Below are 115343 nucleotides of genomic sequence, written 5' to 3'. Positions count from 1 at the left end.
AACGCACGGCGGCCATTGGGCTTGGGCAGTGTGAATTTGCGCGCCCCGGACTCGTCCGCCAGCAGCGGGCGCTCCAGTTCGTCGGCGTACTGAAAGCCGAAGCTCCAGTCGTCGCTGCGCCCGCCCGCGAGTTTCTTCAGCCAGCCGATGACCTCGTTTTCCTGCCCCGCGCCCATGCGCACGCTGGCGCCGCTGCCCTGCAGCCGCCCGGCGAGCGCCGGTTCGACGTTGCGCACGGTAACCGGCAGCATGCGGTCGCCACGCGCTTCGACAATGCCGAACGGCGCGGCGAACTTGACCAGCGGCGGCTGCTCGTCGATCCGCACCGGCATCGGAAAGCGCGCCTGGTTGACCAGGGCGCGGCCGGCGTCGTCCTTCAGGCCGGCGGGCAGGTGCAGCGACAGGTTGGCGCCGGCCGGAAACGGGCCGGGAAAATCGACTGCGCTCACGAATTGCGCCTTGGCTTCGTCGGTTCCGATGCGGGCACGGTAGCGTTTGCCGTCCGGCCCCAGCAGGTAGGCGGCGGCCGCGTCGGACGCGCGCACCGGCGCCGAGAACGCCAGCCGCACCGGCAGGAAGGGAATGCAGCCGCCCTTGGCGCGCACCCGTTCGCAGCTCATCCTGGCGCTGAAATCCGATCGCGTGCGAAACGCCAGCTTTTGCTCGACGTCCGTGGCGATCCCGTTGCCGGCGCGGATGCCCGGGCCCCAGACCAGCGCCACTTCCTTGTCCGCCGGCAGCGCCCGCTGGCATTGCAATACCACCACCGGCAACTGCTCGGCCCGATGTGAACGCAAGGGCGTGCGCGCGCGCCACACCACGCCCCTGGCCTTGAAATAGATGGTCAGGTAGCGGTCCACGAAGTCGCGCCGCAGCGCGAGGAAACGCTCGCGTTCTTCGCCGCCCACGAGGCGTACCCCGATCCGTTCGTTGATCCCGTCGGCGCGGCACCAGGCATGCTGCTCGACGCTTTCCGGCGCCGGCTGCGCATCCAGCGCAAGGATGAACACCTGGCGCTCGTCAATGCCGAAGGCGCCTTCGCGCGGCAGGCTTTGCACGATGGCCGGCCCGCCGGTGTTCAGCGAAAAGACCTGCTCGCCGCCAAGGGGCTGGCCCGCAAGGTCGCGCAGGCCGTCGCGCAGCCGAAAGCGGCATGCCACCGCGCCCGGCAGGTCGCTCTCGAAGTCGTAGCTCCAGGTGCTGCCATCGATCCAGCGCCCGTGCCCCGGTTGCGGGCAGTCGGCCACGAACGGATCGGGCGCGCCCAGCGCACCGAACGGCACCATCTGGCTGGTGAAGCGGGCCGTCACCTGGCGCACCTGCTTGACCTGGCCCTGCGGGGCAAACGACGCCACCGCGGGCTCGGCCAAGGCGGCCCGGCACAGGAACATCAGGCATAACGCTTGCAGCAGCCTACGCATTGCATTCTCCTCGTAAGGGCACGGGGCCGGGGTCGGATGAGTGTTGCAAAATTGACCATACCTGTCAACAACATTGCGCCGGGTGCGCGACGCGATTCCACGACATCGGCGCGCCCCGTTGCCAATGCGGGCTGTGGCGTTCCGCAACCGGTTGCGACAAGCCCACAACGCAGCCCGTCCACCCGGGCACGCTTGAGAGATATCAGACTGCTCATTGACCCCGATGCAAAAGTCGCAGCAAGCCCCCGACCGGACTGCGCCCTGTCCTTGTGCTGGACAGGGTCGCGGCGCGCACGCATGACACCACCGGCTGGCGCGCGGATGGCGAGCCGGACAGGGATCCGACACCCCACATTTGGAGTCTGGACATGAACGAAACATTGTTATCGCGAACCCTGCGCCGCTTGTTCGCGGGCGGCGGCGTGGCCGGCCTCGCCCTGCTTGCCTTGCCCATGCAAGCCCTGGCACAGGAAACCGCGCCGCGGCCGGCGCCCGCGCCGGCGCCCGAGCAGGCGCAACCGGTCCAGCGGGTCCAGGTGACCGGCTCGCTGATCCGGCGCAGCCAGGCCGAGACCTCGCAGGAAGTGCTGACCGTGAACCGCAACGACATCGAAAAATCCGGCAAGGCAACGGTGGCCGAGCTGCTGCAGAGCCTGGCGGTGGACAACCAGGGCTCGGTGCCTAGCAGCTTCGGCAACGGTTTCGCGCCGGGCGCCTCCGGCATTTCGCTGCGCGGCATGGGCGTGGCCTCGACCCTGGTGCTGGTCAACGGGCGGCGCGTGGCGCCGTACGGGCTGTCCGACGACGGCCAGAAGCAGTTCACCGACCTGAACATCATCCCGGCCGACGCGGTGGACCGCATCGAGATCCTGCTCGAGGGTGCGTCCTCCACCTACGGCTCGGACGCGATCGCCGGCGTGGTCAACGTCATTCTGCGCAACTCGTTCACCGGGCACACGGTGCGCGCTTCGGACGGCATCATCGACTACTGGGACGGCGAGCAGACCACGGCCGCGTACACGATGGGCTTTGGCGACCTGGACGAAAACAAGTGGAACGGGCTGCTGTCGCTGGAATATAAAAAGCTGGACAACATCCAGTGCAAGGACCGGACCGACCGCGACTGGGTATGCCGGATCGACCTGCGCCGCTGGAATTTCTCGGCCCAGCAGGCGCTGGGGGGCACCGGCGCCATCACCGGCCCCAACGCCGCCGGCAGCGCCATCAACGGCAACGTGCGCAACCCGGCCACGCTCGACTACTTCAACCGCGGCAACCTGTCGACGGCCACCGGTTTCACCCGCTTCTTCCCGGGCGCCAATTGCGCGAACTTCACCAACCACCCGCAGGACGATCCGGGCGGCGGCTGCCTGATCGACGCGCCGCTGCGCTACTCGCAGGTGCTGCCGGTGCAGGAGAGCATCAGCCTGTACGGGCGCGGCACCTGGCAGTTCCATCCCAAGCACCAGGCGTTCACGGAGCTGCTGTACTACACCAACGCGACCGATACCTCGACCACGCCGTCCACGGTGTCGGCCAGCGAAGGCTCGCCTGCCGGCGCGGTCAGCAACGCCGGCGTGGCGCTGGGCGCCAACCATCCGGACAATCCCTACTTCGGCTCGCCCGCACGGCTGCGCTACCTGGCGGGCGACGTCGGTCCGCGCCGGACCAACATCGACTCGAACTTCATCCGCTTCATGGCCGGGCTCAAGGGCACGCTGTACGGATGGGATTACGACAGCGCGATCGTGTACTCGCACAACAACGTGTGGCAGCACCTGAACGGCTACCTGCAGCGCGACGTGGCCTTTGCCCTGCTCAACCCGACGGCCGCGAACGTGGCCGCGGCAATGGGAAACCCCGCCTACGCGGCGCTGCCGCCGGGCACCTTCTGGCGCATCGCCGAAAACGCCGGCCTGAACTCGCCGGCGGTGTACCAGGCGCTCTCGCCCACCATCCACAGCCGCGCGAGCACCGAGTTGGCGCTGGTCGACTTCAAGGCCACGCGCGACTTCGCCGGCATCCTGCCGTGGGGCGCGCTGGGCGCGGCGGTAGGCGGCGAGTTCCGCCATGAAATGAGCGAACTGAACCCGGTCACCGGCACCGAGCGCGGCAACATCATCGGCCTGGGCTTCTCCGGATACAAGGGCTCGCACAACGTGTCCGCGCTGTATGCCGAGGGCCTGGCGCCGCTGCCGTACAAGGTCGAGCTGTCGGCGGCAATGCGCTGGGACCGCTACACCGACGTGGGCAGTTCCTGGACCCCGAAGGCCGGCATCAAGTGGACGCCGCTGCGCGAATTGGCGGTGCGCGGCACCTACGCGCGCGGCTTCCGCGCGCCGGGCCCGGCGGAAAACGGCGTCGGCGGGCTGGCCGCGTTCGCCACCGCCGACGATCCGGTGCGCTGCGCGCTCGGGGTGGAGGCAGCCTGCAACCCGGCGCCGGTCGCGCTGATCACGCGCGGCAACCCGAACCTGGCGCCGGAGCACTCGAGCAGCTGGGACATCGGCGCGATCTGGGACCCGCTGCCGCGCACCAGCGTGTCGGTGGACCTGTGGCGCATCAAGCGGCGCGACGAGATCAACCAGGTGCAGGTGACCGATGCGATCGCGTCCGGTTCGGTGCTGCGCGACCCGAGCACCGCCGACCCCACGGTGCCGGGCGACCCGGGCGCGATCAGCGTGGTCGAAGGCACCTTCATCAACTCGTCGCAGTCGGTGGTCAAAGGCATCGACCTGGATGCGCGCTACGGCTTTGCCCTGCCGCAGGGCTACGGCAACGTGTCGATCGACGGCAAGCTGACCCACCTGTACCGCTGGGAGCGCACCGAACGCGACGGCACGCGGCGCGATTTCGCCGGCACGCACGGCAACTGCGACGTGACCAACTGCTCCGGCACCCCGCGCAACCGCGCCAACGTGCACCTGAACTGGGAGCGCGACAAGTGGCGCGTGACGATGACGATCAACTACCGCAGCCACTTCAAGAACGTGCTGTTCCAGGGTGACCCGGCCGGCTGCGCCAGCACCTTTGCCGACGGCGTCACGGGGGCGCCGAGCGACTGCGAGATCGCCTCGTTCACCACCTTCGACCTGACGGCGCGCTGGAAGCCGGCGCCGAAATGGGAGGTGTTCGGCTCGATCCAGAACCTGTTCGACAAACTGCCGCCGCTGGACCCGCTGACCTACGGCGCGCAGTCGTACAACCCGCTGGACTTCGAAGGTGCGCGCGGGCGCATGCTGACGCTGGGGGCGCGCTACACGTTCTGAACATCGGGCAAGAACGGAAGGCGCGGCCGCGCGACAGCTGGTTGAACGCGTGGGCAGGAAGACCTGCCCACCCTACGTGAACCGTTCTGCCAACGCCACCTGAACCGTCGCGTAGGGTGGGCAGATTCTGCCCACGCGTTCAACCACGGTCTGCACGGCCGCCCGTGCTTGCACTGCGAAAAAAAACCCGGCACGAGCCGGGTTTTGCATTCCGCGGGGGACCAGCTTTACGCCGTACCGCCCACCGTCACCTCTTCGATACGCAGGGTCGGCTGGCCCACGCCGACCGGCACGCTCTGCCCTTCCTTGCCGCACACGCCCACGCCGGAATCGAGGCGCATATCGTTGCCGATCATCGACACGCGATTGAGCACGTCCGGGCCGTTACCGATCAGGGTTGCGCCCTTGACCGGGTAGGTCACCTTGCCGTTCTCGATCATGTAGGCCTCGCTTGCCGAGAACACGAACTTGCCGTTGGTGATATCCACCTGGCCGCCGCCAAAGTTCACCGCAAACAGGCCGTTCTTGACCGACTCGATGATCTCGCGCGGGTCCTTGTCGCCGGCCAGCATGTAGGTGTTGGTCATGCGCGGCATCGGCAGGTGCGCGAACGACTCGCGGCGCGCGTTGCCGGTGACCGGCATCTTCATCAGGCGCGCGTTCATCGTGTCCTGGATGTAGCCCTTCAGGATGCCGTCCTCGATCAGCGTGGTGCACTGGGTCGGGTTGCCCTCGTCGTCCATGTTGAGCGAGCCGCGGCGGTCCTTGAGCGTGCCGTCGTCGACCACGGTCACGCCCGGCGCCGCCACGCGCTCGCCGATGCGTCCCGAGAACGCGGACGAGCCCTTGCGGTTGAAATCGCCCTCCAGCCCATGGCCGATCGCCTCGTGCAGCAGCACGCCGGGCCAGCCCGGGCCCAGCACGATGGTCATCGGACCGGCCGGGGCCGGACGCGCCTCCAGGTTGACGCAGGCCGACTTGACCGCCTCGGTCGCGTAGCGCTCCAGCACCTCGTCCGTGAAATAGCTGTAGTCGTAACGGCCACCGCCGCCGGAAGAGCCCATTTCGCGCCGCCCGTTCTGCTCGGCGATCACGGTCACCGACACGCGCACCAGCGGGCGGATGTCTGCCGCCAGCACGCCGTCGCTGCGCACCACCAGCACCACGTCGTATTCGCCAGCCAGGCCGGCCATCACCTGCACCACCCGCGGATCCTTGGCGCGCGCGATCTTCTCGACCCGCTCGAGCAGGCTGACCTTGGCGGCCGCGTCGAGCGAAGCGATCGGGTCGTGCGGCAGGTACAGCGAGCGGCCGCCGCTCGGGCGCGCGCTGGTGGCCACCTTGATGCGGCCGGTGCCGGCACGCGCGATGGTGCGGGTGGCCGCGGCCGCGTCCAGCAGGGCCGCTTCCGAAATGTCGTCCGAATAGGCAAAGGCGGTCTTTTCGCCGGAGATGGCGCGCACGCCCACGCCCTGGTCGATCGAAAAGCTGCCGCTCTTGACGATGCCTTCTTCCAGGCTCCAGCCTTCGCTCTTGGTGAACTGAAAATACAGGTCGGCGTAGTCGACCTTGTGGGTGAACATGGTTCCCAGCGTCAGCAGCAGCTTGCCTTCGTCCAGCCCGAAGGGCGACAACAGCACATCACGCGCGACCGACAGCGAGGACAGATTCGGTTCAAATGGGGTCATCTTTGGTCTTTCTCTTAACGATAGGCGCATTGTGCCATATCCGCCGCAACGCCATCGGCACGTGTCATGGCACGGTGAGACGAACTCTTCGTTAAATCCCGTGCCCGAAATTGGCCGACTATGTTGCTTTATTTCGCCATTGAAATTCCCGTGTGAAACGTTGACGTATATTCACCACAAATAGTTTCTTGTTAAAAACAAAATAAGTATTTATTCATTGATAAAAATCATTTTCAGAAAGAAAATACACGCCTGCCACACCTGCAGCGATGCGGGGCCGGAAAGCCAACGGATCTCCTCGGAGATGGCCGGGTTGCGTTCAACCAGCCGCAACCACGGCGATCATAAGGAAAACAACCAATGGCAACCCAGACGAGCGTCAAAGTCGCGACCCTCACCGGCGCGGCAAAAGATGACCTGCTGACCAGCGCGGCAACCGGGCTGACGGAAGATAATCTCTCGGCCAAACTGAACGTACTGGACAATGATCCGGGCGCGGCGAAACTGTATTCGCTGGTTCAGAACGTATCGGCCTACAGCGCGACCGCGCAGTTCCCGCTCGCCACCAGCGCCGTGCTCGCGAGCGGCGCAACCATCACCATCAATGCCGACGGCACCGTCGGCTACGACGCCAGCGCCCTGCGCGCGTCGCTGCAAAGCTATGCCGAAGGCGAGACCTTCACCGACTCGTTCGTCTACACCGTGCGCATGGCCAACGGCGCGCTCAGCACCGCGACCGTGACTGTGAAGATCGCCGGCGCCAACGACGCGCCCACGCTGGCAACGGTGGCGGCCGTGGCGCTGCAGGACAGCGCCGCCGACGACACCCCGGCCGCGATCACCGGCACCCTTGCCGGCAGCGACGTCGACCACGGCAGCGTGCTGACCTACAGCCTGGCCGACAGCACTCAAGGCCTTGCCGGCACCTACGGCCAGCTGGTGGTGGATGCCAGGACCGGCGCGTACAGCTTCCTCGCCGACCCCGACCAGATCGACGCGCTGGCCGCTGGCGAAACCGCCAACGCCAGCTTCACCGTGGTCGCCCGCGACGAGCACGGCGCCGCATCGGCCCCGGTGACGCTGTCGTTCAACCTGGTCGGCGCCAACGACACCGCCTCGATCACCGGCAACGGCCTGGGCGCGGTTGGCGAGGACGGCACGCTGTCCGCTGCCTCGGCGCTCGCGGTGCACGACCGCGACCACGGCCAGGCGGTGTTCGCCGCAGCGCCCACGCTCGCCGGCACCTACGGCGACTTCAGCTTCGACAAGGACACCGGCGCATGGAGCTACCAGCTGCGTAATGGCGACGCCAACGTGCAGGCCCTGAACGGCGGCAAGGTGGTATCGGAGGAGATCGTGGTCACCTCGCTCGACGGCACCGCCAGCGCGACCCTGCATGTGGACGTCACCGGCGCCAACGACGCCGCAACGATCGGCGGCAGCGCCACGGGTGCGGTCGGCGAAGACGCGACGCTGGCCACGCAAGGTGTGCTGACCGTGCAGGATGCGGACGCGGGCGAAGCCGCCTTTGCCGCGCCGGCATCGCTGGCCGGCACCTACGGCGACTTCAGCTTCAACAAGGACACCGGCGAATGGAGTTACCTGCTGCGCAACGGCGACGCCAACGTGCAGGCGCTGAACGCGGGCCAGGTCGTGTTCGACAAGCTCGAGGTCAGCTCGCTCGACGGCTCGGCATCGCAAACCATCGCCGTGAGCGTGGCGGGCGCGGCCGAAGCGGCACCGACGCCGGCGCCGAACCCGGTGACCACCTTCACGGTCAACCACGGCCTGTCCGAGATCAATGGCCGCATCGTGTTCAACGGCTTTGACGGCAATGATTTGCTGGCCTACTCGAACAACTATGTCTATCTCGGCCATGGCCTGCTGGACACCAATGGCGACGGCGTGATGGACGCCAGCACCGCCACGTTCGAGTTCACCAACAATGGCGGCAAGCACTCGGTGGTCGAAGTCGTCCTGGTCGGCTACACGGCGCTGGCGGACGCGCAGGTCACGCACTGACGCGCACGCCACCAACAAGAAACCCAGGGCCGACCCCGGTTTTTTTTCGTGCGGTGAGACCGGCGGGCGGCCGTTCTTGCGCAGGTTGAACGCGTGGGCAGAAAATCTGCCCACCCTACCGGGCCATCGCCAGCTCAGAGTTTGCGGTGCTTCAGCGCCGGCAGGCTCTCGCGCACGCTGGCCAGCACCGCGGGGTCGATCTCGCCCGCCACCACGCCCTCGCCTTCGCGCAGCACCGCCTTGACCTCGCCCCACGGGTCGATCAGCATGCTGTGGCCGAAGGTGCGGCGGCCGTTCTTGTGCGTGCCGCCCTGGGCCGAGGCCAGCACGTAGCACTGGTTCTCGATCGCGCGCGCGCGCAACAGCACCTCCCAGTGCGCCATCCCGGTGGTATGGGTGAATGCGGCCGGCACCACGATCAGCGCGCACTCGCCCATCGCCCGGTACAGCTCCGGAAAGCGCAGGTCGTAGCACACCGACAGGCCGACCCGCCCGAACGGCGCCTCGAACGTGCCCACCGCTTCGCCCGGCACGATGGTGGCCGACTCGTTGTACGATTCGCTACCCTTGGTAAAGCCGAACAGGTGGATCTTGTCGTAGCGCGACACCTGCTTGCCCTGCGGGTCGTACACCAGCGTCGTGTTGAGCACTTTGCCTGGCTCCTCGGACACCAGCGGCAGCGTGCCGCCGATCAGCCAGATGCCATGCTCGCGCGCGGCCTGCGCCATGAAGCGCTGGATCGGCCCGTCCCCCGCCTGCTCGGCCTGCGCGACCTTGTCGGCGTCGCGCATGCCGATGATCGGCCAGTATTCCGGCAGCGTCACCAGCCGCGCGCCGCGCTCTGCCGCATCAAGCAGGAGGCGCGCCGCGGTGGCCAGGTTCTCGCTCACGTCGGGGGTGGATACCATCTGTACTGCGGCAACGAGCGTCATGGGGACTCCTTGTTGGTTGTGGCCTGCTGCTGGCCCTGTTCCTGGTTGCTGTCCAGGCGCGTGATGGTCGGCGACTTCCACGGCCCGGTCACCTGCAGCTGGTAGGTCAGCGCCTTCATCACCGGCGCGCGAATGAACAGCTGCGCCAGGAAGCTGCCCAGCCCGATCACCGGGTTGACCGCCAGCGCATACACCAGCGGGCCGGTGCCGAGGTTGAACTCGGGGATCACCACCACGTGCAGGTTGGTCGATTCGTTGGCGATGTCGGCCGTGCCATCCATCAGCACCGTGGCCGCCACCCCGCGCATCTTCAGATTATCCGTCTTCACCACGCCGCGCGTGATGGCGGCGTTGGCGGTGATCGCGTCGAACGCCAGCCCTTCGGCGAACACGTCATGGAAGTCCAGCTTGAGCAGGCGCGGCAGGGCCTGCAGGCTGAGCACGCCAAGCAGCTTGGCCGCGCCGGGGTCCTGCTTGAGGAACTGGCCATCCTCCACGTTCATCTGGATCTTGCCCGACAGGCTGGGGATGTCGAGCGAGTACGGCAGCCCGTTCCACGCGATGTCGCCGGACAGCTTGCCCTTGCCGTGCTTGAGCGTCTCGGGAAAGCCGAGCCGGTCCAATAGCTTGCCGGCGTCGTTGATGTCGAGCGTGAAGTTCATGCCCGTGTTGCTGTTGCCCTCGCGCGTGAGCCAGCGCCCGGTCGCGCGCAGCACGCCGTCCGGGTTGGACAGCGCCAGCCGGTCGATGCGCCACTCGCGCACGGCCGCCGCCCCCGCCGCGACGTTGCTGGCGTTGAGCTCCAGGCGCCCGAACTGCTTGTTGAACAGCTCGAAACGGTCGGCCACGATGTCCAGCGCCGGAATCGACGAGGCGTGCGGCTTGTCCGGCACCAGCAGGTCCTTGACCTCGTTGGCGGCCGACTCCGGGATCACCAGCGAGGCCAGGCGCGCGGTCACCTTGCCCAGCCCCTGGCCGGTGGGCGACTCGTCCCAGGTCAGGTAGCCGACGATCTGGCGCGCGTGGATGCTGGCCTGCCAGCTGGCCTTCTGGTGCGAGGCGCCGACCACCACGTCCACCAGCTTGCGCTCGTCGAACATCAGCTCGGAGGCGCGCGCCGCGACCGTGTCCGGCACCACGTACTGGGCAAAGCCCGACGAGGCCGGGGCGCTCGCCGTGCCGGATGCATCGGCCTTGCCGTCGCTGCCGGCCAGCTCGTTGCCAAGTGCCACCCAGCGGTCGACGTCCAGCGCCTTCATGTTCACGTTCAGCATCATGCCGCTGTCCGGCTCCGGCGCCGGCAGGTTCACGCCGATGCCGCCGCGCTTGACCAGCCACGGTCCGTGCGCCTGCTTTTCGCGCAGGTAGCGCGCCGCCACCCCGTTGCCCAGGCCGATGCGGATCTCGTCGCGCGCCACGCCGGTCTCGTTGGCCGGGCCGCCGGCCAGCACGAAGTGCAGCGGCAGCGCGTCGCCCGCCACCTTGTTCAGGGGCGCCGGCAGTTCCATGCCCAGCCCGGCCAGGTTCGAGTCCAGCGTGACCGTGTGCTGGCGGTCCTTGACCACCACCGTGCCGGTGTAGCGCGTGCTGCCCGACAAGTGACGGCCCAGCCGCTGCAGCGCCGGCTCCGGCGCGGTGCGGCGCATGCCCTCGCCGGCCAGGGTGCCGGCCAGCCGCACCACGATCGCGCCGTCGCGCTGGGTGCCGCCGGATACCGCCAGCGGCGCGCCCAGGAAGTTGCCGGACACACCGGAGAGATTGAAGCCGCGTTCGTTGAATTCGATGCGTCCGTTCGAGCCTGCCAGGGGCGGCAGTTCGGGGAACAGCGTCACCTCGTTGCCCTGCAGCGCCAGCGCGCCCTGCACCTTCGTCTCCGGCAGGTGGTCGAGCGGCATGTGCAGCTTGAGCGCCAGGCGCGCGTTGCCGGCCGCGCGCGTGTCTTCGGTGAAGTGGCCGATCCATTCGAGCACCGGGCTGGCCGCGACGTAACGCAGGAATTCCTGCAGCGGCGCGGCCGCGCTGCCGTCGATGTCGAGCATCAGTTCGGGCGCGCCCAGGTCGGGAATCACCGCCTTCACGTTCGACAGCGCCACGCCCAGCGTGCGCAGGTTGTCGCCGCGGATCTCCATGCGCGCGCGGTCGAACACGATGCTGCCGTTGATCTGCTCGGCCAGCGGCCACAGCGGGGCCTTGCCGTCCGCCGCCAGGTGTCCCGGCGCGTATTCGAGCCGGCCGTTCTCGATGCGGCCGGCGGCGCGGAACTCGCCCGCCGCGCGCTCGGCCGCGTTATCGGCGCGGAACGGGAAATGCGACAGGTCGCCGCGCAGGCGCAGCGCCGCGTTCTGCAGGGTGCCGCCCTGCAGCGCCCCGGTCAGCCACTCGCGCAGGTGCGGCGGCGTGGCCAGCGGCAGGAAGCGCCCCACCTGGTTGATCTCGAAGCCGTCCACGGTGCCAGCCAAATCGGCGTTGCCCGGGCCCTTGCCGTCGCCAAGCGGCAGCACATGGTGGCCGGACAGGGTCGCCTTCAGCTGCCCCTGCTCGGCATGCAGGCTGTCCACCTCGACCAGCAACTGGTCCTGCTGCGGATACGACCAGCGCGCCTGCAGCGCCACTTTATCGAACGGCATCGCGGGGTCGGCAAACCAGGCCGGCATGTACAGCACCAGCTTGTCCGAATCGAGCTGCACGTTGCCGCCGCGGTCGCTGGCGTCGATGCTGCCGGTCAGGTTGTCAAAGCCCGGCAGGGCCGGTTGCGCCGGCTGCGCGGGCAGCGTGCCGCTGGCCGGCTGGGCCGCACGCGCCGCCTGCGGCTTGAGCGACAGGTTGGCGACCTTGCCGCGCACCCGGTAACTGCCCAGGTTGGGATAGTGCCCCTCCCACTGCGCCGTCACATCCTGCAACTGCCCGCGCGGGGCAAAATCGGCCAGCAGCTGGCGCTGCGACGGCGCCAGCGGCAGGTCGGCGGCCAGCCTGGCCAGTGCCGCCAGGTCGAGCCTGCGCGCCTGCACCTCGGTCTGTTCCGGCTTGCCGCGCGCGGCCGGGCGCCAGGTTTCCGTCACCGTGGCCGGCGGCAGCAGCACGCCGTCGCGGGTGGCAACGGTGAAATCGGTCAGGGCCAGCGAGTGGCCGTTGGCGCCAAAGGTGGGCTTGCCGTCGCCCTCGCCCGGCTTGAGCGTTTCGGAGGCGGCCAGGCGCCCGGACACGCGCGCCAGCTCCAGCGGCGGCAGGTCCGGTCTGAGGCGCGTGGACACCCCGGCCAGCGCCACGTCGGCGGTGAACCCGGCCAGGCGCGCGTGGTCGAGGTTGATCCAGGCGCGCACCGAGCCGCGGCCGCGGTTCAGCTGGAACGGGTAATCGACGTATTGCTGCCATGCGGCCAGGTCGGTCTCGCGCATGTCGGCGTACAGCTCGCCCTTCCAGCGCGCGATGTCGGTCGGCCGCCCGAAGCTCGGATGGGTGAAGCGCGCGCGCACGTCCAGCGGCTGGCCGAGCGCGGCCGGCGGCGTGGCCTTGAGCGCGAAGCGGTGGGTATTCCAGTGGTTGACAAGCACCAGGCTGACGCCGGACAAGGCCAGCTCGGGCGCGCCGCGCGCCTCGTCGGTCCAGTGCAGGCGGCCTTCGCGTATCACGATCTCGCGCTGGCGGAACAGCCAGTCCGGCCCGCTTGGCGCGCCCGGCTTGCCCTGCTCCAGGCGCACCCCGGCCACGAACAGCGTGCCGTCGGGCGTGCGCCGCACGTCCAGCTCGGGCCGGATCAGCTCCAGCGACTCGAAGCGCGGTTCGGCCGCGATCACGCTCCACCACGACAGCGTGGCCGACACCGACGGCAGCGCCAGCAGCTGCCGGCCCTGGCGGTCATGCAGCGACACGTCGCCCAGGAACAGGTTCGGATGCAGCCCGTGCCACGATGCATACAGGCGCGAGATGGTGACCTGGTTGCCCAGCACCCGGCTGGCGGCGCGCTCGACATCGGGCTTGTAATAGTCGATGTTGGGCAGCACCGCATAGCGCAGGAACAGGAACAGCGCGGTGAACACGAAGTACACCAGCAGCACCAGCTTGAGCGTGAAGCCCAGCACGTGGTGCGACGCGCGGTTCGCATAGCGGTACGCCGCGCGCAACCGGCGCCAGCGCTCGGCGAGCGGCAAGTGCTCGTGCGCTGTCTGCGGGTCCGGATTGTGCATCAGGTTGCTAATAAAAAGGCTCGCCGTTTAATAATTCCTGAATAAGAGAGCGCTTGCAACATTCGCGGCGTCTACCTTACCATCATGCTGACCCCAGCCAGCATGGCGGGCAATTCTACCGCATAGCACGCCTGCCGGAACGCATTGTTTTACACTTCAGGCCCACCCATGAATGTTCCATCACCGGCGTGCGCGTCGCGCTTTTATCAACGCTGGCTCGCCGCTGATCCGGCACGGGGGACGCAAGTCGCTCAGCTGGCCCAATTATCGCTGGCTTCCCTCGATTTCGGCGCGGTATTGAAGCCCGATCTTGCGGCCGGCCTGTCGCTGGTGCGGGCGATGCGCCGCCTGCGCAATTTGTTACTTTCCGCAATCATCCAGCGCGACCTGGAGGGCCAGGCCGACCTGGACGAAGTGGTCACCGCGATCACCCGCTTTGCCGATTTCGCCATCCAGGCCCACCTGGCCGAACTAATGGACGACATGGTGGCCGCACACGGCCAGCCGGTGGGCGAGGAATCCGGGCGGCCCCAGCAAATGATGGTGCTGGCCATGGGCAAACAGGGCGGGTTCGAGCTCAATGTGTCGTCCGACATCGACCTGATCTTCGTCTATCCCGAAGACGGCGAGACCGCCGCCGGCCCCGGCCAGCGCCAGCTGTCCAACCACGAGTTCTTCGTGCGCCTGGGGCGCAAGCTGATCGCGGCGCTGTCCGAAATCACCGAGGATGGCTTCACCTTCCGGGTGGACATGGCGCTGCGCCCGAACGGCAAGTCCGGGCCGCTGGCGGCCAGCCTGGCCATGGTCGAGGAATACCTGGTGGTGCAGGGCCGCGAGTGGGAACGCTACGCCTGGGTCAAGGCGCGCGCCGTCACGGGCGACGCTGCCGACATCGCGGCGCTGGACGCCATCGTCCGTCCGTTCTGCTACCGGCGCTATCTGGACTTCGGCGTGATCGATGCGATCCGCAACATGCATGCCCAGATCCGCGCCGAGGTCGGCCGCCAGGAACGCCTGCACCCGGAGCGCAGCAACAACGTCAAGCTCGGCCGCGGCGGCATCCGCGAGATCGAGTTCCTGGCCCAGGTGTTCCAGCTGATCCGCGGCGGGCGCGACCCGGCCCTGCGCGAGCGCTCCACCCGCGCCACGCTGCGCCTGCTGGCCGAGCGCGAGCTGATGCCGAAGGAAGCGGTCGACGGCCTGCTGGCAGCCTACACCTTCCTGCGCAACCTCGAGCACCGGCTGCAATACCTGGAAGACGCCCAGACCCACAGCCTGCCCGCCAATCCGGACGACCAGCTGGTGGTGGCGCGCATGATGGGCATGCCCGACACCGCCGCCCTGCTGGCCGCGCTGGAGCGCCAGCGCGCGTTCGTGGCCGCCCAGTTCGACGACATGTTCGCCGATCCCGAGCCCAGCGCGGCGGAAACGCCCGAGGCCGCCGTGGTGATGGGCGAAGCGGCCGACCGCGACGCCATCGCGCAGCACCTGGCCACGCTCGGCTTTGGCGCGCCGCAGGATGCGGCCCAGCGCCTGGCCGGCACGCTGCAGTCGCCGCGCCTGCAGGCCCTGCCCGAGGCCAGCCGCAACCGGCTCGCCAGCCTGGTCAACGCCGCCCTGCCCCAGGTGGTGGCGGTGGTGCGCGAGGCCGGCGTGGGCGTCGATACCGCCACTCTCGGCCGCCTGCTCGACTTCTTCGAGGCCATCGCGCGCCGCTCGGCCTACCTGTCGCTCCTGACCGAGTACCCGCACACGCTCGAGCGCGTGATCCGCATGTTCAACGCCAGCGGCTGGGCCGCGACCTTCCTCACCCAGCACCCGATCCTGCTCGACGAGCTGCTCGACGACCGCGGCGGCGCCGCCGACGAGATCCCGCTGCTGGCCGCGCGCCTGGACGCCGAGCTGGAAGGCGCGCTGGGCGACACCGAGCGCCAGCTCGACATCCTGCGCGAAACCCACCACGCCCAGCTGTTCCGCCTGCTGGCGCTGGACCTGGCCGGCGAGCTGTCGGTCGAACGTCTGGCCGACCACCTGTCGGCGCTGGCCGACGCCATCGTCGCCGCCGTCGTCAAATGGGCCTGGCGCACCATCGCCACACGCCACCGCGAGGAACCGGCGTTTGCCGTGATCGCCTACGGCAAGCTGGGCGGCAAAGAGCTGGGCTACGTGTCCGACCTGGACGTGATCTTCCTGTTCGACGACGACGACCAGGACGCTCCGGGCAACTACGCCAAGCTGGCGCAGCGCTTCATCACCTGGATGACCAGCCACACCCCGGCCGGCATCCTGTTCGACATCGACACCGCGCTGCGCCCGGACGGCGCCTCCGGCATGCTGGTGTCCTCGGTCGGCGCGTTCGAGCGCTACCAGGACAAGTCGGCCTGGGTGTGGGAGCACCAGGCGCTGACCCGGGCGCGCTTTTGCGCCGGCGAACCGGCCATCGGCGCGCGCTTCGAGGCGATCCGTGAGAGCGTGCTGCGCCAGGACAGGAGCTTGCGCGAGGCCGAATTGCGCGAGGAAGTGCGCAAGATGCGCCAGCGCATCCACGACGCCCACCCCAACCCCAGCGCCCTGTTCGACCTCAAGCATGACGCCGGCGGCATGATCGACATCGAGTTCATGGTCCAGTACCTGGTGCTGCGCCATGCGCACCAGCACCCGCAACTGACGGCAAATTCTGGCAACATCGCGCTTTTGCGCCTTTGCGGCGACCTTGGCCTGGTCGATGCCGCGCTCGCGGCAGCCTGTGCCGATGCCTACCGCGCGCTGCGCCGGCTGCAGCACCAGGTGCGGCTGCAAGGGCAGGACAACGCCCGCGTCGAGCCGTCCCTGGTGGCCGGCCACGCCGCCGCCGTGGTGGCGCTGTGGCGCCAGTGCCTGGGCGAATCGGCCGCCTGAATCCCCGCTCCGGGATGTGCTGGCCGGAACTGTTGTTTTCCGGCCATCAAAACTTGCCAATTTGTTGACAGGGGTCAATACGTGATGATCTGATACATACACGTCTTACCCCCCACTCAAGAAGCCTCACCGGCGTCCTGGGTGGTCATTTGGCGTGTGTTGTAGCAAACCCAATAAGACGCTTTCCGGCACGACCGGAAGCACCACAAACCCGGAGAATACATGCAACAACGTACCAAGATCGCAATGGCCGTGGCCGTCGCACTGCACTCCCTGACCGCCTTCGCGCAAACCGACAGCAATGTCGCCCGCGTCGAAGTGACCGGCTCCCGCATCCGCCAGGTGGACCTGGAAACCGCTCAGCCGGTCCAGGTGATGACCCAGGAACAGATCCAGAAGAGCGGCCTGATCACCGTCGGCGACATCGTCAACAACCTGTCCTCGGCCGGCACCCCGGCGTTCTCGAAGGGCTCGACGCTGACCTCGAACCGCGAGCAGGGCGGCCAGTACATCAACATGCGCAACCTCGGCGCCAACCGCCTGCTGGTGCTGGTCAACGGCAAGCGCTGGACCTCGACCGTGGCCGGCTACACCGACATGTCGACCATCCCGGCCTCGATGATCGAGCGCATCGAGATCCTGAAGGACGGCGCCTCGGCGATCTATGGTTCGGACGCGATCGCCGGCGTAGTGAACGTGATCCTGAAGAAAACGATGGAAGGCGGCATGCTGTCCGTCTACCAGGGCCGTAACGAAAAAGGCGACGGCAAGAGCAACGATTACGCGCTGTCCTACGGCGCCGGCAGCGACAAGGCCTCGATCATGTTCGCCCTGTCGCACACCGAACAGGGCGTGGTCTGGGCCAATGCGCGTCCGGAAACGGCTTCCAGCTACGGCCCGGCACACACCGCCGGCGCCGGCGGCACCGGCCCGTGGGGCCGCATCCGCGCGGTCAGCGCCAGCGGCGGCGCCACCGGCATGAACATGTACCTGAACCACACCGGCGGCTGGCTCGGTGATGGCACCGGCTCCAATTCGCGCGATCCGGCCAGCTACCACACCTTCACCGGCGCCGACGCGGACACCTACAACTCGACCGACGAGATGATGTTCACCATGCCGACGCAGCTGAACAGCATCTTCACCAAGGGCTCGATCGAACTGCCGTACAGCATGCGCCTGACCACCACGGCGATGTACACCGAACGCAGCTCGTCGCGCCAGAACGCCGGCTATCCGCTCAACTCGATGACCCAGAGCAAGTACCCGGTCTACATCGACAAGGACAGCTACTACAACCCGTACGGCAACCAGGTGGCCGGCGCCGGCAAGGGCCAGGACCTGTTCTTCTACCGCCGCACCATCGAGGTGCCGCGCGTGACCGACAACAAGAACCAGACCCTGCACATCGACGCCGTGCTCGAAGGCGAATTCAACGCGCTGGGCAAGACCTTCAACTGGAACGTCGGCTACAACCACAGCGCCATCACCGGCAACGTGCTGCAGACCGGTAACCTGAACCTGCTGGCCCTGAAGAAAGCCCTGGGCCCGTCGTTCAAGAACGCCGCCGGCACCGTCCAGTGCGGCACCCCGGCCGCCCCGCTGTCGCTGACCGAGTGCGTCCCGTTCGACATCCTGGGCGGCCCGTCGGCCTCGAGCCAGGCAGCGCTGAACTACGTGATGTCCACCGGCCAGGCCACCTACGGCAGCAACGTGGACAGCGCCACCGCCGACATCACCGGCGAGCTGTTCAACCTGCCGGCCGGCGCCGTCGGCTTCGCCGCGGGCGTCGAGCACCGCACCCAGAAGGGCTACGACCGTCCGGGCCAGTTCGAGCAGTCCGGCTACTCGACCGACCTGGCTGGCAACGCCACCACCGGCAAGTACACCGTCAAGGAAGAGTACCTCGAGTTCAACGTGCCGCTGCTCAAGGGCGTGCCGTTCGCCGAGCTGCTGTCGCTGGACCTGGCCAGCCGCCATTCGGACTACTCGAACTTCGGCACCACCACCAACAGCAAGGCCAGCGTGATGTGGAAGCCGATCAAGGACCTGCTGGCGCGCGCCACCTACGCCCAGGGCTTCCGCGCCCCGACCCTGAACGACACGTTCGGCGGTGGCTCGCAGTCGTTCGACAGCTACCTTGACCCGTGCGACACCAAGTTCGGCGCTGCCGCCAGCGATCCGGCCGTGCTGGCCCGCTGCCGTGCCGCCGGCGTGCCGGCCAACTTCCGCCAGCTGGGCCAGTCGGGCACCCCGATCACCAGCGCCGGCGCGCAGACCCCGTTCCCGTTCAACACCGGCGCCGGCAACGACGCGCTGGAACCGGAAACGGCCACCACCAAGACCGCTGGCCTGGTGTTCAGCCCGGCGTGGCTGCCTGGCTTCTCGGGCTCGGTCGACTACTACGACATCCACGTCAAGAACCGTATCACCGGCGTCTCGGCCACCTACGAGGTCAATCAGTGCTACGTGAACGGCGTGCAGTCGTTCTGCGACAAGTTCAAGCGTGATCCGGTCACCGGCATGATCACCAGCCTGAACCGCGGCAACGCCAACCTGGGCGAACTGGGCACCAAGGGCGTGGACCTGACCGTGGCCTACCGCTTCAAGCGCAGCAGCTACGGCCAGTTCAACGTGCGTTCGGAATCGACCTACGTCAAGAACTACAGCATCAAGAGCACCGCGACCTCGGACTGGGTTGACTACGCCGGCGAATTCGGCATTCCGAAGTGGAAAGCCAACTTCGCTGTCGACTGGAGCCTGGGCAACTGGAGCGCCACGCTGGCCACCCGCTACTACAGCGGCGTGAAGGCCCAGTGCTGGGATTCGACCACCGAGTGCAACGCACCGACCGAGCGCGCCAGCTGGGGCCCGAACGTGAACCACCTGGGCGCCGAGATCTACAACGACCTGTCGGTGGCCTATGCGTTCCCGTGGAAGGGCAAGCTGCTGGTCGGCGCGAACAACGTGTTCGACAAGAAGCCGCGCGTGAACTACAGCGCCGCAAGCGGCCTGGGCGGCACCTCGTCGGGCGCTTCGGTGGATCCGGAACGTCCAATCGACCGCTTCTTCTACGTCCGCTACAACCAGGCATTCTGATCCCGGCGGGCCACCCGGCCCGCTTGGCGAACGCCTCCCGAAAATGCCCGCCGGCGCCCTGCCGGCGGGCATTTTTTTGTCATGCAGATGTCACGTTTGAACCTTCCCCGCCGGACTCGTCAAGTGGAATTCCGTGAGTATTTACGTACATACGCCGATTCGCAACAGTTGCGCATTTTCACGCAAGTTCCGTTGACAGCATGCCACCCCGAGTGATTCCATTGTTGGTTTGAAAAAATTGCTGAACGCTAATTCAGTAATTTCTTCGAAAACAACTCGCCAAAAGCGACCCGATGCGGCGGCTTGACATAGGCTGCCGCCGTTTTTACCTAGGAGTTTGCAAAATGATGGAAAAAATCTTGTCCCGGTCGATCCGCGTGATCTGCCTGGGCGGCATGGCCCTCGGCATGCAAGCGGCATACGCGCAAGAAGCGCAGCCGCAGTCGATGCAGCGCGTCGAAGTGACCGGTTCGCGCATCCGCGCGGTGGACCTCGAGACCTCGCAGCCGGTCCAGGTGATGACCCAGGAACAGATCCAGAAGTCGGGCCTGGTCACCGTCGGCGACATCCTGAACAACCTGTCGTCGGCCGGCGCCCCGGACTTCTCGAAGGGTGGCTCGCTGGTATCGAACCGTGAAAACGGCGGCCAGTACATCAACCTGCGCAACCTGGGCTCGAACCGCCTGCTGGTGCTGGTGGACGGCAAGCGCTGGACCCAGACCGTGGACGGCTACACCGACCTGTCGACCATCCCGTCGTCGATGGTCGAGCGCATGGAAGTGCTGAAGGACGGCGCTTCGGCCGTGTACGGCTCGGACGCGATCGCCGGCGTGGTCAACATCATCCTGAAGAAGAAGATGGAAGGCGGCCAGCTGTCGGTCTACGAAGGCGCCAACCAGAAGCACGGCGACGCCAAGGCCAAGGACTTCTCGCTGACCTACGGCGCATCGAACGACAAGGCTTCGCTGATGTTCGGCCTGTCGCACACCGAGCAGGGCGTGGTGTGGGCGAACTCGCGCGACATCACCTCGACCTCGTACGGCCCGGCACACGCCACCGCCGCCCTGGGCACCGGCCCGTGGGGCCGCATCGCCGGCGTCTCGGCCACCGGCGGCGCCGACACCTCGGTCATCAACCAGGTCCTGAACCACACCGGCACCTACGACGGCGTGGGCACCGGCTCGAACTCGCGCGACCCGAACAGCTACCACAAGTACACCGGCGCCGCGGCTGACAAGTTCAACTCGACCAGCCAGATGATGTTCAACATGCCGAACCGTCTGGACACCATCTTCACCAAGGGCGTGGTCAACCTGCGCGACGACCTGCGCTTCACCACCACCGCGATGTTCTCGCAGCGCACCGCCGAAGCCACCGTGGCCGGCTACCCGCTGAACTCGACCTCGCAGAGCACCTTCCCGGTGTACGTCGACAAGGACAGCTACTTCAACCCGTACGGCAACCAGGTCGCTGGCGCCGGCAAGGGCCAGGACCTGTACTTCTGGCGCCGTACCATCGAAGTGCCGCGTAACACCGAAAGCGAAAACCGCACGCTGCACATCGACGCCGGCTTCGAAGGCGAATTCGCGGTGCGCGGCCTGCCGTGGAACTGGGATGTGAACTACAACCACAGCGCCGTGAACGGTTCGACCCTGTCGACCGGCAACCTGAACCTGGTCAACCTGAAGAAGGCCCTCGGCCCGTCGTTCATGAACGCTTCGGGCGTGGTCCAGTGCGGCACCGCGGCCAAGCCGGTCTCGCTGACCGAATGCGTGCCGTTCAACATCCTGGGCGGCCCGTCGGCCTCGACCCCGGCTGCGCTGCAGTACGTGATGTCCACCGGCCAGGCCACCTACGGCAGCACGGTCAACAGCGCCACCGCCAACATCGGCGGCGAGCTGTACACCCTGCCGGCCGGCGCGCTGTCGTTCGCCGCTGGTTACGAGCACCGTTCGGTGTCGGGCTACGATCGTCCGGGCCAGTTCGAGCAATCGGGCTACTCGACCGACCTGGCCGGCAACCCGACCTACGGCAAGTACAACGTGAAGGAAGCCTACGCCGAGCTGCGTATCCCGGTGCTGGCCAAGCAGTTCCTGGCCGAGAAGCTGGTGTTCGACCTGGCCACCCGCCACTCGGACTACTCGAACTTCGGCTCGACCAACAACAGCAAGATCAGCTTCGAGTACAAGCCGGTCAAGGACCTGCTGACCCGCGGCACCTGGGCCCAGGGCTTCCGCGCACCGTACGTGGGTGACACCTTCGGCGGCGGCCAGCAGTCGTTCGACACCTACCTCGACCCGTGCGACACCAAGTACGGCTCGGCAGCCAAGGATCCGGCCGTGGCCGCCCGTTGCGCCGCCGCTGGCGTGCCGGCGAACTTCCGCCAGCTGACCCAGACCGGCACCGCGCTGACCAACCCGGGCGGCGCACAGGGCGCCTACCCGTTCCAGGCCGGCGCCGGTAACGCCAGCCTGCAGCCGGAAACCGCCTACACCCGCACCGTCGGCTTCGTGTACAGCCCGTCGTGGCTGCCGGGCTTCTCGGGCTCGCTGGACTGGTACCGCATCAACATCAACAACCGTATCACCGGCGTGTCGGCAACCTATGTCGCCAACCAGTGCTACGTGGCTGGTGTGAGCTCGTTCTGCGGCTCGATCAAGCGTGATCCGATCACCGGTGAAATCACCGCCCTGGCGCGCGGCAACGCCAACCTGGGCAAGATGGAAACCGAAGGCCTGGACCTGTCGCTGGACTACCGCTTCCCGCGCTCGAAGTACGGCCAGTTCACGATCCACAACGAGACTTCGTACGTGAACTCGTTCAAGATCAAGAGCACCGATACCTCGGACTGGCAGGAATATGCCGGCGAGTACTTCTACAACCGCGTGAAGTCGAACACCCAACTGAACTGGACCCTGGGCAACTGGGGCGCGACCTGGGGCGTGCGTTACTACAGCCCGACCAAGGACCAGTGCTGGGATACCGATGTCGAATGCTCCAACCCGGGCATGAAGGCATCGTGGGGCACCGACGTGAACAAGATCGGTTCCGTCATGTACCACGACCTGAACGTATCGTACAAGACCTCGTGGAACGGCAAGGTCATGTTCGGTATGAACAACGTGTTCGACAAGCAGCCGCGCATCGTGTACCAGGCCGGCGCTCAGGCGTCGAGCTCGTCGGTTGATCCGGACCAGTCGCTGGGCCGCTTCTTCTACGTGCGTTACAACCAGTCGTTCTGATCGGGCGGGGCCGCACGGCCCCGTTTGTGAACAGCTGACCGATGCCCGCCCGGCTTTGCCCGGCGGGCATTTTTCTTTGGTGACTCAGAACGCTTGCCCCCCCCTGCCGTCCCCTCCCCCTTCCAGCCGCGGCCCCTGTTCACTTCGTCAACTGGAAATCGTTCCTGGGCGTCGTCATCAAGAACAAGGACTGGATGGAGGTCTCGGGCGTCCACTGGAACATTTTCCAGCCACGCAGCGCTTCCGCATCGACCGCCGGCGGCCATACGGCTGAGCGGGTAGAAATGAGCGACATCGTATTCACCAGAGGTGGCCTGATGTGCGCGGGGGCTTGCTACATGAAGGCGGCCGATATCTGGTTTTGGCCCCTGCCGTAGGCAGGAGTCATGCCCCGCCCGAGGTTGGCTGACGTCGGCCGCAGGACGGACTGTTTCGCGCTGGCCAGCAGCACGTCCAGCGACGCCTCGCCCAAGGCGCAGCCTCGCGGCCGACCGGTGCCACAACACGGGCGGGCGTACCAGCCCCGAGCAGCGCCCTGCTATGGCTGCTAGCCGCCGCCGTCCGCGAATGGCAGGGCTCGACTGACGGTCATCAATGCCGCCGCGACGATGCTGGATCATAATGGCCCAATCGTTGCAAAAACAATAACTTAGGGGAAACAAATGTGCATTGTCACCCACCGTCGGCCGCGCGTGCGCGTTGCCGTGCTTGGCGTACTTGCCGGCGCCATCGGTCTGGCCGCGGCTGCCGGCCAGCCGGCGCCGGCCACCAACCAGGCCGAGATTGGACGCGCATTTGCCGAACTGCGCCATCAAGTTCGTGAGGCAGCCGTCGTAGTGCGCGCAGAAGGCTGGTCGTTCCCGCGGCGCATGACCGAAGCCGACCTTTCCAACCACGGCTGTACTTATGATCTGGAGGATGACACCCTGACGGATTCTCTTCTCGACACGCTCGCTGCTGCACAGTTTCAGGTCGACCCAACACCCCAACGGCCATTTTCCGCCGGCATGGCCGTATATCTCAAGGCGGAAGGCAAGCACGTGAAACTTATCCTCGAACAGCCCTTCGTTTACGAGAGCGGCGCCCCTCTGTCCACCGGAGATGCACGGGGCACGCTGGATGGCGCCGCAGTTGTAGCTAAAGCTCCGCTGTATGCGCAGATCCGAGACCTGGTGCAGCCCTTGAAGCCCACGAGGGTCACCTACGGTTGCGCATCCACGCCTAAGTAACCTTTTCCTTTGATGCTTCCGCACAGATCGGCTAATGCCGAGGCTGTGCTTCGTTCCTCGAATTAGTGGAGAAAGAAAAATGCCGATTACCGCAGATAGTTTTGTGCTGTTGAACTCGACACCAGCAAAAATTGCGCAACTCGACGCGGCACTCCAGTACTTGCAGCTGCACAGCCCTGAAATTGCAGCACCAATCTTGGCGGCAGCGGCCGAGAGCCAGGTGCGAATCATATTCAGCGATCCGAAGATCAATCCAAGCGACGGGTATGGGGAACAGCAGCACGTGATTGTTTGGGATCCTGATTCCGCACTTGTCGTCACCGATATCCGAGGGAATGCGGTAGGGGTGCAGTCAGCGGCCAACGGGCTGTTTCATGAAGTCGTACATGCAATCGACATCAACCAGGCCGTGCGCGAGCACATCCCCAACGGCCAGTACGGCAATGATGCCGAAGCCGTAGCGGTGATGTACGCCGATGCCGTCGCGAAGGACTGCGGCGAAATCCAGCGCAATAACTATGAGGGAAGCGAGCTGTCGGTTTCCAATGTGACCGAGCACACGGGCGATGATGGCACAGGGCATCAGGTTTGGCGCCAAACCAACCCTGTCGGACAAGAAGAGACCGGGCCCCGCTACAAGGCAGGAGATCCGGCTCCTGGCTTCGGCTACGCAGGGAACGAACATGACAACGATCCGCCGGCCAGCGGCGGCGGCGGCGGAGGCGGTTCCAGCGGCACGGATTTGCCGCGTGGGGGCGGCGGGAGTGGTGGCGGCTCCCAAGGCAACGACCAGCCCGGAGATCCTGGTTCAGTCGGCACGGGAGACAACGACGACCCGGACCACCAGCCCACCAACCCCGGTTCTGGTTCGGGCGACGACGGCACCGGCGAGGATGAGGACGGCCAGGTCGGTTCTGGGATCGACAATGGACCGGCCAAGGACGGATCGGGCCCTGGGGGCGGAAGGAATCGCGATGACCACGAGGCTGACCTGCACGCCAAGCTTGGTGCGGGCAACAGCCTGACGTTGCACCACCAAGACTCACCCTCGCCGCATGGGCTGCTGCCGAAAGCCCCGGTGTCCACGCTCATTCATCAGTGGACGGGCAACGGTGGTGGCTTCGACCATGAATCGACGATGCACGACGCGATTGTCGTTGGGGTCCCGACGGCCTTTGACCACATCGTGGCGCTTATGTGATGGCGCGGCTCCGGGCTGGTCGAACGTCAAGCCTGTCCCGTGTCCGCTGGCCGCACCGCGGGGGAGAAAGATGGACCGCACGCTGGCGGGCCGAACCCATTCCTGGCTGGGCGGCCTCGCGGTTCGTCTTGCGCCCCAGGACCACGACCGGCCCTACACGGGCAAAAAAAGAGGCGCCAATGTCGCCATTGGCACCTCTTCTTCACCGCGCGCAAGCGCGCGTGTGCGAGATTACTTCGCGTTCATCAGCGCGACGGTGGTGTCGAGCATGCGGTTCGAGAAGCCCCACTCGTTGTCGTACCACGAGGACACCTTCACCAAGCGGCCCGACACCTTGGTCAGGGTCGCGTCGAAGTTCGACGAGGCCGGGTTGTGGTTGAAGTCCACCGACACCAGCGGCTCGGTGTTGTAGGTCAGGATGCCCTTCAGTGCGCCTTCGGAAGCGTCCTTCATGATCTTGTTGATCTCTTCCACGGTGGTGTCGCGCTTGGCGATGAACGACAGGTCCACGATCGACACGTTGATGGTCGGAACGCGGATCGCGTAGCCGTCCAGCTTGCCGTTCAGCTCAGGCAGCACCAGGCCGACCGCGGCGGCGGCGCCGGTCTTGGTCGGGATCATCGACATCGTGGCCGAACGGGCGCGGCGCAGGTCTTCGTGCATCACGTCGGTCAGCACCTGGTCGTTGGTGTAGGCGTGCACGGTGGTCATCAGGCCGGTTTCCAGGCCGATGGTGTCGTTCAGCGGCTTGACCAGCGGGGCCAGGCAGTTGGTGGTGCACGAGGCGTTCGAGATCACGGTGTCGGTGCTCTTGAGCACGTTGTGGTTCACGCCGTACACGACGGTCGCGTCCACGTCCTTGCCGCCCGGTGCCGAGATGATCACCTTCTTGGCGCCGCCCTTCAGGTGGGCCGAGGCTTTCTCTTTGCTGGTGAAGAAGCCGGTGCACTCGAGCACGACGTCCACGCCCAGCTCGCCCCACGGGATTTCGGCCGGGTTGCGCTGCGCGAACACGCGGATCTTGTCGCCGTTGACGATCATGTTGTCGCCTTCGACAGCGACGGTGCCCGGGAACTTGCCGTGGGCGGTGTCGTAACGGGTCAGGTGGGCGTTGTGCTCGGCATTGCCCAGGTCGTTGATCGCCACGATCTGGATGTCTTGCTTCTTGCCGCCTTCATAGAACGCGCGCAGGATGTTGCGGCCAATACGGCCATAACCGTTGATTGCGACTTTGATCGTCATTATTAGCTCCTGATTAAAAAAACCTGTTCCAGACCGTAAGGCGGGCAGGAACCCCTGCCCGCCCTACCAATTCAACCGATGACCGACTTGACCTTGGCCACGACGTTCTCGACCGTGAAGCCGAAGTACTTGAACAGCACGCCCGCAGGCGCCGATTCGCCGAAGGTGTCGATCCCGACGACCGCGCCGTCGAGTCCAACGTACTTGTACCAGAAATCAGTGACGCCTGCTTCGATGGCAACACGAGGCGTGCCGCGGGTCAACACGCTGGCCTTGTAGGCCGCATCCTGGCGCTCGAACACGTCGGTGGACGGCATCGACACCACGCGCACCGCAATGCCTTCCGCTGCCAGCGCGTCGGCGGCCTTGGTCGCCAGCTCCACTTCGGAACCGGTGGCGATCAGGATGGCTTTGGCATCGGCCGCGTCGCGCAGCACGTAGCCGCCCTTGGCGATGTTGGCCACGGTCTGCGCGTCGCGCTCCTGGAACGGCAGGTTCTGGCGCGAGAAGATCAGGGTCGACGGGCCGTCGTGGCGCTTGACCGCCGCGCCCCATGCCACTGCCGACTCCACCGTGTCGGCCGGGCGCCAGTTGTCCAGGTTCGGGATCAGGCGCAGCGACGAGACATGCTCGATCGACTGGTGGGTCGGGCCGTCTTCGCCCAGGCCGATCGAGTCGTGGGTGAACACGAAAATCGAGCGGATCTTCATCAGGGCCGCCATGCGCAGCGCGTTGCGGCTGTAGTCCGAGAAGGTCAGGAAGGTCGCGCCGAACGGGATGAAGCCGCCGTGCAGGGCCACGCCGTTCATGATGCCGGCCATGCCGAACTCGCGCACGCCATAGTTGATGTGGTTGCCCGGCACGCCCGAACGCACGGCCTTGCATTCTTTCCAGTTGGTCAGGTTCGAGCCGGTCAGGTCGGCCGAGCCGCCCAAAAATTCCGGCAGCGCCGGTGCCAGGGCCTGGATCGCGTTCTGGCTGGCCTTGCGGGTGGCGATGTTCTCTTTCTTCTCGATGCACGAGGCGACCGCGGCGGCAAGCACCTGCTCGAAGTTGCCCGGCAGTTCACCCTTCATGCGGCGCTCGAATTCGGCGGCCAGCTGCGGATACTGGGCACGGTAGCCGGCGAACAGCTCGTTCCACTCGGCCTCGACCTTGGCGCCGCGCGCCTTCGCGTCCCAGGCTTCATAGATCGGGGCCGGGATGTCGAACGGGATCGCGTCCCAGATCAGGTGCTCGCGCACGGCCGCGATTTCCTTGTCGCCCAGCGGCGCGCCGTGCACCTTGTCGCCGCCCTGCAGGTTGGGCGAGCCCTTGCCGATGATGGTCTTGCAGCAGATCAGGGTCGGCTTGTCCGCGGTCTTCGCTTGCGCGATGGCGGCGTCCAGCGCGGCCACATCATGGCCGTCCACGTTGCGGATCACGTTCCAGCCATACGCTTCGAAGCGCTTCGGGGTGTCGTCGGTGAACCAGCCTTCCACCTTGCCGTCGATCGAGATGCCGTTGTCGTCGTACAGCCAGACCAGCTTTTTCAGGCCCAGGGTGCCGGCCAGCGACGCCACTTCGTGCGAGATGCCTTCCATCAGGCAGCCGTCGCCCAGGAAGGCGTAGGTGTGGTGATCGACGATGTCAAAGCCCGGTCGGTTGAATTCCGACGCCAGCAGCCACTCGGCCAGTGCCATGCCCACCGAGTTCGAGATGCCCTGCCCCAGCGGCCCGGTGGTCGTTTCCGCGCCCGGGGTGATGCCCACTTCCGGGTGACCCGGGGTCTTCGAGTGCAGCTGGCGGAAGTTGCGGATCTCGTCCATCGACAGGTCGTAGCCGGCCAGATGCAGCAGCGCGTAGTGCAGCATCGAACCGTGGCCATTGGACAGCAGGAAGCGGTCGCGGTTGGCCCAGTGCGGGTTGGCCGGGTTGTGGCGGTAGTGACCGTCCCACAACGCAACCGCGATCTCCGCCATGCCCATCGGCATGCCGGGGTGGCCCGAGTTGGCCTTCTGGACAGCGTCCATCGCCAGCGCGCGGATCGCATTGGCCATCAGGGTGGTGGTTTGGGTAGGTTTCATGGATGCGTAAGTCTGGATTGGAAAGCGGCGGCGCGGTGCCTTAACCCACTATTCTACCAGAGCGGGGTGCTGCCGAATTAAAATGCAGCTTTTGTCGAATCGTCATCCAGGAGCCGCATGCCCCGCTTTTACTGCCCCCAGCCCCTCGCCCTTGGCACCACGGTCGACCTGCCGGAAACGGTGGTGCGCCACCTGCAGGTACTGCGCATGGCGCCGGGCGACCCGCTCGAATTGTTCAACGGCCAGGGTGGCTGCTGGCACGCTGCCCTGGCCTTCCTCGACAAGAAGCGCGCGCAGGCCAGCGTGACCGGATTCGATGCCCGCGAGGCCGAGCTGCCGTTCGCGGTGACGCTGGCGCAGGGGCTGCCCGAGGGCGCGAAGATGGACTGGATCGTCGAGAAGGCGGTCGAGCTGGGGGTGGCCGCGGTGCAGCCGCTGGCGGCGCAGCGCTCGGTGGTCAAGCTGGCCGGCGAGCGCGCCGACAAGCGCATCGCGCACTGGCAGGCGGTGGTGGTCGCGGCCAGCGAACAGTGCGGGCGCAACCGGCTGGCACAAGTGGCGCCGCTGGCGCAGTATGGCCAATGGATCGCGCAGCCGGCGGCGCAGCCGCGCATCCTGCTGTCGCCGCGCGCCACGCAGTCGCTGCCGGCGTGGGCCGCATCCACCGCGCCGCAGGACGTGTGCCTCGTCATCGGTCCCGAGGGCGGGTTTTCGGAGCAGGAAGAGGACCTGGCCGTGGCGGGCGGCGCGCTGATGCTGTCGATGGGACCGCGCGTGCTGCGCACCGAGACCGCGGGGCTGGCGGCGCTGGCGGCGCTGGCCGCGCTGTGGGGCGGCATGTAATTGCGTCCAACAGTAGCCCCCCGCGCAGGCGGGGACCCATGCTGAGGTTGGGAGCGCGCGGCGGTTGCTCGACGACGCGGCGTGTCCATCGGTCCCCGCCTGCGCGGGGACGACCTGAACAAGCCAACAATGAAAAAAAACGCCCCGGCAAGCCGGGGCGTTCCTGGTTCAACCGTGATGCATCAGAACCGGTGGTTGAACTCTGCCGACAGGCGCATCGAGCGCACCGGCGTGTACGACGACACCGAGTTGTAGTTCACGCTGACGCCACCCGAGCCGTTGTTGTACTGCTCGTTGTACTTGGCCACGTCCTGGCTGTTGAACACGTTGAACACATCCAGCTTCAGGGCCAGGCCCTCGAAGACCTTCGGACGGTACACCAGGTTCAGGTCCAGGCTCTTGGTCCACGGCAGGCGGCCCATGGTGCCGCGCGGTGCCGGCACGTTCTGGTCCCAGGTCTTGCCGAAGCAGAAGTGCTCGACGCCGTAGTTCGGCGACTGACCCACCTGCTGCCAATCCGGATCCGAGGCCGGGTTCGGGTCCCAGCCCAGGCAGCCGCGCGGACGGCCCGACTGGATCGACAGGTTGCCGCCCACGGTCCATTCCTGGTTGATGTCGTAGAAGCCGAACGCCTTGATCTGGTGCAGGCGGTCGTTCGGCAGCAGGCCGTTAGCGTAACGCATGATGCCCGAGTAGTCCCAGGTCGTGGTCGCCGCCACGTCGCCCTGGCCGGTGTTCAGGTCGGACAGGGTCTGGCCTTCGGTGTTGCCGGTGCTGCGCGACAGGGTGTAGTTCAGCTTGCCGTACCAGCCGTTGCGGTACGGGTGCTCCACGAACAGGTCCAGCGCCTTGTACACGCGCTTCGGTTTCTCGAAGCCCAGTTCGGCGGCGGTCAGGTGCACCTTGGTGTACTGGCCGTTCTTCATGTAGTCGATCATGAAGTCCTGGTCTTCACCCGGGTTGAACGACGCGCACTGGAAGTACGGGTAGATCGGGTTGTCGGCCGGGTCGAAGTCGGCCTCCCCTGCCATCTTGATGCCATGGGCCAGCGCATAGCGGCGGAACGGACGGCCGTCGCAGAAGTCGTCGATGGTCGACTTGAGCGTGCGGTAGGTCACCTTGGCGCCCCAGTTCAGCGACGGCGAGTAAGCCTGTTCGAAGCCGAGGGTCAGCTCGTCCTGGCGCGACGGCTTCAGGTTGAGCGAGGCGACCGTCTTCGGATCCTTCGGCTGGCCGAACTCGCCGTTGGCCGAGACCGGCACCGTCAGCTGCGTCAGGCCAGTCGGCTGGCCGTTCTTGTCGGTGCCGGTGTAGCTGTAGTACTGGCTGGTGTTCTGCGAGCCGTTGGCGCCGCGCAGCGCGACCACGGTCGGCATCTGCACGGTGTAGCGGCCGGCGCTGCCGAACACCTTCAGCGACGAGTCGCCGTTCACGTCCCACACGGCGCTGGCGCGCGGCTGGATGATGTTCTTCTGCTCCAGGTACGACACGTGGGCCGAGTTCTGGTTCTCGAAGCTCTCGTTACGCACGCCGATCGTCACCAGGAGGTCCTTGGTCACCTTCCAGTTATCCTCGATGTACTGGGCACTCTGCTTGGAGAACGCGTCCGACGCAGTGGACGAGATGGTCTTGGCCACGTAGTAGCCCTGCGCCGCCAGCGGGCCGTTGCCGGAGAACGCGGGGATGTTGCCGCCCGGCACCGGGGTGGACTTGGTCGGGTCACCCACCTTGCCGTAGGTCCAGGTCCAGCCGCCCGCGGTGACATCGCCGGCGTGCAGCGAGGACACCTTGATCTTGTCGATACCTGCGCGCAGCGTGTGGCTGCCCAGCTTGTACTCGAGGTCGGCACGGAAAAAGTCCACGTCGTCATACGACGGCGACGAAGCCAGGGTGGTGAATTTCTGCGGGCTGACGTAGTTCAGGCCAGGCGCCTGGAACTCGGCGTCCGCGCGCGCGCCCGGCATGGTCGGGTCATAGCCGCCCGGCTCCGTGATGTGCTCGGTATGGCTGCGCCCGCCCAGGGCGGTCACGGTCAGGTTGTCGGTCAGGTTGCCGGTATAGCGCAGGATCTGCACTTCGGCGCCGTTCGGCGCGGCCGCGGTGCCGGGGGATTCCTCGTGCATCGTCGACTTCTCGACGCCACCCGGGGCGTGCAGCTTGTAGTCGTAAGCGTAGTACTTGGTGTCCACGGTCGGCAGGTCGCCCAGCTGGGTGAACTCGAGGCGGTGCTCGTCGGTGATGTTCCAGTCGAACTTGGTGTAGTAGCGCAGGGTCTTGACCATGCGCTCGCGGTAGCCCTGGTTGGCCAGCAGCGTGGCCGAGTCGTTCATGTTGCGGTTGATGCTGTGCTGGTCGGACTTGGTGTTTTCCACCGCCGCGAACATGAACAGCTTGTCCTTGACGATCGGGCCGCCGACATATGCGCCGAGCTGGTCGGTCGTGACTTCGTTGACGTGGTAGTCGGTGCGCGACAGGCCCTTGTTGGCGCTGGTGTCGGCGAAGTAGGCGTCCTTCTGCTTGCTGCGCAGGCGGTTCGGCGCGGTGCTGGCCAGCGCGCCCACTTCCCAGTTGTTGGTGCCGCTCTTGCCGGTGATGTTGACCACGCCGCCGACCGAACGGCCGAACTCGGCGCCGTAGCCGCCGGTCTTGATCTCGGCGGTGGCGATGGCGCCGAACGGCAGCTCGGACGCGCCCAGCTGGGTCAGCGGGTTGGTGACCGGCATACCGTTGATGTAGTACGCGTTCTCCGACGGGCCGCCGCCGCCGATCGAGGCGCCGGCGATGTAGGTCGGGTCGCTCTTGGTGGTGTTCGGGGCCAGCTGGATGATCGCATCGACGTTGCGCGCGACCGGCAGCTTGGCCAGTTCCTTGGCGGTGAAGGTGGCGCCGTTGGAGGCGCTGGACACGTCGATGCGGCTGCGGCGGCCGGTCACCTCGACCTTGGCCACGCCGCCGCTGACGAAGACGGCTTCCACGCCCTGGCCGGCGATGACCTCGACCTCCGAGGCCTGGCCGTTCATGCTGCCGCCCTGCAGGGTGGCGCGGTAGCGGCCGATGGCCAGCGCCGAGGCGGTAAACGAACCGGACGCGTCCACCTGGACGGTACGCTGCTGGTTGGTGTCCAGGTTGCGCAGCACCACCGAGGTGGCGGAGCCGGGGGCAACCTTACCGTACACGGTACCGGCGGCGTTCGACTGGGCGGCCGCCGGCTGCATCACCGCGGCCGACAGCGCGGCCGTGGAAAATGCGATCGACAAAGCGCGTGCTACAACAGTTTTTCGTAACATGTGATTTCCTATTTGTTTTCCGGACGAATAAATCACTATTCAGCGCCGGGAAGGTTATGCGTTTTGAATCACCTGTAATGCTTTTTGTCCCAACTTGTTTCTCTCTTCCACCTGAAGGTGAAAAATTCATTCTCTTTGCGATTTGTCAAAGAAAGTGAACTTAAACATAGAAACATATCGAAACTTCAAGTGTCAACTTTGCACAACCGTGAAATGCATATAAACAACAGTAACTATTCGAGCCGCATGCGCGGGTGCTGAAGGTGAAAAAAAAGCCGCCCCGAAGGGCGGCTTTGCCGGTCGCGCTGGTTGATCAGAAGCGGTGGTTGTACTCCACCGTGAAGCGGGCCGAACGCGGCGCGGTGTAGCCGACGAACGCGCCCGGGGTGTTCCAGGTCGGGTTGCGGCTGCCGTCGTCGGTGTTGTACAGCTGGTCGACCTGCTGCACCGTCTGCTTGTTGAGCACGTTGAACACGTCCACCTTGAACGACAGGCCCTTGACCGCGGCCGGACGGTAGGTGAGCGACGCATCCAGGCGCACGTCCCACGGCAGGCGGCCGGCCGAGCCTTGCGGCGACGGCGGGTTTGCGCCGGACGGGCCGAAGCAGTAGTGGTAGGCCGCGCCGTAGTCCGGGAAGCCGTCGGTCTGCTTGTCGATCGGATAGGTACCCAGGCAGGTGATCGGCATGCCCGAGGCGGCCAGGAAGTTGCCGCCCAGGATCCACTCAGGCGTCACTTCCCAGTAGCCGTAGGCCTTGATCTGGTGCGTGCGGTCGTTCGGCAGCACGCCGTTGGCGTACTCCATGATCTCGTAGTGGTCCCAGGTCTGGGTCGCCGCCACGTCGGTCTGGGCCACCGCGGACAGGGTCTGGCCTTCGGTATTGCCCTTGCTGCGCGACCAGGTGTAGTTCACCTTGCCGTACCAGCCATTGCGCATCGGGTGCTCGAGGAACAGGTCGAGCGCGCTGTAGGTGCGCTCCGGCTTGCCGAAGCCCATCTCCTTGGCCGACAGCGACACCGGGGTCAGGTTCTTGCCGGTGCCGGAGAAGTCGACCAGGAAGTCGTTGGTCTGGCCCGGGTTGATCGAGGCGCACATGAAGCCCGCCCAGTTGTCCTCGTTCACGTTATGCGCGGCTGCCCAGGCGTCGAACGGACGCTGGTCGCACCAGTCGTCGATCGTGGTGCGCAGCTTGCGGTAGGTGACTTTGGCGCCGAAGTTCAGCTCCGGCGAGTACATGCGCTCGAAGCCGAGCGTGAACTCATCCTGGTAGGACGGCTTCAGGTTCTGCGCGGCCACCGTCTCGGGCAGCTTGGCCTGGCCAAACTCGTTGTCCGGCGACACCAGCGGAGTCAGCGCGGTGAGGCCGGTCGGCTGGCCGTCCGCGCCCACGCCCGTGTAGGTGTAGAAGGTGCGGGTGTAGGTCGAACGCGAGGCGCCGCGGATCGCGATGTGGGTCGGGATCTGGATCGAGTAACGGCCCAGCGAGCCGAACACCTTCAGGCTGGCGTCGCCGTAGGCATCCCAGACCGCCGACACGCGCGGGTTGATCTGGTTGTCCATTTTCAGGAACGCCTGGCGCTCGCCGTTCAGGTTCTTGTACTGCTCGATGCGCACGCCGCCGGTGACCAGGAGGTCCTTGGTCAGCTGCCAGCGGTCTTCCAGGTACTGCGCCGACTGGTTCGAGAACGCGGCCGTCACGTCTTCGAAGATCTGCTTGCGCACGTAGTAGCCGGCGGCGGCCAGCGGGCCCGAACCATTGTTGACCTTGGTCTTGTAGCCGGTCAGCGACTGCAGGTCGTTCGGGGTGTCGGTCTTGAAGTAGGTCCAGGTGAACCCGCCCGGCGTCAGGTCGCCCGCGCCATACGACGAGAGCTTGTTGTCGTCGATACCGGCGCGCAGCGTGTGGTCGCCCAGCTTCCACTCCAGGTCCACGCGGGTCGACTTGACCTTGTCGTACGAGTAGTCCGTGTTGATGCGCTGGCCGGCGAACGGCTGCGGGTTGTTGTAGGTCAGGCCGGGCGCCTTGGCGGCCTGGCTGTCGAAGGTGATGCCCGGCACCGTCGGGTTGTAGCCCATGCGGTCGTTGACGTGGTCGGTCTTGTTCTCGCCGTACAGCACCTGCAGGGTCAGGGCATCGGTCAGGTTGCCGGTGTAGCGCAGGATGTTGGTCTTGGCGCCGATGGTCGGGGTGATGTTGGCCACGCTTTCGTAATGGCCGCCCGAAACGACCTTGCCGGTGTGCGCGAAGGTGTTGTAGTTGAAGTCCGAGTAGCGCAGGTCCGACTCCGGCTTGTCGCCGATCGAGGTCCACTCCAGCCGATGGTTGTCGTTGATGTTCCAGTCAAACTTGGCCAGGTAGCGGGTGGTGGTGTTCTTGCGGTGCAGCCAGCCCGACGAGAGACTGCCATCGGTATCAGCTTCGTCCGAGGTGCGCGCCACACCGTCGCGCTTCTGGTTGGTGCGCTCGGCGGCGATGAACATGAACAGCTTGTCCTCGATGATCGGGCCGCCCACGTAGGCGCCGACGCGGTTCTGGCTGTCGCTGGTCAGGTCGTTCTTGGCATACAGGGTGCCGTCGGTGGGCTGGTCGTTGTGCGCGTAGTACACATTGCGCGCCTTCGAGCGCAGCCCGTTCGGCTCGATGCTGGCCTGGGCGCCGGCTTCCCAGTTGTTGGTGCCGGACTTGGTGGTGATGTTCATCACGCCACCGATCGAACGGCCGAACTCGGCGCCGAAGCCGCCGGTCAGCACCTGGGCCTGGGCGATCGCGCCGAACGGCAGCTCGGACGCGCCGAGCTGGGTCAGCGGGTTGGTGACCGGGAAGCCGTTGATGTAGTAGGCGTTCTCGGAAGCGCCGCCGCCGCCGAACGAGGCGCCGGCCGCATAGCGCGGGTCGGCGCGGGTGGTGTTCGGGGCGAGCTGGACGATTGCCGAGACGCTCTGCTGGATCGGCAGCTGGGCCAGTTCCTTGGCGGTGAAGGTGGCGCCGTTGTTGGCGCTCGATACGTCGATGCGGCTGCGGCGGGCGGTGATTTCGACCTTCGCCACGTTGCTGAACGAGGCATCCACGCCCTGGCCGATCAGCACGTCCACCTCGGTGGTGTTGACGACTTTGCCCTCGCGCATCAACTCGACCTTGTAGTGGCCCGGCGGCATGGCAGAGGCCTGGTAGCGGCCGCTGGCGTCAGGCGTCACGGTGCGGCGCAGGCCGGTTTCCGTGTTACTGAGCACGACCGTTGCACCGGCAGCGCCGTCGACACGACCGTAAACGTTACCCGAAGCGTTCGATTGCGCCATTGCGGGCTCCACCACCGCAACACTGAGCGCCGCAGCGCCAAAGGCAATCGACAAAGCATGTACCAACACGGTTTTTCTTAGCATTTGATTTCCTTTAGGTAATGCCCCGTGCCCAACATAGGCCCGGTTCAGCCGCTACCGGCCTGGCGCCCGGATTGCGTCCGGCGCCGCGTGTGTCCCTCACGACCGGTAACAAGTCGGCAATGTGAACATGCTAATAATCGCGAATCAAGTAACAATTTGTAGCTGCCGTCAAAAACAACAGATTGTAAAAATATAAATACATTGTGAGGAAGCTTTGTTTGACAATCTTGTGACATTGCATCACATTTGGCCCTTCCCCGGCCGGGTTCGACGGTGCGGCGGCCCAAATGAAAACCGCCCCTGGCGGGGCGGTGTGCGTGGCGCCGCGTTCGGCGCAGCGATGCCGTTTGGCGGCAGGCGCCGGGCCCTTATTTGCCGCCCTGGGGATCGGACATCATCTGCTGCTGGCGCTGGAACTCCTCTTTGTCCATGAATTTGCGCTCATCAGCCACTTTCACATTCTTGCGCGGGACAAAGGTGCCCAACGGGGTGTAGGTCTGTTCCTGGCTGGCCACCTGGCCGCCGTCGGTGCTCGCGCAGCCAGCCAGCGCGGCGACACCGACCGCGGCAAAAATCAGTTTCCTCAAGTTCTTCTCCTTCAGTTAATCGGATAATGCGAGCGACCAGCTTGGTAGCCTGCCGACCCACGAGTCTATCAGTCCGCGCTGCACAAATTGTATTGGATTGCAACCAATAGTCACCGCAGAAAGAAAAATGGCGGGCCGGCCGGTCACGAGAACCGGGCCGGCCCGCCATCGGGCCAACCGTGCACGGCGGCAGCTGCGCGCCGCCGTGCCCAGCCGTCGGTTAGAACGTGTAGTTCAGGCCGAGGCTGTAGAAGCGGCCGATTGCGCCAGCCTGGTGCAGCGATGCGTTATACGCAGTCTGCGCGCCAGCGTTGCCGTAGGTCGAAACGTCGATCGGCGGCTGACGGTCGAACAGGTTCAGGATCGAACCCTTCAGGGTCAGGTTCTTGCTGAGCTTGTACTGCACGTTCAGGTTGGTCGTGGTGAACGACGCAACGTGGCAGTAGTTGCCCGGCTGGACCAGGTTCTGGAAGAAGTTACGGCCACCAACGTCACCGGCGGTCGAGGCGCAGTCAGTACCGCCCACCGACGGATCCAGGCTCGAGAAGTCGCTCACGTAGTTCATCGTGCCGGTCACGTCCAGCGGGCCGCGGGTCCAACCCAGGGTGAACTGGGCGCGGTCTTTCGGGTTACCGGTGGCGCCACCGACGACCGACGGGCCATGGGTGCCGGCCAGCTGATAGGTCACGCCGTCAGCTGCTTCGGTGATGTAGCTGAACACGTGGTTGACCGACAGGCCGGCACGCAGGGTGCCCAGGTCGCCCATGTTCCAGCGGTAGCGCACGTCAGCCTCGATGCCGCTGGTCTTGGTGCCGCCCAGGTTGATGTACGGCGACTTCGCGTACAGGATCGGACCAGCTGCCGGCAGGCCAACGTGGCTGGTGCCGTCGCCGTTCGAGATGTCGACCGGGGTGATCGGGCCACGGGCGAAATCCGGGAAGAAGGTCGGATCGTTGCCGGCTGCGGTCACGATCTGGTTCTTCACCTTGATGTTGTAGTAGTCCAGCGACGCGTTCAGGTTCTTCAGCGGCTCGATGATGATGCCGAAGTTGTACGAGTCCGACTTCTCCGGTGCCAGGTTGCCGCCGGTGGTCTGCACGTAGGTCGGGTTGATCGCGCAAGCGCCGGTCACGACACTGCCGGCGTTGGTGTTCTTGCCGCCTTTGCAGTTGATCGGGTCGTTGATCACGTTAAACGTGAAGAACGAACCGGCATTGCCGGTCTCGGCCGGGTTCGGGGCGCGGAAGCCGCGCTCGTAGCTGCCGCGGAAGCCGATCATCTGCGACGGGGTGAACTTGAACTTGGCTGCCGGCGTGAACGAGTTGCCGTAGGTGTCGTAGTGGTCGTAGCGGCTCGAGAAGTCCAGTTCCAGGTTCTTGATCGGGGTAGCCTGCAGCTCGGCGAAGATCGCGCTGTTGGTTTCCTTGCCGATCACGAACGCGTCGGTGTTGCCGGTGCGGCCGATGCGCGACATCTCCGACGGCGGCGCGTTCTGCTCACGCTTGTGCCAGTGCACGCCCACTGCCAGGGCCAGCGGGCCGGCGCCCAGTTGCATCAGTTCGCGCGAGCCGACCACGTCCACGTAGTTCAGCTTCGATTCCATGTGGTTGGAGAAGCGCGGCGAGATCTTGTCGACCAGGGCCGGCGAGTTGCCGCCTGCCGGGTTCCAGCCGTTCGGATCGTTCGGGTTCGCGCCGTATGCGTTGATCGCGGCGTACAACGCGGAGCGGTCGAGGTAACCGCTGTAGTCGATGTCCAGCGCAACCTTGGTCAGGCCGGCGGCGGCGTTGATGTCCCAGCCGAAGGCGTTGCCGCGCAGGTCAGCCGCGAAGCGGGTGCTCTTCGAGGTGTTGTCGCGGGTGATGGTCGGATCCACGCCCGGGACATAGCCGTACATGCGGGCGGCCGCGCCCAGCTTGTTGAACGAAGCGGTGGCCGGGATCAGGGTGCTTGCCACGCGGCCGATGCCGCTGGTCAGCACGCCGTCCCAGTAGGTGGTGGTGCCGCCGAAGGTGGTCGGGTTGTAGGCCAGCGGGTTGGCGCCGCGGTTGTTGATGCTGTTACGCTGGAACATCGAAGCCTTCAGGCCCAGTTCCCAGTCGCCCGCCAGCTTCTTGGTGAAGCCGGCCATCACGTTGACGTTTTCGGTCGGCGGCGCGATGTACGAGAAGGTGTTGCGCACGGCGCAGCCACCGGCACGGTACTTGGCAAAGTCGCAGTCCGAAGTCAGGAACTGGTAGTTGGCCGGGTTGTCGACGTTGGCCACGCCGGCCGGGTTGGTGCCTGCCGGGTTGTACAGGAACGGAACGTTGGTCGCTGCCAGCTTGCCGTTCAGGCTGGTCGGCACGCCCAGGTTCAGGTTGTTACCGCCGCGCGAGCGCCAGTCCGCGTTGTCCCACTGGAACATTTCGCGGTCGGACATCTTGATCGCGCCCTGGCGGCGCCATTCGGCCGTCACGTAGGCGTTGTAGCCGTCTGCGTCCAGGTCGCCGAAGCCGGTGCTGAACGAAGCGCGGTGGGTCTTGCCGCCGCCGTGCTGGGTGTTGCCGGTCTCGGCGCCCAGGCGGGTGCCGGTCAGGTTTTTCTTCAGCTTGATGTTGACCACGCCGGCGATGGCGTCCGAACCGTACAGCGACGATGCGCCGCTCTTCAGGATTTCGATCGATTCAATCGCGTCGAACGGGATCGAGGAGACGTCCACGAAGGAACGCTGCGAGTCGTCCGACAGCGGATACGAGGCCATGCGGTGGCCGTCGATCAGCACCAGGGTTGCGCCGACGGTCAGGCCGCGCAGCGACACGCCGGTGGCGCCGTTCGCGAACGCGCCAGCGAAGCCGGTGCCCAGGGTGCCGGCGCCGTTGGCGGCCAGGTCGGTCAGCAGCTCGGCGACCGAGGTCTTGCCGCTCTTCTGGATGTCGGCGGCGGTCAGCACTTGCACCGGGGCCGTGGTCTCGGTGTCGGTACGGCTGATCAGGGAGCCGGTCACGACCACGCGCTGGATGTTTTGGCCATCTTGCTGTGCGAACGCAGGGGTCGCAAACAGCGCGCCGCTGGCGATCACGGACGCGATCGCGAAGGGCATCGACTTCATTTTCAACATGATTTACATCTCCTTGGCATTTGCTTGGGATTGCTGTTTTTTCTCTTCCTGCCGGTTGCCCGACCATTCCGGTGCCGGCTCGGTACGGATCTGTATGTCCATACGTGAGGGCTGAATGGGAACACAATCAATTGCTTAATGTCAATCGAACAATTAATGGACGATTAAAAACCAACACTTTTGAGTAAAGACTGCACGCAAAAACATGGATTATCGAAACATACATACCTCTCGCGCTTTCCCGGTTTTGGCGGGCGAAGGTTTTTCCGCTGCATCTGCGCCGCAGGTAAAATAGCGGATTGCCCCAGGAACCGAACATGCTGCGAATCACTGAACTGAAGCTTCCCCTCGACCACGCCGACGACGCCCTGCCGCGCGCGATTGCAGAGCGGCTCGGCATCGGCCAGCAAGCGCTGCGCCACTACAACGTGCACAAGCGCGCCTACGACGCGCGCCGCAAATCGGCCATCGTGCTGATCTACACGATCGATGCCGAGGTGGCCGACGAACAGGAGGTGCTGCAACGTCACCACGGCGACCCGCACATCGGCGTCACGCCGGACATGGGCTACCACTTCGTGGCCAACGCCAGCATGCTGCCGCCGGGCAGCGAACGCCCTGTGGTGATCGGCATGGGCCCGTGCGGCCTGTTCGCGGCGCTGATCCTGGCCCAGATGGGCATGCGCCCGATCGTGCTCGAGCGTGGCAAGATCGTGCGCGAGCGCACCGTCGACACCTTCGGTTTCTGGCGCCAGCGCAAGCTCAACACCGAATCGAACGTGCAGTTCGGCGAAGGCGGCGCCGGCACCTTCTCGGACGGCAAGCTGTACACCCAGATCAAGGATCCCAAGCACTACGGGCGCAAGGTGCTGACCGAGTTCGTCGAGGCCGGGGCGCCGGAGGAAATCCTGTACGTCTCCAAGCCGCACATCGGCACCTTCCGCCTGGTGAAAATGGTCGAGCACCTGCGCCAGAAGATCATCGACCTTGGCGGCGAGATCCGCTTCGAAACGCGCGTGACCGACATCCTGGTCGAAGGCGAAGGCGCGGCGCGCCAACTGCGCGGGGTGGTGCTGGCCAATGGCGAAACCATCCCCACGCGCCACCTGGTCGCGGCGGTGGGCCACAGCGCGCGCGACACCTTCCAGATGCTGTACGAGCGCGGCGTGTACGTCGAGGCCAAGCCGTTCTCGATCGGTTTCCGGGTCGAACACCCGCAGTCGCTGATCGACGTGTGCCGCTTCGGTCCGAACGCGGGCAACGAGATCCTCGGCGCGGCCGACTACAAGATCGTGCACCACGCCTCCAATGGGCGCTCGGTGTACAGCTTCTGCATGTGCCCGGGCGGCACGGTGGTGGCAGCGTCGTCGGAGGAAGGACGCGTGGTCACCAACGGCATGAGCCAGTACTCCCGTAATGAGCGCAACGCCAACAGCGCGATCGTGGTCGGCATCACGCCGGCCGACTATCCTGGCCACCCGCTGGCAGGCATCGCGTTCCAGCGCGAGCTGGAGTCGCGCGCCTTTGTGCTGGGCGGCGGCAATTACGACGCACCGGGCCAGCTGATGGGCGATTTCGTGGCCGGCCGTGCGTCGACAGAGTTCGGCTCGGTGATCCCGTCGTTCAAGCCGGCGGTGCACCTGACCGACCTGTCCACCGCCCTGCCCGAGTATGCGATCACCGCCATGCGCGAGGCCTTCGTCGCCTTCGACAAGCAGATCAAGGGCTACTACAAGCAAGACGCGGTGCTCACCGGCGTGGAGACGCGCACCTCGTCGCCGATCCGCATCAAGCGCGACGACGACACCCTGCAAAGCCTGAACACGCACGGCCTGTTCCCGGCCGGCGAGGGCGCGGGCTACGCGGGCGGCATCATGTCGGCCGCCATCGACGGCATCCGCGTGGCCGAAGCGGTGGCCCGCTCGATGGTCGCGTAAGGCGTGGCCAGCACCACCGGCAATCCCTTCGTGCCCGCGCTGGCGGTGGCTGCGGCCATGGTGTCGCAGTACGCCGGCGCGGCCTTCGCCAAGCACCTGTTCCCGCTGGTGGGCAGCGAAGGCGTGGTGGCGCTGCGCGTGGGCCTGTCCGCGCTGATCCTGCTGGGCTGGTTGCGGCCGTGGCGCGGCCTGCCCACGCGCGCCGAGCTGCCCACGCTGCTGCTGTACGGCGTCACGCTCGGCTGCATGAATCTGCTGATCTACCGCGCGTTCGCGCTGATCCCGATCGGGATCGCAGTGGCGATCGAGGTGACCGGGCCACTGGCGCTGGTGCTGCTGTCCTCGCGCCGCCCGCGCGATTTCAGCTGGCTTGCCTGCGCCGCGTTCGGCCTGTGGCTGCTGCTGCCGCTGCATGCCGGCGCCGCCGACCTGGACCCCAAAGGCATCGCGTATGCGTTCGGCGCGGCGGCGTGCTGGGCGCTGTACATCGTTTTCGGCAAGCGCGCATCGTCCGTGCAGGGCGGCGGCGTGGTGGCCTGGGGCATGCTGGCGGCCAGCCTGTTCATCGTGCCGGTGGGGGCCTTCTACGCCGGCAGCAGCCTGCTCGCACCAAACGTGCTGGTGGGCGGCCTGGCCGTCGCGGTGCTGTCCTCGGCCCTGCCCTACACGCTGGAGATGATCGCGCTGCGGCGCCTGCCGCGCCGCGTGTTCGGCATCATGGTCAGCTCGTCGCCGGCGGTCAGCGCACTGGCCGGTTTCGCGGTGCTGGGCGAGCGCCTGGGCGCCATCCAGTGGCTCGCGATCGCGCTGGTGATGCTGGCCTCGGGCGCCAGCGCCTGGACCGGAACGCGCGACGCCTGAGTGTGGACAGCAACCGGGCCGGTGCGTAGACTAGTCCGGTTGCCAACCCGCCCACGAAAGCCCTGCCGATGCGCCGCCTTGCCCTGCCCCTGCTCGCCCTCGCCTGCTCGCCGCTGTTTGCCGCCGACTACGTGCTGCCCGCCACGCCCTCCACCGTGGCGTGGGGCTACTACTCGGGCCTGGCCAAGCCGGCGCTGACCGTGCATTCCGGCGACACGGTGCGCATGCAAACCCTGTCCACCTGCGGCTCGCCCGAGCGCATGATCGAGCGCGGCGTAAAGCCCGAGCAGATCCCGCCCTACACCGCCGCGATCTACGAGGAGGTGACGGACAAGGGGCCGGGCGGCCACATCCTGACCGGGCCGGTGGCGATCGCCGAAGCCGAGCCGGGCGACGTGCTGGAAGTGCAGATCCTGAAGGTGGACCTGGACGCGGACTTCGCGTGCAACGCCTTCGGGCTGGGCAAGGGCTTCCTGCCGATGGACTACCCGTACAGCGGGTCGAAGATCATTCCCCTGGATCGCAAGAACATGATCGGCCACTTCGGCCCCGGCATCGAGATCCCGCTCAGGCCCTTCTTCGGCAGCATGGGCGTGGCCCCTGCCGGCGGCAAGATCGACAGCGCGCCGCCGTTCGCGCACGCCGGCAACCTGGACAACAAGGAGCTGGTGGCCGGCACCACGCTGTACATTCCGGTTGCGGTGAAGGGCGCGCTGTTCGAGGCCGGCGACGGCCACGCGGCGCAGGGCAACGGCGAGGTGGACATCACGGCGCTGGAGACCTACCTGTCCGGCACCTTCCGCTTCGTGGTGCACAAGAACCGCCACCTGGTGTGGCCGCGCGCCGAAACGCCGACCCACTACATCTCGATGGGCTTTTCCAAGGACCTGAAGGAAGCGACCGAGCTCGCGCTGCGCGACATGATCAAGTTCCTGATGGAGGAAAAGCACCTGTCGCGCGACGACGCCTACATGCTGTCCAGCGCGGCGGTGGACATGGAGATCACGCAGCTGGTGGACGGCAATGTGGGTGTGCACGCGATGTGCCCGAAGAGGATCTTCGCTTCCCCACACCGCTGAACGATCCGTCGGGTGGGCGGGGTGAAGCTGGCCAGTGGCCAGCTGAACACCCACGCGTTCAACCAGTGCAGGCGTGAGCTGAACGCGTGGGCAGGAGACCTGCCCACCCTACAGCCAGCCGGATTTCTTGAAGCGGTAGTAGAGGTAGCCGCACACCACCACCATGATCGCCACCGCGACCGGGTAGCCGTAGTGCCAGTGCAGCTCGGGCATGAATTCGAAGTTCATGCCCCACAGGCCGGCGAACGCGGTGAACACGGCAAAGATGGCCGCCCATGACGCCAGCCGCTTGGTCACCTCGCCCTCGCTGATCGTCACCAGCGACAGGTTCACCTGGATCGCGGTGCTGATCGTGTCGCGGATGGTATCCAGGCGCCCGTTGATGCGAAACAGGTGGTCCTGCACGTCGCGGAAGTAGTCCTGCACCTTGGTGGCCAGCGTGGGCACGCGCCCGCCGTGCAGGCGCCCGACCGCCTCCAGCAGCGGCGTGACGGCGTGGCGCAGCGTGAGCGACTTGCGCTTCAGGTCATACAGCTGCTCCACGTTCTCGCGCTGCGCGCGGCCGCGGAAGATGCGCTCCTCGATATGGTCCAGCTCCTCCTCCAGCGCCTCGATGACCGGGAAGTAGCGGTCCACCACCGCGTCCATCAGTGCATATAGGACGAAGCCGGAGCCTTTTTTCAGCAGGTGCGGCTCGCGCTCGGCGCGCGCGCGCACGCCCAGAAAGCCCTGCAGCGAGTCGCGCCGCACCGACAGCACATAGTTGGGGCCGGCGAAGACCGCGACCTCGCCCAGCGCCAGTTCGCCGTCCTTCAGTTCGACCGTGTGCATCACCGCGAACACCGACTCGCCATATTCCTCGATCTTGGGACGCTGGTGGCCGCGCATCGCGTCTTCCACGGCCAGTTCGTGCAGGCCAAACTCCTCCTGCATCTTGGCCATCTCGGCCTCGTCGGCGTCGCGCAGCGCCACCCAGACGAAGCAGCCGGGCTTGGCGAGATAGTCGCTGATGTCCTCGACCGGGATGTCGGAGAGCTTTTTACCTTCCTGGTAGGCGACGCAGTTAATCAGCATGAGGACGAAGGGCAGACACGGATAAACGGAGCTTACACCATCCGTGAGATCAAACGTCGTGCTCCAGCGCACCCACTCGCGGGAAAAAGCACCCGCAACCCAAGCACCGTCATCCCGGCGAAGGCCGGGATGACATGCTGAGGTTGCGGGCGGGCCGTTACAAATGCACCGGCTCGCGTAATTCCAACCCCAGGGCGAATCAGCCGTCGTCGCGCGCGCCGTCGATGCCGAGCTCTGCGATCTTGCGCGTGATGGTGTTGCGCCCGATGCCCAGCCGCTGCGCCGCGTCGTTCTTGCGCCCGTGCGTGAACTTGAGCGCGGCCTTGATCAGCGCCGACTCGAACTGCCGCCCCAGCACGTCCATGATCTCGTGGTTGCCGGCACTGAGCATGCTGGCCGCCTGCAGCTCCAGCAGCCCGGTCCAGCCGTCGGGCGCCGGCGGCACCGTCATGGGCACGCCCGCGACCTCCCCTTGCGCGGGCGCCGGCAGCGCGCTCACGGCAGGCAGCCCCGCCGTCTCGGTGGCCAGGTCGCGCGGCAGGTCCTTGACTTCGACCATCTGGCCCGGCGCCATCACCGTGATCCAGTTGCACAGGTTTTCGAGCTGGCGCACATTGCCGGGCAGTTCCAGCGTGGCCAGGTAGTTCACCGCTTCATCCGACAAGCGCTTGGGTTCCACCCCAAGCTGGTGCGCGCTTTGCACCAAAAAGTGGCGCGCCAGCAGCGGAATGTCCTCGCGCCGCTCGCGCAGCGGCGGCAGGCGCAGGCGGATCACGTTCAGGCGGTGGTACAAGTCCTCGCGAAACAGCCCGTCGCGCACGCGCTGTTCCAGGTTCTGGTGGGTGGCCGCGATCACGCGCACGTTGGCCTTGACCGGCTGGTGGCCGCCCACTCGGTAGAAGTGGCCGTCCGAGAGCACGCGCAGCAGGCGCGTCTGCAGGTCGAACGGCATGTCGCCGATCTCGTCGAGGAACAGCGTGCCGCCCTCGGCCTGCTCGAAGCGGCCGCGCCGCATCGCTTGCGCGCCCGTGAACGCGCCGCGCTCGTGGCCGAACAGCTCCGATTCGAGCAGGTCCTTGGGGATGGCGGCGGTGTTAATCGCCACGAACGGCTCGCTTGCGCGCGGGCTGTGCTTGTGCAGCGCGCGCGCCACCAGCTCCTTGCCGCTGCCCGATTCGCCGGTGATCAGGACCGTCACGTTCGACTGCGACAGCCGGCCGATGGCGCGAAACACCTCCTGCATCGCCGGCGCGTGGCCAAGGATCTCGGGCGTCTCGGCCGGCATGTTCTCGACGCTGGCCTCCTCGCGCAGGCTCTCCTCGAGCGCACGCCGGATCAGGGCCACCGCCTTGTCGATGTCGAACGGCTTGGCCAGGTAATCGAAGGCGCCGCCCTGGAACGAGGCGACTGCCGAATCGAGGTCCGAGAATGCCGTGATCACGATGACCGGCAGGCCCGGGTGCTTGTCCTTGACCGCCTGCAGCAGGTCGAGCCCGGATTCGCCGGGCATGCGAATGTCCGACACCAGCACCTGCGGCGTCTCGCGCTCGAACGCGGCCAGTGCCTCGCGCGCGCTGGCGAAACTCTTCGTGTCCAGCCCATCGCGCGCCAGCGCCTTTTCCAGCACCCAGCGGATCGATGCGTCGTCGTCGACAATCCAGATTGGTTTCATGTGTTTCGTGTTCCCGCGCTTGTGTGGTTCGACATTGGACAGGGACACCGGCGCGCCGCGCTTATGGCAGCGGCAGCAGAATGCGGAAATCCGTCAGTCCAGGCCGGCTTTCGCACTCGATCACGCCCATGTGCTGCTGCACGAAGGTCTGTGCCAGTGTCAGCCCCAGTCCACTGCCGCCCGACCTGCCCGACACGAGCGGGTAGAACATGCGGTCGCGGATTTCGGGTGCGATGCCCGGTCCATTGTCGATGATATGCAAGTCTAATGCCAGCCCGTAGCGAACCTTGGCCAGCGTGACCTGGCGCGCCACGCGGGTGCGCAGGATGATCTCGGCGTCGCCGGCCGCAATGCGCGGCGCGAGCGCCTGGGCGGCGTTGTGCGCGATGTTGAGCACGGTCTGGATCAGCTGCTCGCGGTCGCCGCGGAACTCGGGGATCGAGGTGTCGTAGTCGCGCTTGATGGTCAGCCCGGTGGGGAACTCGGCCTGGATCAGGCTCCTGACGCGCTCGCACACTTCGTGGATGTTGACGTCGCCCACGATGTGCGGGCGGCGGTGCGGCGCCAGCAGGCGGTCCACCAGCACTTGCAGGCGGTCGGCCTCCTTGATGATCACCTGCGTGTATTCGGACAGCTCGGCCGCGTGGGCCGGCGGCAGCTCCAGCTCGAGCAGCTGGGCCGCGCCGCGGATGCCGCCGAGCGGGTTCTTGATCTCGTGCGCCAGGTTGCGGATCAGCTCCTTGTTGGCCTGGCTCTGGTCGAGCATGCGCTCCTCGCGGTCGAGCTTCTTCTGCTGCACGTTCTCGCGCAGCTCGATGACCACCTCGTTCTCGCCCGCGCTCGAGACGATCGTGTGCACGTGCAGCGGCTCGCGTCCGGTGCGCTCGAGCGTGAGGTCCTGGCGGCGGTCGGACCAGCGGTGCGCAAGCGCCTCGCGGCACAGGTCGGCCAGCTCGGCGCCGTTGGTGAACAGTGTGAGCAGGGTCGAGCGCGTGAGCTGCTTCTGGGAGGTTTCGATCAGGTTTTCGGCAGCCGGGTTCGCGTAGCGCACCGCGCCTTCGCCGTCCACCAGCAGCACGGCGGAGGCCAGCAGTTCGAGGCCATTGAAGCGGCCGGGGGCCGGGTCGGGTGCGCTCATTGGATGATCATTTGATGTTGGCGATCTCGCGCTTCAAGGCTTCGACGTTGCGCTCGGAACGCGCGATATCGTCGCGCATCTGGGCCACGCGCTCCTGGTACTTGGCGTAGTTCTTCTCGTTGCCCTGGCGCTCGGGCTCGCCATTGTTGAAGTCGCGCTTGAGGTCGGCCAGCTTCTTCTCCTCGTTGCGCAGTTCCTCGTTGAGGATGCCGCGGCGATCGTCGTCGCGTGCCTTTTGTTCGTAGCTGCTCACGCGCGGGAAGCTGGCCGGGCTGCTGGCCGCGGGCGGCGTTGCCGCCGGGCGGCCGTTGCCGGCCTGGCGCGCGGGCGCCTGGCGCAGCGGCGGCGCGGAGATGAAGCCCGGCAGGTCGAGCGGCTTGCAGCCGCGCTTGGCCGTGTCGGTGAACTCGATGCGGCCGCGCTCGTCGACGCACTTGTACACCGTCGACTGGGCCTGCGCCGGAACGAGCGCGAACAGCCCGGCCGCCAGCAGCGGCGCGGCGCCAGGCAGGCGGCGCATCAGTGTTGTCATTCCCATCTGTCAAGCGGCACGGCGAACCCGTGCATGAATTCGAACCAGCCCGAATATACCGCATCCACGAAAAAAAACGGGGAAAGCCTGCCGGCCCTCCCCGTTTTTTCGCACATGCGCGTGGCGATTACGACGAGTAGTACATGTCGAATTCAACCGGGTGCGTGGTCATGCGCATGCGTTGCACTTCCTGCATCTTGAGCTCGATGTAAGCGTCGATCATCGAGTCGGTGAACACGCCGCCGCGGGTCAGGAACTCGCGGTCCGCGTTCAGTGCAGCCAGCGCTTCTTCCAGCGATGCGCACACGGTCGGGATCTTTGCATCTTCTTCCGGCGGCAGGTGGTACAGGTCCTTCGATGCCGCCTCGCCCGGGTGGATCTTGTTCTGGATGCCGTCCAGGCCAGCCATCAGCAGCGCGGCGAAGCACAGGTAGACGTTGGCCAGCGGGTCCGGGAAGCGCACTTCGACGCGGCGGCCCTTCGGGTTGGCCACGTGCGGGATGCGGATCGAGGCCGAGCGGTTGCGGGCCGAGTAGGCCAGCTTGACCGGCGCTTCGTAGCCCGGCACCAGGCGCTTGTACGAGTTGGTGCCCGGGTTGGTGATCGCGTTCAGGGCCTTGGCGTGCTTGATGATGCCGCCGATGTAGTACAGCGCGGTCTCGGACAGGCCGGCATAGCCGTCGCCCGCGAACAGGTTCTTGCCGTCCTTCCAGATCGACTGGTGCACGTGCATGCCCGAGCCGTTGTCGCCCACGATAGGCTTGGGCATGAAGGTGGCGGTCTTGCCGTAGCTGTGGGCCACGTTCCAGATCACGTACTTCATGGTCTGGGTCCAGTCGGCGCGCTCGACCAGGGTCGAGAACTTGGTGCCCAGTTCGTTCTGGCCGGCGCCGGCCACTTCGTGGTGGTGCACTTCGACCGGGATGCCCATCGATTCGATGATCAGGCTCATTTCCGAGCGCATGTCCTGGAAGCTGTCGACCGGCGGGACCGGGAAGTAGCCGCCCTTGACGGTCGGACGGTGGCCGCTGTTGCCGCCTTCGATTTCCTTGTCGGTGGCCCACGACGACTCTTCCGAATCGATCTTGACGAAGCAGCCCGACATGTCGATCTTCCAGCGCACCGAGTCAAAGATGAAGAACTCGGGTTCCGGGCCGAAGTAGGCGGTGTCGCCCACGCCCGACGACTTCAGGTAGGCTTCGGCGCGCTTGGCGATCGAGCGCGGGTCGCGGTCGTAGCCCTTGCCGTCCGACGGTTCGATCACGTCGCACTGCATGAAGAGGGTGGTCTCTTCCATGAACGGGTCGATGTTGGCGGTGGACGGGTCCGGCATCAGCAGCATGTCCGATGCTTCGATACCCTTCCAGCCGGCGATCGACGAGCCGTCGAAGGCGTGGCCGGACTCGAACTTGTCCAGGTCGAAGTGAGACACGGGAACGGTCACGTGTTGCTCTTTGCCGCGGGTGTCCGCGAAACGGAAATCCACGAACTTGACTTCGTGCTCCTTAACCATGTCCATTACGTCTGCGGCGGTCTTTGCCATTCGTATCTCCTAAGTGAAAACGGGTGTCAGCCTGAGGCGGGGTCCAACGGGCGACTGTTGACTGCCTGAACTAAAGCAGGTTCCGTGCCAGCCATCGCGCATGAATAAATGCGCAATCTGTCTTTGGAAACCGTGCAGTTTACCCATAAAATCTTTGCGTCACCTTACAAAATGAAGCGTGCGCCATGGCGGTGCATGCACTGAATTGGTGCAATTTATTGACGCAGCACCAAAATGGTGCGCCGTGCACTGCCGCGCAGCATCCACTCAGGGAACCGACATGAGCACTATCGAACACATCCTGGAAGAGGCCCGCACCCGCGCCCCGGGCCAGCCGTATGCGGGCGCCGTCACGCCGCAAGAGGCGTATGCGCTGCTGCAGGCCGACCCCAAAGTCAAGCTGGTGGACGTGCGCACCAATGCCGAGCGCGACTGGGTGGGCCGCCCGGCCGTGCCCGAGGCGCAGCACGCCGCGGTGCAGTGGAACCTGTACCCGGGCGGCGTGCCCAACCCCGAGTTCGCGCAGCAGCTGGCGCAGGTGGCCCGGCACGACGACGTGCTGCTGTTCCTGTGCCGCTCGGGCGTGCGCTCGCGCCACGCGGCGCGTGTGGCCACCGAGATCGGCTACCCGAACGCGTTCGACATCCTCGAAGGTTTCGAGGGCGACCGCGACGCCGACGGCCATCGCAAGACCGTCGGCGGCTGGTGCAAGCACGGGCTGCCCTGGATCGGCGCCTGAGCTGCGCGCCAGGGCGCGGCGCAGGCGCCCTGCCCGCGCTTACGGCGTCGGCATCACCAGCACCTGCAGGCCGGACGGCGTGCCCGGTGCGTGGTACACGCGCTGGGTCGCCTTCTTGAAGTCTTCCGGTTTCGCCTGCGGGATCGAGGTGAAGGTCTGCGGGTTCAGGTCGATCAGCGGGAACCACGAGCTCTGCACCTGCACCATGATGCGGTGGCCGCGGCGGAAGGAGTGGTTCACGTTGCCCATGTCGTAATTGATCTCCTCCACTTTACCCGGGGTGAACGGCTCGGGCTTCTCGAAACTGTGGCGGAATTTGCCGCGCAGCGGATTGCCGCGCACGAGCATCTGGTAGCCGGCCATCGTCGTTGACGGCGGCGGCACGTCGCCGCGGCGGCCGTGCTGCTCGCCCGAGCCCGGGTACTCCTGCGGGTACACGTCGATCAGCTTGACCACCCAGTCCGAATCGGTGCCGGTGGTCGAGACGAACAGCTGCGGCCTGACCGGGCCGGCGATGGTCAGGTCCTCTTCCAGCACCTCGCTCTGGTACACCAGCACGTCAGGGCGATGCGCGGCGAAGCGCTGGTCCGACACCGGATACTCCTGCGGCACGTCGGTGGTGGCATAGCCGATGTAAGGAACCGGTTTCCTCGGGTCGGACACGTACTCGTCGTACGCGCTGCCGGCCGCCGGCTGCTGCCAGCTGAGCTTGCCGTCGGCGCCGAAGTACAGCGTACGCGGCTTGGCCTGCACCGGCGGCCAGGCGCTGTAGCGGCGCCAGATGTTCGAGCCGGTTTCAAACGCGGTCACTTCGGCGATCGGCCGCGCCGGCTTGGCGCCCTTGAGGTGCTCCTCGAAGAACGGGAACTGGATCTCCTTGCGGAAGTACTCGGAGGTCTTGCTGTCGAACTGCACGTGGCCCAGGCTCTTGCCTTCGCCGCGCGCCCAGCCGCCGTGCACCCACGGACCGATCACCAGGCCGCTGAAGGTGGCCGGGTTGTACTTCTTGACCGCGTGGTAGATGCTGAACGGGCCGGTGGGGTCTTCGGCGTCGAACCAGCCGCCAACCGACAGCACGGCGGCCTTCACGTTCTTCATGTGCGGGGCGATGGCGCGGATCTTCCAGAACTCGTCGTAGGTGTCGTGCTCGATAGTCGGCACCAGCAGCGCGCGCTGCTTGTCGGTCATGGTGGACAGGATGTTCGGCAGCGTCAGGTGCTGCAGGAAGAAGTCGTAGCCATCGGCCTGGCCGTAGTCGAAGCCTTCCCACTTCTTCGGCAGCGCGGTCGGGTTTTGCGCGGACGTGAACGCGGCGTAAAAGCCGAAGTTCGCGGCCAGCATGAAGGCGCCGCCATGATAGGAGTCGTCGCCCATGTACAGGTCGGCGATCGGCGCCTGCGGCGAGGCCGCCTTGATCGCCGGGTGCGAGTCGATGATGCTGGCGGCCGTGTAGAAGCCGGGATAGCTGATGCCGTAGATGCCGGCCTTGCCGTTGTTGTTGGGGATGTGCTTGAGCAGCCAGTCGACGGTGTCGTGCATGTCCTGGCTTTCGGTGCCCTCGCCGGCCGCCAGTTTGGCATTGACGTGCGGCGTCATCTCCTGCCACTTCCCTTCCGACATATAGCGGCCGCGCACGTCCTGCTTGACGAAGATGTAGCCCGCATCCTCGAACTCCTTCGACGGGCCGATCGCTTCCGGTACCCAGTCCTCGCCGTAATGCAGCTCGCCTTCGGCCTGCACACCCGCGCTGTACGGGGTGCGGTTGATCAGGAACGGGTACGGGCGCGAGGAATCCTTGGGTACGTACACGGTCGTGAACAGGCGCACGCCGTCGCGCATCGGGATGCGGAATTCGTACTTGGTGTAGGTCTCGCGCAGGCTGCGCTTGGCGGCGGGGGCATCGGCGTGGACGGCATCGACGGCGGCCGCATGGGCGACGCCAAACGCCAGCGCAAGGCTCAGGGCAAGGACGGAAGGCAGGCGGGGCATGATTTCCTTTGATTAATAAAAAGAAAGCCGCCAGTGTAAATCCAATCACCGGAAGTCGTCGGATTTTTACAATCGGGCAGGTACCCGCTGTCAGTACGATCTCCCCACTACCCCGTCGTCCCGGCGCAAGCCGGGACCCATGCTGAGTTCCCGAAGTCGCGAGCTGTGCATGGTCCCCGGCTTTCGCCGGGGCGACGGTTCGACACGCATTGCTTACAACAGGAGATCGACCATGTACGACGTAGTGATCGTCGGCGCGCGCTGCGCCGGCGCCGCCCTCGCGCTGCTGCTCGCGCGCCGCGGCATGACCGTCGCGGTACTGGACCGCGACGAATTCCCCAGCGATACCTTGTCCGGCCATTACCTGCACCAGTGCGCGGTCGCGCGCCTGGCAGGCTGGGGCCTGCGCGACGGCCTGGCCGCGCTGGGCGCGCCCGCCCTGCAGGGCATGCTGCTGGACCTGGACGGCGTGGTGCTGGAGGGCGAGCCACTGGCCGTGGACGGCGAGCGCTTTGCGTTCTGCCCGCGCCGCCACCTGTTCGACAGCTGGCTGCTCGAGCAGGCGCGCGCGGCGGGCGCACATGTGCACACGGGCGTGCGGGTGGACGGCCTGCTGTGCGACGCCGAGCGCGTGCGGGGCGTCGTCGGGCGCTCGCGCACCGGCGAGCGGCTCGAATGGAACGCGCGCCTGGTAGTGGGCGCCGACGGCATGCAGTCCACCGTGGCGCGCCTGGCCGGTGCCCGCATGCTCGAAGAACGGCCCAGCTACGCCTGCAATTACTACAGCTACTGGGATGGCCTGGAGCTGGGCAGGGCCGAGCTGTACGTGCGCGGCGACGGTGTACGCCGCTTTGCGGTGGCAGCGCCCACCAACGACGGGGCCACCATCATCAACGTGGCCTGGCCGCAGGAGGAACACGAGCGCCTGCGCGGCGACATCGAAGGCGCCTACCTGGCCACGCTGCGCGCCCTGCCCGGCCTGTGGGAAAAACTCGATGGCGCCACTCGCGAACCGCGCCTGCAGGGGCTGGTGAAGAATCCGAACTTCATCCGCCAGTCGGCGGGGCCGGGCTGGGCCCTCATCGGCGACGCGGGCTGCCACAAGGACCCGGTCACGGCGCAAGGCATGGCCGACGCGCTGCGCGACGCCGAGATGCTGGCCGATGCGATCTCGCTCACCAGCGGCGCCAACCTCGACACCGCTGCCAGCACCTACGAGGCCGCGCGCAACCGCACCATCGCGCCGATGTTCGACTACACCTGCACGCTGGCCCAGCTCACCAGCCCACCGCCCGAGATGCGGGCGCTGGCGCAGGCCATGCAAAGCCAGCCACGGGCGCTGGCGCGCTTTTTCGGCGTGATGGCCGGTTCCGTGACCGTGCCGGAGTTCTTCGACCCTGCCAACCTGGGCGCGATCATGCAGGGCGCGCCCGAATGCGTGCCATGACGCTCGTTTGCACAGGCCGGCGCAGGACGTCTACAATTGGTCACACAAGGGGGAAACCATGCGTGTGAGGCGTTACCTGCCGGGCGTCGCGCTCGACGACGCGGTCGAGGCATACACCCTGCTCGAAATGGACAAGGGCACGGCAGCGCAGCCCTTGCGCATGCTGCCGCCCCTGTCGATCTCGCTGTGCCTGCACTACGGCGGCCGCGTGCTGGCCGGCTACCGCAGCCAGACCGACGCGGTCGGCAGCGCGCTCACCGGCATGCACACCGCGCCGCGCACCTATGGCACCGACGGCCAGGTCGGCATCGTGCTGGTCACCTTTCGCGCGGGGGCCGTCGGCCAGTTCTTCCGGCTCGGCGCGCACGAGCTCCTGCACCTGAACGTGGAACTGTCGGACCTGCTGCCGCCGGGCGAACAGGAACGCATCGAAGAGGCGCTGTCGCGCGCGCGCGAAGACGGCGCGAAGGTGGCCGCGGTGGAGCGCTTCCTCACGCGCCTGCGCACCGAGCAGGCGGCCGACCTGCTCGCGCGGCGCGCTGCCGCCGTCATCGAACGGCATGGCGGCGAGGTGTCGATCGCGCGGCTGGCCGCGGCACACCACGTGAGCGAACGCCAGCTCGAACGGCGCTTTACGCGCGCGGTCGGCATCTCGCCAAAAAAATTTGCGCGGCTTGCGCGCTTTCACCGCATGTTGGGAAAAATCGGCCAGGCCAGCTCGGTTGCCGACCTGGCGGCGGCCTGCGGCTACTACGACCAGAGCCACCTGATCAAGGAGTGCCGCGAATTCTCGGGCGGCTTTTCCGAGCTGCTGCCGCAGGGCGAGCTCACCAGCCTTGTGTTCGCCGGCCGCGCTGCCGGCTAGGCCAGCGCCGCCCTCACCCGCTGCCGCACGAAGTTGATGTGGCTGCGCAGCTCATAAAGCGCATCGGCGAAGGCCAGCGGGATGCTGGTCTGGTTGACGCGCCGCTCGATATCGTCGAGTCGGCGCATCAGGTCGGGCAGCGCCTCGGGGCGTTTGTCCGCCTGCGCCGCCTCCAGCGCCTGCTCGACCGCGCGCAGCTGCCCGTACCAGCGGTACACCCGCGAACGGATGCGCCACACGTACAGCGGCGGCACCACCTTCGACAGCGGGATCAAAAGCGCCAGCAGCGGCACGATCACCACCCACATCCGTTCGAACAGATTGGCCAGCCAGAAGCGCATGTAACGCTGCAGCAGCGGCGGGCCGTCGCGGTAGAAGCGCGCCGCCTCGTGCGCGACCGGGATCTCGGTATAGCGCGGGGTCGGGAACTGGCCCTGCTGCTGGAACCAGCCGGCGCCGCCGTGGATCTCGGTGGCGGCCTGCACGAACAGATCGATCAGCGCCGGATGCAGGCCCTCGCGCGCGACCAGGGTGGCGGTGGGCGCGATCAGCTGGTAGTCCTTGGACGGGATGTCGCGCCCGAGGTCCACGATCCCGCGCGGCAGCACCACGTGAGTGAGGAACGGCAGGCGCCGCGTGTAGGCCTCGGCCTGGGTAAAGTCGAACAGCTTGATGCCGGGCGTTTGCAGCAGCATCTGGATCAGCGGCGCTTCGGGCGCGGAGCTGAACACGAGGCCGTCGATGCGGCCCGCCAGCAGCTCCACGGTGGCGGGCGTGTTTTCCAGCGCGCCAAGGCGCAGCTCGCCCGGCTCGACGCCGTTCACGGAAAGGATCTGGCGGAACAGGTTGGGCACGCCCGTGCCCTCGGGCCCGACGTTGATGGTCAGGCCGCGCAACTGGGTGAGGTTGTCGACCTTGACCGGGTCGCGCAGGAACAGCCACACCGGCTCGGTAAACAGGCTGCCCAGCGAGACCAGGCCGCGCCGCTCGGCCTGCGCCTCGTTGGTCGAGCCGCTTTGCACGAAGCCGATGTCGGCGCGGCCTTCTGCGAGCCGCTGCAGGTTTTCCTGCGAACCGAGCGAGCGCTGGAGCGTGACCTGAATGCCGTTCTTGGCCAGCAGTTTGGCGTACTGGCGGCCGAACTCCTCGTAGGCGCTGTTTTCCTGACCGGTGACGAGCACCACCTGGCGCGGCGGCGCGGGATCGACCAGCAGCCATGCGGCCACGCAGGCCGCGATCACCAGTACCACGGTCGGGCCGAGCGCCACCAGCATGTCGCGCAGCGAGATCGTGCTGAACTTGCGCACGTTCGACATTACGCGGCGCACTGGCTGCATGAGCGCGGGCTATTCAAAACAGCGGGTTCCCTTCGACCGGCTTTTCCCGCTTGGCGGGCGCTTGCTCCTCGCGCACCCTGGCCGGACGCTTGGGCGCAGGCTTGGCCGCATCGACGTCGGCCGCGCGCGGATGCGCGGCAGGTTTGGCGGCTGCGGACTCGTCACGCGCACGCGGCTTTTGCGCTGCCACCTGGTCCACCGGTTTCGCGGCCGGCGCTTTCGGCGCTTCGGCCGCCGGTGCCGCAGGCTTGGCGGTCGTGCGCGCCGTATCGGCCGCTTTTTTCGCCGCCACGGCAGCGGCCACGGATTTCTCGTCCACCTCGACCACGTTGGCCTTGGGGCCAGCAGCCGGCGCCGCCGCAGGGGCAGCCGGGGCGGCCGCTGCCTGCGCCGCAGTAGCCAGCGCGTCCGGCGCCTCGGCAGCGGCCTGCGCGGCCTCGGCCGCCTGCTGTTTGGCCGCCAGCAGCGCCGCGTGGTTCGGTTCGATCATCGGCATCAGGCTGGGGGCCAGCGTCACCAGGAGCTGCACCGGCAGCGCACTGGTGAAGTCATAGTTGGCCGACTCGGGCCCGTGCACGTAGGCGGTCATGGTGCCGAAGAAGCGCTCGCCGATGTTGAAGACGAAGGTCGCCGAACGGTTCACGTAGCGCGACTCGATCAGGCGCCCGCCCTTGGCGAACACGTCGAAGCGCTGGTCGCCGGTGCCGGTCTTGCCGCCCACGGCGATCACCTTGCCGTCGGCCTGCACGAAGGCGTTCTTCGCGCGCTTGGCCGTGCCCTCGGCCACCACGCCGCGGATGGCGTCCAGCGTGGCGCGCGCCACGTCGGCCGACAGCACACGCTCGCCCTCCACCTTGGGTGCGCGCTTGACCAGGGTCTCGTACGGGGTGGACGCGGCAAAATGCAGCGAGTCGATGCGCTCGACCGGCTTCTTGACGCCGCCGTTGACCAGGATGCCCATCAGCTCGGCCAGCGCGGCCGGCCGGTCGGCCGATGCGCCCAGCGTGGTCGCGTACGACGGCACCAGCGAATCGAAGGGGTAGCCCATCTTCTTCCACTGCGCGTGGATCTTGAGGAAGGCCTCGACCTCGATCAGGCCGGCGATGCGCTTGTCCTGCGCATGCTTGCGGTGGGTCTTGAACAGCCACGAATAGACCTCCTGGCGTTCGTTGACCGAGGCTTTCACCACCTCGTCCCAGCCCGCCTTTGGATGCGTGCGCAGGTAGTCCACCAGCCACAGTTCGAGCGGGTGCACCGACGAGACATAGCCGCGGTCGGCCAGCGACATGTTGGCCGGGTCGTAGGTCTCGTACATCCTGGCCAGCTTGTCGTCCTCGACTTCGTTCTTGGACGGCAGGTTGTCGTTGATGTAGGCGCCGAACTGGGCCAGCGTGCCGTCCGGATGGATCGAGCGGTACACGGCGGCCAGGTGGGCCGGCGTCAGGTGCAGGCCCGACAGCAGCAGGCTCTCGGCCTCGGCGAACGACTTGCCCTTGTACTTGTTCCAGAACTTGGCAAGGAAGGTCTGCCCTTCGCGGTCGGCAAAGCGCGCCAGGTATTCGGCGCGGCGCGGGTCATCGGCATCGGCCAGCAGCTGCGCCGACGAGCCGGGCAACTGGAACATGTAGTAGCGCACCACGTCGCGCATCAGGCGCACGAACACCAGGTTGGTCGAGTTCTGCAGCGCCTGGCGCACGGTCAGGATGCGGTGGTCGTCCAGCTTGCTGAAGTTGCCGAAGGTGTGCACGCCGCCGCCGGTGAAGAAGGCTTCGCCCGGGCTGCCGGAGTACTTGCGCTCGAGCGAGGCGTCGAGCATCGCGGGCAGGCCGCGGTCGGCGCCAGAGGGCAACTGGCGGAAGTAGTCCACGCCCCACTGCGACAGGTGGTCCTTGGGGTCGATGTGCACCTGGGCCAGCTCTTCGCGGCTCATCTGGCCGTAACGCTGGTGCAGCTGGTCGATGATGTCGAGGTAGGTCACCAGCGTGCGCAGCTTGGCGGTGGACCCGAGGTCGAGCTTGGCGCCCTCGTTGATGTCGAGCGGCTGGTCAAAGTTATCGGTCTGCACGCGCAGGTAGTTAACATCCTTGCCGCGCTCCATCAGCGTGAAGCTGTACACCACCTTGGACGGGTCGCCGTTGCCGAGCATGCCCTTGCCGGTCAGGCCGGCCTGTTCGGCCGCCTCGGCGCTGGAGAGCTTGCGCAGCATCGCCGTCACCGCCTTTTGCGCGTCGGCGTCGAGCGTGGTCTTGACCGACAGGTCGAGGCGGTCGAGGTTGTACAGGCGCGAGTCGCCCAGCAGCGTGGCCAGGTGATTGCGCACCGCGTTGGCGGCCTTGCGCGAGACGAAGGCGTTGGCGGCAGGCGGCGCCACGCCCGACGCGGCGGACGGCTGCAGCTTGACCGCGAGCGCGGCGTCGCGGATCTGCGGCGTGATCACGCCGGCCTGGGCCAGCACGCGCAGGTGACTGTCGGTGAGCACCTGCAGGTCTTGCGCGCCAGCGCCCAGGTAGTATGCCGGGCGGCGCTGCGCGATCATCAGCGACAGCGCTTCCTTGTAGGCCTCCACGGCTTCGGGCGTCCACTTGGGGGCGTTGAGCAGGCGGTTGACCTCGGCGAAATCGTGGCCGTACCAGACCCACATGCCATCGCCGATGCCGTTCACCTCGCCGTAGCCGACCTTGGCCGACAGCGGCACGGTGTTCAGGTATTCGAGCACGATGCGGCGCCGTGCGTCGGTGGTATCTTCGCCGCCCTGGTAGGCGCGCAGCGTGGCCGATGCCATCTGGCGCAGTTTGTCGGTCAGCGAGGAAGTGCGCCCTTCCGACGAGTGGCGGTACTTCTCGATCTGGGTGGCCAGCGTGCTGCCGCCGGCCACGCGCCCGCCGCCGCCCAGGCCCACCGAATGCAGCGTCTTGTCGAACACCGCCTTGGAAAAGCGGTCCCATTCGATCGCCGGGTTGCGCTTGGGGTAGGCCGGGTCGAGCAGCTCGCGGTTCTCGATGAACAGCAGGCTTTGCACCAGCAGCGAGGGTGCGTCGTCAAACCGCGCATAGGTGCGCTCGGGATAGCGCGCCGAGAACAGCATCTGGCCGTTGCGGTCGAGGATGTCCAGGCCCACGCGGGTCTTTTCGGGATAGGTCGCGAACAGGCCCAGGTCAGCCATCTCGACCATCTTGGGCGAGATGCGCGCCTGCGCATCGACCACGTAGTCGCGCGTCTTGAGCTTGCCCAGGTAGTCGGGCAGGTTGGCGTAGCCCAGCCGCTCGTCATACGGACTGTCGGATGGGAAGCGGATGGCGTCGCTCGGCCCCGGCTCGACCCGGTAATGGAGCTTGCCGACCAGGTCGGCAAAGAACTTCGCCTGCAGGGCCGAAGTGCGCGTCTCCTCGTACACCAGCCACGCAAACACCACGAAGATGACCATGAAGGCCAGCAGCAGGATGCGCGTGATGCGGCCCTTTTTACGCTTCTTGCCCGGTTGCGGGCTGGCGCCATCGGGCGGCGGCGCGTCGGGGCCGCCGGGAATCACCGACAACTGGGGCTTGGGAAATTTTTCCTGCGGCACTGCGCCCTGCGACATGATCGCCACCGGCACCGGGCCGGCGCTGGCGTGGACAAAGACGGCGCTGGGGCGCAGCAGGCGCGCGGCGCGCTCGACGAGAGGCCGCAAAGAACGGCGAATACTTTCCATGATGGCTCAACTGGTGTGAATCAATAACCCTGCGAACCCGTCACCGACCTGCTCGCCGTCCAGTGCTGCTGGTCTGTTCGACTGCTCGAGGGCGTCATTTGTTTCATACGGCGAAAGGCGTACTGCACAGCGACAAGTTGCCGTTCCGCTTGACACCATTCCACCACATCAACAGGTTGCGCACGAAACGCTGTTCAACAAAAACGCTGATGATGTTTAATTTTCGCAAAAAAACAACGGCTGCGTTTACCCGATGGCATTTGCACCTACAAGCGCTGGTATTCCGCGCCTACACGGTCGAGCTCGGCGCACATGGCGGCAAACGCGCGCTCGACCTGTTCGGGGTTGCCCTTGACGCCCAGTTCGATGTGACGACGCGTGGTGGCGTCGCCCACGCTGGGCAGGCTGAACACGCGTACGCCGGGGTAGCTCACCTGCAGCAGCTCCATCAGCGGCGTGAGCGCGGCCTCGGCCTGCCCGTACACCAGGAGCGCCCGCTCGGCGCGCGCCTCCTGGTGGAACAGGTGGGCGTAATGCGTGTCGAGCACCCATGCGATCATGGGCCAGGCCATGACCGGAAAACCCGGCACGAAATGGTGGTGGCCGACCGTGAAACCGGCAATGCGGTTGTACGGGTTGGGGATCAGACTGGCGCCTTCCGGAAACTCGGCCATCTTCAGGCGCTGCAGGTTGTCCGGCGCGTTCATGTCGGCCTCGCCCCCGGCTTCGCGGGCGGTCTCGCGGATGCGCTCTTCGATGTTGGCGCGGCCCTCGGGGTGCATCACCAGCGGCCGGCCCAGCGCCGCCGCCGCGCACTGGCGCGTGTGGTCGTCGGGCGTGGCGCCGATGCCGCCGCACGAAAACACAATGTCGCCGCCGGCAAAGGTGCGGCGCAGCGTGGCGGTGATGCGTTCGCGGTCGTCGCCGACGAACTCGGCCCAGGCCAGCTGCAGCCCGCGTTCGGCCAGCAGCTCCACCACCTTGGGAAAGTGCTGGTCGCGCCGCTTGCCGGACAAGATTTCGTCGCCGATGATAATGAGGCCGATTGCCATGTGCGCTCCAGAACGTAAAACAGGATAGTCAGTTTGCCATGAATCGGCCGCGCTGGCTGGCGCGGCGTCAAGGGATTAAGGTCAACCCGCGGACTCCGCCCGCAGTGCGGCCAGCGCTTCCAGACAGAAATACTGGAACCACAAGCCGGTGAAGAGGAAGATCACGATGTAGAGCCAGATAGCCAACATCGCCAGCAGCGGGAACAACACCACCGAAAGCACTGCGCCGCCGATCCAGGCGATGCCCGGCAACGCCCCGGCCAGCCCCGACAGCGTGCCGATCGCCAGCAGCTGGCCGCGGTGGCGCCGCAGCAGTTCGTGGCGCTCCTCGACGCTGGCGTGGGCAGCCAGCGCGTCATAGCCCATCACGCGCGCGGTCAGCCAGCCCCACAGCAGCGCATGCGCCGCCAGCGCCAGCGGCGGGACCGCGTACAGCGGCAGCGACACCAGCCACAGCACAATGAACACGACCATCGCGAACAGGTTCACGCCCAGGCTGCCGAGCAGGCTGCCGCCCTGCCTGGCCTCCAGGTTGGGGTATTGGCGCCGCGCCACGTGGCGCGCGATGGCCGGCATCGCCACCACGCCCATGAACAGCAGCGAGGTGACGATCATCAGCGGCAGGAGCAGCAGCATCGCCGCGATCGGCACCACCATCGCCTTGAGCATGGTCAGCCCGAGCATGGACAGGATGCTGCCGCTGGCGGCGAACCCGCCGTAGTCGGCGAACAGCGCGTGCAGCCAGTCGAGCAGCGGCTGCAGGTACATCCACAACAGGCCGCCCCACAGCACCACCGACAGCGCCAGCGGCAGCAGCGACAGCAGCAGGATGCGCCCTGAAAACTGGGAGCGCAGCGCGCGGCTCCAGGCGCGGGCGATCATGTTCATCGAACCGGCTTCCTGCGCGAGAATTCGACCATGCGCACCAGGCCAAGCCACTGCTGGCGCCAGAAGCCGCGGCCGTAGTCGCGCCCGGGGACCAGGTTGCCGACGGCATCCTGGCGCGGCAGCTGGTCGCGCACGCCGGTGGCGGCAAATTCGGGCGTGAAGCGCGCGGTCCCGAACAACATGTCCCACCACGGCAGCAGCACGCCGAAGTTGCAGCCGCCCAGCGAGTCCTTGCCCTTCGATTCGTGGCCCACGCCGATCGCATGGTGCAGGCGGTGAAAGCGCGGCGACACCAGCAGGCGCTCGCCCAGCCAGCCGAAGTGGATGCGCACGTTCGCGTGCTGCAGGCTTTGCAGCGCGCGCGACACCGACACCAGCAGCACGTACTGCGCCGGCGCCACGCCCACCGCCAGCGCGATCGCCGCCAGGTACACGTCGCGCAGCAGGTCGTCCAGCAGGTGGTTGCGGTCGTCGGTCCACAGGTTCATGTTGCGCTGGCTGTGGTGCAGGCTGTGCAGGCCCCACCACCAGCGCAGCTTGTGCTGGCCGCGGTGAAACCAGTATTCGAAGAAGTCGAGCACCACCAGGTACAGCAAAAAGCTCGCGGCCGGCGGCATGCCCGGGGTCAAGGATTCCAGGTTAAACGGGTGCACGCCCTCGAAGCGCAACAGGCCGGCCACGTGGTCCATCAGCGGGTCGAGCGTGAAGAACACGGCCATCGAGAACAGGCCGGCGCGCTTGATGATCGTGTAGATGAAGTCGTTCCAGCGGGCGCGCTTGTCGGTGATCTCGTGCACCGGGATCAAGGATTCGAGCGGGCGCAGCACGGCGAACAGCACCACCAGCTCGCACAGGCCGGCCAGGAACCACTCCACGCCTTCGAACGCGTCCTCGGTGTACTCGCCAAGGCCGGTCACGAACAGGAAGGGCTCGACCACGGCCTGGAACAGCCAGCCCTGGACGACGCCGAACCAATCGATGAAATGCTGGATCATTTATACGCCGGGTGTTGGGGTATCGTGGCGAAGCAGAAGCCCTTCTGCTCCAGCCCTTCGATCAAGGGTTCAAGGTCGGCGGGCGCCCACGGGTCCTTGCGCGACCAGATGCCAAGGTGGGCCATGAAGATATCGCCGTCCTTGAGGTTGTCGAGCGCGCGCTTGAGCAGCATGGCGTTCGGATAGGTCTCGGACGGCGTCTCGTCGCCCGAGAAGCCGGCCTTGGCCCAGCCCACGTGCGCGTAGCCGCAGGCGCGCGCCGCCGCCAGCACGTTGGGCGAGGTGTGGCCGCCCGGCGCGCGAAACAGTGGGTCGAGGTGGCGCCCGGTCAATTCGGCAAAACGCGCGTCCACCAGCTTGAGTTCGTCGCAGTACTGGCGCGCGTCCCAGGTGAGCTTGCGGCCGGCCTGCGCACCGAACTGCGGCTTGACCACCATCTTGCCGTCCGCCAGGTCGCGCTGCCAGTAAACGTGATCAAAAGTGTGGGCGCCAAAGGCATGCCCCTCGGCCGCCAGCCGCTTCCAGAACGGCGCCCAGGACGGATCGAGCGACCAGTCGCCGCGCACGGTCTTTTCGTTCGCCAGGAAAAAGGTGGCGCGGATCGCGTGCTTGCGCAATACGCCGGCGATGAACTCGGCCTGCGATTGGCTGCCCGTATCGAAGGTCAGGTAAATGGTGCCGTGGCACGCCGCCGGGCTGGCGGCGGCCAGCGCCGCGTTGGTGGATGCCAACGTCAAGAGCGCGCAGGCAACCGCACGCCGCCGCGCGCGCATCACGACCTCGGTGCGGCGTTGGCGAAGAACACGCCGTGCGGCGATCGGCCCACCGGGATCAGCTTGATCACTTTGCGCGACTGGACGTCGATCACGGCGACCTTCTTGATCCAGCGCAGCGTCGCCCACAGGGTCTTGCCGTCGTTGGTCAGTTCCATGCAGTCCGGGCCGCCCGGCACGTTGATGGTGCCCACGTTTTCCAGGGTCACGGTGTCGATGATGTTGATCGTGTTGGACACCCGGTTGGACACGAAGACGTGGCGCTTGTCGCCCAGCGAGCGGAAGTTGTGGGTGCCGTCGCCGGCCTTGATGCGCTTGACCGTCTTCTGGGTGCGCCAGTCGATCACCTCGACGTAGTCCGAACCCATGATGCCGACCAGCAGGTACTTGTTATCCGGCGTCATCACGATCCCCGCCGGCAGCTTGCCGACCGGGATGGTCCACTTGACCGTCTGCGTGTTCAGGTCGATGCCGCTGACCTGGTCGCTGCCCTGCTGGGTGACGAAGGCCATCGTGCTGTCGGCGTTGAAGGCGATGTGGCTGGGCAGGCGCGGCAGCGGGATGCGCTTGGCCAGCGCCAGGTTGGCGCCGTCGTACTTGTAGATATCCACGCGGTCCAGCCGCAGCGACGCCGACACGAACCACTTCTGGTTCGGCGAAAAGCCGATCTGGTAGGGGTCGAGCACGTCCGACAGCTTGCGCTGGATCTTGCCGGTGAGCGGATCCAGGAAGATCAGCTCGTTGCCGACCGAGCTGGCCACGATCAGCGACTTGTTGTCCGGCGTGGCCATCAGGTGGTGCGGCTCCTTGCCGACTGCAAACGTGCCCTGGTCGGCGCCGCTGGCCTGGTCCAGCAGCTGGACTGTCGCGTCGCGCGAGTTGAGGATCACCACCACGTTCGCCTGCGCCGCCGGCTGGGCCGACAGCAGACAAAAACTGGAGAGAACGAGCTTACGGAAACTGCGGAGCATAAAGATTTGTTGGCCCGAGGGAACAGAACACATATTCTACGTGGAAAATGACGGCCCGATGACTGGCATTACACAGATTCGGCGCGCCGTCGCAACACAATGAAAAGACCGGCCATGGACCCCTTGCAGGGCATGCACTACAATCGCCGTTCGAACCTCAGCAATCTAAGGAAAACCATGTCCCTGATCACCACCAATTCCGGCCTGCAATACGAAGACACCGTGGTCGGCAACGGCCCCGAAGCCCAGGCCGGCAACTTCGTCACCGTCCACTACACTGGCTGGCTGCGCAACGACGATGGCACCACCGGCGCCAAATTCGACTCGAGCAAGGACCGCAACGACCCGTTCCAGTTTCCGCTCGGCGCCGGCCATGTGATCCGCGGTTGGGACGAAGGCGTGCAGGGCATGAAGGTGGGCGGTGCGCGCCGCCTGGTCATCCCGGCCAGCCTGGGTTACGGCGCGCGCGGCGCGGGCGGCGTGATTCCGCCGAACGCAACGCTGATCTTCGACGTCGAACTGCTGGCGGTATAACGATGCGCCCGCTCCTGCGGTTGACGCTTGTGGCCGCCTTATTGCCGGCGCTGGGCGGCTGCATGGCCATGGCGGTCGGCGGCGCGGTGGTGGGCGGCGCGGTCACGGTCGCCGGCACCGCGGTCGATGCCGGGGTCGCGGTCGGCAAGGGCGCGGTCAATGTCGCCACCTACCCGTTCCGCAGCAGCGACAGCGACAACACCAAGAAGTAACACGCCGTCGTCCCGACGCAAGCCGGGACCCATGCGGACGATCCGAAATAGCACGCTCAGCATAAATCCCGGCGTTCGTCTGCATGACGCGGACAGGGGAGCGCGGCCATGGCAGTTATGCCTCGAGCATTCCTTCTAATTTCCCGTCATTTGCGCGGCCTTGCGCCCGTGTTGCGCTAAGATGGCCGCTGCTTGCCGCATCGGCAAGGTCAACAGACAAGAATACAAGGAGCATCCCATGAGTTTGCAGGAACAGTTCGCCCAGGCACAGATCGACTCGAAGAACCTGTCCGAGCGCCCCGACAACATGACCCTGCTGAAGATCTACGCGCTGTACAAGCAGGGCTCGAGCGGCGACGTGACCGGCGAACGGCCCGGCTTTACCGACATGATCGGCCGCGCCAAGTACGACGCCTGGGACCAGCTCAAGGGCATGTCGCAAGACGAGGCGATGCAGCAGTACATCGACCTGATCGAAGAGCTGAAGGGCTAAGCGAACACCTTGCGCATGCTCTCCGCCACCTTCGCCTCGATCGTCGGGGCGAACGCGCTGGCGAAGAATCCCAGCTTGATGCGCATTGCCGCGCGCTGCTCGCCCAGCGTCAGCGCGCCCTCCACGCCGCTCCTGGCAAAGCGCAGCACGTCGCCATCCCAGCGGCACGCCAGCCCGTACTCGCCGGCCAGCCGGTCGGCCACCTTCTGTGCCGCCGCCCGCGCGGCCTCATTGCTCAGACTGTGTTCCTGGACGATGTTGATGTCCGCCATCGGGCTTTCCTTCCTGTTCCATTAACCAAAAACCGCCATCATGCCAGCCGGGCGCGTCCAATGCCAGCCTCTGTCGCCGGCGCGGCCCCGAGCGCTAGCTATTGACGAGCGTCAATGCCGACTTTGCGCGGCAGCGGAGTATTTCCGTTCAAGCCACTCGACAACGACGGGAGATACTGAACATGGAACCTCGCGCCACGCCGCCGCATGATGACGCCGCCACCCAGCACGCGCAGCCCCCGGTGGGCTACGTTCCCACGCCCAGCGCCCCTTATCGCAAGCACCGCAAGACGGCCCAGCTGCTCGACGAGCCCGGCCCGCCGGTGCCGGCCGGCACGCCGCAGCCCGAGCCGCAGCAAGTGCCGTTGCCCTACGCGTTCGGCGCGCGCGTGCTGATGTGGAAGCAAGACCCGTCGGTGGCCGAAATCGGTACCCGCAAGGCCTTCCTTCCGGGCATCGTGCTGGCCGGCCCGCGCGACGCGCGCATCGTCTCCGGCGAGCCGGGCATCACCGCGGTCAGCCCGAATGCCTTCGGCGACTTCGTCACCCAGCCCGATACGCCACAATTCGACGCCGTCCATACCTTTGCCGTGGTGCGCCAGACGCTCACCATGTACCAGCGCGCCCTGTCCTCCGCCGGCGCCGAGATGCCCCTGCCCTGGCAGTGGAACAGCAGTGTGGACACCGCCCCGCTGCAGGTGTTCCCCTACGGGCTGCCGAACGTGATGAACGCCTTCTACAGCCGCGCGCAAAGCTGCCTCAAGTTCGGCGACTTCGTGCCCAGCGGGCAGTCCGAGCGCATCTACACCTGCCGCTCGTTCGACATCGTCTCGCATGAAACCGCCCACGCCGTGCTCGACGGCCTCAAGCCGCAGTGGCTGCAGGCCGACAACCCGCCCCAGACCGGCGGCCTGCACGAGTCGTTCGGCGACCTGACCGCCATTTTCCTGGCGCTGTCGCAACTGGACCAGTGCGAGGCGGTCATCGCCCAGACCAAGGCGCACCTGCACGACAAGACCTTCCTGTCCGACATCGCCGAACAGTTCGGCCTGGCGCTGGGCAGCACCACGGGGCTGCGCAACGCCGACAACGACCTTACCCTGTCCGACGCCGGCACCGAGGTGCACGCGATCTCGCAGGTGTTCACCGGCGCCGTGTACGACATCCTGGCCGACCTGTTCGCGTTCGAGCGCAACCCGGCTCTGGAGGATGACGCTGCGCTGTTGCACCGGGTGGCCGCCTACCTGCGCGGGCTGGTGCTGCGCGGCCTGATCGCCGCCCCCGACAGTGCCGCCACCTATGCCGACGTGGTCAACGAGATGCTGCGCATCGTCACCCAGGATGGCAAGCCGATCGACTACGCCAACTTCATCCGCAACCGGTTCGCGCAGCGCGAAGTGATCGAATCGCCGGTGCCGCTCACCGAGGACCACGAACCGGCCCTGCGCCTGGCGCCCAAGGTGCGCGACCTGCCAGGCGCCGTGCAGGACCGCCGCACCTGCTGCGGCACCATGAACCTGGCCGAGTACTACCACATCGAGAACGTGCTGGACGCCGAGGCCCAGGCGCTGGCGCGCTGGTGCGCCGAACACGGGCGCAATGCGCCGGCCGGCGAGCAGCCCAACGCCGATCCGGGCCCGGCGGGCGGTGGTTCGCAGACGCAGGTGCAGCCATGAAGATCCGCGCCAAAGCCTGCGGCGGCATCGCCGGCCGCACCGACAGCTACGAACTGGACACCGACCGCAGCGCCAATGGCAAATCGGTCGAGGACCTGCTGCACCGGATCGATTTTTTCGGCGCCGAACCGGCTTGCGGGGCCGGGGCCGACATCCGGCGCTGGGAAATCACGGTGGACGACGGGCCGCGCCAGCGCACGGTCACGGTATGGGAGGACGGCGCCTCGGGCGGGCCGGGGTGGCAAAGCCTGCTCGAGCACCTGCGCAATACCGTTTGACAGGTAGGGTGGGCAGGTTCTCCTGCCCACGCGTCCAACTTGGCGCGCGCTGCCTGAACGCGTGGGCAGGAAACCTGCCCACCCTACGCCCCTGGTTAATTTTTCGAAAACGCGAATCCACATCAAGGAAATCACGCAAAAAAACTGATATTTCGCCATCAATAAATCAAAGATCATCACATTTGCTTATGTGGATTGTGTATAAGACTGATTTGTGAGAACGGTCGAATTGCCCTAAAATACAGTGCTTTGCCATAGATTGATCGGCGGGCCAGCCTGGTCTTCAAGACGCCCGCGGCACCTCACCTCAGATAGGACTGTTATGACCCACGTTGTCACCGAATCGTGCATCCGCTGCCGTTACACTGACTGCGTCGATGTATGCCCGGTAGATTGTTTCCGGGAAGGCCCCAATTTCCTCGCAATTGACCCGGACGAGTGCATCGATTGCGCCGTGTGCGTTGCCGAATGCCCGGTGAACGCCATCTTTGCCGAGGAAGACGTGCCGTCGGACCAGCAGCAATTCATCAAGCTGAACGTTGAACTGGCGCGCGCGTGGCCGTCGATCACCAAAACCAAGGCGGCCCTGCCCGACGCGGAAGAGTGGAAAGACGTCAAGAACAAGCTCGACCAGCTCAAGCGCTGACCTTTGCCACCGGGTGCCGGCTGCCTGCCGCAGCCGCGCCCGTGCGCGCGCCCTGGCGCCGCCGCGCGGCCAGCGCAGCGCATCCATTTCAAAATCAACAGGAAGTAAGAGCATGACTATCAGTGCCACCCACGATGCGGGCAGCATCGCTCCCAACAGTTCGTTCGCGGGCGCCATCGACGCCGATGCCGTGATCATTGGCGCCGGCCCGGTCGGCCTGTTCCAGGTGTTCGAACTCGGCCTTCTCGAAATCAAGGCCCACGTGATCGATTCCCTGCCGGCGGTCGGCGGCCAGTGCGTCGAGCTGTACCCGGACAAGCCGATCTACGACATCCCGGCCGTGCCGGTGTGCACCGGCCAGGAACTGACCGACAACCTGCTCAAGCAGATCGAACCGTTCTCGCCGACCTTCCACCTGGGTCAGGAAGTGACCGTCGTGCAGCGCCGCGAAGACGGCCGCTTCAACGTCGAGACCTCGATCGGCACCCGCTTCATCACCAAGACCATCTTCATCGCCGCCGGCGTCGGCTCGTTCCAGGCGCGCACGATCAAGGTGGACGGCATCGAGAAATTCGAAGGCAGCCAGCTGTTCTACCGCGTCAAGGACCCGGCACTGTTCGAAGGCAAGAACCTGGTCATCTGCGGCGGCGGCGACTCGGCCCTGGACTGGACCCTGAACTTCGTCGGCAAGGCCGAGTCGGTCGTGCTGGTGCACCGCCGCGACGACTTCCGCGCAGCGCCGGCATCGGTGGCCAAGATGAAGGCCCTGTGCGACGAATACGAAATGCAGCTGATCACCGGCCAGGTAACCGGCTTTGACGAGAAGGACGGCAAGCTGACCGAAGTGAAGGTCACGGGCGCCGACGGCGTCACCCGCCGCGTGCCGCTGGACATGCTGCTGGTGTTCTTTGGTCTGTCGCCCAAGCTCGGCCCGATCGCCGAGTGGGGCCTGGACATCGAGCGCCGCCAGCTCAAGGTCATGGACACCGAAAAGTTCGAGACCAACGTGCCGGGCATCTTCGCCGTGGGTGACATCAACACCTACCCGGGCAAGAAGAAGCTGATCCTGTCGGGCTTCCACGAAGCCGCGCTGGCGGCGTTCGGCGCGGCGCCGTACATCTTCCCGGACAAGAAGATCCACATGCAGTACACGACGACCTCGCCGAAGCTGCACAAGATCCTCGGTGTCGAGACGCCGGTGTTCGACTAAGCCGTTCCGTAAGCTGTACGCCACAATGCCCCGCACCGCGGGGCATTTTCTTTTCTGCGACCCGATTAGCAAACATGCCGGTGCGCACGCACGATGCTGCCGCCGACTCAGCCGTTCCGTAACCCGCGCGCCACGCTGCCCGGCCAACCGGGGCATTTTCTTCCATGTGTGGAGCAGAGCACCAACGGCGCCATGCCAAAAGTGATACAACAGGTGTAACGAAGCATCGGTCGTTTCCCGTGGGCTGCCGGAGGCTCTTTCCCAACGTCAAGGCAAATAACCTATAATTGATCTAGATTAGTTGCGCAAACGCTGCGACGCGCGCAGTACCACATGAAGGATTTTTTATGCTTTACCAACTGCACGAGATGCAACGCTCCTTCCTGACGCCGTTGATGCACTGGGCCGATGCCTCGTCGAAACTTTTTTCGCACCCGGTCTCGCCTTTCGCGCACACGCCGTTCTCCCAAAGGATCGCCGCCGGCTACGAACTGATGTACCGGCTCGGCAAGGAGTACACCAAGCCCGCGTTCGGCATCGACTCGACCCTGGTCAATGGTGAAAAGGTCGGCATCATGGAGCGGACCGTTGTCACCAAGCCGTTCTGCAAGCTATTGCATTTCAAGAAAGACCTGAACGACCGCAAGATCGAAGCGCTCAAGCAGCCCAAGGTGCTGCTGGTCGCCCCGCTGTCGGGCCACCACGCCACGCTGCTGCGTGACACGGTGCGCGGCCTGCTGCCCGACCACGACGTGTACATCACCGACTGGACCGATGCGCGCATGGTGCCGCTGTCCGAGGGGCCGTTCCACCTGGACGATTACATCTACTACGTGCAAGACTTCATGCGCCTGCTGGCGCCGAACCTGCACGTCATCTCGGTCTGTCAGCCGACGGTGCCGGTGCTGGCCGCCATCTCGCTAATGGCAACCAACAACGACCCCAAGCTGCCCAAAACCATGACCATGATGGGCGGCCCGATCGACCCGCGCAAGTCACCCACCGCCGTCAACGACCTGGCCGTGGAAAAACCGTTCTCGTGGTTCGAGAACACGGTGATCTACTCGGTGCCGGGCAACTACCCGGGCTTTGGCCGCAAGGTGTACCCGGGCTTCCTGCAGCACGCCGGCTTCATCGCGATGAACCCGGGCCGCCACGCGCAGAGCCATCGCGAGTTCTATCAGCACCTGATCCGCGGCGACGACAGCTCGGCCGAAAGCCACCGCCAGTTCTACGACGAGTACAACGCGGTGCTGGACATGCCGGCCGAATACTACCTGGACACCATCAAGACCGTGTTCCAGGAGCACCGCTTGCCCAAGGGCACGTGGAAAGTGGGCGGCCAGCTGGTGCGCCCGCAGGACATCAAGACGGTCGCGCTGTTCACCGTCGAGGGCGAGCTGGACGACATCTCCGGCGCCGGCCAGACCCAGGCCGCGCACGAGCTGTGCACCGGTATTCCGGCCGACATGCAGTACGACTTCGTCGCGCCCAAGTGCGGCCACTACGGCATCTTCTCGGGCCGCCGCTGGCGCGAACAGGTGGCGCCCAAGATTGGCGAGTTCATCAAGAAGTACTCCTGATCCGCAACGCGGGACCGCACAATGCCGCAGCTTCCTGCGGCATTTTTTTCGCCTCAAATGTTAATCATGGGCAATAGCCGGGGGACCGGGTAACGCACACTGGCATCTCTGGTGCCGAGCGAACACGGCCCCGACACCGCTGCCGCTGACAAGCCGGCTGTCAACTGACGACACTGGCCCGGGCGGGCCCGCTGGTGCTCCGGGCCCTTGCTTTTACTGTCCGCTGACCGCCGACACGATCAGCCCGGTCGCCGCGGCGACCAGCACGTAGTCGGCGCCAACCTGCACCCACCGATGTCCGCGCGGCGGCGGCGTGAGGTGATGCGCGCGCCAGTTGTCCACGACGTACTGGTGGGTGCGATAACGGCTCGGCAGCCGCTCGCCACGGTGCAGGTCGTGGTCCGGCCCGTAGCCGTCGTACCCTGAACTGAAGCTTTCTGTCCGGCCCCACCCGCCGCGCGCGCCGTCGTGGCGCTCATCGCGGCGATCGCCTCGCATGCGCGCGTCGCGCCGGTCGCGATCGTCGTCGCGCTGGTAGCGCTGGTCGTTGCGCTCGTAGCGCTCATCATTGCGCTGGTAGCGCTCGTCGCGCTGCTGCCAGCTGTTGTCGCGCTCGTTGTGATAGCCGCGCTCCTGCGCCATGACCGAAACACTGCTTGAAAGCATTGCGGCGACCAGCGCCGGCACGAAAATTTTCTTGCTCATGCTGTCCTCCCTTCATCGGCAAGCGTCATTCAGGCTTCGAGTAGACCACCGTTCAACAACTACCTCTGTTCGATGGGACACTTACCTTCAGAAAGGCGCTGCCGCGGGCCAGCAGCTTGCACGTCTAATATAATGACTGCTTTACCGCATCGCCGACCATCGTGACCAAGACTCTCGCCGACCAGATCGAAGACCTGCTGCCGCAAACCCAGTGCACCAAATGCGGCTATCCGGCCTGCCGTCCGTACGCGGAGGCCATCGCGCGCGGCGACGCCCCGATCAACCAGTGCCCGCCCGGCGGTATCGAAGGGGTGCGGCGGCTGTCGGCGCTCACGGGCCGTCCGGTAATCCCGATCAACCCCGCCAACGGCGTCGAACGAGCGCGTCCTGTCGCCTTCATCGACGAGTCGCTGTGCATCGGCTGCACGCTGTGCATCCAGGCCTGTCCGGTGGACGCGATCATTGGCGCGGCCAAGCAGATGCACACGATTTTGCCGAGCCTGTGCACCGGCTGCGACCTGTGCGTGGCGCCCTGCCCGGTGGACTGCATCAGCATGATCCCGGTGACGGGTGAACTGACCGGCTGGGCCGCGTGGACGCAGGAACAGGCCGACGCCGCGCGCGCCCGCCACGATTTCCGCAACGCGCGGCTGCAGCGCGAGCGCGAGGAGAACGATGCCCGCCTGGCCGCGAAGGCGATCGAGAAGATGCGCGCGGTGACGGCCGAGCCGACCAACACGGCAGAGGAACTGGCGGAAAAGGAGCGCAAGCGCGCGATCATCGCCGCCGCCATGGAACGCGCGCGGCTGCGTGCCGCCGGAAATGCGCCGCCGTCCGAGAAAAAAGACTGATCTTCGCACCACGACAAAGCCGATGAACCCAGCCAAGCGCCTCGAGATCTTCCGCCGCTTCCGCGAAGCCAACCCCAAGCCGACCACCGAGCTGGAATACACGACGCCGTTCGAGCTCCTGATCGCGGTGCTGCTGTCCGCCCAGTCCACCGACGTGGGCGTGAACAAGGCCACGCGCCGGCTGTACGCGGTGGCAAATACGCCGCAGCAGATCCTCGACCTGGGGCTGGACGAACTGAAGAGCTACATCTCGACCATCGGGCTGTACAACAACAAAGCGAAGAACGTCATCGCCACCTGCCAGATCCTGGTGGACCAGTACGGCGGCCAGGTGCCGCACTCGCGCGAGGCGCTCGAGTCGCTGCCCGGCGTTGGTCGCAAGACCGCCAACGTGGTGCTCAACACGGCGTTTGGCGACCCGACCATTGCCGTGGACACGCACATCTTCCGGGTTTCCAATCGCACCAGGATCGCGCCCGGCAAGGACGTGGACGAGGTCGAGCAAAAGCTGCTCAAGGTCGTGCCCAAGGAGTTCCTGCACGACGCCCACCACTGGCTGATTTTGCATGGCCGCTACACCTGTGTCGCGCGCAAGCCCAAGTGCTGGAACTGTCTCATCGCCGACCTGTGCGAGTACAAACAAAAAACCCCGCCGCCACCGGGATTGGTGCCTGACACGCAAGCCTGAGCCGCCTGCCGGCCTCTGGCGCAGCCTGCCGGGTTCATGTACGATCAGAAACATTGGCCGCTATTTCTACGGAAAGACGACACCGATGGGCGCACTGGGGATTTGCACGCTGGGCAGGGAAAACTGGGCTCAATTCAAAGCTTTACGCATCAAGGCCATCGACAGCGCGCCGTTCGCGCTGTGGCCTACCCGTGCCGAAGAGGAAGCGCTGACCGCCGAGCAGGTGCAGTCGCGCATCGAGCCCGGCCCGCATCAGATCGTGTTTGGCGCCTTCGATGGCGGCCGGCTGGTGGGCATCGCTGGCCTGCGGCGCGAAAAGCTTGAACAGATTGCGCACCGCGGCACAGTGTGGGGCGTTGCGGTCGATCCGCAGCGGCGCTGCGAAGGCATCGGGAAGAAAGTGATGCAGCGCCTGGTCACCCACGCGCGCGATGAAGGCTTGTTGCAGATCCAGCTCGCCGTCGCCACCGAGAACCCGGCGGCGCGGGCCTTGTATCGCTCACTCGGCTTCCAGTCCTTCGGCGTCGAGCCGCGCGCGATGCGCGTGGGGGACCGCTTCTACGACGAAGAGCACATGGTGCTGCGGCTGGACGAGTAACCTAGCCGACGCCGAGCTGCTTCAATAGCGTTGGCAGCAGTTGTGCGAGGAAGATTGCGGTCACGACCCACATGAGCAGGCTGCTCTTCGCTTCGGCGACCTCTACCCGCAGCCGGTTTGCCACCCCGTCAATCTGCACACTCAGCTTCGCCTCAGCCTGAACGATCTCATTGCTCAGCTTGCCTTCTGCCCGGACGACCTCGGTCCTCAGCTTGCCTTCTGCCTGGAGGATCTCGGTCCTCAGCTTGCTTTCTGCCTGGAGGATCTCGGTCCTCAGCTTGCTTTCCGTTTCAACGACCTTAACGAGAATTTCGGTCTTTGCTTCAGCAATGTCCGCTTTTGTCGCACCGCTGGCTTTCAAGACACCCGCGTCGCGTTCCAGCGTCAGCAACCGCTCTGCCGTCTTTGCCTCAGCAGCCTCCAGATTTGCGATCCGATCGCCGGGCTCGTTCATGTCGCACCCCAATCGTGAAGTTGATGGACCCAGTATATCGCCATCCACCGCGCACGGTTCGACAGGGCGCACAAGCCCGCGGGGAACTTTCGACGGAAACCAGCTAAACGGTTTATAACAAAACCAGATTGTCGCGGTGGATCAGCTCCGGCCCTTCCACGTAGCCGAGAATCGCCTCGATCTCGCTGGACGCATGGCGCATGATGCGCCGCACCTCGCTGCCGGTGTAGTTGGTGAGCCCGCGCGCTACCGCCCTGCCGTTCTCGTCGACGCAGGTGATCACCTCGCCGCGCCGGAACTGGCCGTGCACCGCGATCACGCCGATCGGCAGCAGGGACTTGCCCTCCTGCGTGAGCTTTTGCACCGCACCCGCGTCCAGCACCACTTCGCCCGAGGTGTGCAGGTGGTCGATCATCCACTGACGGCGCGCGGTCAGGCGTGCGGTGGGCGCGGTCAGCTGGGTGCCGATCGCCTCCCCGCCGGCCAGCCGCACCAGCACCTCTTCCTCGCGCCCCCACGCGATCACGGTATGGGCGCCTGAGCGCGCCGCGCGCTTGGCCGCCAGCACCTTGGTCAGCATGCCGCCGCGCCCGATGCTGCTGCCCGCGCCGCCGGCCATCGCTTCGAGCGACTCGTCGCCGGCCTGCGCCTCCTTGATCAGGAAGGCGTTCGGGTCCTTGCGCGGATCGCTTGAGTACAGGCCGCGCTGGTCGGTCAGGATCACCAGCGCGTCGGCCTCGATCAGGTTGGCAACCAGCGCGCCTAGCGTGTCGTTGTCGCCGAACTTGATCTCGTCCGTAACCACGGTGTCGTTCTCGTTGATGATCGGGACCACGCCCAGCCGCAGCAAGGTAGTGAGCGTGGAGCGCGCATTCAGGTAGCGCTCGCGGTCGGCCAGGTCGGCGTGCGTAAGCAGCACCTGCGCGGTGCCGATGTCGTGCGCGCGAAAGCTGGTTTCGTAGATCTGCGCAAGGCCCATCTGGCCCACCGCGGCGCAGGCCTGCAGCTCGTGGATGTCGGTCGGGCGCGCGCCGAACTGCAGGCGCAGCATGCCCTCCGCGATGGCGCCGGACGAGACCAGTACGACTTCCTTGCCCAGTGCGCGCAGCGCGGCGATTTGCGCGGCCCAGCGCGCGATGGCGGAATGGTCCAGGCCCCTGCCCTCGTTGGTGACGAGCGAGGAACCGACCTTGACGATGATACGGGACGATTGCTGGATGACGGATTTCATGGAGACGGCACTTTCCCACGCGGGCGCAACGCCAACAGGGAAAGTCCCGCCAGCAGTTCGACTCCGCATACGGCTAATAATAACCCGGTGGGCAGCCCGATCGCGAAAGCCGCGACGAAGCGCCCGACAGGTTGAGCGAGGAGGAACAACGCGGTAACGTCGCCGAGCACCGAGGGGGCGTCCGGTTTGGACGCCTGCAGTGCGAGATACGCGGTAGCCAGTCGCATACCGACGTAGATGGCGTAGAACTGGCTGTAGCCGTTCACGCCAACGAGGAACAGGCCCATGGCCGCTGCGACGCGGTCAGGGTCGAGCATGGCCATGAGCGCGGCCAGCGAGCTTGCAGTGGCAACCAGCTTCAGAAGCTGGCTGCGCAGCGACCAACGGGTGATGATCGCCGCCGCCACTTACTCTTCGAGGATCTTGAAGCGAGGGTCGTCCGGATCGATCGACAGGATGCCCTGCGCCTCCTCGGTCATCTGCGTCTCTTCGGAGCGGTGCTCGAGCGCGCGCTTCTCTTCCAGGTATTTGTAGATTGCGTTGACCAGGTCCTGGCAGCCTTCGCGGTTGAGCGCCGAAATCTCGAACACGGGGCCCTTCCACGCCATGCGCTTGACGAAGTCCTTCACGCGCTTGGCGCGCTCCTCGGCCGGCACCATGTCCAGCTTGTTGAGCACCAGCCAGCGCGGCTTGTCCACCAGCTCCTGGTCGTATTTTTCGAGCTCCTTGACCAGCGCCTTCGCTTCCTTGACCGGGTCCACGGTCGGCTCGAACGGGGCCAGGTCCACGATGTGCAGCAACAGGCCCGTGCGCGACAGGTGGCGCAGGAACTGGTGCCCCAGGCCGGCGCCCTCGGCCGCGCCTTCGATCAGGCCCGGGATGTCCGCGATCACGAAGCTCTTCTCGTGCGACACGCGCACCACGCCCAGGTTCGGGTGCAGCGTGGTGAACGGGTAGTCGGCGATCTTCGGGCGCGCGTTGGAGACGGCCGTAATAAAAGTAGATTTGCCCGCGTTCGGCATGCCCAGCAGGCCCACGTCGGCCAGCACCTTCAGCTCCAGCCGCAGCTCGCGGCGCTCGCCCGGCTTGCCGTCGGTCTTCTGGCGCGGCGCGCGGTTGGTCGAGGTCTTGAAGTGGATGTTGCCCCAGCCGCCCTCGCCGCCCTTGGCCAGCAGCTCGGTCTGGCCGTGCTGGGTCAGGTCGGCGATGATCTCGCCGTTGATGTTGTCCACGATCAGGGTGCCGACCGGCATGCGCAGATACACGTCTTCCGCGCCCTTGCCGTAGCAGTCCGAGCCGCGGCCCGATTCACCGTTGCGCGCCAGGTGGGTCTTGGCGAAGCGGAAATCGACCAGGGTGTTGATGTTGCGATCGGCCACAACATAAATCGAGCCGCCCTTGCCGCCATCGCCGCCGTCAGGACCACCGAACGGCCGGAACTTCTCGCGCCGGAACGACGCGCAGCCGTTGCCGCCGTCTCCGGCAATGACTTCAATTCTTGCTTCGTCAATAAACTTCATGTTGTGACCGCCAAAAAAACGAAAGGCCCTACCGGGGGGCAGAGCCTTGGATTGAAAGGCTTGCGCCTTACAACTTGCGCTGCTGGGCAGCGCGTGCGTGAATTACGCTGCTACCGCTTCGTTGGCAACGACGGTGACGTACTGCTTCGAGCCCACGCCTTGCTTGACGAATTTCACGGTGCCGTCGGTCAGCGCGAACAGGGTGTGATCCTTGCCCATGCCGACGTTGGTGCCCGGACGCACGGTGGTGCCGCGCTGACGCACGATGATGCTGCCGGCGTTGATTGCCTGGCCGCCGTAGACTTTCACGCCAAGGCGTTTGCTTTCTGAGTCACGGCCGTTGCGAGTAGTACCGCCGCCTTTTTTGTGTGCCATTTAGATGCTCCTTTGAATGACTTTGGGGACCGGCGGCAATTAGCCGTTGATCGCTACCACTTGGATTTCGGTGTAGTTCTGGCGATGGCCCTGACGCTTTTGGTAGTGCTTACGACGACGCATCTTGAAGATACGCACTTTGTCGTGACGACCGTGCGACACCACAGTCACGCGAACCGAAGCACCTTCCACCAGCGGAGCACCAAATTTGATGCTCTCGCCCTCGCCCACTGCGAGAACCTGGTCGATAGTGATTTCGGAACCAATGTCTGCCGGTATCTGTTCTACTTTGAGTTTTTCGCCAGCGACAACTTTGTATTGCTTGCCACCGGTTTTTATGACCGCGTACATGATTTGAAACCTCATCAATTGTTTAAAAGAATCCCCTCGGCGACATCCTCGTCGAGCGTGGGTACAGCCGGGAGAACACACGATTATACATGGAACGGCCCGCCGGGTCAAAAGGCCGGTTCAAGGCGCCGGGGGCGTGGTTTGGCGGCAACGGACCGGGGTCGGTCCGCTCTGTGGGACCTGCAAGCTGGACCGGGCTGTTTTTGCTTGCATGTCGTATAATCGCGCACTTAACTCGCTTAACGACCATTGCAGGTTTCCGCCTTGTCCGCCGCTACCCCCACCGCCCAACAGAATAACATCGCCCGCGCCATCGTCTCGGACATGGAGGCCGTCAACCGGGTGATCCGCCTGCGGCTGCACTCCGAAGTGAGCCTGGTGAACCAGATCGCCGAGTACATCATCAGTGCCGGCGGCAAGCGCATCCGGCCGGTGCTGGTGCTGCTGCTGGCCAACGCCTACGGCTACCGCGGCACCGCGCACCACGAGCTGGCGGCGGTGGTCGAATTCATCCACACCGCGACCCTGCTGCACGACGACGTGGTGGACGAGTCGTCGATGCGGCGCGGGCGCCAGACCGCCAACGCGATGTTCGGCAACGCTGCCTCGGTGCTGGTCGGCGACTTCCTGTATTCGCGCTCGTTCCAGATGATGGTCGGCCTGAACAACATGCGCGTGATGCAAATCCTGTCCGACGCCACCAACGTGATCGCGGAAGGCGAAGTGCTGCAACTGCTGAACATGCACGACCCGGACGTGACCCAGGAAAGCTACCTGACGGTGATCCGCTCCAAGACCGCCAAGCTGTTCGAGGCCGCGGCCCAGCTGGGTGCACTGGTGGCGGGCGCGAACGACGCGCAGATCGAGGCAGCCGGTGAATACGGCCGCTCGCTGGGCACCGCGTTCCAGCTGATCGACGACGTGCTCGACTACGCCGGCGACGCTGCCGAGATCGGCAAGAACGTCGGCGACGACCTGCGCGAAGGCAAGCCGACGCTGCCGCTGATTTACCTGATGGAGTATGGCACGCCGGAACAGCGCGAACTGGTACGCAGCTGCATCGAGAACGGCGACGAGCAGCACTTCGACGCGGTGCTGGCAGCCGTGACCTCGAGCGGCGCGCTGGACTACACGCGCCGCGAAGCGATCGTGGCCGCCGAGCGCGCAGCCAGCGCAATCGCCGACCTGCCCGAGAGCGAATACAAGCAAAGTCTCCTGCAGCTCTGCAGTTTTGCAGTTGACAGGAACCACTAGAGCCCTTATAGTTATGCCTTCCCGAGATTGAGGCAAACGCCAAAATCTCAAACCAGTCGGGGTGTAGCTTAGCCCGGTAGAGCGCTACGTTCGGGACGTAGAGGCCGGAGGTTCGAATCCTCTCACCCCGACCACCGAATACAAAAAAGCCAGATCAACCGCAAGGTGATCTGGCTTTTTTCTTGGCGCTGTCTGCGTTAAGTGTTGACACAAATACGTCGTTCCCGCGGAGGCGGGAACCCATGCTTAGTTTGCGTCCCTGCGGCTGTCGAGCGTGCCGCGCGACAGGGTGCTCAGTATGGGTCCCCGCCTCCGCGGGGACGACGTGCTCAGGTCCACACTTAACGGACAGCGCCTTTTTCTGTCTCACTTTGCCGCAAGCGCGACGTCTGCCAGCAGCTGCCGTATCTCCGGCACGCAAGAGCCGCAATTGCCGCCCGCTTTGACGCAGGCGGTCACGCCCGCCACATCCACCAGCTTATGTTCGCTGATGGCCTTGCAGATCGTGGCCCGGCCGACGCCGAAGCACGAGCATACCGTCGGCCCAGTGTCGCTGGCGCCCGCCCGCCCACACCCCGCCAGCAGGTCCGCGCGGTCCTGCGCCGACAGGCGCTCCTGTCCGAACAGGGCGGCCAGCCATGCGCGCGACTGCAGTGCGGGCAGGCGCGAGACGAACAGGCAGGCCTCGATCCGTCCATCGACCAGGTGCGCGGCACGGTACAGGCCCGCGCCCTGGTCTTCGTACTCGAGCCAGTCGGCGTCCTCGTCGACCGCTTCGAGCAGCTCGCGGGCCCAGCCGGGTGCAAGCGCAACCGGCTGGCGCCCGGCCAGCTCGTAGCGGTGCGCGCTTGCGCCCTCGATGCGGGTCCAGTTGGCCGCGCGCTCGAGCGCAAGCGCGCGCCGGCTCAGGATGAAGCCATGCCACGCCACGCCGAACGGTTCCACACGCACAGGCGTGTGCTTGAACTCGGGCTCGCCGGACAACGGGTCCACCGCCGGGTTCACCACTGCGCCGACGCGCGCGTGCGCGGCCGTCTGGCCGCTCCAGTGAATCGGCACGAACAGGCTGCCGCGCGCAATACCGCCGCCATGCGCGACCCGCGCGACCATCGCGCCCCAACAGCTCGTCACCCGCGCCAGCTCGCCTTCGCGCACGCCGTACAACAGCGCGTCCTGCGGATGCATGTCGATGAACGGCTCGGGCACGTGGCCGGCCAGTCGCGGTGACTTGCCGGTGCGCGTCATGGTGTGCCACTGGTCACGCACGCGGCCGGTGTTGAGCGCCAGGGGGTAGTCATCGCCTGGCAGATTGGCTGGGCCACGGGGCAGCACCGGAACAAGGCGCGCGCGGCCGGACGGTCGCGCAAAGCGGCCGTCGCCGAACAGCCGCGCGGCGCCACGCGGCTTGCCATCTTTTCCACGCGTGACCGGCCACTGGATCGGCTCGAGCTCGTCGTAGTCGCGCCTGCTCATGCCGGCCAGCCCGTCGAGCCGGAACATGCGTGCCGTGGCGCCTTCATTACGCCACGCAGACAGCCGCGCGTGCTCATCGAAGATCTCGTGCACGGACTGGTAATCGAAGCCGCCAAAGCCCATGCGCCGCGCCACATCGCACAGCACCTGCCAGTCGGCGCGCGCCGCACCGGGCGCGGGCAGAAAGGAACGCTGGCGCGAAATGCGCCGTTCCGAGTTGGTCACGGTGCCGTCTTTCTCACCCCAGCCGAGTGCCGGCAGCAGCACGTCGGCATAGGCGTTGGTGTCGGTGCCGGCCACAATGTCCGAGACCACCACCAGATCGCATTTGGCCAGCGCGCGCCTGGCCTGGTCGGCGTCGGGCAGGCTCACCACCGGATTGGTGGCAATGATCCATAACGCCTTGATCCGGCCCTCTTCCACTGCCCGGAACAGGTCCACCGCCTTCAGCCCGGGCCGCTGCGCGATGCGCGGGGCATTCCAGAACGTCTGCACCGCCGCGCGCTGCGCCGGGTCCTCCAGCTCCATGTGCGCCGCCAGCATGTTGGCCAGGCCGCCGACCTCGCGCCCGCCCATGGCGTTCGGCTGCCCCGTCAGCGAGAACGGGCCCATGCCCGGCTTGCCGATGCGGCCAGTCAGCAGGTGGCAGTTGATGATGCTGTTGACCTTGTCGGTGCCGGAGGACGACTGGTTGATGCCCTGAGAGTATGCCGTGACTACCTTGGTGGTCGCGGCGAAGGCATCGTAGAAGGCAAGCAGCAGCGCGGGATCGACACGGCATGCACGCGCGACCGCCTGCAGGTCGCCGCAGGTGTCGTGCGCCGCCGCCAGCGCCTCGTCCAGCCCTTCGGTGTGCGCGGCGATGAAGTCCCGGTCCGCCCTTCCCTGCCGCGCCAGGTGGCACAGCAGGCCATTGAACAGCCAGGCGTCGCTGCCGGGCTTGATCGGCAGGTGCATGTCGGCCAGTTCCACCGTCGCGGTGCGGCGCGGATCGATCACCACGATTTTCATCTGCGGCCGCAATTCACGGGCACGCACCAGGCGCTGGAACAGCGTCGGGTGGCACCAGGCCGTATTCGATCCGGTCAGCACGACCATGTCGGCCAGTTCAAAATCTTCATAACAGCCGGGGACGATGTCCTCGCCGAACGCGCGCTTGTGCCCGGCCACGCTGGACGACATGCACAGGCGCGAATTGGTGTCGATATTCGCGCTGCCGATGTAGCCCTTCATCAGCTTGTTGGCGACGTAGTAGTCCTCGGTCAGCATCTGCCCCGACACGTACAGCGCCACCGAGTCAGGCCCGTGCTGCGCGATCGCGCGCGCGAAGCCGGCGGCCACACGGTCCAGCGCCTCGTCCCAGCTCGCATCGCGCAACTGGCCGCGCTCGCGCAGCGCGGGCTGCAGCAGGCGTCCATCCAGCCCCAGCGTTTCGCCCAGCGCCGCGCCCTTCACGCACAGCCGGCCGCGGTTGGCCTCGTGCTCTGTATCGCCGGCGATGGCAAGCGAGCCGTCCGGCTGCGCCATTGCGGTCACGCCGCAGCCAACGCCACAATAGGGACAGGTGGTGCGCACCGCCAGCGGAATGGTCGACAACTTCAAGATGGGCTCCTCGTCAGGCGGCGCACAGCGCACGGCCGAACAACAGGGTGTCGCGCATCGATGAAACATCGGCGCGCTGCTGGATCAGGTCGAAATACCACGGGCCGTCCTGCACGTCTCCGTACAGCACGGCGCCGGCCAGCCGGCCGCCACTGAGCACGAGGCGCTTGTACACGCCCGCTCCACGGTCGCGCAGCACCAGGTCCTCGCTGCCGTCGCCGCCAACGATGTCGCCGGCCGAGAACAGCTCGACGCCGGTCACCTTGAGCCGGGTGGCAGTCGGCTGTTGCACGTAGCGCCGATGCCCCGCTCCCGCCAGGTGCGCCGCGCACACGCGCGCCTGGTCCCAGATCGGCGCCACCAGGCCGAAGGTGGCGCGCCGGTGCTGCACGCATTCGCCAACGGCATAGATGCGCGGGTCGTAGGTCTGCATGGTGTCGTCCACCACGATCGCGCGCTCGCAGTACAGGCGGGCGTCGCGCGCAAGCCCGATGTTCGGGCGTACGCCGGCGGCCATGACGACCAGGTCGGCCGCAATCTCGCGGCCGTCGGCCAGGCGCACCGCCTGCGCGCGTTCCTCGCCTGCGATCGCGGCTGTCTGCGCGCCGAGCAGGATGCGAATGCCCTTGCGCTCCAGTGCCGTCTTGAGCAGCGCGCTGGCCTGACGGTCCAGCTGCTGGTTCATCAGGCTGTCGGTAACGTGGAGCACGGTCACTTGCATGCCGCGCCGCGCCAGTCCGCTGGCCGCCTCCAGCCCCAGCAGCCCGCCGCCGATCACCACCGCCTGCCCGCCCTGGCTGGCGGCAGCGAGCATCGTGTCCACGTCGCCCAGGTCGCGAAAACCGATGACGCCTTCGAGCGCATGCCCGGGCACCGGCACGATGAAGGGTGTGGAACCGGTTGCAAGCAGCAGCCTGTCATAGCGCACCGCCAGGCCCGATGCGGCGTGCACCGTGCGGTTGCCGCGGTCGATCCGCACCACCGGGTCGCCGGCGAACAGCGTGATGCCATGCTGGCGGTACCATTCGCGCCGGTGCAGCATGATGTCGTCCACCGTCTTTTCTCCGGACAGCACGGGCGAAAGCAGGATGCGGTTGTAGTTCCCGTGCGGCTCGGCGCCGAACACAGTGATGTCGTAGGCGTGCGGCGCGATCTTGAGCAGTTCCTCGACCGTGCGCATGCCGGCCATGCCGTTGCCGACGACCACCAGCGCCGGCTTCATGCCGCTACCCACACCATTCCGTCCGCCACGCGCGCCGGGTAGCTGGCAACCGAGCGTTCCGGCGCCTCCAGGCATTCTCCGGTGCGCAGGTCGAAGTGCTGCTTGTAGATCGGCGAGGCCACCACCACGCGCTCGCCCAGGCTGCCGACGATCCCGCGCGAGAGCACCGCCGCATGCGCGTTCGGGTCGTAATTGGCGATCGCAAAAACGTCCGGCTCGCCGCGCCCGACGCGGAACACGGCGACCTGCTCGCCATTGAGCAGCGCGCACACGCCGGTATCGGGAACGATGTCCTCGAGCAGACAGACGGGAGTCCACTGGTCCAGTTGAAAATCGCGATGCATGAGCTGTTCTCCTTTCGATTCAGGCCGAACGTGCGGCGATGGGGATGATGCGGCGCTGGCGCTCCTCCGGCGTGGCCGGGCGTACCTGCCCGCGCTCCGGCATGAACACCACGTTGGCGTCCGTCGCATCGCTGTTGACGAAGTGGCGGAAGCGCTTGCGCGTGGCCGGATCGGTCACGGCGTGCTTCCACTCGCAGACATAGGTGTCCACGACGTGCTGCATGTCCGCTTCCAGCTCCGCCGCGATCCCCAGCTTGTCCTCGACCACCACCTGCTTCAGGTAATCCAGCCCGCCCTCCAGGTTCTCGCGCCAGGTGCTGGTGCGCTGCAGGCGGTCGGCGGTGCGCACGTAGAACATCAGGAAGCGGTCCACCAGCTGCACGACCTGATCCTCGGTGAGATTGGAGGCCAGCAGCTCGGCATGGCGCGGCTTCATGCCGCCGTTGCCGCACACGTACAGGTTCCAGCCCTTGTCGGTGGCAATCAGGCCGACGTCCTTGCCCTGCGCCTCGGCGCACTCGCGGGTGCAGCCGGATACGCCGAACTTCACCTTGTGCGGCGTGCGCAAGCCCTTGTAGCGGTTCTCCAGCGCGATCGCAAAGCCCACGCTGTCGCCTACGCCGTAGCGGCACCAGGTCGAGCCCACGCACGACTTCACCGTACGCAGCGCCTTGCCGTAGGCGTGGCCGGACTCGAACCCGGCCGCGATCAGCTCTTCCCAGATCTGCGGCAGCTGCTCGAGCCGCGCGCCGAACAGGTCGATGCGCTGGCCGCCGGTGATCTTGGTGTACAGCCCGTACTTGCGGGCGACCTGGCCCACTGCGATCAGTCCGTCGGCCGTGACCTCGCCACCCGGCATGCGCGGAACCACCGAATACGTCCCGTCTTTCTGGATGTTCCCGAGGAAGTAGTCGTTCGTGTCCTGCAGGCCCGCGTGCTCGGGCTTGAGCACGAAATCGTTCCAGGTCGAGGCCAGGATGTTGGCGGCGGTGGGCTTGCAGATCTCGCAGCCCAGGCCATTCCCGTGCCTGGACAGCAGTTCGGCGAAGGTGCGGATGCGCCCGACACGCACCAGGTGAAACAGCTCCTGCCGCGAGTACGGGAAGTGCTCACAGATGTGGTTGGACACGGCCACGCCCTGCTTTTCCAGCTCGGCGTTGAGCACCTGCGTCACCAGCGGCACGCAGCCGCCGCAAGTGGTGCCGGCGCAGGTGGCGGCCTTGAGCGCGGCGAGCGTCGTCGCTCCGTCCGCCACCGCCGCGCACAGCGCCCCCTTGGAGACATCGTTGCACGAACAGACCTGCGCCGTCGCCGGCAGCGCCGCCACGCCGAGCGCCGGCCGGGCCTTGCCGTCCGCCTGCGGCAGGATCATGAACTCGGGCGACTCCGGCAGCTCGGTCTGGTTCAGCATGGCCTGCAACAGCGTGCCGTACTCGCCAGCGTCGCCCACCAGCACCGCGCCCAGCAGCCGCTTGCCGCAGCCGGACACCACGATCTTCTTGTACACCTGCTTGCGCTCGTCGAGTAACTGGTAGCTGCGGCTGTCCGGCGTGCTGCCATGCGCGTCGCCGATGCTGGCCACGTCCACGCCCAGCAGCTTGAGTTTGGTGGACAGGTCCGCCCCGGTGAAGGCGGCCGCCTGGCCAGCCAGGTGGCGCGCGGCGGTGCGCGCCATGTCGTAGCCGGGCGCCACCAGCCCGAAGAGCTGGCCGTTCCAGGCGGCGCATTCGCCGATGGCGTAGATGTCCGGGTCGGACGTGAGGCAACGGTCGTCGATCGCCACCCCGCCCCGCGGCCCGGTCGCAAGCCCGGCGGAGCGCGCCAGCTCGTCGCGCGGGCGAATGCCGGCCGAGAAAACGATCATGTCGGTATCCAGGTGCGAGCCGTCCGCAAATCGCATCCGGTGCCGCGCCTGTTCGCCATCGACGATCTCCTGCGTGTTCTTGTGCGTGTGGACAGTCACGCCCAGCTCTTCGATACGGCCGCGCAGCACCCGTGCGCCGGGTTCGTCCACCTGCACGGCCATCAGCTGCGGCGCAAATTCAACCACGTGCGCCGTCAGGCCCATGTCGCGCAGCGCCTTGGCGCATTCCAGCCCGAGCAACCCGCCGCCCACCACCACGCCCGAGCGCGAGCGATTGCCGCACTCCTGCATCGCCTCCAGGTCTTCGATGGTCCGGTAGACAAAGCAGTCGGCACGCTCGCGCCCCGGGATCGGCGGAACAAAGGGCGATGAGCCCGTTGCCAACACCAGCTTGTCGTACCCGAGCAGCTCGCCGCTGGCCAGCCGCACTGTTTTGGTCACGCGGTCGATGGCTGCAGCCCGCGCATTGAGCTTGAGCTCGATATTGTGGCGTTCGAAGAATCCGGGCGCGACCAGCGTCAGCTCGTCCGCCGACCTGCCCGAAAAATATTCCGACAGATGCACGCGATCGTAAGCGGGACGCGCTTCCTCGCACAGCACGGTAAGCTGCGCGCCCGGCATGCCCGAGGCCAGCGTTTCGACGAATTTGTGGCCGACCATGCCGTGGCCGATGACGATGACTTTCATGGCGGGCCTCCTAGACTGCCGTGGACGGCGCGCCGGCGGCCTCGCCGGCACGGACGGAAAAGCGTGCGGCCAGCGCGCACAGGCTGGATGCCAGCACCAGCGCGCCCAGCACCAGCAGCGTGCGGTGCAGGTCACCCGTCCCTTTCATCAGGAACCCGGCCAGCACCGCGCCCACGTTGCCGCCGGCGCCGACGATGCCGGCCACTCCGCCCAGGGCCTTGGGCTCGATGAAGGGCACCAGCGCATAGGTCGCGCCGCACGCCATGTGGGTGAACAGGCCAAAGAACAGCATCGCCGCCACGGCTGCGTCCACCGCGCCCGCATTGGCGAACCACAGCAGGCCAAGCCCTTCGCCGAGCATCAGCGCGAACAGCACCGTCACCCGGCTGTTCAGGTCTCCGCTGGCAGCCGCCTTGTCCGATACCCAGCCGCCGAGTGCGCGGGCAAACAGCGCCAGCAGGCCGAATGCGCCGACCGCCATGCCGGCCGCTTTCAGCGACAGACCGTAGTGATCGACGTAGTACGTGGCCGCGATGTTGTGGATGAACAGTTCAATGCCGAAGCAGGCGCCATAGGTGACGAACAGCAGCCACGCGCGGTGGTTGGCGCAGGCAGATTTGAAGCTGGCCCAGCCGCCCTTGCCGCCCGATTCGATGGGAACCCCGGCCGCGCGCAGCGCATCGTAGTTACCGTCCGGGCAATCCTGGGTGAAGCGCCAGTAGGCCGCAGCGGTCAGCAGCATCATCACGCCCGGCACCAGCAGCGCCAGGCGCCAGCCCATGCTCTCGCTCACGCCCAGCATCACCAGCGCGCTGAACAGCAGCGGCATCACGGCTTGCGTGGTGCCGCCGCCGCTGTTGCCCCAGCCCGCGCTGGCCGCGTTGGCGGTGCCGACCACCTTGGGCGCGAACATCACCGAGGTGTGGTACTGCGTGATCACGAAGCTCGCGCCGATGGCGCCGATGCCGAGCCTGAACAGCAGGAAGCTCTCGTAGCTCTGCGCCAGCGCGACGCCGAACACCGGAATCGCGCCGAGCAGCAACAGCGCGGTGTAGGCCTTGCGCGGACCGAAGCGGTCGCACAAAGGGCCGATCGCGAGCCGCACCAGGATGGTGATCGCGACTGCCGCGATATTGATGTTCGCCACCTGGTCCGGCGAGAGCGCCAGCTCGCCTTTGATCACCGGCATGAGCGGCGCGCAGGCGAACCAGGCGAAGAAGCAGACGAAAAATGCGACCCACGAAAGGTGGAAGGCACGCATCTGTGGCGTGCTGAACGAGAAGAGCGCGATGCGGTTTGCTTTGCTGGCCATGTGTCATCCCTTCGGAAAAACAAAAAGGCGTCCGCATGCCAGGGCCAGTGATTGGCCGGGGAATGCGGACGCCGTTGTCCTGTGCCGGTCCGCCGTTGGACCGGCTATGAAATGTAAGGGATCGCCGTTGATCCGACAGCGGTAGTTGCAAGAGGCGTGCCAGCCAACGTGCACAGGGAAGCGGGCGCCTGGCGGGACAGGCCGCGCTTCATGGCGGTGCAGCCTGCGCGAAAATGATGCGGCGCGCCGCACCAGCGGCGGGACTGGCTCAGGCGTGGCTGGACGCGGCGAACGATGCCGCGTACAGCGCCGGATCGCGCCCGTTCCAGGTACGGCCGTCGATGAGCCGCGAGCTGCGCGTCACGGTCGACGGCAGGGGTGTGTTGGTGGCGGCAGCGGCCTCGCGGTACAGGTCCAGCCGGTTGACGCGCTCGGCCACGGCTCGGTAGTCCGGATCGTAGGCGAGCAGGCCCCAGCGGCGGTGCTGGGTCATGAACCACATCGCATCGGACAGGTAGGGGAAAGTGGCCGCGCCATCGCCATAGAAGCGCAGCCGGTGCGGATCGTGCCATCTGTGGCCCAGACCATCGTTGTAGCAGCCCAGCATCCGCTCGCGAATCAGTTCGCGTTGCACGTTCACGAAGGCGGGGCTCGCAATGGCCTCGGATGCCGTTTCGCGGTTGGCCGCCGAGGCGTCGATCCAGCGGCCGGCTTCCAGCACCGCGCACACCAGCGCGCGGCAGGTGTTGGGATGGCGCTGCGCGAAGTCGGCGCACGCCGCCAGCGCCTTGCCCGGATGGTCGGGCCAGACCTGCTGGCTGGTGGCGACGGTGACGCCCACGCCTTCGCGCACGGCGCGCTCGCCCCACGGCTCGCCGGCACAGAAGCCATCCATGTGGCCGGCCGCAAGGTTTGCCGCCATCTGGTTCGGCGGCACGGTGGCCACGTGGCAGGCGCTCATCGGCTCGATGCCCGCCGCCGCCAGCCAGTAATACAGCCACAGCGCGTGGTTCCCGGTCGGGAAAGTGTGAGCAAACGTGAAGCGCCGCGCTTCGTTCGCCATCAGGGCGGCGAGCCCCGCCCCGTCCACCGCGCCGCGTGCCGCCAGCGCGCGCGACAGGGTGATCGCCTGCCCGTTCTGATTCAGGTTCATCAGCAGCGCCATGCTCTTCTGCGCAGTGCCGACCCCGAGTTCGACCGCATACACCATGGCATACAGCAGCTGGGCGCAATCGAGTTCACCCCGCACCAGCCGGTCGCGCATGCCCGACCACGACTGCTCGCGGCTGAGCACGATCCGGATGCCGTATTTTTCGTCCAGACCCAGCACCGACGCCATGACGAGGGAAGCACAATCGGTCAGCGGCATGAAGCCGACCCGCACCGTGCTGCGCTCTGGTTTATCCGATCCGGCGACGAACGCGCCCTTGCCTTGCAGGCCAGTCATACGATTCCTCTTTTAAATGCCGCGCTCAGCCCAGCAGGTCCTCGACATCGAGGATGCGCTGGGCGATCTCGGCCAGTTTCAGGTTCTTGTTCATCGCCATGCTGCGCAGCTTCTGGTAGGCCTGCTCTTCCGACAGCCCGTGGCGCGCCATCAGCAGCCCCTTGGCGCGCTCGACCACCTTGCGCTCGGCCAGCTTCTGGCGCGTCTCGGACAGCTCGTCGAGCAGCTTGCGCTCGCGCCGGAAGCGCGCCAGCGCCACGTCGAGCACCGGCTTGACGCGCTCGGGTTGCAGCCCGGCCACGATGTAGGCCGTCACGCCCGCCGCCATCGCCGCTTCCACGCTGGACTCGTCCTGGTCGTCGGTAAACAGCACGATCGGCCGCGGCGCCGCGCGCGTGGCCAGCACGATGTGTTCGAGTACGTCGCGCGCGTCCGATTCGCTGTCGGCGATGATCAGGTCGGGCTGCAGTTGGGCGATGCGCTCGGGCAGGAAGATATCGGCAGGCAGCGAGGCGACGATGTCGTAGCCCGATTCGAGCAAGCCGATGCGCAGGGCCGCGCCGCGCTGCGCCTGAGCCGCGGCGGAGCCGTCTTCGTCGGTGGCCGTGGTCGGAATGACGACCACGATGCGCAGCCTGGGTGAAGCAATTGCGGATTTCATGCCCGCTTACGCACGCAAGAAACGGGCCACCCCAAAGTATTTTGGAAGGTGATAGTCGGCATCATGAACGGAAAGTTACCTCGCGCCCGGCGCCTACCTATACTTCAACTCATCGCAGCACCGCACCAAACATCATTGAATCGAGAGGAAAGATCATGACTGCTATTGGATTTATCACTGTTGGAATCGCCGTCGCCGCCGTGGTAGCACGTGTCGCATCGCTGGTGATCGTCGCCGCCAAGGGCCAGCAGACCGCCTGAGGACAGCTGAACGAAGGTCCACGCGTTCAGCCGGAACAGGGGCCAACGCAACGCTCGCATGATTTGAACGCGTGGGCAGGAAGACCTGCCCACCCTACCGGCAAAATGAAAAAGCCAGGCCAACAGGTGGGCCTGGCTTTTATATTTTTGAGCTGGCGCGCTACGCCAGCTGCAGTGATTTCAGCCGGCGGTACAACGTGCGTTCGCTCATGCCGAGCGCACGGGCAAGCTCGGCGCGGGTGCCCGCGAACCCGGCCGCGTAGGTGGCCAGCGCCTGGTCCGTGAGCTTTGCGCCGGTGGGCACCGCACGGGTCGCCAAGCCCGGCGCGGGCAAGCCCGGATGCGTGTGGAGCACGAAGTCCGGTAACTGCGCGAGCCCGATCACGCGGTCGTCCGCAAACAGCGTGGCGCGCTCGAGCACGTTGCGCAGCTCGCGGATATTGCCCGGCCAGCTGTACGACTGGAGCGCGGCCAGCGCTTCCGGGGTGACCCGGTACGGCCGCCCCATCTTGGCCAGGCGCTGCAGCACCGACTCGATCAGCAACGGGATGTCCTCGCCGCGTTCGCGCAACGCCGGCAGGTGGATCGGATAGGCGCTGATGCGGTAATACAGGTCCTGCCGAAAGCGTCCGTCCGCCACCATGTCCGCCAGCGGCTTGTGGGTCGCGGCGACCAGGCGAAAATCGCTGTGCAGCGTCTCCAGCCCGCCCACGCGGCGATAGGTGCCGCTTTCGATCAGGCGCAGCAGCTTGACCTGCATGCCCAGCGGGACGTCGCCGATCTCATCCAGGAACAAGGTGCCGCCGCGCGCCGTCTCGACCAGCCCGTGCTTGCGCGCCTGCGCGCCGGTGAACGCGCCCTTCTCGTAACCAAACAGTTCGCTCTCGAACAGCGTTTCGGTGAGACCTGAACAATCGACCACGACGAAAGGACCAGCGGCGCGGTCGCTGGCTTCGTGCAGTGCACGCGCGAACAGTTCCTTGCCGCTGCCCGATTCGCCCAGCAGCAGCACCGGCAGCATGGCCGGCGCGGCCCGCTGCAGCGCTTCGAGCGCGCGCACGAAGGCGGGCGAGCGCCCGACCAGGCCGTCGCTGGTGGTGCGCGCCGATGCATTGCGCACCGTGACCAGCCGTTCCACATAAGCCACGACCTCGTGCGCGTCGTCCAGGATCGGCCGCAATTCCACATTCACGTGTTCCGGCCCGCGCGGCGTGTGGTGGATGTGCAGCACGCGGTCCGGCCCGCGCTTTTCCTGCGCCTTTTTCATCGGGCAGTGCTCGCCCGCCAGGTCGCACGGCACATCGTAGTGGTGCGATACGCGGTAACACTTCTGCCCGGCCGCACTGTGCCCGGCGATGCCGAACTGGCGCTGGTAGGCCGTGTTGGATGCAAGGATGTTGTAATCAACGTCGAGGACAATCATAGGCTCGGACTCGTGCTCGAGGAATGAGACGAGGGCCTGGACCTGGGGGGCGGACGGAGCGGATGGCATGGCTGGGACCTTGAACGATGACCCGTCCATTATGCACCCCTGCTGCATCGACTGCCAGCATACTGCCACCGCACTGCCAAATTTCTGCCATTTACTGCCACTGCCGGGCCACCTGCCAGTGCGCGACGCCCGCCCGGCGCGGGGCCTCTCCCAAAAATTTATTCCAGTTCAAGGACTTACAGAGATCTTTTGTGCTCGCCGCGGGTTGGCACGGCGCTTGCACATGTCCGTGTACGGCAATGGCTGCCGCAATACAGGAGACAACAATGGGAAAACAAAACGCAATGGTGGTCGAGGGCTTTTTCGACCCGCACACCTGGACCGTGACGTACATCGTTATGGACCGCGAGAGCATGGAGTGCGCGATCATCGACAGCGTGCTGGACTATGACCACAAGTCCGGCCGCACCTCCACCACGAGCGCCGACAAGGTGATTGCGCGCGTCAAGGAGCTGGGCGCCAAAGTGAGCTGGATTCTTGAAACCCACGTGCACGCCGACCACCTGACGGCCGCCCCCTACCTGAAGGACAAGTTGGGCGGCAAGGTCGGCATCGGCAAGCACATCACGACGGTGCAGGGCGTGTTCGGCAATCTCTTCAACGCCGGCCCGGGCTTTGCGCGTGACGGCAGCCAGTTCGACCACCTGTTCGACGATGGCGAGCACTTCACGATCGGCGCCCTGCGCGCGCAAGCGATGCACACGCCGGGCCACACGCCCGCCTGCGTCACCTACGTGATCGAGGATGGGGCGGAGACGGCCGCCTTCGTCGGCGACACCCTGTTCATGCCCGACTACGGCACCGCGCGCTGCGACTTCCCTGGCGGGGACGCGCGCACCCTCTACCGTTCGATCAACAAGGTGCTGAGCCTGCCCCCGGAAACGAAGCTGTACATGTGCCACGACTACCAGCCCAACGGCAGGCCGGTGGAGTTCGTGACCACCGTGGCGGAAGAACGCGCCAGCAACATCCACGTGCGCGACGGTATCAGCGAGGACGAATTCGTGGGCATGCGCAGCCGCCGCGACGCCACCCTCGATATGCCCGTGCTGATCCTGCCCTCGGTGCAGGTGAACATGCGCGCCGGCCACCTGCCCGAGGCGGAAGACAACGGCATGCGCTACCTGAAGATCCCGCTCAACGCCCTGTGAGCACCACCCACAATCGAACAAGACCGGAGACAACATGGACATCCACTACCTGACGGCCGAGCTATCGGTCGCGCCCCAGATCCAGGCGATTGACATCGCCACGCTCAAGCAAAAAGGCTTTCGCGCCGTGATCTGCAACCGCCCTGATGGCGAGGGCAACGACCAGCCGCTGTTCGCCGAGATCGAACAGGCGGCGCGCGCGGCCGGGCTGGAAGCGCACTACCTGCCGGCCGAATCGGGCAAGGTGACCGACCAGCAGGGCCGCGACTTCGGCGCCCTGCTGGCCACCCTGCCCAAGCCGGCGCTGGCCTTCTGCCGCACCGGCATGCGCTCGACCACCATGTGGGCGCTGTCGCAGGCCGGCAGCCTGCCGCTGGCGCAGATCATCGAAAAGGCCTCGCGCGCGGGCTACGACCTGAAAGGCGTGGTGCGCCGCATCGCCAACAACGGCCGCACGCCGGTGGAGGTGGCCGAAGCCGAGCACGAGGTGGTGGTGGTGGGCGGCGGCGCGGCAGGCATCGCCGTCGCCTCCAGCATGCTGGCGCGCAGCCCGGGACTGGACATCGCCATCATCGACCCGGCCGACGTGCACTACTACCAGCCCGGCTGGACCCTGGTGGGCGGCGGCGCGTTCAAGGTGGAGCGTACCGCGCGCACCATGGGCTCCACTATCCCGCAAGGCGCCAAGTGGATCAAGGCGGCGGTGGCCGCGTTCGAACCGGAGCGCAACGCCCTCATCCTGGACGGCTGCCGCGTGGTCAAGTACAAGCAGCTGGTGGTCTGCCCGGGCCTGAAGCTCGACTGGCACACGATCGACGGCCTGGCCGAAACGCTGGGCCAGAACGGCGTTACCTCCAACTATCTGTACCACCTTGCGCCCTACACCTGGCAGCTGGTGCAGTCGCTGCGCGGAGGCCGCGCCCTGTTCACCCAGCCGCCCATGCCGATCAAGTGCGCCGGCGCGCCGCAAAAGGCCATGTACCTGTCGGCCGACCACTGGCGCCGCAGCGGGGTGCTGGAAGAGGTCGACATCCGCTTCTACAGCGCGGGCGACGTGCTGTTCGGCGTGAACGACTACGTGCCGGCCCTGATGGAGTATGTGCGCTCGTACATGATCGGCCTGAACTTCCGCCACAACCTGGTGGCGGTGGACGGCCCGGCGCGCGTGGCGACCTTCCGGCACATCGAGAAAGACGGCACGGAGCAGCTGGTGAAGGAGCCGTTCGACATGCTGCACGTGGTGCCGCCCCAAAAGGCGCCCGACTTCATCCGTGTCAGCCCGCTGGCCGACGCCGCCGGCTGGGTCGACATCGACCAGGCCACGATGCGCCACAAGACCTACGCCAACATCTATGCGCTGGGCGACGCCGGCAGTTCGCCCAACGCCAAGACCGCCGCCGCCGCGCGCACGCAGGCGCCGGTGGTCGCGCACAACGTGCTGGCCGCGCTGGGCCAGGCCAAGGGCGAGGCGCGCTACAACGGCTACGGCTCGTGCCCGCTCACGGTCGAGCGCGGAAAAATCGTGCTGGCCGAATTCACCTACGGCGGCAAGGTCGCGCCCAGCTTCCCGCGCTGGCTGATCGACGGCACCCGTCCGTCGCGCCTGGCGTGGCTGCTCAAGGAACGCATCCTGCCCCCGCTGTACTGGGAAGGCATGCTCAAGGGACGCGAATGGCTGGTCCATCCGGAGCTGGTGGACGTAAGCACGCCTTCAGCCACCTGAAACGATTATCGACAAGGAGTTCATCATGCAAGTTAATGTAGGCGGATTGGACAGCGGCCTGCGCATCGGCGCCGGCCTGGTCATTCTTTCGTTGTACTTCGTCCTGGCAGAGGATGTACGCCTGTGGGCACTGGTGGGCCTGGTGCCGCTGCTCACCGGACTGTCCGGGCGGTGTCCGCTCTACAGCGTCCTGGGGGTGAACACCTGCAAAGCCCCGCGGCAGTAACAGGGGCGATGCGATGAACGATTCACCCGCTGTACTGAACCGGCGCCTGGTCCGCGACCTGGCGCTGGCCATCGTCTTCAAGCTCGTGGTCCTGGGCGTGCTGTGGCAGGCATTCTTCCACGACCACGCAGCGGCGGGCGCACAGCCCGATATCCTGCAGGAGGCGCGCCATGGGAACTGAGCACCTGGTTGACCTGTCGCGCCTGCAGTTCGCGGCCACCGCGATGTACCACTTCCTGTTCGTGCCGCTCACTTTGGGCATGGTCTGGCTGCTGGTGATCATGGAAAGCGTGTACGTCATGACCGGCAAGACCGTGTACAAGGACATGACGCGCTTCTGGGGCAAGCTGTTCGGCATTAACTTCGCCCTTGGCGTGACCACAGGGATCACGCTCGAATTCCAGTTCGGGACCAACTGGGCCTACTACTCGCACTACGTGGGCGACATCTTCGGCGCGCCGCTGGCGATCGAAGGGCTGATGGCGTTCTTCCTCGAGTCCACCTTCATCGGCCTGTTCTTCTTTGGCTGGGACAGGCTCTCGCGGCGCCAGCACCTGCTGGTGACGATCCTGATGGCCGTTGGCACCAACCTGTCGGCGCTGTGGATCCTGGTGGCGAACGGCTGGATGCAGAACCCCGTGGGCGCCGAGTTCAGCCCGGAGACCATGCGCATGGAACTGGTCGATTTCTGGGCCGTGCTGTTCAACCCCGATGCGCAGGCCAAGTTCGTGCACACGGTGTCGGCCGGCTACGTGACCGGCGCCATGTTCGTGCTGTCGATCTCGGCGTGGTATCTGCTGCGCGGGCGCGACGTGGAGTTCGCCAAGCGCAGCTTCCGCGTGGCCGCCGCCTTCGGCCTGGCCTCGGCCTGTTCGGTGATCGTGCTGGGCGACGAATCCGGCTACACCGTGGGCGAAGCGCAGCAGGCCAAGATGGCCGCCATCGAAGCCATGTGGGACACCGAGCCGGCGCCGGCGCCATTCAACGTGATCGCCCTTCCCAACCAGGCCGAGCTGAAGAACGACTTCGCGCTGCAGGTGCCGTGGGTGATGGGCCTGATCGGCACCCGCTCGATCAGCAAGGAGATCCCGGGGATCAAGGAGATCCAGGCCAGGAACCGCGCGCGCATCGTGTCCGGCATCGACGCCGTGACCGCGCTCGAGATCATGCGCCGCGACCGGCATAACGAACGGGCCGCCGCGCTGTTCGAGGAACACAAGGCCGACCTGGGCTTTGGCCTGCTGCTGAAGAAGTACGTGGTCAACGTGGCCGAGGCCACGCCGGAAATGATCGAGAAGGCGGTACAGGACACCATTCCGCGCGTGACGCCGATGTTCTGGGCGTTCCGCCTGATGGTGGCATTCGGCTTTGCCATGCTGGTGCTGTTTGCGGCAGCCACCTGGCAAACACTCAAGGGCCGCTGCTCCACCAGCCCGCGCCTGCTCAAGGCCGCACTGTGGTCGCTGCCGATGCCGTGGATCGCCGCGGAACTGGGCTGGTTCGTGGCCGAGTACGGCCGCCAGCCGTGGACCATCTACGGCGTGCTGCCCACCCACCTGTCGGTGTCCACGCTGTCGGTGGGCTCGCTGTATGGCTCGCTGGCCGGCTTCGTCGGCTTTTACACGGTGCTGCTGGTGGTGGAAATGTACCTGATGGTGCGCTTTGCCCGCATCGGCCCGGCCAGTCTGGGCACCGGGCGCTACGCAGGCGAGAAGGCGCACGGCGCCGCAACCGCCTCGGGAGAAATCCATGCTTGATTATCCAACCCTCAAACTGATCTGGTGGGTGCTGGTCGGCGTGCTGCTGATCGGTTTCGCCATCATGGACGGCCACGACATGGGCGTGGGCACCTTGCTGCCTTTTGCCGGCCGCAGCGACGTCGAACGCCGCGTCATCATCAACACCGTCGGGCCGCACTGGGACGGCAACCAGGTCTGGTTCATCACCGGCGGCGGCGCCATCTTCGCCGCCTGGCCGCTGGTGTATGCGACCGCGTTCTCCGGCTTTTACTGGGCCATGCTGGCGGTGCTGTGGGCGCTGTTCTTCCGGCCGGTGGGCTTTGACTACCGCAGCAAGCTAAACAACCCCACCTGGCGCTCGGTGTGGGACTGGGGCCTGTTCGTCGGCGGAGCGGTGCCGCCGCTGATCTTCGGCGTCGCCTTCGGCAACCTGCTGCAGGGCGTGCCCTTCCATTTCGACGACGACCTGCGCTCGACCTACACCGGCACATTCTTCGGCCTGCTCAACCCGTTCGCGCTGCTGTGCGGCGTGGTGTCCTCGGCGATGATCACCTTCCACGGCGCCGTGTACCTGGCCCACCGCACCGAAGGCCACATCCAGGCGCGCGCGCGCCGCGCCGCCAACTGGGCGGGCCTGGTGCTGCTGCTGGCCTTCAGCGCCGCCGGCGTGTGGCTGGCGCGCGGCATTCCCGGCTACGTGCTCGCTTCCGCACTGGACCCCGCCGCCCTGCCCAACCCGCTCGCCAAGGAAGTGGTCCGCAGCGCCGGGGCCTGGATGGCCAACTACCACCGCTACCCGGCCACCGTGGCCGTGCCGGCCATGGCCTACTGCGCGGTGCTCGCGGCCCTGGCCTGGCTGCGCGCGGGCTACACCCTGGCGGCCTTCGGCTGCTCGGCGCTGGCACTGGCCGGCGTGATCGGCACCGCAGGCGTCTCGATGTTCCCGTTCCTGATGCCCTCGTCGTCCGACCCGCGCTCCAGCCTCACGGTGTGGGACAGCACGTCCAGTCACCTGTCGCTGGGGATCATGTTCTGGGCCACGCTCATCTTCATGCCGATCGTGATCGCCTACACCAGCTGGGCCTACAAAGTCATGTCCGGCAAGGTGACGACGGCCTATGTGCGCAAGCACGACCATTCGGCTTATTGAGGAGGATACGTCATGTGGTATTTCGCCTGGGCGCTGGGGGTCGGCTTTGCCGTCCTGCTGGCCATCCTGAACGCGATGTGGGGCGAGCACGAAGAGGCGCGCCGCACCGGCTTTAACGATGACGCAAGCAGCGGGGGCCACGGTGGAACGTGATGCGCAGGCGCGCCCCGCCGCGCCGATGGCGCTGCTGCCGCTGCTGCTGGCCTGCGCCGTGGCGCTGGGGCTGACCATCTATCCGCAGCTGGCCATGCGCGCGGGCCGCCCGGACCACGTGGCGGCCATGCTGGCCATGGCCTCCATGTCGGCCGGGTTCGTGCGCGGCGTCGGCTTCGTTGCGCGGCGCCAGCCCTGGCGCGCGGTGTTCTCCACCCCGGCGTGCCTGGCCTGCGCCGCGCTCGCCGCGCTGCGGCTGTGGGGCGGCTGATGCTGGTCGACCTGCTCCTGGGCCTCGTGACCGGCGCCATCCTCGCGCTCACCGGCGCCGGCGGCGGCATCCTCGCGGTGCCGCTGCTGGTGTTCGGCGCGCGCCTGGACATGGCCACCGCCGGGCCGATTGGCCTGCTCGCGGTGGGCATGGCCGCGGCGCTGGGCGCCGGGCTGGGCCTGCGCGCCGGCATCGTGCGCTACCGCGCCGCGCTGCTGATCGCGCTGGCTGGCGCGGCCTTCTCGCCGCTTGGACTGTGGCTCGCCCACCGCATCGACAACCGCATGCTCACAGTGCTCTTTGCGCTGGTGCTCGCCTACGTTGCCTATCGCAGTTTCACCCAGGCCGGCCAGCCGCCCAGCACCGAACATAGCCTGAGGCACTGCGTGCGCGACCCTGCCACCGGCCGCTTCATCTGGACGCGTCCCTGCGCGCGCGTGCTGGCGCTGTCCGGCACCGTCGCTGGCCTCTTGTCCGGGCTGCTGGGCGTGGGCGGCGGCTTCGTGATGGTGCCGGCGCTGCGTGCTTACACCGAGCTGGAAATGCAATCGGTCGTGGCTACATCGCTTGCCGTGATCGCGCTGCTGTCGGCCACCGGCGTGGCGACAAGCGCACTGTCCGGCGGCTTCAACTGGGCGGTTGCCCTGCCCTTTTGCGCCGGCGCGCTGGCGGGCATGCTCGTGATGCGAGCCGTTGCGCACCAGCTGGGCGGCGCGGCCATGCAGCGCGGTTACGCTGTCGTGGCGGGAACCGTTGCGCTGGCCATGCTCTTGAAGGCCGCACTGGCCTGATGCCCGGGTTGCCAACGACGCGGGCCATCCGCTACACTGCTACAAAATTTGTATCGTTATGCGGAGCGGTGGATGCAGGATGTGTTGAACCCGGCGGTGGGAGCGTTCGTCTTCGAGCTGGTGCGCGGCTGGCTGTTCGGTAATGCGTTGGCCGGCACCGGAAGCGCGTTGCTGGTCCTCCTGGCGCTGGTGCTGGCCTGGCGCCGCCGCTTGCCGGCCATGCTGGTGCCCGAGCACGGCACGGCGATCGTGATCTTCTGTGTCGCGGGACTGTGCCTGGCGATGGGCATGGGCGAGCGCGGCGACCGGCAGGACCAGTTCCGCTCCACGCCGGCGGCAGCGCATGGGGTGCAAGGGCATGCCCGGGCCGCGACCGTGCCCGAGCGGCGCGGCTAGGCGCGCGGCGCGCGCAGCAGCACGAAGCGCGCGGCGTACAGCACGATCAGCGTGCCGGACAGGTCGCCGGTGACCATCGCGGCAAAACTGCTGCCCAGGTTGGCCTTGTGCTCGTAGAACGCGAACCACATATGGTGCAGTGCGGGGCTGGCGATCGAGAACATCAGCGCGCACTGCAGCAGGTTCATTGGCGTGAGGTTGGTGAGCGATGCCTCCAGTCCGTAGGCGTGGCGGGCGATGCGGTACACGCCGTAGGGCGCCACGGTGGCGAGGATGCCGCCGACGAAGGCACGCAGCGGATCATGCGGGAAGAAGTAGAGAAACGAGACCAGCCAGGACGCGGCCAGCAGGCCGACCGCCCCTGCTTCGGCAAACAGCAGCGTGCACAGAAGGCGCACGCCGGCGGGCAGGTAGATCCAGTTGACGCCGACGGCGAATTGAAGACGCGAGAGCAGCAATTCGTTCGCGGCCAGCGCCAACAGGAACAGGATGACGGTGGCGCCAGCCATCGAGAGGTTCAATTTTAACTGACTCATCTTTACAAACATGACTGCGTTACAATGTCACCCCGGCTGTGCGCGGTGGGCGTGCAGCTTAACGTAAGGCAGTCGCTTTCAGCAACCTACTCTTGATGAAAACCACACGTCCTGCCGACATCTTCCTGCGTTTCCTTCAGCTCGCCGAGGCGGTACGCGGCTTGCCTTCGCTGCCCGACCTCGATCCGCTCGAAGAGCGCATCCTGATGCTGGTCGCGCGCGCCGGCCAGGAGCACCAGCGCCTGTCGGTGCGCGACATGATGGCCCGGCACGAACTGGGCGCGCCGGCCACGGTGCACACGCGCCTGAAGTCGATGCGCGAGAAGGGCTGGATCAAGCTGTCCGACACCGAGGACAGCCGGCGCAAGCAGGTCGAGCTCACGCCCGCGGCGCTGCAGCACTTCGACCGGCTGTCGCAGTGCATGCTCAAAGCCACCAAATCCGCCGGCTGAAGCCGGCCCCCGCCTTACTCCTGCCCTTCCTCCGGGCGGTAAAACGCCCATTGTCGTGGTCTGCCGCCAGCGGCGGAAGTATACGATCCGCTTATGCTGACTATCACAAACCAAAAGTTTCGTTATAGCTCTGGGGAATCTATACTGCACCGCAACATAACGCAGTAATTCATCGGAGAATCACATGTCTGCAGCAACGATCACCCAGGCGCACGACAAGGGATTGCGCCACCACTTCAGCGCCCTGCTGGCAACAGTTGGCGATTTCGCCGCCCAGCTGTACGCGGCTCACGGCGGCTGGCTTGCCCCCATGCGCGACGCGGCTGCCGCCCGCGCCCGGCAGCAGGGTCGCGACGCCCTGCTGTCGCAGGCCAACCAGGCAGAGGCGCATTCGCCCAGCCTGGCCAACGAACTTCGCAATTTTGCTTCGAGAGGATAAATCATGACCGCTATCGAATACGTGTCCATCGCCATCGCCATCGTCGCCACCGTCGCCCGCATCGCGCTGTTCTTCCCGCGCGTGTCGCAGAGCCTGACCAAGCAAGCCTGACGCGAACCCAGCGTTCCAGACCGAGCCCGGCCCGTGCCGGGCTTTTTCATTGGTGGCGCGTACTTACGCAGGCGCGCATCGCCAGCGGCGGAAAAGCCTTGCGCCACCTCCCGCCCCGTGTGTTGCTGAGCTAGAATGCTCGTCGCATTTCCTTCTAGACAGCATTCCCGTTCACTCACTCGGACCATCTCGATGCGACTACTGCTCCTTTCCATCACCGCCGCGCTGATCGCGCTGCCCGCGGCGGCCAGCACGCCAATCACCCTCGACCAGGCGATGTCCAACCCGGACTGGATCGGCAACCCGACCGAAGCTGCGTGGTGGAGCTGGGACGGCAAGCAGGTGTACTACAAGCAGAAGCGCGCCGGCTCGCCGCTGCGCGACACCTGGGCCGCGCTGCCCAAGCCGCACCTGGTGGCGGACGGCGAGCTGCCCAGGCTCGACAGCCAGAACATGGTGTTCAACCGCGAGCACACCCGCGCCATCATCATGCGCAACGGCGACCTGTTCGAGCGCGACCTGAAGACCGGCGCGCTGACCCAGATCGTCAAGAGCGCGACCCCGGTGACGTCGCCGCAATACTCGAGCGACGAGACGAGCGTGCAGTTCCGCATGGGCGACGACTGGTACAGCTGGCACCGCGCCGATCGCCTGGTGTCGCCGGTGGCGCTGCCGCGTGCGGCCAAGGATCCGAATGCGCCTGATGAAGACGCGCTGCGCGCCATGCAGCTGCGCCTGATCGCGACCCTGAAGCGCCAGAAGGACGAGCGCGACGCCAGCCGCGCGCGTGCCGAGGAAGAGCGCCGCTTCGATGCGACCCGCGCGCCGGCGCCGATCTACCTGGGCGACAAGATCGCGATCCAGGGCAGCGCCCTGTCGCCAAGCGGCCGCTGGCTGCTGGTGGTGACCGGGCCGAAGGACGCCGACAAGGGCCGCATCGGCAAGCTGCCGCGCTATGTGACCGAATCGGGTTACGAGGAATTCCAGGACGAGCGCACCCGCGTCGGCCGCAACATGCCGGCCTCGCAAAGCATCAAGCTGGTGGACCTGACCACCAACAAGGTGCAGGAGCTGTCGTTCGACGCCCTGCCCGGCATTGCGGAAGACCCGCTGGCCGCGCTGCGCGCCGAACACAAGCAGCCCGCATTGAAGGGCAACCGCGCGGTGCACGTGGTGTCCGAATTCGGGCAGCCGATCCAGTTCACCAAGGATGGGGCACAAGCCGCGATCATGATCCGTTCGGTGGACAACAAGGACCGCTGGATCGCCACCGTCGATTTCGCGCAAGCGAAGCTCAAGCCGGTGCACCGCCTGACCGACCCCGCCTGGGTCAACTACGACAACAGCGAATTCGGCTGGCTGCCGGACAACCGCACGCTGTGGTACCTGTCGGAAGAAACCGGCTATTCGCACCTGTACACGAGCGATGCCAACGGCCACGCGCGCGCGCTCACGCAGGGCAAGTGGGAAGCCTCGGAAGTGAAATGGTCCACCGACGGCTCGACCGCGTACATCTTGTGCAACCGCGCGCAGCCCGGCACCTACGAGGTGTGCTCGGTGTCCGGCAAGGACGGCGCCACGCGTGAAGTGACCGCCTTTGACGGCGGCGTCGAGAACTTCGCGATCTCGCCCGACCAGCGCAAGCTGCTGGTGCGCTACTCGTCTTCCTACCTGCCGGCGCAGCTGGCCACCGTGCCCGCCAGCGGCGGCGCCGCGGTCAAGCTGACCGATACCCGCACCGCCGACTTCAAGGCGCGCGAGTGGATCATGCCGCAGTTCGTGGCCGTGCCGTCCACCCACGGCGGCGATCCGATCTGGGCCAAGCTGTACCGCCCGGCCCAGCTCGAACCGGGCAAGAAATACCCGATTGTGATGTTCGTGCACGGCGCCGGCTACCTGCAGAACGCGGATCATCGCTACACCAACTACTTCCGCGAGCAGATGTTCCATAACCTGCTGGTGCAGAAGGGCTACGTGGTGCTGGACATGGACTACCGCGGCTCCAAGGGTTACGGCAGCAAGTGGCGCACGGCGATCTACCGCAACATGGGCCACCCGGAGCTTGAGGACTACATCGACGGCGTGCACTGGATGGTGGACCGCCAGCAGGGCGACCCGAAGAACGTGGGCATCTATGGCGGCAGCTACGGCGGCTTCATGACCCTGATGGGCCTGATGCGCGCGCCGGAGGTGTTCAAGTCTGGCGCGGCGCTGCGCCCGGTGAGCGACTGGACCAGCTACAACCACGGCTACACGGCCAACATCCTCAACACCCCGGACATCGACCCCGAGGCGTACAAGGTGTCGTCGCCGATCGAGTATGCCGAGAACCTGCGCGGCAACCTGCTGATCGCGCACGGCATGGTGGACGACAACGTGTTCTACCAGGACTCGGTGCGCATGGCGCAGCGCCTGATCGAACTGAAGAAGGACAAGTGGGAGCTGGCCAGCTACCCGCTGGAGCGCCACGGCTTCGTGCAGCCGGAGAGCTGGTACGACGAGTACCGACGCATCCTCGAGCTGTTCGAGCGCACGCTCAAGCAGTAAGCACGAAAGGCGCCTGCGGGCGCCTTTCTTGTTGGAGGCGTAGGGTGGGGCAGGTTTTCCTGCCCACGCGTTCAACAAGCGATTGAACAGCGCGCCGCCAAAACCGGCCAGCAGCTAAGCTCACGGCTCCGCCAACCGATGAGCCGCAGCATGCGCCACCTGCTCCTGATTTCAATCGCCGCCGTCCACCTTCATGCCGCAGGCACAGGCCAGCAGGCCGCGCTCCCCGCGGGCGCAAAACTCGATCCCCAGCGTGTGCTGGCCGAGCGCTATGCCGCCCAATCCCCCATATCGGTACCGGTCCGACCGGCCGCTGCCGCCCCGGCAGGCGGCATCACCAACGTGACGTTCGAAACCGGCACCACGCAAGCGCAGGTGCCCGTCACGTTCGGCCAGGTTTTCGCGCCCGGCGCGTTGCGTCCGGGCGAGCAGCTGGCCGGCAAGCTGGCCGATGGCGGCACGGTGCCGCTGCAGGTGGACGCGAAGGCACGCCACGCCGACGGCTCGGTGCGGCATGCGGTCATCTCGGCAGTGCTGCCACGCGTGGCTGCGAATGCGCCGCTTGCCATGGCGCTGGTCAGGTCACAGGCACCCGCCGGCGCCCGCATGCCGGCCCCAGCCCAACTGCTCGACCAGGGCTTCACCGCGTCCGTCAGCGCGGTCATCGACGGCGAGCGTTACACCGCGTCGGCTGACAAGCTGCTGGTCGCGCAAAAACCGGCAACCTGGCTGTCCGGTCCCGTCGCCAGCGAATGGGAGGTCGCGGCGCCCTTGTCCAGCGCGAACGGCCAGGTCCACCCACATCTATCAGCGCGCTTTGCGATCCGCTGGTACCCCGCAGCACACGCGGCGCGGGTGGACGTGACGGTTGAAAACGACTGGGCCTACGAGCCGTCGCCGCGCAACTTCGTCTACGATGCCGTGGTCTCGGTTGGCGGCAAGGAGGTCTATGCAAAGAACGGGCTCACCCACTACCACCATGCGCGCTGGCGCAAGCTGTTCTGGTGGGGTGCGGCGCCGGCCGTCCACGTGCGGCATGACACCAACTACCTGATCGCCACGCGCGCCCTGCCCAACTACGACCGCACGGTGAGCATCCCCGACTTGGCGCTCGCGGCTCTGCAATCGCAGTGGACCGGGCCGCGCACCGAGCCGATGGGCGTGGGCGCCGCAGCGCAGGCCATGCCGACCACAGGCGGGCGCCCGGACATCGGTCTGCTGCCAGCCTGGGGCACGATGTACCTGCTGACGATGGACCAGCGCGCCGGGCAGGTCACGCTTGGCACCGCCGACCTGGCCGGGAGCTGGTCGATTCACTACCGCGACAAGCGCACGGGACGGCCAGTCAGCCTGCTCGACTACCCGTACATGACGATCGTCGGCAAGCCGGGCGACACGCTCAACCCGGCCACACGCCGGCAAGAGGCCTTCCCGCCCTGCGCGGCGCCAGACGCTTGCAAGAGCCCGTACGTGCACGACGTTGCGCACCAGCCCGCTTTCGCCTACCTGCCCTATCTCGTCACCGGCGACCGCTACTACCTGGAAGAGCTGCAGTTCTGGGCGATGTACGACGTGTTCTCATCCAACCCGGGCTACCGCGACAACGCGAAGGGACTGCTCAAGCCCGAGCAGGTGCGAGGCCAGGCGTGGGGTTTGCGCACGTTGGGCGAAGCGGCATACATCACGCCTGACGACGACCCGCTCAAGCGCCATTTCGTCCAGATCCTCAACGCCAACCTCGACTGGTACAACGCGACCTATGCGAACAACCCGTCGGCCAACAAGCTGGGCGTGATCGCCAACGGCTACGCGCTGGTGTACGACAAGCAGACGGCGCTCGCGCCGTGGCAGGACGACTTCTTCACCGCCGCGGTGGGCCACGTGTGGGAGCTCGGCTTCGACAAGGCCGCGCCGCTGCTGAAATGGAAAGCGCGCTTCCCGATCGGCCGCATGATCGGCCCCGGCGTGTGCTGGGTGGACGGCACGATCTACGCGATGAAAGTGCGCGACAGCGCCAGCAGCGCGATCTACAACACCATCGGCGAGGCTTACCGCGCGAGCCACAAGAGCGACTTCCTGGCCCTGCCCTGCGGCGGGCCGGAGATGGCCGCCGCGCTCAAGCTGGGCATTGGCGAAATGGCCGGCTATTCGTCGGTGGCGACAGGGTTCCCGTCCAACATGCAACCGGCCCTCGCTTACGCGGCGGACGCGGGCGGCGAAGCGGGAAGGAAAGCGTGGGCGCAGTTCATGGCGCGCAGCGTCAAGCCCGATTACGGCACTGCGCCACAGTTTGCCATTGTGCCGAGATAATCGTTCGGTCCGGGTGGGCGCCCACCCTACCTTCACTTGCCCAGAAAATCGAGCAGCGTCAGCGCCACCACCTTGGTCGCCTTGCGCAGGTCGTCGAGCGCCAGCTTCTCGTCCGCCTTCTTGGCATTCGACTCGGGCACCGTGCGCGGGCCCGCGCCGTACAGCACCGCCGGAATGCCGCGCTCGCCGTAGAGCCGAGCGTCCGCATACAACGGCGTTCCTTGCGCGGTAATCTCCTCGCCCATCACCTCACGGCCGTGCTGCTGCAGGCTGGCCACGAGCTTTTCCGCCCCCGGCAGCGGCCGCAGCGCGTGCGACAGCAGCAGCCGCCTGATCTCCAGCCGGATTCCCGGCATGCCCCGCACCGCATCCTCGATCAGCGCGCGCACCTGCGCCTCGACCTGCGCCGGATCTTCCTCGGGAATCATGCGACGGTCCATCTTGAGCACCACCTTGCCCGGCACGACGTTGGTGTTGGTGCCACCGTCGATGCGGCCGACCAGCATGGTCGGCGAATCGATGCCCGGCACGTTCGACTTGATCTTCTTGAGTTCCGGCAGCTGGCCGTAGATCGCATTCAGGATGCGCGCGGCGGCCTGCAGCGCGTCCACGGCCGTTTCCGGCATTGCGCCATGCCCGGCCTTGCCATGCACCGTGATCTCCAGCTGCAGGCAGGCGTTGTGGGCGGTGACGATGTTGTAGCTGAAGCCGGCCGCGATCACATAATCCGGGCTGGTCAGGTTCTGTTCCAGCAGGTAGCCCGGCCCCAGCAGGCCGCCGAACTCCTCGTCGTAGGTGAAGTGCAGCTCGAGCGCGCCCTTGAGCGGGACGCCCAGCGCCTCGAGCGCGCGCACCGCAAAGACATAGGTGGCGAAGTCGGACTTGGACACCGCCGCTGCGCGGCCATAGATGTAGCCGTCCTCGATCACCCCGCCGTAGGGTGGCTTGGTCCAGCCCTCCCCCGGCGGCACCACATCGCCGTGCGCATTGAGCGCAACGGTCGGCCCGCCCGCGGCGTACGGCCGCCGGATGATGAGATTGGTGATGCTCTCCATGCCGTAGTCGCGCACGCGCTCGGGCGGCACCGCATGCCTTTCGGCGGTCCAGCCGTATTCCTCGACCATGCCGGCCACCGCCTCAGCATGCGGCGCGTTGTTCCCCGGCGGCGTGTCGGTCGGGATGCGGATCACCTGCTGCAGGAACCCGACTTCCTCGTCGAAGTGGTCGTCGATCCAGCGCGTCAGTTGTTCTTGTACTTGCTTGTCCATGTCATTGGTTTCCTGTCTTGGCGCCCGACTCGAACCACGCGGCCACCTGCGCGCGCTCGGCATCCGTCATGTTGGTCAGGTTCCCGAGCGGCATGGCCTTCAGCTGCACGGCCTGCTGGTAGATGCGCGGCGCGTTCTGGCTGATCGCATGCGGATCGTCCAGCACCACGCCTGCGGGCGCCGTCGAAAAGCCTTGCTGCGTCGGGTGCGCCGCGTGGCAGCCCACGCAGCGCTGGTCGAGGATCGTTCGCACCTGCGCGAACTGTGCGGCCGGGTCCGCGCCCGGCCTGCTCGCTGCCGGCGGACGCGGCGCCAGCATGACGGCCAGCGCCAGCAGCAGCGCAACGCCCGCAGCCGGGTACTTCCATTCGATGCGGCCCCTGTGGCGCAAATTGAAGAAGTGGCGGATCAACGCGCCGGCCGCCATGATCACCGCCAGCACCGCCCACGCATGCGCGCTGCGGTAGGTCATCGCGTAATGATTGCTGATCATGATGAACAGCACCGGCAGCGTGAAGTAGTTGTTGTGGACGCTGCGCTGCTTGCCACGGATGCCATACACCGGGTCGGGCTTTTCGCCCGCCATCATCGCATTGACCATCTTGCGCTGGCCGGGAATGATCACCATGGCCACGTTGGCGACCATGATGGTGCCGATCATCGCACCCACCTGGATATACGCGGCGCGGCCGGACAGCAGGTGCGTGAGCACGTAGGCCGAGCCGGCCAGGAACAGCCACATGACCACGCCAAACGCCAGGTCGTGCCGGCCGAGCCTCGATTTGCACAGCAGGTCGTACACCACCCAGCCCACGACCAGGCTCGCAAGGCCAATGCCGACTGCCTGCCAGCTCGACAGGGTGGCCACGCCGTGGTCCACCATCATCGCCTGCGCATTCAGGTAGTACACGATGGTGAGCAGCGCAAAGCCGGACAGCCAGGTCGAGTAGGCCTCCCATTTGAACCAGTGCAGCTCCTTGGGCAGCTGCGCGGGCGCGACCAGGTACTTCTGCGGGTTGTAGAAGCCGCCGCCGTGCACGGCCCACAGTTCGCCGGACACGCCTTTGTTCGCGAGCTCGGAACCGGGTGCGGGCGGGCGGATCGAGTTATCCAGCCACACGAAATAGAACGACGCACCGATCCACGCGATGCCGGTGATGATGTGCAGCCAGCGCACCAGCAGGTTGAGCCACTCGAGCACATAGGGAGTGAGATATCCGAACACGTCCATGCATGGTTCCTTGTTGCGGGATTGCCTGACAATAAACCGATTTCAATTTGTACAACATGAGAAATGCCGTATATTTGACATATCTGAAACCTTATACGCTCGCATGGCCAGCCTGCCCCAGCACCTCGACCTGCACCTGATCCGCATCCTGTACCTGCTGCTGGTCGAGAAGAACGTCTCGCGCGTCGCCCTCAAGCTGAACCAGCCGCAGCCGTCGATCTCGGCATCGCTGCGCAAGCTGCGCGAGCTGACCGGTGACCCGCTGCTGGTGCGTGGCGCGCGCGGCATGGTGCCGACCCAGCACGGCGAAAGCCTGCGCGCGCCGGCCAAGCGCATCCTGGACGAGGCCGAGGGCCTGTTCGTGAAGAAGTCGCCGTTCGTGCCGGAGCAGGCCGAGCGCACCTTCCACATCGCCGCGCCGGATTACCTGGACACCCAGTTCCTGCCGGGCGTGGTGGCGGCGCTGCGACGCGGCGCGCCCAACAGCCGGGTTGCGATCCACAGCCTGGGCCCTGGCACGGACTACCTGCGGATGCTGTCGGACGGCGAGATGGACCTGGTGATCGCGAACTGGGACGAGCCGCCGCAGCACCTGCACATGTCCAAGCTGTTCGAGGATCCGATCGTGTGCGCGATGCGGGCCGACAGCCCCTACGCGCGCAGGACCCCCGAGGACGCGATGACGCTGGATGATTACCTGAACCTGCCCCATGTGGCGCCGTCGCAGATGCTGCCGGGGTACCTTGGCGTGATCGACTCCTGGCTCGACCGGCAGGGCATGCAGCGCCGTGTGGCGGTCGAGTCGCCCTACTTCGGGCTGATCCCGTACATGCTCACGCAGAGCGACCTGGTGCTGACCACCGGGCGCCAGTTCCTGCGCTTTTACGAAAAGACGCTGCCGTTGAAGGTGTTCACGGTGCCGGTGAAGTTTCCGCCAATGCGCTTTTATCAGCTGTGGCACGAGCGCGTGCACCAATCGGCGGAGCACAAGTGGCTGCGCGACCAGGTGAGCGCGGCAGCGCGGGCGCTCGGGACTGGTAACCTACATTGAACGCGTGGGCGGGAAACCCGCCCACCCTACGAAAAACAGCGGCGCCTCCCGTAGGGTGGGCAGGTTCTCCTGCCCACGCGTTCAGCCGCCGCTTGATATATCGCGAACTCAAACGAGACCATCACAGAGGTGCTATAACAACAACCCAGTAGCGCATTATCATCGCTGCCATGACCACGCTAACCGACCTGAGTAACTGCAGCCCTGGCGACTTTGTCCGCACCCTGCACGGCATCTATGAGCACTCGCCATGGATCGCGCAGCGCGCCGCCGCCCGGCGTCCGTTCGCAACGCTGGCCGCGCTCAAGCTCGCGCTGCAGGACGTGGTGCGCGATGTGAGCGAAGACGAGCAGCTGTCCCTGCTGCGCGCCCACCCGGAACTGGCCGGCAAGGCCGCCATTGCCGGCGCGCTCACGCGCGAATCGACCGGCGAGCAGGCCAGTTCGGGCCTGGACAAGTGCAGCCCCGACGAATACGCAACGCTGCACCAGCTCAACCGCGACTACGGCGACAAGTTCGGCTTCCCGTTCATCCTCGCGGTGCGCGGCCCGACCGGCCGCGGGCTCACGCGGCGCGAGATCATCGACACCTTCGCGCGGCGGTTGCAGAACCAGCGCGCCGACGAGATGGCCGAGGCGCTGCGCCAGGTCCACCGGATCGCCGAGATCCGCCTGAACGACCTGCTCGGGGTGGAGCTCGCGTTCGGCCCGCAGGTAATGCAATGGGCCGAGGAGATCGGCGCCTGGAGCGATGACGAAGGCGCCCTCACCTGCGCCTACATGACCGATGCGCACCGTCGCACCGCAGCCCAGCTGGCGGAGTGGATGCGGCAGGCTGGCATGCAGGCGCACATTGACGCGGTAGGCAACGTGGTCGGCCGCTACGCCTCATCCACGCCTGATGCGAAGACGCTCATCACCGGCTCGCACTACGACACCGTGCGAAACGCCGGCAAGTACGATGGACGGCTTGGCATCCTGCTGCCGGTCGCCGTGGTCCGGCACCTGCACGAGCGCGGCGAACGGCTGCCCTTTCATCTGGAGGTGGTGGGCTTCGCCGAGGAAGAAGGCGTGCGCTTCAAGAGCACCTTCCTGGGCAGCAGCGCGCTGGCCGGGCGATTCAATGCCGCTCTGCTGGACCAACAGGACGGCGACGGCATCACCATGCGCCAGGCGATTGCCGATGCGGGCCATGACGTGAGCGCGATCGCTGCCATCGCGCGCGATCCCGCACGCCTGCTGGGCTTCGTCGAGGTGCACATCGAGCAAGGCCCGGTGCTGCTCGAGCGCGGCCTGCCGCTGGGCGTGGTGAGCGCGATTGCGGGCAGCTCGCGCTACCTGGTGGAACTGACCGGGCTGGCCAGCCACGCCGGCACCACGCCGATGGGCATGCGCAAGGACGCCGCCGCGGCCGCCGCCGAAATCGTGCTGCTGGTCGAGCGCCGCTGCGCGCAGGCGCCATCGCTGGTGGGCACGGTGGGCCAGCTCGAGGTGCCGGACGGCTCGGTCAACGTGGTGCCGGGACGGTGCAAGCTCTCGCTCGACATTCGCGCCGCCGATGACGCGGTGCGGCTGGCAGCAGTGGACGAAGTGCTGGCCGGGATCAGCGCCATCTGCGCGCGGCGCCAGGTTGGCCTGTCGGTATTCAAGCTGCTGGAAGCGGAGGCGGCGCCGTGCGCGCCGCGGCTGATGGACCAGCTCGGGGCGGCAGTCGAGCGTGCCGGCCTGCCGCGCTTTGACCTGCCGTCCGGCGCCGGCCACGACGCGATGCAAATGGCCGCGATCACCGATGTGGCCATGCTGTTCACACGCTGCGGCAATGGCGGCATCAGCCACAACCCCCTCGAAACCATGACGGCCGACGACGCCGAAGTCGCCGGACAGGTGCTGCTCGACTTTTTGCGCGCGCTCCGTTAGCGCTGGCTGGACGCGTGGGCAGGAGCACCTGTCCACCCTAGCGGCAAGGCACATGCGGCGTGCGCCGGAATGGCGTCGCATGCACCATACTGGGGCGGGGCACGCACCGGCATGACGCAGCCGCACCATCGCCGCCTGCGCCGCAGGTTCATTCCCAGTGCAGTGCACCGCAATGGCACGCTTCTTGCACCCTTCCTGCACCTCATCCGTAATCAGGCAGCAGCAATAATGGACGCATACAAAACTGGCGCAGACGCGCTGTTCATCCTGCTCGGCGGGATCATGATCCTCGCCATGCACGCAGGCTTCGCCTTCCTCGAGCTGGGCACCGTACGCAAGAAGAACCAGGTCAACGCGCTGGTCAAGATCCTTGCCGATTTCGCCATCTCGACCATCGCCTACTTCTTCGTCGGTTACGCGATCGCCTACGGCATCAACTTCCTGGGCAGCACCGAGACCATGGTCGCAAAGAACGGCTACGAGCTCGTGAAGTTCTTCTTCCTGCTGACCTTCGCGGCGGCGATCCCGGCGATCATCTCGGGCGGCATCGCCGAGCGCGCGCGGTTCTACCCGCAGCTGATGGCCACCGCCCTGCTGGTCGGCCTGGTGTATCCGTTCTTCGAAGGGATCGCGTGGAACCATCGCTTCGGCATCCAGGCCTGGCTGCAGCAGGCGTTCGGCGCCGAGTTTCACGACTTCGCGGGCTCGGTGGTGGTGCACGCGGTCGGCGGCTGGGTGGCGCTGCCCGCCGTGCTGCTGCTGGGCGCGCGGCGCGGGCGCTATACCAAGGAAGGACGCATCGCGGCGCACCCGCCGTCGAACATCCCGTTCCTGGCGCTGGGCGCATGGATCCTGACCGTCGGCTGGTTCGGCTTTAACGTGATGAGCGCGCAGACGCTCGACAAGATGAACGGCCTGGTCGCCGTGAATTCGCTGATGGCGCTCGTCGGCGGCACCCTCACCGCCCTTGTCCTCGGCCGCAACGACCCCGGCTTCGCCTACAACGGCCCGCTGGCCGGGCTGGTTGCGGTGTGCGCCGGCTCGGACCTGATGCACCCGCTGGGCGCACTCGTGACGGGCGCCATCGCGGGCGCGATCTTCGTCATCATGTTCACACAGGCCCAGAACAAGTGGAAAATCGACGACGTGCTCGGCGTGTGGCCGCTGCACGGCCTGTGCGGCGCATGGGGCGGCATCGCCGCCGGCATCTTCGGCAGCCGCGCGCTGGGCGGGCTGGGTGGCGTGTCGCTGCTGTCGCAGTTGGCCGGTACCCTGCTCGGCATTGCCATCGCCGCGCTTGGCGGTTGGGCGGTGTATAGCCTGATCAAGGCGACCCTCGGCCTGCGCCTGGACCCCGAACAGGAGTTCGATGGCGCCGACCTGTCGATCCACAAGATCAGCGCCACGCCGGAACGCGAAACGATGTGACCCCTTCCATGGGGGAAGATCGACAAATCGTGTGCCGATTCTGCAACTCGTGATGTAAGGACGACCACAAACCTTCGTGCCGCAGGTATGCTCTTTCTCGTTTGCAATATTGTCATGTATGCATGTCTTGGCTGGCAGCTCTTTGAGAAAGAAGGAATGTGGACACCCTCGATACGATCGAGCACTGGCGCGCCAGGACCTTTTCGTCACTCCTCAATTTTGTCCTGGTCTTTGGCGTCCTCACTGCGCTGGCAAGCGTGTGGGCGGCATTGGAACGCGACCTGTGGCCGGTCGTCGTCGTTGACCTCGCCGCGCTCGGCTGGCTGCTGGCGATCTGGTGGTGCGACGGCGCGGCCCACGCGGTCCGCGTCGGCAACTTCCTTGCGCTGATCTTCCTGGTCGGGGTCGGGCTGATGATTACCGTCGGCCCGGTCAGCCAGGTGTACCTGCTGGCCGCCCCGGTGCTGGCGACCGTGCTGCTCGGGCTGCGCCCGGCGCTCTGGTGGCTCGCCTGTGCCAGCCTGGCGGTGTTCACCCTCAGCTTGGCCGGCATCGCCCGGCTCGACGCCAGCGCCATCGCCGCCGGCCCGGCCGCCGCCGCAATCGTTGCGCTCAACTTCCTGTTTGTCGGCGGCCTCATCACGACTACTTGCGCCATGCTGCAGCGCGGCCTGATCAAGACGCTGGAGCGAGTCGCGGTGTTCGCGCGCTCGCTCGAACAAGGCAAGAACGAGCTGCAGGCGGTGAACAATGAACTGCGTCTGACCGCCGCGGCAGTGGCGCGGCTGAACGAGATGGTCGCAATCGTCAAGTCAGACCGCCACGGCGGCGCGCAGCCGATCATCTTCGTGAACGACGCATTCGAAAAGCGCTCCGGCTACCAGCGCAGCGAACTGCTTGGCCGCGAATGGGACATGCTGCTGGGCGCCGAGCCGCAATCGCGCCAGGCGCGCCGGGTCGCGCTGTCGATGGCCAAGGTCGAACAAGCCGATGCCGAACTGCTCTACCACAGCAAGTCGGGCGAACCGTACTGGGTCGAGCTGGAGCTGGTGCCGTTTGCCGACGAGGGCGGCGTGAACACGCACTGGGTGGCGGTCGGACGCGACGTCACCGACCGCAAAAAGGTCGAGCGCCATATCCACCAGCTAGCGTACTACGATGGCCTGACCGGCCTGCCCAACCGGCGCCTGCTGGTGGACCGGATCGAGGCGCAGCTGGCCGCGGTGCAGACCACCACCCACTTCGGCGCCATCCTGCTGGTGGACCTCGACCGCTTCAAGTACATCAACGATGCGCGCGGCCACGCAACCGGCGACGCGCTGCTGCGCCATGCCGCCGAGCGGCTGGCCGCGCTCGCGGGCAAGGACGACACCGTGGCCCGCATCGGCGGCGACGAGTTCGTGATCCTGCTGCCGCGCCTGTCGGACGACTTCGACTACGCGACGGTGGCAGCGCTGGCGACGGCCGACAAGGTGCGCGCCGCCATCGCCGAACAGTTCGACATCGACGGCCAGTCCTACTCGTCCTCGGCCAGCGTGGGCGTGGCCCTGCTGCCCAAATCCGGCCAGACCGCGCAGGACCTGCTGCGCGAGGCCGACACCGCCATGCACCGCGCCAAGCTGGCCGGGCGCAACCGCGTCTCGATCTTCGAGACCACCATGCGCGCCGAGGTGGAACAGCGGCTCGCGCTGGAACGCGATCTGGCCGCCGCGCTGCGCCAGGGCGAGCTGGCGATGCACGCGCAGCTGCAGGTCGACTGCGCGGGCGTGCCGCACGGCGTGGAACTGCTGGCGCGCTGGCGCCGCGCCGACGGCAGCTTCGTGTCGCCGGAGCGCTTCATTCCGGTGGCCGAGGAGACTGGCCTGATCCAGCCGCTCGGCCAATGGGCGCTGCGCGAGGCTTGCCTGGCGCTGTGCACATTCACGCAGGCGGGATTCAAGCTGCCGGTGTCGGTGAACGTGAGCCCTTCGCAGTTCCGCCAGCCCGAGTTTTTGTCGCAGGTGCGCGCGGTGCTGGCCGAGACCGGCGCGCCGGCCCACCTGCTGATCTTCGAGCTGACCGAGAGCCTGCTGGTCGATAACCTGGAAGGCACGCTGTCGCGCATGCACGAGCTGGCGGCGCTGGGGATCCGCTTGTCGATCGACGATTTCGGCACCGGCTATTCGAGCCTGGCCTACCTGCGCCGCATGCCCTTGTTCGAGCTGAAGATCGACCGCACCTTCATCCAGGACGCGCCCGGCGACGAGAACGGCAAGGCGATCGTGCAGTCGATCCTGGCGATGGCCAGCCACCTCGGCCTGCGTGCAACCGCGGAAGGCGTGGAGACGCACGAGCAGGCATCGTTCCTGGCCGCGAACGGTGCGGCCGGCATGCAGGGCTACCTGTTCGCGCGGCCGATGCCGCTGCCGGACCTGATCAAGCTGCTCAACGAAAACCCGCGCGGGATCGTGGCCGCAGGCGCCGCCGGCGACGCGATGCCCGCGGCGGCGGCCTGACCCGCGCAGACAGCTTCAGGCGGCCACGACGCCCGCGCGCTCGAGCATGGCGTGCAACAGCACGTTGCAGCCGGCCTCCAGATGGCCGGGCTCTGCGTCCTCGATCTCGTTGTGGCTGATGCCGTCCTTGCACGGCACGAAAATCATCCCGGATGGCGCCACCCGCGCCGTGTAGATCGCGTCGTGGCCGGCGCCCGACACCACGTCCATGGTCGGGTAGCCGAGTTTGGCGGTTGCAGCGCGCACCGCGTTCACGCAGTCTGGGTGGAACGGGCACGGCGGGTAGTACGAGACGCGCTCGATGGACACGGACAGGCCGGTTGCGGCCTGGGTCTTTGCCACAAAAGCGAGCATCTCTTCGTGCATGGTATTGAGCAGCTCGTCGCTGA

General features: G+C 66.3%; 88 protein-coding genes, 1 tRNA gene and 1 riboswitch (2 of these 90 cut by a window edge). Of the genes, 46 read left to right on the top strand and 43 right to left on the bottom strand.

Going from position 1 to position 115343, the window contains the following annotated elements:
* A protein-coding gene (locus NX773_RS08880) for an alpha-2-macroglobulin family protein (RefSeq protein ID WP_258855989.1) crosses the window boundary here: on the bottom strand, positions 1 to 1421 show its 5' end (the start). Its footprint begins 4297 nt before the window's first position; 1421 of the gene's 5718 nt are visible here — the first part of the coding sequence; its start codon is at positions 1419 to 1421; its stop codon lies beyond the left edge, outside the window.
* Between the two features lie 368 nt (positions 1422 to 1789).
* On the opposite strand from NX773_RS08880, the gene NX773_RS08875 reads away from it, so the two are divergent.
* Positions 1790 to 4690, top strand: a complete 2901-nt coding sequence (locus tag NX773_RS08875; RefSeq protein ID WP_258855988.1) for a TonB-dependent receptor — start codon at positions 1790 to 1792, stop codon at positions 4688 to 4690.
* A 227-nt stretch (positions 4691 to 4917) separates the two neighbouring features.
* On the opposite strand, the gene tldD is transcribed toward NX773_RS08875, so the two are convergent.
* Complete coding sequence (gene tldD / locus NX773_RS08870) at positions 4918 to 6378, bottom strand: metalloprotease TldD (RefSeq protein WP_258855987.1); 1461 nt, start codon at positions 6376 to 6378, stop codon at positions 4918 to 4920.
* Positions 6379 to 6622: 244 nt separating this feature from the next.
* Positions 6623 to 6699, top strand: a riboswitch (cyclic di-GMP riboswitch).
* Between the two features lie 39 nt (positions 6700 to 6738).
* Between tldD and NX773_RS08865 the strand changes: the two genes are divergently transcribed.
* Positions 6739 to 8400: a VCBS domain-containing protein gene (locus NX773_RS08865; protein ID WP_258855985.1), complete on the top strand. Its 1662-nt coding sequence runs from the start codon at positions 6739 to 6741 to the stop codon at positions 8398 to 8400.
* 134 nt (positions 8401 to 8534) lie between these two features.
* Here NX773_RS08865 and NX773_RS08860 read toward each other — a convergent pair whose 3' ends face one another.
* A complete protein-coding gene (locus NX773_RS08860; RefSeq protein WP_258855984.1) occupies positions 8535 to 9332 on the bottom strand; it encodes a carbon-nitrogen hydrolase family protein in 798 nt (265 codons plus the stop codon).
* Positions 9329 to 13516 (bottom strand): YhdP family protein, encoded by a 4188-nt coding sequence (locus tag NX773_RS08855; protein ID WP_258855983.1) that lies wholly within the window; start codon positions 13514 to 13516, stop codon positions 9329 to 9331. The genes NX773_RS08860 and NX773_RS08855 overlap by 4 nt, the downstream gene beginning before the upstream one ends.
* Before the next feature lie 168 nt (positions 13517 to 13684).
* Here NX773_RS08855 and glnE point away from each other — a divergent pair, with 168 nt between their 5' ends.
* The 6 genes from glnE to NX773_RS08825 all read left to right on the top strand — a co-directional run bounded on the left by glnE (position 13685) and on the right by NX773_RS08825 (position 25185).
* Positions 13685 to 16414 carry a bifunctional [glutamate--ammonia ligase]-adenylyl-L-tyrosine phosphorylase/[glutamate--ammonia-ligase] adenylyltransferase gene (glnE, locus tag NX773_RS08850; RefSeq protein WP_258855982.1) on the top strand — a complete coding sequence of 910 codons (2730 nt, stop codon included), beginning with the start codon at positions 13685 to 13687 and terminating at the stop codon, positions 16412 to 16414.
* A gap of 222 nt (positions 16415 to 16636) precedes the next feature.
* On the top strand, positions 16637 to 19513 hold the full coding sequence (locus NX773_RS08845; protein WP_258855981.1) for a TonB-dependent receptor domain-containing protein: 2877 nt from the start codon (positions 16637 to 16639) through the stop codon (positions 19511 to 19513).
* Between the two features lie 344 nt (positions 19514 to 19857).
* A complete protein-coding gene (locus NX773_RS08840; protein WP_258855980.1) occupies positions 19858 to 22755 on the top strand; it encodes a TonB-dependent receptor plug domain-containing protein in 2898 nt (965 codons plus the stop codon).
* A 164-nt stretch (positions 22756 to 22919) separates the two neighbouring features.
* A complete protein-coding gene (locus NX773_RS08835; RefSeq protein WP_307728538.1) occupies positions 22920 to 23132 on the top strand; it encodes a type VI secretion system tube protein Hcp in 213 nt (70 codons plus the stop codon).
* A gap of 285 nt (positions 23133 to 23417) precedes the next feature.
* Positions 23418 to 23984, top strand: coding sequence for a hypothetical protein (locus NX773_RS08830; protein ID WP_258855979.1), 567 nt, complete (start codon positions 23418 to 23420; stop codon positions 23982 to 23984).
* A gap of 79 nt (positions 23985 to 24063) precedes the next feature.
* On the top strand, positions 24064 to 25185 hold the full coding sequence (locus NX773_RS08825) for a hypothetical protein (protein ID WP_258855978.1): 1122 nt from the start codon (positions 24064 to 24066) through the stop codon (positions 25183 to 25185).
* A gap of 231 nt (positions 25186 to 25416) precedes the next feature.
* On the opposite strand, the gene gap is transcribed toward NX773_RS08825, so the two are convergent.
* Positions 25417 to 26427 carry a type I glyceraldehyde-3-phosphate dehydrogenase gene (gap, locus tag NX773_RS08820; RefSeq protein ID WP_258824065.1) on the bottom strand — a complete coding sequence of 337 codons (1011 nt, stop codon included), beginning with the start codon at positions 26425 to 26427 and terminating at the stop codon, positions 25417 to 25419.
* Positions 26428 to 26498: 71 nt separating this feature from the next.
* A complete protein-coding gene (gene tkt / locus NX773_RS08815; protein WP_258855977.1) occupies positions 26499 to 28493 on the bottom strand; it encodes a transketolase in 1995 nt (664 codons plus the stop codon).
* A gap of 117 nt (positions 28494 to 28610) precedes the next feature.
* Between tkt and NX773_RS08810 the strand changes: the two genes are divergently transcribed.
* The gene (locus NX773_RS08810; protein WP_258855976.1) at positions 28611 to 29336 is read left to right on the top strand and encodes a 16S rRNA (uracil(1498)-N(3))-methyltransferase; all 726 of its coding nucleotides are present in this window, start codon (positions 28611 to 28613) and stop codon (positions 29334 to 29336) included.
* Positions 29337 to 29518: 182 nt separating this feature from the next.
* On the opposite strand, the gene NX773_RS08805 is transcribed toward NX773_RS08810, so the two are convergent.
* From NX773_RS08805 to NX773_RS08790, 4 genes are all read right to left on the bottom strand, one after another.
* On the bottom strand, positions 29519 to 32623 hold the full coding sequence (locus NX773_RS08805; protein ID WP_258855975.1) for a TonB-dependent receptor: 3105 nt from the start codon (positions 32621 to 32623) through the stop codon (positions 29519 to 29521).
* A 313-nt stretch (positions 32624 to 32936) separates the two neighbouring features.
* Positions 32937 to 36005: a TonB-dependent receptor gene (locus NX773_RS08800; protein WP_258855974.1), complete on the bottom strand. Its 3069-nt coding sequence runs from the start codon at positions 36003 to 36005 to the stop codon at positions 32937 to 32939.
* Positions 36006 to 36373: 368 nt separating this feature from the next.
* On the bottom strand, positions 36374 to 36592 hold the full coding sequence (locus NX773_RS08795) for a lipoprotein (RefSeq protein ID WP_258855973.1): 219 nt from the start codon (positions 36590 to 36592) through the stop codon (positions 36374 to 36376).
* A gap of 220 nt (positions 36593 to 36812) precedes the next feature.
* Positions 36813 to 39692 carry a TonB-dependent receptor domain-containing protein gene (locus tag NX773_RS08790; RefSeq protein ID WP_258855972.1) on the bottom strand — a complete coding sequence of 960 codons (2880 nt, stop codon included), beginning with the start codon at positions 39690 to 39692 and terminating at the stop codon, positions 36813 to 36815.
* Positions 39693 to 40009: 317 nt separating this feature from the next.
* Between NX773_RS08790 and NX773_RS08785 the strand changes: the two genes are divergently transcribed.
* The 3 genes from NX773_RS08785 to NX773_RS08775 all read left to right on the top strand — a co-directional run bounded on the left by NX773_RS08785 (position 40010) and on the right by NX773_RS08775 (position 43569).
* Positions 40010 to 41629 carry an NAD(P)/FAD-dependent oxidoreductase gene (locus tag NX773_RS08785; protein WP_258855971.1) on the top strand — a complete coding sequence of 540 codons (1620 nt, stop codon included), beginning with the start codon at positions 40010 to 40012 and terminating at the stop codon, positions 41627 to 41629.
* A 3-nt stretch (positions 41630 to 41632) separates the two neighbouring features.
* Positions 41633 to 42490: an EamA family transporter gene (locus NX773_RS08780; protein ID WP_370662235.1), complete on the top strand. Its 858-nt coding sequence runs from the start codon at positions 41633 to 41635 to the stop codon at positions 42488 to 42490.
* Between the two features lie 68 nt (positions 42491 to 42558).
* On the top strand, positions 42559 to 43569 hold the full coding sequence (locus NX773_RS08775) for an acetamidase/formamidase family protein (protein ID WP_258855970.1): 1011 nt from the start codon (positions 42559 to 42561) through the stop codon (positions 43567 to 43569).
* Between the two features lie 108 nt (positions 43570 to 43677).
* Here NX773_RS08775 and corA read toward each other — a convergent pair whose 3' ends face one another.
* The 5 genes from corA to glnA form a co-directional block, all read right to left on the bottom strand.
* Positions 43678 to 44643 (bottom strand): magnesium/cobalt transporter CorA, encoded by a 966-nt coding sequence (corA, locus tag NX773_RS08770; RefSeq protein ID WP_258855969.1) that lies wholly within the window; start codon positions 44641 to 44643, stop codon positions 43678 to 43680.
* A 199-nt stretch (positions 44644 to 44842) separates the two neighbouring features.
* Positions 44843 to 46315, bottom strand: coding sequence for a nitrogen regulation protein NR(I) (gene ntrC, locus NX773_RS08765; RefSeq protein ID WP_258855968.1), 1473 nt, complete (start codon positions 46313 to 46315; stop codon positions 44843 to 44845).
* A gap of 61 nt (positions 46316 to 46376) precedes the next feature.
* The gene (gene glnL / locus NX773_RS08760) at positions 46377 to 47453 is read right to left on the bottom strand and encodes a nitrogen regulation protein NR(II) (protein WP_258855967.1); all 1077 of its coding nucleotides are present in this window, start codon (positions 47451 to 47453) and stop codon (positions 46377 to 46379) included.
* A gap of 7 nt (positions 47454 to 47460) precedes the next feature.
* Entirely contained in the window at positions 47461 to 47985 is a 525-nt protein-coding gene (locus tag NX773_RS08755) for a DUF4124 domain-containing protein (RefSeq protein WP_307728516.1), read from the bottom strand.
* 127 nt (positions 47986 to 48112) lie between these two features.
* Positions 48113 to 49528 (bottom strand): type I glutamate--ammonia ligase, encoded by a 1416-nt coding sequence (glnA, locus tag NX773_RS08750; protein ID WP_258824053.1) that lies wholly within the window; start codon positions 49526 to 49528, stop codon positions 48113 to 48115.
* 280 nt (positions 49529 to 49808) lie between these two features.
* Here glnA and NX773_RS08745 point away from each other — a divergent pair, with 280 nt between their 5' ends.
* Positions 49809 to 50267: a rhodanese-like domain-containing protein gene (locus NX773_RS08745; protein WP_258855966.1), complete on the top strand. Its 459-nt coding sequence runs from the start codon at positions 49809 to 49811 to the stop codon at positions 50265 to 50267.
* A 39-nt stretch (positions 50268 to 50306) separates the two neighbouring features.
* On the opposite strand, the gene NX773_RS08740 is transcribed toward NX773_RS08745, so the two are convergent.
* Positions 50307 to 52256: a CocE/NonD family hydrolase gene (locus NX773_RS08740; RefSeq protein WP_258855965.1), complete on the bottom strand. Its 1950-nt coding sequence runs from the start codon at positions 52254 to 52256 to the stop codon at positions 50307 to 50309.
* Between the two features lie 232 nt (positions 52257 to 52488).
* Between NX773_RS08740 and NX773_RS08735 the strand changes: the two genes are divergently transcribed.
* Positions 52489 to 53703, top strand: a complete 1215-nt coding sequence (locus tag NX773_RS08735) for an NAD(P)/FAD-dependent oxidoreductase (RefSeq protein ID WP_258855964.1) — start codon at positions 52489 to 52491, stop codon at positions 53701 to 53703.
* 58 nt (positions 53704 to 53761) lie between these two features.
* The gene (locus NX773_RS08730) at positions 53762 to 54568 is read left to right on the top strand and encodes a helix-turn-helix domain-containing protein (RefSeq protein ID WP_258824048.1); all 807 of its coding nucleotides are present in this window, start codon (positions 53762 to 53764) and stop codon (positions 54566 to 54568) included.
* Here the strand turns inward: NX773_RS08730 and NX773_RS08725 are convergent.
* The 7 genes from NX773_RS08725 to NX773_RS08695 form a co-directional block, all read right to left on the bottom strand.
* Positions 54565 to 55884 (bottom strand): TAXI family TRAP transporter solute-binding subunit, encoded by a 1320-nt coding sequence (locus NX773_RS08725; protein ID WP_370662249.1) that lies wholly within the window; start codon positions 55882 to 55884, stop codon positions 54565 to 54567. The two genes, NX773_RS08730 and NX773_RS08725, sit on opposite strands and share 4 nt — an antisense overlap.
* Positions 55885 to 55918: 34 nt before the next feature.
* Complete coding sequence (locus NX773_RS08720) at positions 55919 to 59596, bottom strand: transglycosylase domain-containing protein (protein ID WP_370662234.1); 3678 nt, start codon at positions 59594 to 59596, stop codon at positions 55919 to 55921.
* Between the two features lie 266 nt (positions 59597 to 59862).
* On the bottom strand, positions 59863 to 60648 hold the full coding sequence (locus NX773_RS08715) for a competence/damage-inducible protein A (protein WP_258855962.1): 786 nt from the start codon (positions 60646 to 60648) through the stop codon (positions 59863 to 59865).
* 81 nt (positions 60649 to 60729) lie between these two features.
* A complete protein-coding gene (locus tag NX773_RS08710) occupies positions 60730 to 61536 on the bottom strand; it encodes an EI24 domain-containing protein (RefSeq protein WP_258855961.1) in 807 nt (268 codons plus the stop codon).
* Positions 61533 to 62531 (bottom strand): sterol desaturase family protein, encoded by a 999-nt coding sequence (locus NX773_RS08705; RefSeq protein ID WP_258855960.1) that lies wholly within the window; start codon positions 62529 to 62531, stop codon positions 61533 to 61535. The genes NX773_RS08710 and NX773_RS08705 overlap by 4 nt, the downstream gene beginning before the upstream one ends.
* Positions 62528 to 63304, bottom strand: a complete 777-nt coding sequence (locus NX773_RS08700; RefSeq protein ID WP_258855959.1) for a polysaccharide deacetylase family protein — start codon at positions 63302 to 63304, stop codon at positions 62528 to 62530. Before NX773_RS08700 ends, NX773_RS08705 begins: the two co-directional genes overlap by 4 nt.
* Positions 63304 to 64275 (bottom strand): YVTN family beta-propeller repeat protein, encoded by a 972-nt coding sequence (locus tag NX773_RS08695; protein ID WP_258855958.1) that lies wholly within the window; start codon positions 64273 to 64275, stop codon positions 63304 to 63306. Before NX773_RS08695 ends, NX773_RS08700 begins: the two co-directional genes overlap by 1 nt.
* A gap of 177 nt (positions 64276 to 64452) precedes the next feature.
* Between NX773_RS08695 and NX773_RS08690 the strand changes: the two genes are divergently transcribed.
* The 3 genes from NX773_RS08690 (at position 64453) to NX773_RS08680 (ending at position 65514) form a co-directional block, all read left to right on the top strand.
* On the top strand, positions 64453 to 64809 hold the full coding sequence (locus tag NX773_RS08690; protein WP_258855957.1) for an FKBP-type peptidyl-prolyl cis-trans isomerase: 357 nt from the start codon (positions 64453 to 64455) through the stop codon (positions 64807 to 64809).
* A 29-nt stretch (positions 64810 to 64838) separates the two neighbouring features.
* Positions 64839 to 65021, top strand: a complete 183-nt coding sequence (locus NX773_RS08685) for a hypothetical protein (protein ID WP_258855956.1) — start codon at positions 64839 to 64841, stop codon at positions 65019 to 65021.
* Positions 65022 to 65259: 238 nt separating this feature from the next.
* Positions 65260 to 65514, top strand: a complete 255-nt coding sequence (locus NX773_RS08680) for an acyl-CoA-binding protein (protein WP_258824040.1) — start codon at positions 65260 to 65262, stop codon at positions 65512 to 65514.
* Here the strand turns inward: NX773_RS08680 and NX773_RS08675 are convergent.
* Entirely contained in the window at positions 65511 to 65786 is a 276-nt protein-coding gene (locus NX773_RS08675; protein ID WP_258855955.1) for a polyhydroxyalkanoic acid system family protein, read from the bottom strand. The genes NX773_RS08680 and NX773_RS08675 overlap by 4 nt on opposite strands.
* A gap of 182 nt (positions 65787 to 65968) precedes the next feature.
* Between NX773_RS08675 and NX773_RS08670 the strand changes: the two genes are divergently transcribed.
* The 5 genes from NX773_RS08670 (at position 65969) to NX773_RS08650 (ending at position 71179) form a co-directional block, all read left to right on the top strand.
* Positions 65969 to 67462 (top strand): gluzincin family metallopeptidase, encoded by a 1494-nt coding sequence (locus tag NX773_RS08670; RefSeq protein ID WP_258855954.1) that lies wholly within the window; start codon positions 65969 to 65971, stop codon positions 67460 to 67462.
* On the top strand, positions 67459 to 67740 hold the full coding sequence (locus NX773_RS08665) for a protealysin inhibitor emfourin (protein ID WP_258855953.1): 282 nt from the start codon (positions 67459 to 67461) through the stop codon (positions 67738 to 67740). Before NX773_RS08670 ends, NX773_RS08665 begins: the two co-directional genes overlap by 4 nt.
* Positions 67741 to 68062: 322 nt before the next feature.
* On the top strand, positions 68063 to 68386 hold the full coding sequence (gene fdxA / locus NX773_RS08660) for a ferredoxin FdxA (protein WP_258824036.1): 324 nt from the start codon (positions 68063 to 68065) through the stop codon (positions 68384 to 68386).
* A gap of 112 nt (positions 68387 to 68498) precedes the next feature.
* Positions 68499 to 69596, top strand: coding sequence for an NAD(P)/FAD-dependent oxidoreductase (locus NX773_RS08655; RefSeq protein ID WP_258824035.1), 1098 nt, complete (start codon positions 68499 to 68501; stop codon positions 69594 to 69596).
* 347 nt (positions 69597 to 69943) lie between these two features.
* Positions 69944 to 71179 carry a polyhydroxyalkanoate depolymerase gene (locus NX773_RS08650; RefSeq protein WP_258824034.1) on the top strand — a complete coding sequence of 412 codons (1236 nt, stop codon included), beginning with the start codon at positions 69944 to 69946 and terminating at the stop codon, positions 71177 to 71179.
* 213 nt (positions 71180 to 71392) lie between these two features.
* Here NX773_RS08650 and NX773_RS08645 read toward each other — a convergent pair whose 3' ends face one another.
* Entirely contained in the window at positions 71393 to 71884 is a 492-nt protein-coding gene (locus NX773_RS08645) for an RcnB family protein (protein WP_258855952.1), read from the bottom strand.
* A gap of 161 nt (positions 71885 to 72045) precedes the next feature.
* Here NX773_RS08645 and rsxB point away from each other — a divergent pair, with 161 nt between their 5' ends.
* The 3 genes from rsxB to NX773_RS08630 all read left to right on the top strand — a co-directional run bounded on the left by rsxB (position 72046) and on the right by NX773_RS08630 (position 74021).
* The gene (rsxB, locus tag NX773_RS08640; RefSeq protein ID WP_258855951.1) at positions 72046 to 72735 is read left to right on the top strand and encodes an electron transport complex subunit RsxB; all 690 of its coding nucleotides are present in this window, start codon (positions 72046 to 72048) and stop codon (positions 72733 to 72735) included.
* 22 nt (positions 72736 to 72757) lie between these two features.
* Entirely contained in the window at positions 72758 to 73423 is a 666-nt protein-coding gene (gene nth, locus NX773_RS08635) for an endonuclease III (protein WP_258855950.1), read from the top strand.
* A gap of 85 nt (positions 73424 to 73508) precedes the next feature.
* Positions 73509 to 74021: a GNAT family N-acetyltransferase gene (locus NX773_RS08630; RefSeq protein ID WP_258855949.1), complete on the top strand. Its 513-nt coding sequence runs from the start codon at positions 73509 to 73511 to the stop codon at positions 74019 to 74021.
* A 1-nt stretch (position 74022) separates the two neighbouring features.
* On the opposite strand, the gene NX773_RS08625 is transcribed toward NX773_RS08630, so the two are convergent.
* The 6 genes from NX773_RS08625 to rplU all read right to left on the bottom strand — a co-directional run bounded on the left by NX773_RS08625 (position 74023) and on the right by rplU (position 77952).
* Positions 74023 to 74475, bottom strand: coding sequence for a hypothetical protein (locus NX773_RS08625; protein ID WP_258855948.1), 453 nt, complete (start codon positions 74473 to 74475; stop codon positions 74023 to 74025).
* Positions 74476 to 74587: 112 nt separating this feature from the next.
* Positions 74588 to 75706, bottom strand: coding sequence for a glutamate 5-kinase (gene proB, locus NX773_RS08620; protein WP_258855947.1), 1119 nt, complete (start codon positions 75704 to 75706; stop codon positions 74588 to 74590).
* Positions 75703 to 76113, bottom strand: coding sequence for a hypothetical protein (locus NX773_RS08615; RefSeq protein ID WP_258855946.1), 411 nt, complete (start codon positions 76111 to 76113; stop codon positions 75703 to 75705). Before NX773_RS08615 ends, proB begins: the two co-directional genes overlap by 4 nt.
* The gene (gene cgtA / locus NX773_RS08610; protein ID WP_258855945.1) at positions 76114 to 77226 is read right to left on the bottom strand and encodes an Obg family GTPase CgtA; all 1113 of its coding nucleotides are present in this window, start codon (positions 77224 to 77226) and stop codon (positions 76114 to 76116) included.
* Positions 77227 to 77328: 102 nt separating this feature from the next.
* Complete coding sequence (gene rpmA / locus NX773_RS08605) at positions 77329 to 77601, bottom strand: 50S ribosomal protein L27 (RefSeq protein ID WP_258855944.1); 273 nt, start codon at positions 77599 to 77601, stop codon at positions 77329 to 77331.
* Positions 77602 to 77640: 39 nt separating this feature from the next.
* Positions 77641 to 77952, bottom strand: a complete 312-nt coding sequence (rplU, locus tag NX773_RS08600; RefSeq protein WP_258824024.1) for a 50S ribosomal protein L21 — start codon at positions 77950 to 77952, stop codon at positions 77641 to 77643.
* Positions 77953 to 78216: 264 nt separating this feature from the next.
* On the opposite strand from rplU, the gene ispB reads away from it, so the two are divergent.
* Both ispB and NX773_RS08590 read left to right on the top strand, forming a co-directional pair.
* Positions 78217 to 79206, top strand: coding sequence for an octaprenyl diphosphate synthase (ispB, locus tag NX773_RS08595; RefSeq protein WP_307728513.1), 990 nt, complete (start codon positions 78217 to 78219; stop codon positions 79204 to 79206).
* Between the two features lie 57 nt (positions 79207 to 79263).
* Positions 79264 to 79340: transfer RNA gene (locus tag NX773_RS08590), tRNA-Pro, on the top strand.
* A 232-nt stretch (positions 79341 to 79572) separates the two neighbouring features.
* On the opposite strand, the gene NX773_RS08585 is transcribed toward NX773_RS08590, so the two are convergent.
* The 8 genes from NX773_RS08585 to NX773_RS08550 form a co-directional block, all read right to left on the bottom strand.
* Positions 79573 to 82281 carry a nitrate reductase gene (locus NX773_RS08585; RefSeq protein WP_258855943.1) on the bottom strand — a complete coding sequence of 903 codons (2709 nt, stop codon included), beginning with the start codon at positions 82279 to 82281 and terminating at the stop codon, positions 79573 to 79575.
* 13 nt (positions 82282 to 82294) lie between these two features.
* Positions 82295 to 83503 (bottom strand): NAD(P)/FAD-dependent oxidoreductase, encoded by a 1209-nt coding sequence (locus NX773_RS08580; RefSeq protein ID WP_258855942.1) that lies wholly within the window; start codon positions 83501 to 83503, stop codon positions 82295 to 82297.
* A complete protein-coding gene (gene nirD, locus NX773_RS08575; RefSeq protein ID WP_258855941.1) occupies positions 83500 to 83847 on the bottom strand; it encodes a nitrite reductase small subunit NirD in 348 nt (115 codons plus the stop codon). Before nirD ends, NX773_RS08580 begins: the two co-directional genes overlap by 4 nt.
* Before the next feature lie 19 nt (positions 83848 to 83866).
* The gene (gene nirB / locus NX773_RS08570) at positions 83867 to 86398 is read right to left on the bottom strand and encodes a nitrite reductase large subunit NirB (protein ID WP_258855940.1); all 2532 of its coding nucleotides are present in this window, start codon (positions 86396 to 86398) and stop codon (positions 83867 to 83869) included.
* Positions 86399 to 86408: 10 nt separating this feature from the next.
* Positions 86409 to 87710: an MFS transporter gene (locus tag NX773_RS08565; RefSeq protein ID WP_258855939.1), complete on the bottom strand. Its 1302-nt coding sequence runs from the start codon at positions 87708 to 87710 to the stop codon at positions 86409 to 86411.
* A 268-nt stretch (positions 87711 to 87978) separates the two neighbouring features.
* Entirely contained in the window at positions 87979 to 89157 is a 1179-nt protein-coding gene (locus tag NX773_RS08560; protein ID WP_258855938.1) for a CmpA/NrtA family ABC transporter substrate-binding protein, read from the bottom strand.
* Positions 89158 to 89182: 25 nt separating this feature from the next.
* Positions 89183 to 89818, bottom strand: coding sequence for an ANTAR domain-containing response regulator (locus tag NX773_RS08555; RefSeq protein ID WP_258855937.1), 636 nt, complete (start codon positions 89816 to 89818; stop codon positions 89183 to 89185).
* A 420-nt stretch (positions 89819 to 90238) separates the two neighbouring features.
* A complete protein-coding gene (locus NX773_RS08550) occupies positions 90239 to 91570 on the bottom strand; it encodes a sigma-54 interaction domain-containing protein (protein ID WP_258855936.1) in 1332 nt (443 codons plus the stop codon).
* Positions 91571 to 91836: 266 nt separating this feature from the next.
* On the opposite strand from NX773_RS08550, the gene NX773_RS08545 reads away from it, so the two are divergent.
* From NX773_RS08545 to NX773_RS08500, 10 genes are all read left to right on the top strand, one after another.
* Positions 91837 to 92721, top strand: a complete 885-nt coding sequence (locus NX773_RS08545) for an MBL fold metallo-hydrolase (RefSeq protein WP_258855935.1) — start codon at positions 91837 to 91839, stop codon at positions 92719 to 92721.
* A 34-nt stretch (positions 92722 to 92755) separates the two neighbouring features.
* Entirely contained in the window at positions 92756 to 94444 is a 1689-nt protein-coding gene (locus tag NX773_RS08540) for a bifunctional protein tyrosine phosphatase family protein/NAD(P)/FAD-dependent oxidoreductase (RefSeq protein ID WP_258855934.1), read from the top strand.
* Positions 94445 to 94469: 25 nt separating this feature from the next.
* The gene (locus NX773_RS08535; protein WP_258855933.1) at positions 94470 to 94670 is read left to right on the top strand and encodes a YgaP family membrane protein; all 201 of its coding nucleotides are present in this window, start codon (positions 94470 to 94472) and stop codon (positions 94668 to 94670) included.
* A gap of 13 nt (positions 94671 to 94683) precedes the next feature.
* A complete protein-coding gene (gene cydP, locus NX773_RS08530) occupies positions 94684 to 94851 on the top strand; it encodes a cytochrome oxidase putative small subunit CydP (RefSeq protein WP_258855932.1) in 168 nt (55 codons plus the stop codon).
* Positions 94841 to 96427 (top strand): cytochrome ubiquinol oxidase subunit I, encoded by a 1587-nt coding sequence (locus NX773_RS08525; protein WP_258855931.1) that lies wholly within the window; start codon positions 94841 to 94843, stop codon positions 96425 to 96427. The genes cydP and NX773_RS08525 overlap by 11 nt, the downstream gene beginning before the upstream one ends.
* The gene (gene cydB, locus NX773_RS08520) at positions 96420 to 97559 is read left to right on the top strand and encodes a cytochrome d ubiquinol oxidase subunit II (RefSeq protein WP_258855930.1); all 1140 of its coding nucleotides are present in this window, start codon (positions 96420 to 96422) and stop codon (positions 97557 to 97559) included. Before NX773_RS08525 ends, cydB begins: the two co-directional genes overlap by 8 nt.
* Positions 97560 to 97571: 12 nt before the next feature.
* Positions 97572 to 97712, top strand: coding sequence for a cytochrome bd-I oxidase subunit CydX (gene cydX / locus NX773_RS08515; RefSeq protein ID WP_258824001.1), 141 nt, complete (start codon positions 97572 to 97574; stop codon positions 97710 to 97712).
* Positions 97702 to 97983: a cyd operon YbgE family protein gene (locus tag NX773_RS08510; RefSeq protein WP_258855929.1), complete on the top strand. Its 282-nt coding sequence runs from the start codon at positions 97702 to 97704 to the stop codon at positions 97981 to 97983. Before cydX ends, NX773_RS08510 begins: the two co-directional genes overlap by 11 nt.
* Entirely contained in the window at positions 97983 to 98774 is a 792-nt protein-coding gene (locus NX773_RS08505) for a sulfite exporter TauE/SafE family protein (RefSeq protein WP_258855928.1), read from the top strand. The genes NX773_RS08510 and NX773_RS08505 overlap by 1 nt, the downstream gene beginning before the upstream one ends.
* Before the next feature lie 72 nt (positions 98775 to 98846).
* On the top strand, positions 98847 to 99170 hold the full coding sequence (locus tag NX773_RS08500; RefSeq protein WP_258855927.1) for a hypothetical protein: 324 nt from the start codon (positions 98847 to 98849) through the stop codon (positions 99168 to 99170).
* Here the strand turns inward: NX773_RS08500 and NX773_RS08495 are convergent.
* Positions 99167 to 99706: a hypothetical protein gene (locus tag NX773_RS08495; protein ID WP_258855926.1), complete on the bottom strand. Its 540-nt coding sequence runs from the start codon at positions 99704 to 99706 to the stop codon at positions 99167 to 99169. The genes NX773_RS08500 and NX773_RS08495 overlap by 4 nt on opposite strands.
* A 95-nt stretch (positions 99707 to 99801) precedes the next feature.
* Between NX773_RS08495 and NX773_RS08490 the strand changes: the two genes are divergently transcribed.
* From NX773_RS08490 to NX773_RS08475, 4 genes are all read left to right on the top strand, one after another.
* Complete coding sequence (locus NX773_RS08490; protein ID WP_258823996.1) at positions 99802 to 100158, top strand: winged helix DNA-binding protein; 357 nt, start codon at positions 99802 to 99804, stop codon at positions 100156 to 100158.
* 184 nt (positions 100159 to 100342) lie between these two features.
* Positions 100343 to 100597, top strand: coding sequence for a hypothetical protein (locus tag NX773_RS08485; protein WP_258855925.1), 255 nt, complete (start codon positions 100343 to 100345; stop codon positions 100595 to 100597).
* A 303-nt stretch (positions 100598 to 100900) separates the two neighbouring features.
* Positions 100901 to 103255: a S9 family peptidase gene (locus NX773_RS08480; protein WP_258855924.1), complete on the top strand. Its 2355-nt coding sequence runs from the start codon at positions 100901 to 100903 to the stop codon at positions 103253 to 103255.
* Between the two features lie 150 nt (positions 103256 to 103405).
* Positions 103406 to 105565: an RIFT barrel domain-containing protein gene (locus tag NX773_RS08475; protein ID WP_258855923.1), complete on the top strand. Its 2160-nt coding sequence runs from the start codon at positions 103406 to 103408 to the stop codon at positions 105563 to 105565.
* Positions 105566 to 105597: 32 nt separating this feature from the next.
* On the opposite strand, the gene NX773_RS08470 is transcribed toward NX773_RS08475, so the two are convergent.
* Both NX773_RS08470 and NX773_RS08465 read right to left on the bottom strand, forming a co-directional pair.
* Positions 105598 to 106833 carry an ArgE/DapE family deacylase gene (locus NX773_RS08470; protein WP_258855922.1) on the bottom strand — a complete coding sequence of 412 codons (1236 nt, stop codon included), beginning with the start codon at positions 106831 to 106833 and terminating at the stop codon, positions 105598 to 105600.
* 1 nt (position 106834) lies between these two features.
* Positions 106835 to 108064 (bottom strand): urate hydroxylase PuuD, encoded by a 1230-nt coding sequence (locus tag NX773_RS08465; protein WP_258855921.1) that lies wholly within the window; start codon positions 108062 to 108064, stop codon positions 106835 to 106837.
* A 103-nt stretch (positions 108065 to 108167) separates the two neighbouring features.
* Here NX773_RS08465 and NX773_RS08460 point away from each other — a divergent pair, with 103 nt between their 5' ends.
* The 4 genes from NX773_RS08460 to NX773_RS08445 all read left to right on the top strand — a co-directional run bounded on the left by NX773_RS08460 (position 108168) and on the right by NX773_RS08445 (position 114954).
* Positions 108168 to 109115, top strand: a complete 948-nt coding sequence (locus tag NX773_RS08460; protein ID WP_258855920.1) for a LysR substrate-binding domain-containing protein — start codon at positions 108168 to 108170, stop codon at positions 109113 to 109115.
* A 170-nt stretch (positions 109116 to 109285) separates the two neighbouring features.
* Positions 109286 to 111031, top strand: coding sequence for an allantoate amidohydrolase (locus NX773_RS08455; RefSeq protein ID WP_258855919.1), 1746 nt, complete (start codon positions 109286 to 109288; stop codon positions 111029 to 111031).
* A gap of 228 nt (positions 111032 to 111259) precedes the next feature.
* On the top strand, positions 111260 to 112459 hold the full coding sequence (locus tag NX773_RS08450) for an ammonium transporter (RefSeq protein ID WP_258823988.1): 1200 nt from the start codon (positions 111260 to 111262) through the stop codon (positions 112457 to 112459).
* Positions 112460 to 112617: 158 nt separating this feature from the next.
* On the top strand, positions 112618 to 114954 hold the full coding sequence (locus NX773_RS08445; protein WP_258855918.1) for an EAL domain-containing protein: 2337 nt from the start codon (positions 112618 to 112620) through the stop codon (positions 114952 to 114954).
* A 15-nt stretch (positions 114955 to 114969) separates the two neighbouring features.
* On the opposite strand, the gene NX773_RS08440 is transcribed toward NX773_RS08445, so the two are convergent.
* On the bottom strand, positions 114970 to 115343 hold the 3' end of the coding sequence (locus tag NX773_RS08440) for a Zn-dependent hydrolase (RefSeq protein WP_258855917.1). 868 nt of this gene lie beyond the right edge of the window; 374 of the gene's 1242 nt are visible here — the last part of the coding sequence; its start codon lies off the right edge, out of view — the gene reads right to left on this strand; it ends in the stop codon at positions 114970 to 114972.

Origin of the sequence: Massilia solisilvae, assembly GCF_024753215.1 — a bacterium.
In the GTDB taxonomy this organism is placed as follows: Bacteria; Pseudomonadota; Gammaproteobacteria; order Burkholderiales; family Burkholderiaceae_D; genus Telluria; species Telluria solisilvae.
Note: the sequence above shows the minus strand (reverse complement) of the source record. Positions and strands in the feature narration are given on the sequence as shown.

Coding starts and splice junctions, on each gene's coding strand:
- NX773_RS08485 (WP_258855925.1), top strand. CDS start 100,343: ATGTCTGCAGCAACGATCACCCAGGCGCACGACAAGGGATTGCGCCAC.
- NX773_RS08565 (WP_258855939.1), bottom strand. CDS start 87,710: ATGGCCAGCAAAGCAAACCGCATCGCGCTCTTCTCGTTCAGCACGCCA.
- NX773_RS08740 (WP_258855965.1), bottom strand. CDS start 52,256: ATGCCCCGCCTGCCTTCCGTCCTTGCCCTGAGCCTTGCGCTGGCGTTT.
- tldD (WP_258855987.1), bottom strand. CDS start 6,378: ATGACCCCATTTGAACCGAATCTGTCCTCGCTGTCGGTCGCGCGTGAT.
- corA (WP_258855969.1), bottom strand. CDS start 44,643: ATGCTGATTAACTGCGTCGCCTACCAGGAAGGTAAAAAGCTCTCCGAC.
- fdxA (WP_258824036.1), top strand. CDS start 68,063: ATGACCCACGTTGTCACCGAATCGTGCATCCGCTGCCGTTACACTGAC.
- NX773_RS08725 (WP_370662249.1), bottom strand. CDS start 55,884: ATGTCGAACGTGCGCAAGTTCAGCACGATCTCGCTGCGCGACATGCTG.
- NX773_RS08630 (WP_258855949.1), top strand. CDS start 73,509: ATGGGCGCACTGGGGATTTGCACGCTGGGCAGGGAAAACTGGGCTCAA.
- NX773_RS08650 (WP_258824034.1), top strand. CDS start 69,944: ATGCTTTACCAACTGCACGAGATGCAACGCTCCTTCCTGACGCCGTTG.
- NX773_RS08495 (WP_258855926.1), bottom strand. CDS start 99,706: ATGAGTCAGTTAAAATTGAACCTCTCGATGGCTGGCGCCACCGTCATC.
- NX773_RS08535 (WP_258855933.1), top strand. CDS start 94,470: ATGCAAGTTAATGTAGGCGGATTGGACAGCGGCCTGCGCATCGGCGCC.
- NX773_RS08735 (WP_258855964.1), top strand. CDS start 52,489: ATGTACGACGTAGTGATCGTCGGCGCGCGCTGCGCCGGCGCCGCCCTC.
- NX773_RS08690 (WP_258855957.1), top strand. CDS start 64,453: ATGTCCCTGATCACCACCAATTCCGGCCTGCAATACGAAGACACCGTG.
- NX773_RS08560 (WP_258855938.1), bottom strand. CDS start 89,157: ATGACTGGCCTGCAAGGCAAGGGCGCGTTCGTCGCCGGATCGGATAAA.
- NX773_RS08810 (WP_258855976.1), top strand. CDS start 28,611: ATGCCCCGCTTTTACTGCCCCCAGCCCCTCGCCCTTGGCACCACGGTC.
- tkt (WP_258855977.1), bottom strand. CDS start 28,493: ATGAAACCTACCCAAACCACCACCCTGATGGCCAATGCGATCCGCGCG.
- NX773_RS08475 (WP_258855923.1), top strand. CDS start 103,406: ATGCGCCACCTGCTCCTGATTTCAATCGCCGCCGTCCACCTTCATGCC.
- NX773_RS08665 (WP_258855953.1), top strand. CDS start 67,459: ATGAAGATCCGCGCCAAAGCCTGCGGCGGCATCGCCGGCCGCACCGAC.
- glnL (WP_258855967.1), bottom strand. CDS start 47,453: ATGAGCGCACCCGACCCGGCCCCCGGCCGCTTCAATGGCCTCGAACTG.
- NX773_RS08545 (WP_258855935.1), top strand. CDS start 91,837: ATGGGAAAACAAAACGCAATGGTGGTCGAGGGCTTTTTCGACCCGCAC.
- NX773_RS08645 (WP_258855952.1), bottom strand. CDS start 71,884: ATGAGCAAGAAAATTTTCGTGCCGGCGCTGGTCGCCGCAATGCTTTCA.
- NX773_RS08555 (WP_258855937.1), bottom strand. CDS start 89,818: ATGAAATCCGCAATTGCTTCACCCAGGCTGCGCATCGTGGTCGTCATT.
- NX773_RS08855 (WP_258855983.1), bottom strand. CDS start 13,516: ATGCACAATCCGGACCCGCAGACAGCGCACGAGCACTTGCCGCTCGCC.
- NX773_RS08670 (WP_258855954.1), top strand. CDS start 65,969: ATGGAACCTCGCGCCACGCCGCCGCATGATGACGCCGCCACCCAGCAC.
- NX773_RS08680 (WP_258824040.1), top strand. CDS start 65,260: ATGAGTTTGCAGGAACAGTTCGCCCAGGCACAGATCGACTCGAAGAAC.
- NX773_RS08705 (WP_258855960.1), bottom strand. CDS start 62,531: ATGATCCAGCATTTCATCGATTGGTTCGGCGTCGTCCAGGGCTGGCTG.
- NX773_RS08540 (WP_258855934.1), top strand. CDS start 92,756: ATGGACATCCACTACCTGACGGCCGAGCTATCGGTCGCGCCCCAGATC.
- cydX (WP_258824001.1), top strand. CDS start 97,572: ATGTGGTATTTCGCCTGGGCGCTGGGGGTCGGCTTTGCCGTCCTGCTG.
- NX773_RS08840 (WP_258855980.1), top strand. CDS start 19,858: ATGATGGAAAAAATCTTGTCCCGGTCGATCCGCGTGATCTGCCTGGGC.
- NX773_RS08505 (WP_258855928.1), top strand. CDS start 97,983: ATGCTGGTCGACCTGCTCCTGGGCCTCGTGACCGGCGCCATCCTCGCG.
- NX773_RS08580 (WP_258855942.1), bottom strand. CDS start 83,503: ATGAAGCCGGCGCTGGTGGTCGTCGGCAACGGCATGGCCGGCATGCGC.
- NX773_RS08790 (WP_258855972.1), bottom strand. CDS start 39,692: ATGTTGAAAATGAAGTCGATGCCCTTCGCGATCGCGTCCGTGATCGCC.
- NX773_RS08745 (WP_258855966.1), top strand. CDS start 49,809: ATGAGCACTATCGAACACATCCTGGAAGAGGCCCGCACCCGCGCCCCG.
- glnE (WP_258855982.1), top strand. CDS start 13,685: ATGAATGTTCCATCACCGGCGTGCGCGTCGCGCTTTTATCAACGCTGG.
- NX773_RS08490 (WP_258823996.1), top strand. CDS start 99,802: ATGAAAACCACACGTCCTGCCGACATCTTCCTGCGTTTCCTTCAGCTC.
- NX773_RS08450 (WP_258823988.1), top strand. CDS start 111,260: ATGGACGCATACAAAACTGGCGCAGACGCGCTGTTCATCCTGCTCGGC.
- NX773_RS08800 (WP_258855974.1), bottom strand. CDS start 36,005: ATGCTAAGAAAAACCGTGTTGGTACATGCTTTGTCGATTGCCTTTGGC.
- NX773_RS08720 (WP_370662234.1), bottom strand. CDS start 59,596: ATGGAAAGTATTCGCCGTTCTTTGCGGCCTCTCGTCGAGCGCGCCGCG.
- proB (WP_258855947.1), bottom strand. CDS start 75,706: ATGAAATCCGTCATCCAGCAATCGTCCCGTATCATCGTCAAGGTCGGT.
- cydP (WP_258855932.1), top strand. CDS start 94,684: ATGAACGATTCACCCGCTGTACTGAACCGGCGCCTGGTCCGCGACCTG.
- NX773_RS08830 (WP_258855979.1), top strand. CDS start 23,418: ATGTGCATTGTCACCCACCGTCGGCCGCGCGTGCGCGTTGCCGTGCTT.
- NX773_RS08625 (WP_258855948.1), bottom strand. CDS start 74,475: ATGAACGAGCCCGGCGATCGGATCGCAAATCTGGAGGCTGCTGAGGCA.
- NX773_RS08715 (WP_258855962.1), bottom strand. CDS start 60,648: ATGGCAATCGGCCTCATTATCATCGGCGACGAAATCTTGTCCGGCAAG.
- NX773_RS08860 (WP_258855984.1), bottom strand. CDS start 9,332: ATGACGCTCGTTGCCGCAGTACAGATGGTATCCACCCCCGACGTGAGC.
- NX773_RS08525 (WP_258855931.1), top strand. CDS start 94,841: ATGGGAACTGAGCACCTGGTTGACCTGTCGCGCCTGCAGTTCGCGGCC.
- NX773_RS08675 (WP_258855955.1), bottom strand. CDS start 65,786: ATGGCGGACATCAACATCGTCCAGGAACACAGTCTGAGCAATGAGGCC.
- NX773_RS08710 (WP_258855961.1), bottom strand. CDS start 61,536: ATGAACATGATCGCCCGCGCCTGGAGCCGCGCGCTGCGCTCCCAGTTT.
- NX773_RS08470 (WP_258855922.1), bottom strand. CDS start 106,833: ATGGACAAGCAAGTACAAGAACAACTGACGCGCTGGATCGACGACCAC.
- NX773_RS08865 (WP_258855985.1), top strand. CDS start 6,739: ATGGCAACCCAGACGAGCGTCAAAGTCGCGACCCTCACCGGCGCGGCA.
- NX773_RS08465 (WP_258855921.1), bottom strand. CDS start 108,064: ATGGACGTGTTCGGATATCTCACTCCCTATGTGCTCGAGTGGCTCAAC.
- NX773_RS08460 (WP_258855920.1), top strand. CDS start 108,168: ATGGCCAGCCTGCCCCAGCACCTCGACCTGCACCTGATCCGCATCCTG.
- nirD (WP_258855941.1), bottom strand. CDS start 83,847: ATGCATCGCGATTTTCAACTGGACCAGTGGACTCCCGTCTGTCTGCTC.
- NX773_RS08825 (WP_258855978.1), top strand. CDS start 24,064: ATGCCGATTACCGCAGATAGTTTTGTGCTGTTGAACTCGACACCAGCA.
- NX773_RS08700 (WP_258855959.1), bottom strand. CDS start 63,304: ATGCGCGCGCGGCGGCGTGCGGTTGCCTGCGCGCTCTTGACGTTGGCA.
- NX773_RS08755 (WP_307728516.1), bottom strand. CDS start 47,985: ATGACAACACTGATGCGCCGCCTGCCTGGCGCCGCGCCGCTGCTGGCG.
- NX773_RS08785 (WP_258855971.1), top strand. CDS start 40,010: ATGCTGCGAATCACTGAACTGAAGCTTCCCCTCGACCACGCCGACGAC.
- ntrC (WP_258855968.1), bottom strand. CDS start 46,315: ATGAAACCAATCTGGATTGTCGACGACGACGCATCGATCCGCTGGGTG.
- glnA (WP_258824053.1), bottom strand. CDS start 49,528: ATGGCAAAGACCGCCGCAGACGTAATGGACATGGTTAAGGAGCACGAA.
- NX773_RS08875 (WP_258855988.1), top strand. CDS start 1,790: ATGAACGAAACATTGTTATCGCGAACCCTGCGCCGCTTGTTCGCGGGC.
- nth (WP_258855950.1), top strand. CDS start 72,758: ATGAACCCAGCCAAGCGCCTCGAGATCTTCCGCCGCTTCCGCGAAGCC.
- NX773_RS08655 (WP_258824035.1), top strand. CDS start 68,499: ATGACTATCAGTGCCACCCACGATGCGGGCAGCATCGCTCCCAACAGT.
- NX773_RS08805 (WP_258855975.1), bottom strand. CDS start 32,623: ATGTTACGAAAAACTGTTGTAGCACGCGCTTTGTCGATCGCATTTTCC.
- NX773_RS08455 (WP_258855919.1), top strand. CDS start 109,286: ATGACCACGCTAACCGACCTGAGTAACTGCAGCCCTGGCGACTTTGTC.
- NX773_RS08500 (WP_258855927.1), top strand. CDS start 98,847: ATGCAGGATGTGTTGAACCCGGCGGTGGGAGCGTTCGTCTTCGAGCTG.
- NX773_RS08775 (WP_258855970.1), top strand. CDS start 42,559: ATGCGCCGCCTTGCCCTGCCCCTGCTCGCCCTCGCCTGCTCGCCGCTG.
- NX773_RS08550 (WP_258855936.1), bottom strand. CDS start 91,570: ATGCCATCCGCTCCGTCCGCCCCCCAGGTCCAGGCCCTCGTCTCATTC.
- NX773_RS08480 (WP_258855924.1), top strand. CDS start 100,901: ATGCGACTACTGCTCCTTTCCATCACCGCCGCGCTGATCGCGCTGCCC.
- NX773_RS08695 (WP_258855958.1), bottom strand. CDS start 64,275: ATGCTCCGCAGTTTCCGTAAGCTCGTTCTCTCCAGTTTTTGTCTGCTG.
- gap (WP_258824065.1), bottom strand. CDS start 26,427: ATGACGATCAAAGTCGCAATCAACGGTTATGGCCGTATTGGCCGCAAC.
- NX773_RS08845 (WP_258855981.1), top strand. CDS start 16,637: ATGCAACAACGTACCAAGATCGCAATGGCCGTGGCCGTCGCACTGCAC.
- rpmA (WP_258855944.1), bottom strand. CDS start 77,601: ATGGCACACAAAAAAGGCGGCGGTACTACTCGCAACGGCCGTGACTCA.
- NX773_RS08730 (WP_258824048.1), top strand. CDS start 53,762: ATGCGTGTGAGGCGTTACCTGCCGGGCGTCGCGCTCGACGACGCGGTC.
- rplU (WP_258824024.1), bottom strand. CDS start 77,952: ATGTACGCGGTCATAAAAACCGGTGGCAAGCAATACAAAGTTGTCGCT.
- cydB (WP_258855930.1), top strand. CDS start 96,420: ATGCTTGATTATCCAACCCTCAAACTGATCTGGTGGGTGCTGGTCGGC.
- nirB (WP_258855940.1), bottom strand. CDS start 86,398: ATGAAAGTCATCGTCATCGGCCACGGCATGGTCGGCCACAAATTCGTC.
- cgtA (WP_258855945.1), bottom strand. CDS start 77,226: ATGAAGTTTATTGACGAAGCAAGAATTGAAGTCATTGCCGGAGACGGC.